110 protein-coding genes, 2 tRNA genes and 1 pseudogene (1 of these 113 running past the window's edge) are annotated in these 110,147 nt (G+C 69.6%); 57 read left to right on the top strand and 56 right to left on the bottom strand.

The annotated features are described in order from the left end of the window. A protein-coding gene (locus DDZ18_RS09805; RefSeq protein ID WP_109253214.1) for a S9 family peptidase crosses the window boundary here: on the top strand, positions 1-1,132 show its final stretch. It extends 1,166 nt beyond the left edge of the window; 1,132 of the gene's 2,298 nt are visible here — the last part of the coding sequence; its start codon lies beyond the left edge, outside the window; its stop codon occupies positions 1,130-1,132. Between the two features lie 63 nt (positions 1,133-1,195). On the opposite strand, the gene DDZ18_RS09800 is transcribed toward DDZ18_RS09805, so the two are convergent. From DDZ18_RS09800 to DDZ18_RS09760, 9 genes are all read right to left on the bottom strand, one after another. Further along, a complete protein-coding gene (locus DDZ18_RS09800; protein WP_109253213.1) occupies positions 1,196-1,804 on the bottom strand; it encodes an energy transducer TonB in 609 nt (202 codons plus the stop codon). Between the two features lie 159 nt (positions 1,805-1,963). Further along, entirely contained in the window at positions 1,964-3,502 is a 1,539-nt protein-coding gene (locus tag DDZ18_RS09795) for a tetratricopeptide repeat protein (RefSeq protein WP_158272124.1), read from the bottom strand. 51 nt (positions 3,503-3,553) lie between these two features. Beyond that, positions 3,554-4,174 (bottom strand): energy transducer TonB, encoded by a 621-nt coding sequence (locus tag DDZ18_RS09790; RefSeq protein WP_109253212.1) that lies wholly within the window; start codon positions 4,172-4,174, stop codon positions 3,554-3,556. Between the two features lie 13 nt (positions 4,175-4,187). Then, entirely contained in the window at positions 4,188-4,592 is a 405-nt protein-coding gene (locus DDZ18_RS09785) for an ExbD/TolR family protein (protein ID WP_109253211.1), read from the bottom strand. A gap of 21 nt (positions 4,593-4,613) precedes the next feature. Continuing rightward, the gene (locus DDZ18_RS09780; RefSeq protein WP_109253210.1) at positions 4,614-5,024 is read right to left on the bottom strand and encodes an ExbD/TolR family protein; all 411 of its coding nucleotides are present in this window, start codon (positions 5,022-5,024) and stop codon (positions 4,614-4,616) included. 3 nt (positions 5,025-5,027) lie between these two features. Then, a complete protein-coding gene (locus tag DDZ18_RS09775; RefSeq protein WP_109253209.1) occupies positions 5,028-5,549 on the bottom strand; it encodes a MotA/TolQ/ExbB proton channel family protein in 522 nt (173 codons plus the stop codon). 12 nt (positions 5,550-5,561) lie between these two features. Then, positions 5,562-6,959, bottom strand: coding sequence for a MotA/TolQ/ExbB proton channel family protein (locus tag DDZ18_RS09770; RefSeq protein ID WP_109253208.1), 1,398 nt, complete (start codon positions 6,957-6,959; stop codon positions 5,562-5,564). Between the two features lie 24 nt (positions 6,960-6,983). Continuing rightward, positions 6,984-7,757, bottom strand: coding sequence for a DUF3450 domain-containing protein (locus DDZ18_RS09765; RefSeq protein ID WP_109253207.1), 774 nt, complete (start codon positions 7,755-7,757; stop codon positions 6,984-6,986). A 550-nt stretch (positions 7,758-8,307) separates the two neighbouring features. Continuing rightward, positions 8,308-8,382 (bottom strand) — tRNA-Gln (locus DDZ18_RS09760). A gap of 153 nt (positions 8,383-8,535) precedes the next feature. Here DDZ18_RS09760 and DDZ18_RS09755 point away from each other — a divergent pair. Next, positions 8,536-8,612 (top strand) — tRNA-Pro (locus tag DDZ18_RS09755). 127 nt (positions 8,613-8,739) lie between these two features. After that, positions 8,740-10,533: a signal peptide peptidase SppA gene (sppA, locus tag DDZ18_RS09750; RefSeq protein ID WP_109253206.1), complete on the top strand. Its 1,794-nt coding sequence runs from the start codon at positions 8,740-8,742 to the stop codon at positions 10,531-10,533. A 61-nt stretch (positions 10,534-10,594) separates the two neighbouring features. Here sppA and DDZ18_RS09745 read toward each other — a convergent pair whose 3' ends face one another. Both DDZ18_RS09745 and DDZ18_RS09740 read right to left on the bottom strand, forming a co-directional pair. Beyond that, complete coding sequence (locus DDZ18_RS09745) at positions 10,595-11,776, bottom strand: DUF3667 domain-containing protein (protein ID WP_109253205.1); 1,182 nt, start codon at positions 11,774-11,776, stop codon at positions 10,595-10,597. Between the two features lie 9 nt (positions 11,777-11,785). After that, positions 11,786-13,447, bottom strand: a complete 1,662-nt coding sequence (locus DDZ18_RS09740) for a peptide ABC transporter substrate-binding protein (protein ID WP_109253204.1) — start codon at positions 13,445-13,447, stop codon at positions 11,786-11,788. Positions 13,448-13,640: 193 nt separating this feature from the next. Between DDZ18_RS09740 and DDZ18_RS09735 the strand changes: the two genes are divergently transcribed. Beyond that, the gene (locus DDZ18_RS09735) at positions 13,641-14,246 is read left to right on the top strand and encodes a hypothetical protein (RefSeq protein WP_109253203.1); all 606 of its coding nucleotides are present in this window, start codon (positions 13,641-13,643) and stop codon (positions 14,244-14,246) included. A gap of 6 nt (positions 14,247-14,252) precedes the next feature. On the opposite strand, the gene DDZ18_RS09730 is transcribed toward DDZ18_RS09735, so the two are convergent. The 3 genes from DDZ18_RS09730 to DDZ18_RS09720 all read right to left on the bottom strand — a co-directional run bounded on the left by DDZ18_RS09730 (position 14,253) and on the right by DDZ18_RS09720 (position 16,478). Beyond that, on the bottom strand, positions 14,253-15,158 hold the full coding sequence (locus tag DDZ18_RS09730) for an ABC transporter permease subunit (RefSeq protein WP_109253202.1): 906 nt from the start codon (positions 15,156-15,158) through the stop codon (positions 14,253-14,255). Beyond that, positions 15,158-16,090 (bottom strand): ABC transporter permease, encoded by a 933-nt coding sequence (locus DDZ18_RS09725; RefSeq protein WP_109253201.1) that lies wholly within the window; start codon positions 16,088-16,090, stop codon positions 15,158-15,160. The genes DDZ18_RS09730 and DDZ18_RS09725 overlap by 1 nt, the downstream gene beginning before the upstream one ends. A gap of 154 nt (positions 16,091-16,244) precedes the next feature. Continuing rightward, a complete protein-coding gene (locus tag DDZ18_RS09720) occupies positions 16,245-16,478 on the bottom strand; it encodes a hypothetical protein (protein WP_109253200.1) in 234 nt (77 codons plus the stop codon). An 84-nt stretch (positions 16,479-16,562) separates the two neighbouring features. Between DDZ18_RS09720 and DDZ18_RS09715 the strand changes: the two genes are divergently transcribed. Together DDZ18_RS09715 and DDZ18_RS09710 are read left to right on the top strand one after the other, a co-directional pair. Next, the gene (locus DDZ18_RS09715; protein WP_109253199.1) at positions 16,563-17,492 is read left to right on the top strand and encodes an ATP-grasp domain-containing protein; all 930 of its coding nucleotides are present in this window, start codon (positions 16,563-16,565) and stop codon (positions 17,490-17,492) included. Further along, positions 17,492-18,394: an MBL fold metallo-hydrolase gene (locus DDZ18_RS09710; RefSeq protein ID WP_109253198.1), complete on the top strand. Its 903-nt coding sequence runs from the start codon at positions 17,492-17,494 to the stop codon at positions 18,392-18,394. Before DDZ18_RS09715 ends, DDZ18_RS09710 begins: the two co-directional genes overlap by 1 nt. Before the next feature lie 7 nt (positions 18,395-18,401). Here DDZ18_RS09710 and DDZ18_RS09705 read toward each other — a convergent pair whose 3' ends face one another. Next, positions 18,402-19,211: a DUF1499 domain-containing protein gene (locus DDZ18_RS09705; protein WP_109253197.1), complete on the bottom strand. Its 810-nt coding sequence runs from the start codon at positions 19,209-19,211 to the stop codon at positions 18,402-18,404. 55 nt (positions 19,212-19,266) lie between these two features. Then, complete coding sequence (pdxH, locus tag DDZ18_RS09700) at positions 19,267-19,944, bottom strand: pyridoxamine 5'-phosphate oxidase (protein ID WP_109253196.1); 678 nt, start codon at positions 19,942-19,944, stop codon at positions 19,267-19,269. A gap of 99 nt (positions 19,945-20,043) precedes the next feature. Between pdxH and DDZ18_RS09695 the strand changes: the two genes are divergently transcribed. Beyond that, on the top strand, positions 20,044-20,619 hold the full coding sequence (locus tag DDZ18_RS09695) for a J domain-containing protein (protein WP_109253195.1): 576 nt from the start codon (positions 20,044-20,046) through the stop codon (positions 20,617-20,619). 3 nt (positions 20,620-20,622) lie between these two features. Here the strand turns inward: DDZ18_RS09695 and DDZ18_RS09690 are convergent, their stop codons facing one another. Next, positions 20,623-21,555, bottom strand: coding sequence for a LysR substrate-binding domain-containing protein (locus DDZ18_RS09690; RefSeq protein WP_109253194.1), 933 nt, complete (start codon positions 21,553-21,555; stop codon positions 20,623-20,625). 127 nt (positions 21,556-21,682) lie between these two features. Between DDZ18_RS09690 and DDZ18_RS09685 the strand changes: the two genes are divergently transcribed. Then, positions 21,683-22,207, top strand: a complete 525-nt coding sequence (locus tag DDZ18_RS09685) for a hypothetical protein (RefSeq protein WP_109253193.1) — start codon at positions 21,683-21,685, stop codon at positions 22,205-22,207. A gap of 146 nt (positions 22,208-22,353) precedes the next feature. Next, positions 22,354-23,445 carry a chorismate synthase gene (gene aroC, locus DDZ18_RS09680; protein WP_109253192.1) on the top strand — a complete coding sequence of 364 codons (1,092 nt, stop codon included), beginning with the start codon at positions 22,354-22,356 and terminating at the stop codon, positions 23,443-23,445. 242 nt (positions 23,446-23,687) lie between these two features. Here the strand turns inward: aroC and DDZ18_RS09675 are convergent, their stop codons facing one another. Further along, a complete protein-coding gene (locus DDZ18_RS09675; RefSeq protein ID WP_109253191.1) occupies positions 23,688-24,950 on the bottom strand; it encodes a class I SAM-dependent RNA methyltransferase in 1,263 nt (420 codons plus the stop codon). A 168-nt stretch (positions 24,951-25,118) separates the two neighbouring features. Then, a complete protein-coding gene (locus tag DDZ18_RS09670) occupies positions 25,119-25,565 on the bottom strand; it encodes a hypothetical protein (protein WP_146190654.1) in 447 nt (148 codons plus the stop codon). Between DDZ18_RS09670 and DDZ18_RS13765 the strand changes: the two genes are divergently transcribed. Both DDZ18_RS13765 and DDZ18_RS09660 read left to right on the top strand, forming a co-directional pair. Next, positions 25,557-26,267 carry a hypothetical protein gene (locus DDZ18_RS13765; protein ID WP_146190653.1) on the top strand — a complete coding sequence of 237 codons (711 nt, stop codon included), beginning with the start codon at positions 25,557-25,559 and terminating at the stop codon, positions 26,265-26,267. The genes DDZ18_RS09670 and DDZ18_RS13765 overlap by 9 nt on opposite strands. Before the next feature lie 179 nt (positions 26,268-26,446). Further along, positions 26,447-27,241: a hypothetical protein gene (locus DDZ18_RS09660; RefSeq protein ID WP_109253188.1), complete on the top strand. Its 795-nt coding sequence runs from the start codon at positions 26,447-26,449 to the stop codon at positions 27,239-27,241. Positions 27,242-27,349: 108 nt separating this feature from the next. On the opposite strand, the gene DDZ18_RS09655 is transcribed toward DDZ18_RS09660, so the two are convergent. Both DDZ18_RS09655 and DDZ18_RS09650 read right to left on the bottom strand, forming a co-directional pair. Beyond that, positions 27,350-28,306, bottom strand: coding sequence for an MBL fold metallo-hydrolase (locus DDZ18_RS09655; RefSeq protein ID WP_109253187.1), 957 nt, complete (start codon positions 28,304-28,306; stop codon positions 27,350-27,352). Positions 28,307-28,337: 31 nt separating this feature from the next. After that, positions 28,338-29,066 (bottom strand): TlyA family RNA methyltransferase, encoded by a 729-nt coding sequence (locus tag DDZ18_RS09650; RefSeq protein WP_109253378.1) that lies wholly within the window; start codon positions 29,064-29,066, stop codon positions 28,338-28,340. Between the two features lie 206 nt (positions 29,067-29,272). Here DDZ18_RS09650 and DDZ18_RS09645 point away from each other — a divergent pair, with 206 nt between their 5' ends. Continuing rightward, on the top strand, positions 29,273-29,482 hold the full coding sequence (locus tag DDZ18_RS09645; RefSeq protein ID WP_109253186.1) for a cold-shock protein: 210 nt from the start codon (positions 29,273-29,275) through the stop codon (positions 29,480-29,482). Positions 29,483-29,633: 151 nt separating this feature from the next. Next, on the top strand, positions 29,634-29,873 hold the full coding sequence (locus DDZ18_RS09640; RefSeq protein ID WP_109253185.1) for a hypothetical protein: 240 nt from the start codon (positions 29,634-29,636) through the stop codon (positions 29,871-29,873). Positions 29,874-29,886: 13 nt separating this feature from the next. Here the strand turns inward: DDZ18_RS09640 and DDZ18_RS09635 are convergent, their stop codons facing one another. From DDZ18_RS09635 to DDZ18_RS09595, 9 genes are all read right to left on the bottom strand, one after another. Beyond that, a complete protein-coding gene (locus DDZ18_RS09635; protein ID WP_109253184.1) occupies positions 29,887-31,584 on the bottom strand; it encodes a SulP family inorganic anion transporter in 1,698 nt (565 codons plus the stop codon). A gap of 114 nt (positions 31,585-31,698) precedes the next feature. Next, positions 31,699-33,606, bottom strand: a complete 1,908-nt coding sequence (gene dxs / locus DDZ18_RS09630) for a 1-deoxy-D-xylulose-5-phosphate synthase (RefSeq protein WP_109253183.1) — start codon at positions 33,604-33,606, stop codon at positions 31,699-31,701. A 40-nt stretch (positions 33,607-33,646) separates the two neighbouring features. Next, positions 33,647-34,534, bottom strand: a complete 888-nt coding sequence (locus tag DDZ18_RS09625) for a polyprenyl synthetase family protein (RefSeq protein WP_109253182.1) — start codon at positions 34,532-34,534, stop codon at positions 33,647-33,649. 27 nt (positions 34,535-34,561) lie between these two features. Then, positions 34,562-34,921 carry a tRNA-binding protein gene (locus tag DDZ18_RS09620; RefSeq protein ID WP_109253181.1) on the bottom strand — a complete coding sequence of 120 codons (360 nt, stop codon included), beginning with the start codon at positions 34,919-34,921 and terminating at the stop codon, positions 34,562-34,564. Between the two features lie 4 nt (positions 34,922-34,925). After that, positions 34,926-35,177, bottom strand: a complete 252-nt coding sequence (locus DDZ18_RS09615; RefSeq protein WP_109253180.1) for an exodeoxyribonuclease VII small subunit — start codon at positions 35,175-35,177, stop codon at positions 34,926-34,928. A gap of 57 nt (positions 35,178-35,234) precedes the next feature. Further along, positions 35,235-35,837 (bottom strand): histidine phosphatase family protein, encoded by a 603-nt coding sequence (locus DDZ18_RS09610; protein WP_109253179.1) that lies wholly within the window; start codon positions 35,835-35,837, stop codon positions 35,235-35,237. Between the two features lie 49 nt (positions 35,838-35,886). After that, positions 35,887-36,810 carry a histone deacetylase family protein gene (locus DDZ18_RS09605; protein WP_109253178.1) on the bottom strand — a complete coding sequence of 308 codons (924 nt, stop codon included), beginning with the start codon at positions 36,808-36,810 and terminating at the stop codon, positions 35,887-35,889. Positions 36,811-36,852: 42 nt separating this feature from the next. Next, positions 36,853-37,863 (bottom strand): zinc transporter ZntB, encoded by a 1,011-nt coding sequence (locus tag DDZ18_RS09600; protein WP_109253177.1) that lies wholly within the window; start codon positions 37,861-37,863, stop codon positions 36,853-36,855. A 26-nt stretch (positions 37,864-37,889) separates the two neighbouring features. After that, positions 37,890-38,228 carry a RusA family crossover junction endodeoxyribonuclease gene (locus DDZ18_RS09595; RefSeq protein WP_109253377.1) on the bottom strand — a complete coding sequence of 113 codons (339 nt, stop codon included), beginning with the start codon at positions 38,226-38,228 and terminating at the stop codon, positions 37,890-37,892. Between the two features lie 153 nt (positions 38,229-38,381). On the opposite strand from DDZ18_RS09595, the gene fumC reads away from it, so the two are divergent. The 5 genes and pseudogenes from fumC to DDZ18_RS09570 all read left to right on the top strand — a co-directional run bounded on the left by fumC (position 38,382) and on the right by DDZ18_RS09570 (position 42,548). Beyond that, entirely contained in the window at positions 38,382-39,776 is a 1,395-nt protein-coding gene (fumC, locus tag DDZ18_RS09590; RefSeq protein WP_109253176.1) for a class II fumarate hydratase, read from the top strand. Positions 39,777-39,961: 185 nt separating this feature from the next. Next, positions 39,962-40,186, top strand: coding sequence for a ribbon-helix-helix domain-containing protein (locus DDZ18_RS09585; RefSeq protein ID WP_109253175.1), 225 nt, complete (start codon positions 39,962-39,964; stop codon positions 40,184-40,186). Positions 40,187-40,217: 31 nt separating this feature from the next. Next, entirely contained in the window at positions 40,218-41,891 is a 1,674-nt protein-coding gene (locus tag DDZ18_RS09580; RefSeq protein ID WP_109253174.1) for a chloride channel protein, read from the top strand. 36 nt (positions 41,892-41,927) lie between these two features. Then, positions 41,928-42,219: pseudogene (locus DDZ18_RS14300) on the top strand (type II toxin-antitoxin system RelE/ParE family toxin). A gap of 11 nt (positions 42,220-42,230) precedes the next feature. Further along, the gene (locus DDZ18_RS09570) at positions 42,231-42,548 is read left to right on the top strand and encodes a HigA family addiction module antitoxin (protein ID WP_158272123.1); all 318 of its coding nucleotides are present in this window, start codon (positions 42,231-42,233) and stop codon (positions 42,546-42,548) included. An 8-nt stretch (positions 42,549-42,556) separates the two neighbouring features. Here DDZ18_RS09570 and DDZ18_RS09565 read toward each other — a convergent pair whose 3' ends face one another. Continuing rightward, a complete protein-coding gene (locus DDZ18_RS09565; protein WP_109253172.1) occupies positions 42,557-43,219 on the bottom strand; it encodes a hypothetical protein in 663 nt (220 codons plus the stop codon). 23 nt (positions 43,220-43,242) lie between these two features. Further along, positions 43,243-44,409 carry a hypothetical protein gene (locus tag DDZ18_RS09560; protein WP_109253171.1) on the bottom strand — a complete coding sequence of 389 codons (1,167 nt, stop codon included), beginning with the start codon at positions 44,407-44,409 and terminating at the stop codon, positions 43,243-43,245. Between the two features lie 163 nt (positions 44,410-44,572). Between DDZ18_RS09560 and DDZ18_RS09555 the strand changes: the two genes are divergently transcribed. The 4 genes from DDZ18_RS09555 (at position 44,573) to DDZ18_RS09540 (ending at position 49,335) form a co-directional block, all read left to right on the top strand. Beyond that, a complete protein-coding gene (locus tag DDZ18_RS09555) occupies positions 44,573-46,870 on the top strand; it encodes an ATP-dependent helicase (protein WP_109253170.1) in 2,298 nt (765 codons plus the stop codon). 197 nt (positions 46,871-47,067) lie between these two features. Next, a complete protein-coding gene (locus tag DDZ18_RS09550) occupies positions 47,068-47,946 on the top strand; it encodes a 50S ribosomal protein L11 methyltransferase (protein WP_233245793.1) in 879 nt (292 codons plus the stop codon). A gap of 607 nt (positions 47,947-48,553) precedes the next feature. Then, positions 48,554-48,919 carry an ArsR/SmtB family transcription factor gene (locus tag DDZ18_RS09545; RefSeq protein WP_109253169.1) on the top strand — a complete coding sequence of 122 codons (366 nt, stop codon included), beginning with the start codon at positions 48,554-48,556 and terminating at the stop codon, positions 48,917-48,919. After that, entirely contained in the window at positions 48,895-49,335 is a 441-nt protein-coding gene (locus DDZ18_RS09540) for an ArsI/CadI family heavy metal resistance metalloenzyme (protein WP_109253168.1), read from the top strand. Before DDZ18_RS09545 ends, DDZ18_RS09540 begins: the two co-directional genes overlap by 25 nt. Here the strand turns inward: DDZ18_RS09540 and DDZ18_RS13900 are convergent. Beyond that, positions 49,332-49,490, bottom strand: a complete 159-nt coding sequence (locus tag DDZ18_RS13900) for a hypothetical protein (protein WP_158272122.1) — start codon at positions 49,488-49,490, stop codon at positions 49,332-49,334. The genes DDZ18_RS09540 and DDZ18_RS13900 overlap by 4 nt on opposite strands. A 236-nt stretch (positions 49,491-49,726) precedes the next feature. On the opposite strand from DDZ18_RS13900, the gene DDZ18_RS09535 reads away from it, so the two are divergent. Genes DDZ18_RS09535 through DDZ18_RS09520 form a run of 4 tightly spaced genes read left to right on the top strand, consistent with a single transcriptional unit; the run spans position 49,727 to position 53,144 of the window. Beyond that, positions 49,727-50,167, top strand: a complete 441-nt coding sequence (locus tag DDZ18_RS09535; protein ID WP_109253167.1) for a DUF2267 domain-containing protein — start codon at positions 49,727-49,729, stop codon at positions 50,165-50,167. 54 nt (positions 50,168-50,221) lie between these two features. Next, positions 50,222-52,051, top strand: a complete 1,830-nt coding sequence (locus DDZ18_RS09530) for an aminopeptidase P family protein (protein ID WP_109253166.1) — start codon at positions 50,222-50,224, stop codon at positions 52,049-52,051. Between the two features lie 2 nt (positions 52,052-52,053). Continuing rightward, a complete protein-coding gene (locus DDZ18_RS09525) occupies positions 52,054-52,614 on the top strand; it encodes a hypothetical protein (protein WP_109253165.1) in 561 nt (186 codons plus the stop codon). Next, entirely contained in the window at positions 52,611-53,144 is a 534-nt protein-coding gene (locus DDZ18_RS09520) for a hypothetical protein (RefSeq protein WP_146190652.1), read from the top strand. The genes DDZ18_RS09525 and DDZ18_RS09520 overlap by 4 nt, the downstream gene beginning before the upstream one ends. Before the next feature lie 55 nt (positions 53,145-53,199). Here the strand turns inward: DDZ18_RS09520 and DDZ18_RS09515 are convergent, their stop codons facing one another. The 5 genes from DDZ18_RS09515 to DDZ18_RS09495 all read right to left on the bottom strand — a co-directional run bounded on the left by DDZ18_RS09515 (position 53,200) and on the right by DDZ18_RS09495 (position 58,860). Further along, positions 53,200-53,739 (bottom strand): DUF3035 domain-containing protein, encoded by a 540-nt coding sequence (locus DDZ18_RS09515; protein ID WP_109253375.1) that lies wholly within the window; start codon positions 53,737-53,739, stop codon positions 53,200-53,202. A gap of 76 nt (positions 53,740-53,815) precedes the next feature. Then, the gene (lspA, locus tag DDZ18_RS09510; protein ID WP_109253163.1) at positions 53,816-54,322 is read right to left on the bottom strand and encodes a signal peptidase II; all 507 of its coding nucleotides are present in this window, start codon (positions 54,320-54,322) and stop codon (positions 53,816-53,818) included. Positions 54,323-54,324: 2 nt separating this feature from the next. Then, positions 54,325-57,297, bottom strand: a complete 2,973-nt coding sequence (gene ileS, locus DDZ18_RS09505) for an isoleucine--tRNA ligase (protein WP_109253162.1) — start codon at positions 57,295-57,297, stop codon at positions 54,325-54,327. A gap of 166 nt (positions 57,298-57,463) precedes the next feature. After that, positions 57,464-58,399, bottom strand: coding sequence for a bifunctional riboflavin kinase/FAD synthetase (locus tag DDZ18_RS09500; protein ID WP_109253161.1), 936 nt, complete (start codon positions 58,397-58,399; stop codon positions 57,464-57,466). A 23-nt stretch (positions 58,400-58,422) separates the two neighbouring features. Next, positions 58,423-58,860: a MaoC family dehydratase gene (locus DDZ18_RS09495; RefSeq protein WP_109253160.1), complete on the bottom strand. Its 438-nt coding sequence runs from the start codon at positions 58,858-58,860 to the stop codon at positions 58,423-58,425. 136 nt (positions 58,861-58,996) lie between these two features. Between DDZ18_RS09495 and DDZ18_RS09490 the strand changes: the two genes are divergently transcribed. Beyond that, positions 58,997-59,383, top strand: coding sequence for a response regulator (locus tag DDZ18_RS09490; RefSeq protein WP_109253159.1), 387 nt, complete (start codon positions 58,997-58,999; stop codon positions 59,381-59,383). A 54-nt stretch (positions 59,384-59,437) separates the two neighbouring features. Beyond that, positions 59,438-60,112 (top strand): chemotaxis protein CheZ, encoded by a 675-nt coding sequence (locus DDZ18_RS09485; RefSeq protein WP_109253158.1) that lies wholly within the window; start codon positions 59,438-59,440, stop codon positions 60,110-60,112. 240 nt (positions 60,113-60,352) lie between these two features. On the opposite strand, the gene DDZ18_RS09480 is transcribed toward DDZ18_RS09485, so the two are convergent. Continuing rightward, positions 60,353-60,655: a GIY-YIG nuclease family protein gene (locus DDZ18_RS09480; protein ID WP_109253157.1), complete on the bottom strand. Its 303-nt coding sequence runs from the start codon at positions 60,653-60,655 to the stop codon at positions 60,353-60,355. A 162-nt stretch (positions 60,656-60,817) separates the two neighbouring features. After that, entirely contained in the window at positions 60,818-61,183 is a 366-nt protein-coding gene (gene panD / locus DDZ18_RS09475) for an aspartate 1-decarboxylase (protein WP_109253156.1), read from the bottom strand. A 157-nt stretch (positions 61,184-61,340) separates the two neighbouring features. On the opposite strand from panD, the gene DDZ18_RS09470 reads away from it, so the two are divergent. The 8 genes from DDZ18_RS09470 (at position 61,341) to DDZ18_RS09435 (ending at position 67,946) form a co-directional block, all read left to right on the top strand. After that, positions 61,341-62,129, top strand: coding sequence for a carbon-nitrogen hydrolase family protein (locus DDZ18_RS09470; protein ID WP_158272121.1), 789 nt, complete (start codon positions 61,341-61,343; stop codon positions 62,127-62,129). 51 nt (positions 62,130-62,180) lie between these two features. Next, positions 62,181-63,227 carry a methyltransferase domain-containing protein gene (locus DDZ18_RS09465; RefSeq protein ID WP_109253154.1) on the top strand — a complete coding sequence of 349 codons (1,047 nt, stop codon included), beginning with the start codon at positions 62,181-62,183 and terminating at the stop codon, positions 63,225-63,227. Between the two features lie 25 nt (positions 63,228-63,252). Then, positions 63,253-63,756: a hypothetical protein gene (locus DDZ18_RS09460; protein ID WP_109253153.1), complete on the top strand. Its 504-nt coding sequence runs from the start codon at positions 63,253-63,255 to the stop codon at positions 63,754-63,756. Between the two features lie 115 nt (positions 63,757-63,871). Then, a complete protein-coding gene (locus DDZ18_RS09455) occupies positions 63,872-64,747 on the top strand; it encodes a hypothetical protein (protein ID WP_146190651.1) in 876 nt (291 codons plus the stop codon). Continuing rightward, positions 64,747-65,622, top strand: coding sequence for a M23 family metallopeptidase (locus DDZ18_RS09450; protein WP_109253151.1), 876 nt, complete (start codon positions 64,747-64,749; stop codon positions 65,620-65,622). Before DDZ18_RS09455 ends, DDZ18_RS09450 begins: the two co-directional genes overlap by 1 nt. Positions 65,623-65,666: 44 nt before the next feature. Next, positions 65,667-66,518, top strand: a complete 852-nt coding sequence (locus DDZ18_RS09445) for a hypothetical protein (protein WP_109253150.1) — start codon at positions 65,667-65,669, stop codon at positions 66,516-66,518. Continuing rightward, positions 66,515-67,438 (top strand): M23 family metallopeptidase, encoded by a 924-nt coding sequence (locus DDZ18_RS09440; RefSeq protein WP_109253149.1) that lies wholly within the window; start codon positions 66,515-66,517, stop codon positions 67,436-67,438. Before DDZ18_RS09445 ends, DDZ18_RS09440 begins: the two co-directional genes overlap by 4 nt. An 82-nt stretch (positions 67,439-67,520) precedes the next feature. Beyond that, complete coding sequence (locus DDZ18_RS09435; RefSeq protein ID WP_233245792.1) at positions 67,521-67,946, top strand: CBS domain-containing protein; 426 nt, start codon at positions 67,521-67,523, stop codon at positions 67,944-67,946. A 116-nt stretch (positions 67,947-68,062) separates the two neighbouring features. Here the strand turns inward: DDZ18_RS09435 and DDZ18_RS09430 are convergent, their stop codons facing one another. Together DDZ18_RS09430 and DDZ18_RS09425 are read right to left on the bottom strand one after the other, a co-directional pair. Next, positions 68,063-68,353 carry an aspartate decarboxylase gene (locus DDZ18_RS09430; protein ID WP_109253148.1) on the bottom strand — a complete coding sequence of 97 codons (291 nt, stop codon included), beginning with the start codon at positions 68,351-68,353 and terminating at the stop codon, positions 68,063-68,065. A gap of 82 nt (positions 68,354-68,435) precedes the next feature. Then, entirely contained in the window at positions 68,436-69,326 is an 891-nt protein-coding gene (locus DDZ18_RS09425) for a hypothetical protein (protein ID WP_109253147.1), read from the bottom strand. A gap of 176 nt (positions 69,327-69,502) precedes the next feature. On the opposite strand from DDZ18_RS09425, the gene DDZ18_RS13760 reads away from it, so the two are divergent. Together DDZ18_RS13760 and DDZ18_RS09415 are read left to right on the top strand one after the other, a co-directional pair. Then, complete coding sequence (locus DDZ18_RS13760) at positions 69,503-70,480, top strand: hypothetical protein (RefSeq protein ID WP_146190650.1); 978 nt, start codon at positions 69,503-69,505, stop codon at positions 70,478-70,480. A gap of 68 nt (positions 70,481-70,548) precedes the next feature. After that, positions 70,549-71,394: a hypothetical protein gene (locus tag DDZ18_RS09415; protein WP_109253146.1), complete on the top strand. Its 846-nt coding sequence runs from the start codon at positions 70,549-70,551 to the stop codon at positions 71,392-71,394. A gap of 86 nt (positions 71,395-71,480) precedes the next feature. Here DDZ18_RS09415 and DDZ18_RS09410 read toward each other — a convergent pair whose 3' ends face one another. The 5 genes from DDZ18_RS09410 to DDZ18_RS09390 form a co-directional block, all read right to left on the bottom strand. Continuing rightward, entirely contained in the window at positions 71,481-71,906 is a 426-nt protein-coding gene (locus DDZ18_RS09410) for a secondary thiamine-phosphate synthase enzyme YjbQ (RefSeq protein ID WP_109253145.1), read from the bottom strand. Beyond that, positions 71,903-72,364, bottom strand: coding sequence for a GNAT family N-acetyltransferase (locus DDZ18_RS09405; RefSeq protein WP_109253144.1), 462 nt, complete (start codon positions 72,362-72,364; stop codon positions 71,903-71,905). The genes DDZ18_RS09410 and DDZ18_RS09405 overlap by 4 nt, the downstream gene beginning before the upstream one ends. 453 nt (positions 72,365-72,817) lie before the next feature. Further along, positions 72,818-74,890: an RNA polymerase sigma factor RpoD gene (gene rpoD, locus DDZ18_RS09400; protein WP_109253143.1), complete on the bottom strand. Its 2,073-nt coding sequence runs from the start codon at positions 74,888-74,890 to the stop codon at positions 72,818-72,820. A 50-nt stretch (positions 74,891-74,940) separates the two neighbouring features. Continuing rightward, entirely contained in the window at positions 74,941-76,761 is a 1,821-nt protein-coding gene (gene dnaG / locus DDZ18_RS09395) for a DNA primase (RefSeq protein ID WP_109253142.1), read from the bottom strand. A gap of 105 nt (positions 76,762-76,866) precedes the next feature. Continuing rightward, positions 76,867-77,334 (bottom strand): GatB/YqeY domain-containing protein, encoded by a 468-nt coding sequence (locus DDZ18_RS09390; RefSeq protein WP_109253141.1) that lies wholly within the window; start codon positions 77,332-77,334, stop codon positions 76,867-76,869. Positions 77,335-77,523: 189 nt separating this feature from the next. On the opposite strand from DDZ18_RS09390, the gene carA reads away from it, so the two are divergent. From carA to greA, 8 genes are all read left to right on the top strand, one after another. Further along, on the top strand, positions 77,524-78,756 hold the full coding sequence (gene carA / locus DDZ18_RS09385; RefSeq protein WP_109253140.1) for a glutamine-hydrolyzing carbamoyl-phosphate synthase small subunit: 1,233 nt from the start codon (positions 77,524-77,526) through the stop codon (positions 78,754-78,756). Positions 78,757-78,838: 82 nt separating this feature from the next. Continuing rightward, the gene (locus tag DDZ18_RS09380) at positions 78,839-81,112 is read left to right on the top strand and encodes a S8 family peptidase (protein WP_109253139.1); all 2,274 of its coding nucleotides are present in this window, start codon (positions 78,839-78,841) and stop codon (positions 81,110-81,112) included. Between the two features lie 63 nt (positions 81,113-81,175). Then, positions 81,176-81,586 carry an MAPEG family protein gene (locus tag DDZ18_RS09375; RefSeq protein WP_109253138.1) on the top strand — a complete coding sequence of 137 codons (411 nt, stop codon included), beginning with the start codon at positions 81,176-81,178 and terminating at the stop codon, positions 81,584-81,586. Beyond that, entirely contained in the window at positions 81,583-83,136 is a 1,554-nt protein-coding gene (locus tag DDZ18_RS09370; protein ID WP_109253137.1) for a peptide ABC transporter substrate-binding protein, read from the top strand. Before DDZ18_RS09375 ends, DDZ18_RS09370 begins: the two co-directional genes overlap by 4 nt. Before the next feature lie 28 nt (positions 83,137-83,164). Continuing rightward, complete coding sequence (locus tag DDZ18_RS09365; protein WP_109253136.1) at positions 83,165-83,545, top strand: hypothetical protein; 381 nt, start codon at positions 83,165-83,167, stop codon at positions 83,543-83,545. A 98-nt stretch (positions 83,546-83,643) separates the two neighbouring features. Then, positions 83,644-84,183: an HD domain-containing protein gene (locus tag DDZ18_RS09360; RefSeq protein ID WP_146190649.1), complete on the top strand. Its 540-nt coding sequence runs from the start codon at positions 83,644-83,646 to the stop codon at positions 84,181-84,183. A gap of 137 nt (positions 84,184-84,320) precedes the next feature. Then, the gene (gene carB, locus DDZ18_RS09355; protein ID WP_109253134.1) at positions 84,321-87,572 is read left to right on the top strand and encodes a carbamoyl-phosphate synthase large subunit; all 3,252 of its coding nucleotides are present in this window, start codon (positions 84,321-84,323) and stop codon (positions 87,570-87,572) included. Positions 87,573-87,628: 56 nt separating this feature from the next. After that, positions 87,629-88,102 (top strand): transcription elongation factor GreA, encoded by a 474-nt coding sequence (gene greA, locus DDZ18_RS09350; protein ID WP_109253133.1) that lies wholly within the window; start codon positions 87,629-87,631, stop codon positions 88,100-88,102. Between the two features lie 7 nt (positions 88,103-88,109). On the opposite strand, the gene DDZ18_RS09345 is transcribed toward greA, so the two are convergent. Further along, positions 88,110-88,307, bottom strand: a complete 198-nt coding sequence (locus DDZ18_RS09345; RefSeq protein ID WP_109253132.1) for a hypothetical protein — start codon at positions 88,305-88,307, stop codon at positions 88,110-88,112. A 107-nt stretch (positions 88,308-88,414) separates the two neighbouring features. Here DDZ18_RS09345 and DDZ18_RS09340 point away from each other — a divergent pair, with 107 nt between their 5' ends. From DDZ18_RS09340 to DDZ18_RS09320, 5 genes are all read left to right on the top strand, one after another. Then, positions 88,415-89,335 (top strand): mitochondrial fission ELM1 family protein, encoded by a 921-nt coding sequence (locus tag DDZ18_RS09340; protein WP_109253131.1) that lies wholly within the window; start codon positions 88,415-88,417, stop codon positions 89,333-89,335. Positions 89,336-89,427: 92 nt separating this feature from the next. After that, complete coding sequence (trxB, locus tag DDZ18_RS09335) at positions 89,428-90,405, top strand: thioredoxin-disulfide reductase (protein WP_109253130.1); 978 nt, start codon at positions 89,428-89,430, stop codon at positions 90,403-90,405. A gap of 19 nt (positions 90,406-90,424) precedes the next feature. Continuing rightward, positions 90,425-91,135, top strand: a complete 711-nt coding sequence (locus DDZ18_RS09330) for an ABC transporter ATP-binding protein (protein ID WP_109253129.1) — start codon at positions 90,425-90,427, stop codon at positions 91,133-91,135. Then, on the top strand, positions 91,132-92,391 hold the full coding sequence (locus DDZ18_RS09325; protein WP_109253128.1) for an ABC transporter permease: 1,260 nt from the start codon (positions 91,132-91,134) through the stop codon (positions 92,389-92,391). Before DDZ18_RS09330 ends, DDZ18_RS09325 begins: the two co-directional genes overlap by 4 nt. Positions 92,392-92,827: 436 nt before the next feature. Then, positions 92,828-93,721, top strand: a complete 894-nt coding sequence (locus DDZ18_RS09320; protein ID WP_109253127.1) for a LysR family transcriptional regulator — start codon at positions 92,828-92,830, stop codon at positions 93,719-93,721. 505 nt (positions 93,722-94,226) lie between these two features. On the opposite strand, the gene DDZ18_RS09315 is transcribed toward DDZ18_RS09320, so the two are convergent. The 3 genes from DDZ18_RS09315 to DDZ18_RS09305 all read right to left on the bottom strand — a co-directional run bounded on the left by DDZ18_RS09315 (position 94,227) and on the right by DDZ18_RS09305 (position 98,600). Continuing rightward, a complete protein-coding gene (locus DDZ18_RS09315; protein WP_109253126.1) occupies positions 94,227-96,629 on the bottom strand; it encodes a DUF305 domain-containing protein in 2,403 nt (800 codons plus the stop codon). A gap of 162 nt (positions 96,630-96,791) precedes the next feature. Then, positions 96,792-97,259, bottom strand: coding sequence for a Dps family protein (locus DDZ18_RS09310; RefSeq protein WP_109253125.1), 468 nt, complete (start codon positions 97,257-97,259; stop codon positions 96,792-96,794). A gap of 129 nt (positions 97,260-97,388) precedes the next feature. After that, the gene (locus DDZ18_RS09305) at positions 97,389-98,600 is read right to left on the bottom strand and encodes a pyridoxal phosphate-dependent aminotransferase (protein WP_109253124.1); all 1,212 of its coding nucleotides are present in this window, start codon (positions 98,598-98,600) and stop codon (positions 97,389-97,391) included. 231 nt (positions 98,601-98,831) lie between these two features. Between DDZ18_RS09305 and DDZ18_RS13895 the strand changes: the two genes are divergently transcribed. The 4 genes from DDZ18_RS13895 (at position 98,832) to DDZ18_RS09290 (ending at position 103,102) form a co-directional block, all read left to right on the top strand. Then, on the top strand, positions 98,832-98,984 hold the full coding sequence (locus DDZ18_RS13895; protein WP_158272120.1) for a hypothetical protein: 153 nt from the start codon (positions 98,832-98,834) through the stop codon (positions 98,982-98,984). Between the two features lie 77 nt (positions 98,985-99,061). Beyond that, on the top strand, positions 99,062-100,042 hold the full coding sequence (locus tag DDZ18_RS13890) for a hypothetical protein (RefSeq protein WP_158272119.1): 981 nt from the start codon (positions 99,062-99,064) through the stop codon (positions 100,040-100,042). Between the two features lie 1,018 nt (positions 100,043-101,060). Beyond that, positions 101,061-102,083: a threonine aldolase family protein gene (locus tag DDZ18_RS09295; protein WP_109253123.1), complete on the top strand. Its 1,023-nt coding sequence runs from the start codon at positions 101,061-101,063 to the stop codon at positions 102,081-102,083. A gap of 152 nt (positions 102,084-102,235) precedes the next feature. Further along, positions 102,236-103,102: a hypothetical protein gene (locus tag DDZ18_RS09290; protein ID WP_109253122.1), complete on the top strand. Its 867-nt coding sequence runs from the start codon at positions 102,236-102,238 to the stop codon at positions 103,100-103,102. Between the two features lie 18 nt (positions 103,103-103,120). Here DDZ18_RS09290 and DDZ18_RS09285 read toward each other — a convergent pair whose 3' ends face one another. Together DDZ18_RS09285 and DDZ18_RS09280 are read right to left on the bottom strand one after the other, a co-directional pair. Then, the gene (locus DDZ18_RS09285) at positions 103,121-103,669 is read right to left on the bottom strand and encodes a response regulator (RefSeq protein WP_109253121.1); all 549 of its coding nucleotides are present in this window, start codon (positions 103,667-103,669) and stop codon (positions 103,121-103,123) included. A 95-nt stretch (positions 103,670-103,764) separates the two neighbouring features. Further along, on the bottom strand, positions 103,765-104,064 hold the full coding sequence (locus tag DDZ18_RS09280; protein WP_109253120.1) for a hypothetical protein: 300 nt from the start codon (positions 104,062-104,064) through the stop codon (positions 103,765-103,767). A gap of 98 nt (positions 104,065-104,162) precedes the next feature. Here DDZ18_RS09280 and DDZ18_RS09275 point away from each other — a divergent pair, with 98 nt between their 5' ends. Together DDZ18_RS09275 and DDZ18_RS09270 are read left to right on the top strand one after the other, a co-directional pair. After that, a complete protein-coding gene (locus tag DDZ18_RS09275) occupies positions 104,163-106,448 on the top strand; it encodes an excinuclease ABC subunit UvrB (protein WP_109253119.1) in 2,286 nt (761 codons plus the stop codon). A gap of 206 nt (positions 106,449-106,654) precedes the next feature. Next, positions 106,655-107,362 (top strand): BglII/BstYI family type II restriction endonuclease, encoded by a 708-nt coding sequence (locus tag DDZ18_RS09270; protein ID WP_233245790.1) that lies wholly within the window; start codon positions 106,655-106,657, stop codon positions 107,360-107,362. Between the two features lie 42 nt (positions 107,363-107,404). Here DDZ18_RS09270 and DDZ18_RS09265 read toward each other — a convergent pair whose 3' ends face one another. The 3 genes from DDZ18_RS09265 to DDZ18_RS09255 form a co-directional block, all read right to left on the bottom strand. Continuing rightward, entirely contained in the window at positions 107,405-108,055 is a 651-nt protein-coding gene (locus tag DDZ18_RS09265) for an MT-A70 family methyltransferase (protein WP_109253117.1), read from the bottom strand. A 77-nt stretch (positions 108,056-108,132) separates the two neighbouring features. Then, complete coding sequence (locus DDZ18_RS09260) at positions 108,133-108,948, bottom strand: BglII/BstYI family type II restriction endonuclease (RefSeq protein ID WP_109253116.1); 816 nt, start codon at positions 108,946-108,948, stop codon at positions 108,133-108,135. Between the two features lie 200 nt (positions 108,949-109,148). Next, positions 109,149-109,820: a DUF2726 domain-containing protein gene (locus tag DDZ18_RS09255; RefSeq protein ID WP_109253115.1), complete on the bottom strand. Its 672-nt coding sequence runs from the start codon at positions 109,818-109,820 to the stop codon at positions 109,149-109,151. Positions 109,821-110,147: the final 327 nt, after the last annotated feature.

Genomic DNA, 110,147 nt, shown 5'->3' with positions numbered 1-110,147 from the left:
GGTCGGCTACGAGAACTGGCTGGTCCGTTCGGAGCGCGCCGACGCGCTGCCGCGCATCGTGATCCGCAATCTCGAAACCGACGAGGAGCACGAGATCGCGTTCGACGAGGACGCCTATTCGCTGGGGATCGACGCCGGCTACGAGTACGCCGTCGACACGCTGCGCTTCTCCTACGAGAGCCCGTCGACGCAGGAATCGATCTTCGACTACGACATGGCGAGCCGCGAGCGCACGCTCCTGAAGACGCAGGAGATCCCGTCCGGCCACGATCCGGAGGACTATGTCGTCCGCCGCATCGAGGCGACCGCCCGCGACGGGGCGAGCATCCCGGTCACCATCCTCTATCGCGAGGGCGCGCCGATCGACGGCTCGGCGCCGCTGCTGCTCTACGGCTACGGCTCCTACGGCATCACCATCCCGGCCGGCTTTTCGACGACGCGGCTGTCGCTGGTCGATCGCGGCATGATCTTCGCCATCGCCCATATCCGCGGCGGCATGGCGCGCGGATACCAGTGGTATCTCGACGGCAAGCTCGACCAGAAGCGCAACACCTTCAACGACTATGTCGACGCGGGCCGCGCCCTGGTCGAGGAGGGCTATACCAGCGAGGGCCGCATGGTCGCCTACGGCGGATCGGCGGGCGGCCTGCTCGTCGGCGCGGCGATCAACCAGGCGCCGGAGCTGTTCGCCGGCGCCATCGGCGCGGTGCCCTTCGTCGACGTGCTCAACACGATGAGCGACGCCGAGCTGCCGCTGACGCCGCCGGAATGGCCCGAATGGGGCAATCCGCTCAACGACGAGGCGGCCTACGACTACATCGAGTCCTACTCGCCCTACGACCAGGTGAGCGCCCAGGACTATCCCCACGTGCTGGCCACGGCGGGGCTGACCGACCCGCGCGTGACCTACTGGGAGCCGGCCAAGTGGATCGCGCGCCTGCGCGAGCGGCGCACCGACGACGGGCTGACCCTGCTGCGCACGAACATGGGCGCGGGCCACGGCGGCGCGTCGGGGCGCTTCGACGCCCTGCGCGAGCGGGCCGAGGACTACACCTTCGCGCTCATGACCGTGGGGCTGGCCGATGCGGCCGCCGAACGGCCCGAGGGCGAGTCCGAGGAAGCCGCCGAGTAGCGGCCGTCCCGGCGCGGTGAGAGCAAGCGGCGGCGTCGCGCGACGCCGCCGCATTTTCTTGCGCTAGTCGCGCAGCTCGAACACCAGCTCGGTCCTGACGCCGCGGAGCGCGACGGTGTCCGGGTTGCGCGTCGGATCGGCGCGATAGCGCCATTGCGCCACCGCGCTCTCCGTCGCCCGGGCGAAGCCGCGGCTGTCGCACGCCGTCACCTGGATGTTCGTCACCCGGCCCGAGGCGAGCACGTCGAAACGCACCGCGCAGCGGCCCTCGATCCCGCGCGAGGCCTCCGCGGCGGGATAGGCCGGCGGAACGCGCACCAGCGGCGTCGAGCCCCCGACCATCGCGACCGGCTCGACCTGGCCGGTTTCGGGACCCGGCCCCGCCGGGGCGATGTAGCCCGACCCGAAATCGCCCGGCGCGTCGCCGCGGTCGACCTCGCGGATATCGGGCCGCGGCGGCGGCGGATCGCTTCGCTCGATATCGTCGATCCCGATCGGTTCCGGCTGGTAGGGCTTCACCACGTCGCTGATCGCGACGCGCAGCCGCTCCGGCGCGGCCGGCGGCGGGATCACCTCGGTGGCGATCAGCACCTGCATGAGCATGAACAGAAGCAGGGTCACCGCCGCGGCGGCGGGGCCCCACACGGCGATGCGTCTCAGACTGGCGGTCATGGTCGGCCTCCCTTTCAGTCCGGGTCTGGCGCCCGGAGCGTGATCAGGATGGGGCCGAATTGCGGCGAGATCGCGCCGGAGGCGAATTCCCCGCCGCGCATGAAAAAGCCCCGGCGGGATCCGCCGGGGCCTTTCCGGTCCGTTTCGAAGATCGGCCGATCAGCCGGCTTCCTCGGAAGACTGCTGCGCGGCGCGCTCGAGCTGACGGCGGGCGGCTTCGGCCTGCTCGTCGGTCATGCCCGCCTCGCGGTACTGCTCGCCGAACTGGTTGAAATAGGCCCGGCAGCGCTCGGGGATCGAATCCTCCGGGAAGCTCACGCGGCCCTCGGCGTCGACCTCGCCGACCAGCACCAGCTGGCGACGCTCGGCCTCCAGCGTAAGCCGGCACTCGTCGATGAGCACCTGCTCGCGCTGCAGGGCGCGGCGCTGCTCGCCCTCGATCTGCGAGGTGACGAAGCTGATCCAGCCATTGGCCTGGCTTCGGGCGGCGCGGAAACGGGCGCCCTCACGGAACGCGGCCAGCGCGCCCTGGCTGTCGCCGAGCTCGTAGCGCACCGTGCCCAGCAGCACCCAGGCCTCGCCGGGCTGATCCAGCCCGCCGCGATTGAGCGCGGTCTCGAAGGCGCTTTCGGCGGCCTCAAAATTGTTCAGCTGGTAGTGCGCCTCGGCGAGCTTGAGCGCGGTGTCGCCCTCGCCCGTCTGCTGCGAGATCTGCTCGAGCACCGGGATGGCGCGATCGAACTCGGCGGCCTGGCGCCACATGTTTGCCAGCGTCTCGAGCTGCTCGGTCGTGCCCTCGCAGCGGCCGGCGTTGATCTCGCGCTCGAGGATCGTCGCCCCGCGGAACGGGTTCTCGTAGAAGCTGTAGTACTGGGCCAGCCGGTAGAGCTCGTTGCACTCCTCGAACAGGCCGTTGAGATACATCAGCTTGTTGGCCTCGAAGGCGAGCTGGTTCTGCTCGGTGCGCGCATAGAGCGCGACGAGGTTCTGCCAGGCCTGGCGGTTGCCGGGATAGGCGTTGACCTGCTCGCGCACGACGCGCAGCTCGTCGGCCGGCCGGTTGAGCTGCTGGTAGTAGAACTGCATCAGCGAGTATTCGCTGACCGACTTGTCGGGATCGTTCTCGTACCAGAACTCGGCGTACTGGAGACCCTCGCGATAGTCCTCCGCCTGGGCGTAGGCCTGGGCGAGCAGGCGCGCCAGCCGCGCGTTGAGCTCGGCGCCGTTCTCCAGCGCCAGCTCGAGCTGGCGGATGCCGCCCTGGATGTCCTCCTCGGCGATCAGCAGCTGGCCGAGATTGACCCGCAGGTTGGTCACCTCGTCGAGGCTCAGCGCGCCGGTCGCGATGGCGCCCTGGAAGTCCTGGATGGTGCGGGGCAGGTCATCGCGCTGGAAGTAGATCGCGCCGCGCTGCTGCAGGATGACCGCGCGCTCGTAGGGCGACGGCTCCATCGTCAGCATGCGGTTGAGCGTTTCGAGCGCCTGCTGCTGCTCCTCGTTCTCCAGGTATTCCTGGACCTCGAGCATGAGCTCGCCAAGGCGGCTGGAGAAGGTGCGATCCTGCTCCTGCTCCTCCTCGTCGTCGTCGCTCTGCGCGTGAACGGCGGCGGCGCCGGCCAGCACGAGCGCGCTTCCGAGAAGCAGGGCGCTCAGAACGCGGAAGACCCACGTCGGATCGACGGCTTTCGATCGTGTCATCATGAAGCTCCTCGGAGCGTCGCGGGCCGGCCCCTCGCCGGCCGCGCCGCCTTATCCATCTTCAAGTTGGAAGTCGAACGAACTCACCACGCCGCGGCGCCATACCGCGTTGCCGTCGACGATCTTGGGCTCGTAGCGCCAGCGTTCGACCGCGCGGATCGAGGCCCGCTCGAACAGCGAGCTGTCACACTGCATGATCTGGATGTTCGTCGGCGTGCCGTCGGGCGTCACGTCGAACGTGAACTGGCAGGTGCCCTCGATGTTCCGCTCGGCGGCCCGCGGCGGGTATTGCGGCGGGATCCGCACCAGCGGCTGGGCGTCGCGGTCGGAGACGTTGAAGCTCACGTCCGCGCCGGTCAGCTGCGGGTTCTCGAATTCCGGGATCTCGCCGACGATCGTCGAGAGGTCCTCGCTCGGCTGCTCGGCGGCCTGGCGCTCGATCTGCGGCGGCGGAGGCGGCGGCTCGACGTCCTCGACGTCGTCCGGCGTCAGCTCGCGCTGGCGCACATCGACCTCCTCGACGTCCTCGCGGATCGAGATGCGCAGCTCTTCGCCGGCCTCCTCAGGCCTCACCTCTTCGGTGAAGATCAGGCGCTGCATCAGCATGAACAGCAGGAAGGTGACGACCGCAGCGATCGGCACGCCGATGATCAGACGGATCAGACTGGCCATGACGTCGTCCTCCCTACGGTTCCTGCGTGGAGATGGTGACGGGCACCTCCATCTCGAGCAGCATTTCCTGAACGTCGAGCACCGTGCCCACGGGGGCTTCCTGGTCGCCCTGGATCATCGCCTCGGCGCGGGGATTCTCCGAAAGGAGCTGCTCGAGCACCGTCCGGATCTGGTTCATCTCGTAGACGTCACGATTGATCCAGATCTCGTCGGCGCCGGTCACCGCGACGAGAATCGTCGGGCGCTCCCGCTCCTGGGTGACCGCGGCGGGCCGTTCGACTTCGACTCCGGGCTCCTTCACGAAGACCGAGGTCACGATGAAGAAGATGAGGAGGATGAACACGACGTCCAGCATCGGCGTCATGTTCAGTTCGACGTCCTCGTCATCCTGCAATACGCGGCTCTGGCGTCGCGCCATGCTTTCGTCTCCCTTCGAGGCCTAGCTCTCGGCCTCGTTCGCGCGCTGAATCGACACCGGAATGTTGTTCGCGCGCATATCGTCCCAGATCTGGACCACGATGCCGTGATGGGCCTCGTCGGTGGGCTGGATCAGCACCGCCGAGTTCGGCTGTTCCGCACGGACGCGCGACACGGCCGCGAGCACGCGCAGCGAACTCGTCGGGTCCTGGTTCACGTAGACCTGATTGCGGTCGTTGATCTGAACCAGGATCACCGGGTTCGACTCCTCCGGCTGATCTTCGCTCGGAGGCGGCGGCTGCATGTCGATCCCCTGCTCCTGCAGGAAGGTCGCGGTCACGATGAAAAAGATGAGAAGGATGAAGACGATGTCCAACATGGGGGTCATGTTGACGTCGGCCTGATCATCCCCCTTCCGCCTGCTCCTGCGCATGGCTTACTCCACTTCGAGATCGTCAGCCAGCTCGTGGACGCGCTGTTTCGCCATCCGTTCGATCTGGTTGGAGAACAGGAGTCCCGAGAGCGCGGAGACCATGCCGGCCATGGTAGGAATGGTCGCCCGGGCCACGCCGGCGGACATCGCCCGCGCGTCCGAGGATCCGGAGATCGACATCACGTCGAACACCGCGACCATGCCCGTGACCGTACCCAGCAGACCGAACAGCGGAGCCGCCGCGACGAGCGTCTTGATCAGCTCCACGTTCTGGTCGGCCTTGAGCCGCACCTCCGAGATGAGCTGATCGCGGATGGCGTGGGCGTACCAGGAGTGATGATCGCTGCGCGACCCCCACTCCCGGAGCGCGTTGTCCGCCACCTGCTTGTGAGCGAAGCCGAAATAGGCCAGCCGCTCGAGAATGAACGCCCACATCACGAAGGTCAGCGCCATGATCCACAGAAGGACCGGTCCGCCGCGCTCGAGGAATTCCTGCAGGCTTGAGAAAGCGCCTTGGAAATCCATCGTATGGCTCCTCTAGCCGCCGGACCGCTCTTCGGCGTGACGCGCCACGATGCCCGCGGCCTGCTCTTCCAGCGTCTGCTGAGCGCCGCGCGCGAAGCTGGCGGCGAACGAGTGGATGAACAGGAGCGGGATCGCCGCGATCAGGCCGGACACGGTCGTAACCAGGGCCTCGGAGATGCCGCCCGCCATGATGCGGGGGTCGCCGGTGCCGAACAGCGTGATCTGGGTGAAGGTCCGGATCATGCCGGTCACGGTGCCGAGCAGGCCGAGCAGCGGCGCGACGGCCGCGGCGAGCTTCAGGAAGTTGAGCCCGAACTCGAACTTCGGCGTCTCGCGCAGGATGGCCTCGTCGAGCTTGAGCTCGATGGTCTCCACCGGACGGTCCTTGACCTCTTCATAGGCGAGCATGATGCGGCCGAGCGCATTGCCCTTGGAGGCGTTGGACTTGCGCTTCTGCGCGTTGATCGCGCTGTTGGCGCCGAGCAGCACCAGCAGGCGCCACGCACCGAACACGACCGAGAAGATGAACAGGCCGGCGATGATCTTCGCCACGATGCCGCCCTGATTAAAACGCTCCTGCAGGTTGGGCACGTCCTTGTAGATGCCCAGCAGCGCGCCGCGCGACGGGTCGACCGGACCGGCGACGAGTTCGCCGGGATCGGCGTTGGCGAGCGTGCGCGCCGCGTCGAGCAGGCGGCCCGGAGGCTGGCGCTTGAGCTCGGCGAGCCGGTAGCCGGCCGCGCGGTTCTCCTCGTCGGTGGTCCACTGCACGTAGGCCGGGCCGCCGTCCATGGCGAACGCGACGAACGGGCCGACGCGCGTCACCGGAACGTCCTGGCCTTCATTCATGCCGAGGACCTGCGCGGGGAAGGTCACGACCTCCGCCTGCGCGTTCATCTCGTCGATCATGCGCTCGTAGATCAGGTCGAGCTCGCGGCGCTCGGGGAGCGTGCGGCTCTCGGCCACGTCGCGCAGGACGCGGTGACGGCCCGGATACTGGGCGGACACGATCGAGGATTCGATGATCGAGGCGAATTCGCCCGCCGACTGGCGCGCCGCGCCGAACAGTTCGCCAAAGGCGCCCTGCTCTTCGCGGAGCTGCTGGTCGAGCTCGGCGATCCGCGCCGAGTTCTCCTCGAACTGGGCCTCGGCGTCGGCGGCCTGCTGCTCGAGCGAGCTGAGCGTCGCCCGGGCCTGGTTGAGCAGCGCCTGCTGGCGGCCCGCTTCGGCGCGGAACTCCTCGAGGCGCTCCTGGTTCTCCGCCGCGCGGTCACGCCGGTCGGCGCGGACGCGGTCCAGAAGCTCGGAAATCGAGGTGACCGGTTCGCGGTCGACCTGGCCGAAAGCCGCTCCGGCGGTCAGCGACACGCCGATCGAGACGGCCGCGACAAGGGTGCTGAGTTTTTTCATCGCTAGAATCTCCGTCTCGGCCGCTTATTGAGCCTGCTGGGGCCCGGGGAGCGGCGCCACGAACACTTCCGGCGTGGTGACCTCTTCAGCGATGCGATACGCCCGCTGAAGGCCGGCGGTCGCGCCGCCCGGCACGTCCCGCCACTCCGGATTGTCTTTGGTGAGGATCTGGTAGTCGCCGCCGATCCGGCGGATCAGGGCGACGCGGCCGATCTGAAGAATGTCGGCCTCGCGCGGCACGCCGTCGATCTCGACTTCCTCGCCGTAGGCCCGCAGCGAGCGGCCGTAGGAGGATTCGATCTCGAAGGCGTTGAGGATGAGGCGGTACTTCTCGGCCGGCGAGACGTTCGCCTCGCCGAGCACCTCTTCGATGTCGGCCAGGCGGTTGCGCCGCTGCTCCATCTGGAAAGGCAGGTCCTGATCGACGAACTCCTCGAGACGGACATACATCTCGAGCAGCATCGGCGTCAGGTCGCGCTCGATCGTCTGGACGCGCTCGAGCTGGCGCTCGAGCTCGGTGAGCTCGTTCTCCTGCGACTGCAGGAACACGCGCTGCTGCTCGAGATAGACCCGCTGGGACTCGATCTGCTCGCGCAGCGCCAGATACTCGCGCTCGAGGTTGTCGGCGCGGTCGGCGACCGCATCGATCTGCTCCTGCGCCTGAGCCCCCTCTTCAGTCGATTGCTGCGCGACCTGCAGCGCCTGGTCGAGCTGCTGCGCGCCGGACGCGCCCGCGATCGCGGCCGCAGCGGCTCCAGCCGCCAGCGAACTGCGAATCCAGTACAGAGTTTTTGACATGTCTCGCCTCACAGTAGCCGGCGCGAGCCGTCGCCCGCGCGCTTTCGGTTACCCTCGAATTATCTCACCTGCGCCGACGTCTCCGCGACGGCTTCGGCCCCCTACACACGAACCGGCGCGATCACGCGCCGGCGCGGCCCGAAAGCCGCCGTCAAACACACCGGGAATGAAATTTTCGTTTCATCCCCTGTCATTGCGGCGTTGATCCGCCGTCTTGTTGTCCAGATCAGATCGTCTGTCGACGTCAGATCGGACGCTAGCACCGGCTTCGCTCAGCAATCAACCGCGGATGCTGCGCCTCGCCGGCCGATGCACAGCTGCAATTTTCATTCTCCGCGTAAAGGGTGGCGATTTTGCGACAGCTTTCCGCTGAAACGCGCCGTCCGCGACGAGTCGGTTAACGATAAATGAAAATCGGGCGCGCCGCGCATCTCGACGCTGTGCCGACTTGATACGCTTCGGCTTTTCCCTGCCCTTCTCCGGCCCGCGTGCGCGCGCGGGACTCTGAAATGCAATCACTGACTCGTGAGGGGCCGGGGCCGGGAGGAAATGGCTGGGGCGCCAGGATTCGAACCTGGGAATGGCTGGACCAAAACCAGCTGCCTTACCACTTGGCTACGCCCCACCGGTGTTCGTCCGGGCGGGCTAGATAGCCCGGTCGGCGCCCCGATGCAACGCCGCGCCTGCACCGATCGCGCCGCGTCCGGATTCGCCTGCACAAATCGGCGCGACGCAGATTGCGTCGGCGGGAAGCCTCCGATATAAGCCGCGCCCTGATCGGAGCATAGCTCAGCCTGGTAGAGCACCGTCTTCGGGAGGCGGGGGTCGCAGGTTCAAATCCTGCTGCTCCGACCATCCAGCGCCGCGATCCCGACGCGGCTCCTACACGATCGATCGCGCTCGCGCACTCGACCCGGGTCGGGCGAAGCCCTAACTTGTCTGCTAGGACAAGAGACGCCGCACGGGACGGCGCGAGGGGATCATGAAACAGTTCTGGATTACATTCTTCGGATCGGTCGTCGGCGTCATCGTCGGATCGGTCCTCGCCGTCATTTTGCTGATCTTCATGATCGGCGCGCTCATCGGATCCGCGATGCAGAATGTCGAGGCCGAGGCGCCCGGCCTGCCCGACGAGCCGATGATTCTGGAGCTGGACCTGCGCGAACCCCGGATCGACCAGCCGTCGCGCTCGCCCTTCGCCTACGCCGAGCCGCTGGCGATCACCGAGATCGTCATGACGCTCCAACGCGCCGCCGACGACGACCGGGTGGCGGGCGTCTTCGTGCGCGCCAACGAGTTCGGCATGAGCCCCGGCCAGGCCGAGGAGCTGCGCGCGGCCTTCGCCCGCTTCTCCGAGTCCGGAAAGTTCGTGCTCGCCCACGCCCAGGGATTCGAGGCTACAACGGTGACCAACTATTTCGCCGTCGGCGGCGTCGACGAGCTGTGGCTGCAGGACACCGCCAATTTCGCCGCCACCGGGCTGGCCGTGGAGACGCCCTTCCTGGGCGGCCTGTTCGAGCAGTTCGACGCGGTGCCGCAATTCCTCCAGTTCCACGAATACAAGAACGCGGCGAACACCTACACCGAGAGCGACTACACCGAGGCGCACCGCGAAGCGACGCTGTCCTATCTCGGCTCGATCCTCGATTCGGCCGTCGCCGGACTCGCCGACGACCGCGGCATGGACGCCGAGACCCTGACGACGCTGATCGAGACCGGTCCGCGTTCGGCCGAACAGGCGCTCGAGGCCGGCCTCATCGACCGGCTCGGCCATGTCGTCGCGGCCCGCGAGGCGGCGCGCGAACGCGCCGGCGACGAGTCGGCGTCCTTCGTCGAGATCGAGCGCTACGCCCGCGCCGCGCCGCGCGGCGGCCGCGGCTCGGGCCCCGTGGTCGCGCTGGTCGGCGGCCAGGGCCCGATCGTGACCGGCGACGGCGACGGCGGATTCGGCGGCGGCGAGATGATCGGCGGCGACCGCATGGCGCAGGCGATCCAGAACGCCGTCGACGACGATTCGGTGCGCGCCATCATCCTGCGCGTCGACAGCCCCGGCGGCTCGGCCATCGCCTCCGACCAGGTCTGGGACGCCGTCATCCGCGCCCGCGAGGCCGGCAAGCCGGTGATCGTCTCGATGGCCTCGGTGGCCGCGTCGGGCGGCTACTACATCTCGGCGCCGGCCGATCTCATCGTCGCCAACGCGACGACGATCACCGGCTCGATCGGCATGCTGGCGGGCAAGATCGTCATCGACGGCACGCTCGACAATGTCGGCATGAACATCGAGCCGCTGCATGTCGGCGGCGACTACACGCTGGCCTGGTCGGCGCAGCAGGAATGGACGGAAGCCCAGCGCGAGGCCTTCTACACCCTCGCCGAGGACGTCTACGAGGACTTCACCGAGCGCGTCGCCGACGGCCGCGACCTGCCGCTGGAGCGGGTTCAGGAGATCGCCCGCGGCCGGGTCTGGACCGGCGCGCAGGCGCACGAGCTGGGCCTCGTCGACCGCATCGGCGGGCTCTACGAGGCCGTCGAGGCCGCGCGCGAAATCGCCGGCATCGATCCCGACGAGGCGATCCGCGTGCGCGCCTTCCCCAGCCGGCCCACGCCGCTCGAGGCCTTCCGCGAGCTGTTCGGCGTGACCGCCGAGAGCGCCGAGGCGGCGGCGCGGCTTAACGCGCTGATGCAGACCCCGGGCGTGCGCGAGGCCATCCGCATGCGCGAGCAGGCCGCCCGGCCCGGCGTCTCGCTCTACGCCGGCGAGGAACAGCCCCGCTAGATCCTCGCCGACCCGGCGCGGAAACGCCCGCCGGTCCGCCGGCGGGCGTTTTCGTCTGCGCTCACAGCGAGGCGAAGCCGAGCGCCATGAGAACCAGCAGTCCGATCAGCAGGACGAAGAAGTAGACGATGTCGAGCGCGATCGTCCGCAGGACCGAGGTGATGCGCCCGCGTCGATAGACGACCCGGTGGATCCGGTAGAGATAGACGTTGGAGTAGATCGCCAGCACGGCGAAGCCGAGCCCGCCGCCGATCAGCGGTCCCGCCAGGATCAGCGCGGTCATCACCAGGAACAGCGCGGCGTGGAAGTGCAGCGACACGATCAGGTGGTCGTAGAAGAAGAAGCCCCGCCGCCACGCGTAGCTCAGCGCCAGCAGCCCCGCATAGACGGGCACCAGCAGGAACATCAGCCGGGGCGCCCAGGCCATGATCTCCTCGCCCCAGCGGGCGGGATCGGCGGCGAGCCGGGCGGCGCGCTCGCCGATGAAGCGCCGCACGGGCAGCGACAGCGTCGTCGTCTCGGGCGGCGGCAGGCCGTAATCCTCCGGCGCGAAAGACCGGCGGATCGACTCGGGATCGTCGAAGGAGAAATCGGCTTCGCCGGCCGTCGCCGGTTCGCCATCGGGCGAGGGCGACGCCGGTTCGTCCCGTCCGGCGGTCTCGTCCGGGGCCGCGCCCGGCCGGGCGAGCACGGCCTCGGCGCGCTCGAGGGCTTCGAGCGCCTCCTGGTGCTCGGCCTCGCTTATCTCTCCCGCCTCGCGCGCGGCCTCCAGCTCGGCGACGGGATCGCCGCCCAGCCGGACGCCGTCGGCGTCGAACGACAGCCCGCCCATCGCGAACGGCAGGAGCAGGAAGAAGACCAGCGAGGCGATGATGTAGAGGCGGAAGGGCGGCACGAAGCGCGCCCGCGCGCCCTCGAGATAGAGCCGGCTGACGCGTCCGGGCCGCGCGATCAGCGCGGGCAGCGTGCGCGCGACCCGGCCGTCCAGCGAGAACAGCCCGTCGAACACGTCGCCGACCAGGGAGAAGAAGGGGCGGTGATAGGCGTCGGCCACCTGGCCGCAGACATGGCAGACCGACCCGCGCAGCCGCGCGCCGCAGTTCGAGCAATAGCCCGGCGGCCGCCCCGACTCGAACGCCGAGGGGCGGGACTGGCGCGCCCGCACGCCGCCGCCCGACGCGATGGCCGCCGCCGCGGCGTGCTCTGCGGCGGTCCCGGCGGCGTCATCGACGTCTTCTTCCATCCGTGATCGCTAGCCGGCGGCGTCCTGGCCGCCCGGCGCGCCCTCCCCGGCGGTTTCGACGCCCTCGAAGCAGAGATACCGCGTGCGGTGGATGTGGACGACATTGTCCTCCCACCCGGTGACCCGCGGGTTCACCAGCGCCTTGTTCACGTAGAACACGATCGGCAGGTAGGGCATCGAATCGAGCATGAGCTGCTCGGCCTGGGCGAGCAGGCGGCCGCGCTCCTCGGCGTCCAGGGTCCGGTTGGCCCGGTCGACGAGCGTATCGAATTCCTCGTTGCTCCACCGCGAATAGTTCATCGGGATGGACCCGCTCTCGGCGAGGAAGAGGAAGTTGTAGGCGTCGTTGTAGTCGCCGATCCAGCCGCCGTCGCCGAGTTCGTAGTCGCCCGAGCGCAGGTTCGAGTAGTGGATCTGGGTCTCGATCTGGGCGATCTCGACATCCACCCAGTCGGCGATCAACTCCCAGTCCTGCTGCACGACCGGCGCGATGCGCGGATTGTCGCCGGTGGCGCGGAAGGTGAACTCGAAGCGCAGCGGGTTGTCCGGGCCGAACCCCTCCGCCTCGAGGATCTCGCGCGCGGTCTCGCGGCGCTCCTCGACGGGCGTGTCGGCCCAGGCGACCTGAGCGGTGTCCGGATAGTCGTTCACGCCCGGCGGCACGAAGGAATAGGCCGGGATCTGGCCCGCGCGCAGAATCTCGTCGGCGATGAACTGGCGGTCGATCGCCATGGCCAGCGCGTTGCGCACGTCGGGATCGTCGAGCGGCTCGACCAGCGTGTTGGCCGAGAAATACACCGTGCCGAGATAGGGGTGGACGCGGACATAGTCCGGCGCCTGCTCGCGCAGGAAGTCGAGATTCTGCCCGGCGAAGTCCGTGTTGAGATCCAGCTCGCCGTTGCGCACGCGCCGTTCGGCGGCCTGCATGTCGACGGTGGGATAGTAGTACACCTCGTCGATGCAGACGTTCTGGTCGCCCCAGAAATACTCGTTGCGCTCGACATGGACGTAGTTGTTGGCGCGCCACTCGACGAGCTTGTAGGGGCCGTTGGTCTCGATGTTCGCCGGCTGCACCCACGCGTCGCCGTGCTCCTCGACGACGTGCCGCGGCACGGGATAGGTCGTGTAGTGGGTGAGCAGTCCGGGCAGGTAGGGCGCGGGGAATTCGAGCTCGATCTGGAGCGTGTCGGCGTCGATCGCGGCGACGCCCACCATGTCGGGCGTCATCGCGCCGGTGTTGACCGCGCGCGCGTTCTTGATGGGGTAGAGCAGCGAGGCGTACTGGGCCAGCGTCGCCGGGTCGAGAATGCGCTGGAAGGCGTACTCGAAATCGTAGGCCGTCACCGGTTCGCCGTCGCTCCACTGCGCGTCGCGCAGCTCGAACGTCCAGACCAGGCCGTCGTCGGAGACTTCCCAGCTGTCGGCCATGCCGGGAATCGGCTCGCCCGCCGGGTCCTCGGTGAACAAGCCGATGAACATGTCGCCGATGATGTTGTTCTCCCACGTGCCGTTCGCCTTGTGGGGGTCCAGCGACAGCGGCTCGGCGGCGTTGCCGCGGTGGAGAACCAGGGCGTCGGGATCCGGACGCTCGTCTCCGCCGCCGCATGCGGCGAGGGCCAGCGTCGACGCGCCGAGCGCCAGCCAGCGCGTCAGTCTCGGAACCTGATTCATGAATGCTCTCCCCATTTCGCACGCGCTCGATCGCGCCACAGCTCCCCAGCCGGCGCGCCGAACCTTGTCAGCTTTGCGAGCGAGAGTATTGCTTCAATAAGGTGACGCAAGAGTGAACACGATTCATCGACACGCCGACGCCGGCTGGTTGATAGTATCACAAAGCGTTCAACGACCCGGATCGGAGCAGCCGATGACCCGCCTCGCCACGCCCGCCGCCGCCGTCCTCGCCGGACTTGCCGCAAGCGCCGCCGCGGCGGCCCAGGACCTGGAGGAATCGCCCACCGTCGAGGCGCTCCTGGCGTGCCGCGACATCGCCGACGACGCCGAGCGGGCCGCCTGCCTCGATACGCAGGTGGCCGCCTTCGCCGACGCCGTGGACAGCGGCCGGCTCGTCATCGTCGAACGCGAGCGCGTCACCGCCGTCGAGCGCGATTCGTTCGGCATCTCGCTGCCGAGCCTGCCCGGGTTGAGCGGCATCTTCGCGCGCGGCGACGGCGAATCGGAAACGGTCGAGGTGCAGGACGACGGCGTCGAGCTGGTGCGCGACCGCAGCGGCGAGATCGACGAGCTGCGCCACCTGCCTGTGGACTCGGTGCGCCGGACCCGGCGCGGCGATCTCGTCGTGACCCTGGAGAACGGCCAGGTCTGGCGCCAGCTCGACTCGACGCGCATCCCGGTGCCGCGCGGCAGCCGGCTCGACGGCCTCACCGCCGAGATCCGCCGCGCCTCGCTGGGCAGCTTCATGATGACGCTGAGCCACAACCCGCGCGCCTTCCGGGCGCGCCGCGACGACTGAGGCGATCTAACGGTCCTTCGGATCGATCGCGTCGCGCAAGCCGTCGCCGATGAAGTTGAAGCAGAACAGCGTCAGCATCATCGTCAGCGCCGGCACGATCAGCGTCCAGGGCGCGACCTCCATGTCGCGCGCGCCGTTCGAAATCAGGTTGCCCAGCGAGGTGAGCGGCTCCTGCACGCCGAGGCCCAGGAAGCTCAGGAAGCTCTCCGCCAGGATCACCACGGGGATGGTCAGCGTCACGTAGACGACGACCGGCCCGAGCACGTTGGGCACGATGTGGCGGCGGATGATCGCGATCTGGCTCACCCCGGCGGCCTGGGCGGCCTCGACGAACTCCATGCTCTTCAGGGAGATGGTCTGGCCGCGCACGATCCGCGCCATGGTCAGCCACTCGACCGCGCCGATGGCGACGAAGATCAGGATGATGTTCCGGCCGAACACCACCATCAGGATGATCACGAAGAAGATGAAGGGCAGCGAGTAGAGCACGTCGACGATGCGCATCATGAGCTGGTCGACGCGCCCGCCGATGAAGCCGGCCGTCGCGCCCCAGAGCACGCCGATCGCCAGCGACACCATCGTCGCGACGACGCCCACCATCAGCGACATGCGCAGCCCCACCAGCGTGCGCGCGAACAGGTCGCGGCCCTGCGCGTCGGTTCCGAAGATGTGGCCGTGCTCGAAGGTCGGACCCAGCTGGACGCGGTCGCGATAGATGAAGGCCGAGTCGTGGATCCACAGCAGCGGGCCCAGAAAAGCCAGAACGATCAGCACGGCCAGCACGACGATGCCGGCGACGGCGGCCTTGTTGCGCAGCAGGCGCGCGCGCGCGTCGTCCCAGAGCGAGCGGCCCTTCACCGCGCTCTGCTCCATCAGCGCGGCCTTCTCCGTCGGGGTTGAGGTGAGCACCATCAGTCGTACTTCACTTTCGGGTTCAGGACCGCGTAGAGCAGGTCCGCGATCAGGTTGAGCACGATGATCAGCGTGGCGTAGAGGATCACCACGCCCATCACGACGGTGTAGTCGCGCTGCAGCGCGGCCTGGACGAACTGCCGGCCGATGCCGGGCAGCTGGAAGACCTGCTCGATCACGATCGACCCCGTCAGGAGCGCCGCCGACGCCGGGCCGAGATAGCTGATCAGCGGCAGGATGGCGCTCCTGAGCGCGTGCTTGAAGATCACCGCCGGCCCCGACAGCCCCTTGGCGCGCGCGGTGCGGATATAGTTCGAGCGGATCACCTCGATCATCGAGGCGCGCATCAGCCGCGTGATGATCGCGATCTGGGGCAGCGCCAGCGTGACGACGGGCAGGACCAGGCGTTCGGGCGTCATGCCGAAGCGCGGGTCGAGTCCGCCCGACGGCAGCCAGCCGAGATAGAGGCCGAACACCAGCGCCAGGATCGGGCCCGAAACGAAGGGCGGGATGACGATGCCCACGGTGGCGAAGCCGATCACGCCGTAATCGGTCGGGCGGTTCTGCCTCAGCGCGGCGAGCGAGCCCAGGATCGAGCCCACGGCCAGCGCCAGCGTGATCGAGAGAAGCCCGATGGTCGCCGAGACCGGGAAGCCTTCCGAGATGATGTCGGAGACCGTCTTGTCGCGGAATTTCAGCGACGGGCCGAGATCGAACTGCGCCAGCCCGCCGAGATAGTCGAGATACTGTTTCCAGACCGGCTGATCCATGCCGTAGGCGGCCAGGATGTTCTGGCGGATCTCCTCGGGCATCGGGCGTTCGAGGTCGAACGGGCCGCCCGGGGCGACGCGCATCATGAAGAACGCCACCGTGATGATGACGAGAACGGTCGGGATCGCGACCAGTATGCGACGTGCGACGTAGCCGTACATGTGCTTGTGGAGACGCCCCTCTGAGGAAGTCCGTTTTGTCGGCGCTCGGCCCGCCGCGATCAACAGAGCTTCGCAGTGGGGATGATTTTCATATAAAAGACAAGACTTTCCGGATAACCGCGCGGGCAGGTCGGCGTCATCGCAACGCCACGTTTCAGCAATCGAACCGGCAATGGGCGATCACCGCGCTGGCGCCGCCGGGCGAGGCCGCCGGCTCCGGGGCGACGCCCGGCGCGGCCGCGGCGAGCTTGATCAGCGCCGCGGCCAGGCTCGCCGCGAGGATCAGGCGCACGCGCGCCATCAGGAATCCCGCGATGCGGCGGATCGGCGTTTCCCGGTCCAGCTCGGCCTCCCTTCGCGACTCGGTCGGGCGCGATCGATCACGCAAGCTTCGCGCCGCTCGTGATGCGGCGTGAATTGCGCCTGCGCGCGGCCGCTCTAGATTCGGCGTGCGGAGGGAGACACGCGACTCATGACGGCGACCGCCTGGTGGCGCGATTTCGAGGTGCGCGACGGCGCGATGCGGGTCCGCAAGACCGGCGTGACGCTGCCGCTCGGCCCCGGCCTGGCGGCCGAATTCCTCAACTGGCTGATCTATCACCTGCGCATCGAGGCCGCCCGCCGGGACGTCCGCGCCGACGGCCCGCGCGTCTGGTTCGCCCCCGACCGGCCGCGGCCCTGGTATCTCGTCTGGCCGGTCGTCCAGCTCGCCGGCCTGCGCCTGGCGGACAGCCCCGCCGACGCCGATCTCGCCTTTTTCTTCGAGGACGCCACGACCGGCGCGCCGCCCGAGCCGGCCGGCCTGCGCGTCCTCAACGGCGGCTGCGGCGATGTTTCGAAATCGCACGTCGCCGCGGTGTTCGAATCGGTCTCGGGGCGGCGCCTCGCGCTCGATCCCGGCCGCGCCCGCGGGCCGGTGGTGGAGAAGTCGGAGATCAACGGCGCCCATGACGGCCGCATCGTGACGGCTCCCCTCGCGCCGCGGCCGGAGCGCGTCTATCAGCGCCTGGTCGACGCCGTCGCCGACGACGGCTGCGTCGAGGATTTGCGCTGCCCCACGATCGGCGGCGAGATTCCGCTGGTCTTCATGAAGCGCCGGCCGGCCGAGCGCCGTTTCGAGAACGCCAACACGGAGGTCCGCCTGCTCGAGACGCAAGCGGTGTTCAGCCCCGACGAGATCGCCTTCCTGAAGCGATTTCTCGCCGCGATGCGCCTCGACTGGGGCGGCGTCGACGTGCTGCGCGACCGCCGCGACGGCGCGCTCTGGATCGTCGACGTCAACAAGACCGACATGGGACCGCCCATCGCCTTGCCGCTGAGGGACAAGATGACCGCCACGCGACGCCTCGCCCGCGCCCTGCGCGGCTACGCCGACCGCCTCGCCGCCGGAGACTCCGCCTGATGGCCAGCATCCCGTTCAAGCGAGACTTCGATTTCGAATACGGCCGCTGCGATCAGCTCACGCCGCGCGTCCGCCGCGTCGTCGCGCCCAATCCCGGCCCGTTCACCTATACCGGCACGGGCGTGTACATCGTCGGCCGCGGCGAGGTCGCCGTCATCGACCCCGGGCCGGTCATCGAGGACCATATCGCCGCGCTGGACGCCGCGCTGGAAGGCGAGCGCGTCGCCTGCGTGCTGGTCACCCACCACCACCTGGACCACTCGCCGCTCGCCGCGCCGCTGGCGGACAAGCATGGCTGCCGCGTTCACGGCATGACGCCGGCGCCGACCGAACCCTCGGGCGGCGAGGTGCGCATCGAGGCCGGCGACGATCACGGCTTCAGCCCCGACGTGCTGATCGCCGACGGGGCCCGCTTCGAGGGCCCGGGCTGGACGCTCGAGGCGATGCACACGCCCGGCCACACCTCCAACCATGTCTGCTTCGCGCTGGCCGAAGAGAACGCGCTGTTCTGCGGCGACCACGTCATGGGCTGGTCGACCTCCGTGGTCAGCCCGCCCGACGGCCACATGGGCGACTACATCGCCCAGCTCGAGCGCATTCGCGCGGCCGGCTTCGACCGGCTCTGGCCGACGCACGGGCCGCCCGTCGACGATCCCGCGCCGTTCCTCGACGCGTATATCGATCACCGGCGGGGCCGCGAGGCGCAGATCCTCGCCGAGATCGCCGCAGGGCGGACGCGCATCCGCGACATGGTCGAGGCGATGTACGCCGACGTCGACAAGCGGCTGCACCCGGCGGCGGCGCATTCGGTGCTCGCCCACCTGATCCACCTGGTCGAACGGGGCCGCGTCGCCTGCGACGGGGCGCCCGGGCTCGACAGCGTCTACCGGAATTCGGCGTGAGCCAGCTCTAGTCCGCCGCGCCGACGCGGTCGCGCAGCCGTTCCGAGAAGCGACGCAGGCGGTCGGCGTTGGCGCCGAGATCGGACTGGCCGACGCGGGAGACCGAGCGGGCGTCGACGACCGATCCGCCCGATCCGTCCGGACGCACGCGCACCGAGATGTCGTCCTCGAAGCCGTACCAGAAGGTCTCCGCGGTCGCCTCGAACATGAGTTCGTCGTCGGAGGCCGTCGTCAGCCGCCAGCCCATGTTGCGGCCGACCTCGATCGCGGTCTCGTAGGCGGTCTCCGGCGAGACCGACAGCCGGATCGGGGCGATGTCGGGATAGGCTTCCGCCTGCACCGCCGGCAGGGGCTCGCCGGTGCGCGGATCGGTCTTGGCGTCGTAATCGACCGGGTTGGCGTCCGGTCCGCGGCGGCGGATCAGCGCCTCGGTGAAGCCCGGCGGGTCCTGGGTGTCGGTGGTGATGTCGTGGATCGGCGGGATGTCGGAGGCCGCCGCCCGGACATACATGCCGTAGCCGATGCCCGCCGCGCCGACGAGGATCGCCAGGACCGGCGCGAGGATGCCGCCCGAAGACCGGCCGCCGCGCACGCGCTCGTAGATCACCAGCCCGAGCGCGACGAGGCCGATCGCCAGCGCGGCGATGAGGATGTTGGACCCCCAGCGATAGGTCATCAGCCCGAAGCCGACGCGCCAGTCCAGAAGCGCCATCTTCGTGCCGAACGCCGCGACGAGAAACCAGATCGGCGTCCCGATCGCCGCGAGCCATGCGAGCGCCAGCGCCGCGCGGCGCGCGTATCCTAGAAGATTGTTCATCCCGAGCCCCGACAGCCGACGCGATTGCGACAGGGTTAATATAGCCGAACCGGCGTTACGGATACAGCCGCACCACCCGCCACGGACCGAATTCCTCGCCCGCGGCCTCGCGGCGGAACGCCATGCGGTCGTGCAGGCGGAAGGCGCGGTCGCGCCAGAACTCGATGCTCAGGGGCGCGACGCGATAGCCGGTCCAGAACTCCGGCCGCGGAATGCGTCCGAGCGCGAACTTCGCCGCGTATTTCGCCACCTGCTTCTCGAGCGCGAAGCGGCTCTCCAGCGGGCGCGACTGCTTCGACGCCCAGGCGCCGATGCGGCTGTCGCGGGCGCGGCTCTCGAAATAGGCGTCGGCCTCGGCGTCGGAGACCTGCGAGACGATCCCGCGCACGCGCACCTGCCGGCGCAGGCTCTTCCAGTGGAAGCACAGCGCCGCGCGCGCATTCTCGCCAAGCTGGCTTCCCTTCGCGCTCTCGGTGTTGGTGTAGAAGACGAAGCCGCGCGCATCGAAACCCTTCAGGAGCACCATGCGCACGTCCGGCAGCCCCTCGGCGTCGGCGGTCGCCAGCGCCATCGCGTTGGGATCGTTGGGCTCCTTCTCGCGGGCGGCCGCCAGCCAGTCGCCGAACAGGGCGAAGGGATCCTCGCGGGCGAAGATGTCCTCGCCGGCCTCGTTTGCGTCGCGCGCGTAATCGGCCTCGCTCGGGCTGGGCGGGATGGCGTCCTTGCCGGCCATGGCGGGAGCTCCGGGCTGGATGAAGGCTTGCAGAGAGCTAACCGTCCCGCCCGCCGCGTCAACCTTTCGCCAACGGACATCGCTTATGAGTGACGGGTCATGAAAGTGCACGAGAGCGTCATACGCGAAGCCTACAAGGCTCTCGGATTGCGGGGCGACGAGGACTTCGAAACCGTGAAGTCCGCGTTCCGCAAGCGCGTCAAGAGCGTGCACCCGGACACGTCCGAGGAGCCGGCGACCGCCGAGACGCTCAAGGCGCTCCAGCGCATGCTCAAGGCCTACGAGCTCCTGCGCCACCACGCGCCGCGCTATTTCGAGCTCGGCGTGACGCCCGAAGAGGCCCGCAAGGGCGGGCTGCGCACGGTCGATGTCGGCGAGCGCACGGTGATGATCCGCATGCTGCCGTTCTCCAAGACGGGCGCGATCATCGTGCCGATGGGCGATCCCAAGTGGCGCATCATCCTCAATGTCCGCGACGAGATGGTCGACGGCGGCGAGGAGGAGGGCCCGAAGGAGCGCGAAGCCCGCGAGCGCAAGCAGCGCGAGCTCGAGGAGGCCGCCGCCCGCGCCCAGGCCGATGTCGAGGGCGGGACGCTCGGCGCCTTCTACGAGAAGTTCGTCAAGGCCTCGCCGGCGGCGCGCTTCGCCAACTGGGTGCGCAAGTCGGTGGCGTGATCCTCAGCGCTGCACCTGGATTTCGTCGAACTCGGCGCGCACCACGTCGCGCATCAGCTCGGCCAGCCGCTCGTAGTGCTCCCCGGCCGCCGCGCCCTGGCGCCAGACCAGCCCGATCGCCCGGCTGACCTCGCGCCCGGTCAGCTTCAGGATCGCGACCTCCTCGCGGCGACGCCCCTCGGACGCGACATAGAGCGCCGGCAGCAGGCTCGCCCCCATGCCCATCCCGACCATCTGGCGCACGGCGTCCAGGCTCGTGCCCTGGTAGTCGGCCAGAAGCCGCGCGCCGACATCCTCGCACAGCCGGCGGATCTGGTGATGCAGCAGGTATTCGGGGCTGAGCGTGATCACCGGCTCGCCGGTCAGCTCCGACACGTCGACCGCCTCGCGGCCAGCGAAGCGGTGATCGGCCGCGACGGCCAGGCGCAACGGCTCGCGCAGCACCCGCCGCACCTCGACGCCGGCCGCCTGGACCGGCAGTTGCGTCAGGATGAGATCATGCTCGCCGCGCAGCAGCTCGTCGACGAGCCGCGCCGGGGTCGACTCCCGCACGTAGAGCCGCAGATCGGGATAGTCGCTGTGAAGCCGGGCGACGACGCGCGGCAGCAGGTAGGGCCCGGCGGTGAAGGTCGCGCCCAGCTTCAGCGTGCCCGAAAAACCGCCGGCGGCCTGCGCGGCGAACGCCGTGAGCTCGTCGACCTGCTGCAGGACCCGCCGGGCGCGGTCGGCGATCTCGCGGCCCGCCGGCGTGAGCGTCAGCTTCGGTCGGGATCGCTCCGCCAGTCGCAGCCCGAGCTCGGCTTCGAGGGCGCCGATCTGTTCACTGAGAGAGGGCTGGCTGACGCCGCAGGCCTCGGCGGCGCGCCGGAACGTCCCCTCCGCCTCGAGCGCGAGGAGATAGCGCAGTTGTCGAAGGGTCGGCCCGTTTGCCCGCATCGGCGATAGGATAAACCGATCATCAATATCGATTCAACCAGGTTGTAGCGATTGTCAGGCCGCTTACTTGTCTCCGCGACGAGGGCCGGACCCGCCGGCTCGAAAGCCTGACAAGGAAGATACCGAGATGAAGCTCCTCCCCGCTCTTCTCCCCGCCGTCGCGGCCCTGGCGGTCAGCGCCCCGGCGCTCGCCCAGCCGATCACCGTCGCTGAGGTCGAATCCGCCCAGGCCGCCTGGGGCGCGGGCATCGTGCGCATCGGCGAGGTTCACGCCGCCGACGGCGATTACGAAACCGCCGCCGCCGAGCATCTGGAGACCCTCTACGCCTACGATCTCGGCGACGTGCTGTTCAAACCGACCAAGGCCGCCGACGACCAATTCCGCGGATCCTTCGACGAGGCCCACTCCTACTTCGTCGGCGGGATCGTCGCCGAGGACGGCGGGTTCGCCATCAATCCCTGGACGGCGGTCCGCTTCGAGAACGAGGGCGTGATCACCGACGCCGACAGCGCCGTGGCGATGGGCAATTACTACTTCACCGACCCGTCGGGCGGAGAGGTGAAGGTCGAGTACACCTTCGGCTATGTCCGCGACGCCGAGGGCGATCTGCGGATCAATCTCCACCACTCCTCCCTGCCCTATCCCGGCTGACGTCCGCCCGTTTCGTTCCCCGCGCCGGCGGCGCCCTTCGACCGACCGGACGCCGCGCGGGCCCCTGACGCCGCCTCATTCCTGATGACGTCCCCGTCCTGTCCCCCTAGGATCAGCGGTCGTCTCGGAGGCGGCGTCTTTTTTTCATGTCCCATAACAGTTTCGGTCATCTCTTCCGCATAACGACCTGGGGCGAGAGCCACGGGCCCGCCATCGGCGTCGTACTCGACGGCTGCCCGCCGCGCATCCCGCTGAGCGAGGCCGACATCCAGCCCTGGCTCGATCGGCGCCGCCCGGGACAGTCGCGCCACGTCACCCAGCGCCGCGAGCCCGATCGCGTGCGCATCCTGTCGGGCGTGTTCGAGGACGATCGGACCGGCGGGCCGGTCACGACCGGCGCGCCGATCAGCCTGGTGATCGACAACGAAGACGCGCGCTCGAAGGACTATTCGGATATCCGGGACACATGGCGGCCGGGCCACGCCGACTTCGCCTACGACATGAAGTACGGCGTGCGCGACTATCGCGGCGGCGGACGCTCCAGCGCGCGCGAGACCGCCGCCCGGGTCGCCGCCGGGGCGATCGCGAGGAAGGTGCTCGGCGACGGCGTCGCGATCCGCGGCGCGCTCGTCCAGGTCGGGCCGCGGGCGATCGATTACGGTCGCTGGGACGACGCCGAGATCGACCGCAACGATTTCTTCTGCCCGGACCCCGAAACGGCGAAGCTCTGGGAGGCCGACATCGATGCGGCCCGCAAGGCCGGCTCCTCGCTCGGCGCGCTCGTGGAGGTCGTCGTCTCCGGGGTTCCCGCCGGCTGGGGCGCGCCGGTCTACGCCAAGCTCGACGCCGATCTCGCCGCGGCGATGATGTCGATCAACGCCGCCAAGGGCGTCGAGATCGGCGCGGGCCTCGGCGCGGCGGCGATGACCGGCGAGGAGGCCGCCGACGAGATGCGGCTGGGCGCGGACGGCGCGCCGGCCTTCCTGTCCAACAACAATGGCGGCGTGCTCGGCGGGATCTCGACCGGCCAGGACCTGGTGGCGCGCTTCTCGGTCAAGCCGACCTCCTCGATCCGCACCGAGCGGCGTACGCTGACCAGAGATCTCGAGGAGACGACGGTCAGCACGCAGGGCCGCCACGATCCCTGCGTGGGCATCCGCGCGGTCCCCGTCGGCGAGGCCATGGCCGCGCTGGTGCTCGCCGACCACATGCTTCTGCACAGGGGGCAGGTCGGGTAGCGGAGGCGGCCCTCGTCCTTCGAGACGCCCCGATCCCCTCATCCTGAGGAGGCCGCGAAGCGGCCGTCTCGAAGGACGGGGATCGGGGCCCTCAGGATGAGGGCCTCTGGATAGCGCGCGCCAAGCTCGACCCCTTGGATCAAGTCCAAGGGCCGAGACGGCTGCAAAGCCCCCCACCCGGCCGGACCTTCGGTCCGTCCACCCTCCCCGCGGAGGGGGAGGGAGGGCTACGCAGCCCGCGCCTACCCCGCCCTCTCGAACACCGCCGCGCACTCGACATGGCCGGTCCAGGCGAACTGGTCGACGGGGGTGACCTCGCCCATGGAATAGCCGCCCTCGACGAGGATCGCCGCATCGCGGGCGAAGGTCGCGGGATTGCACGACACCGAAACGATCCGCGGAACCGCCGAATCCGCCAGCCGCTCGGCCTGCTCCCTGGCGCCCGAGCGCGGCGGATCGAGGACGACGAGATCGGCGCCCTCGAGTTCGGTCGAGGCCAGCGGCTCGAGGGCGAGATCGCGCTTCATTGTCTCGACGGGCTTGATGCCCTGGGTGTGGTCGGCGGCGGCGCGCAGCGCGGCGAGCGCTTCGGCGTCGCCCTCGACGGCCAGCACCGGGGCGTGTTCGGCGAGCCTGAGCGCGAACGCGCCGGAGCCCGCATAGAGATCGATCACGCGTTTCGCGCCGTCGACTGCGGCGAGCGCGACATCGGCCAGCGCCGCCTCGCCCGCCGCCGTGGCCTGCAGGAAGCCGCCGGGCGGGGGAACGATCTCGGCCGGCCCGCATCGCACGAAGGGTTTCGCGCGCTCGGCCACGGGCTCGCCGGAAATGGTGATGCGCGCCCAGCCGCCGGACTGGGCGAGCTCGGCGGCGACGAGGCGATGATCTAGCGTGATCTCGCGCACCCCCTTCACCGCCACGTCGAGCCCGCCCTCGGTCGCGGCGACCGCGATGTCGATGCGGCCCTTCTTCGCCGGCGCCAGCGCGTCGGCGAGGCGGCGCAGATCGGGGAACGCATTGCGGATCGGCTCGGCCGCCACGGGACAGTCGGCGGCGTCGACGAGCCGGTCGGAGGCGCGCTCGGCGTAGCCGAAGACGAACGCCCCGCCGCGGCGCTCGGCGTGCAGCGTGAGCCGCCGGCGCCCCGCGCCGCGGGCGTCGAGCAGCGGACCGACCTCGGCGGCGAGTCCGGCGCGCGCCAGCGCGGCGACGACGCGGTCGCGCTTCCAGTCGCGATAGACCTCCGCGCGCCAGTATTGCAGCGCGCAGCCGCCGCACCGGCCGTGGATGGGGCAGAAGGGCTCGACCCGGTCGGGGCTGTCCGACAACCGCTCGACGACGCGGCCGCGATCGCCACGCACCTCGACGCGCGCCGTCTCGCCGGGCAGCAGGCCGGGGACATAGACCGGCCCCGGGGCGATGGCGTCGCCGCGCGCGCCGACCGCCTCGGCGGTCAGTTCGCGGGTCTCGGCGGGCGGCGTCTTCTTGCGGCGGCGTCGGGTCATACGGCGCTGATGGGGCGCGCAGGACCGAGTAGTCAAGCGCCTGAACGGACATGACCGGTCTGTTCATCTTCGGCTCAGGTCGGACCCGTTAGGCTTTGTTAACCCGTCGGAGCCTGTCCGGCGCGAACCGGGAGACATTGCGTCATGATCCTGAAGCATACCCTGTTCCTAGCATTCGCCGTCGCGCTGCTCGGCGCGCCGACGATGATCTCTGCGCCGAGCGCCGAGGCCGCCGTCGCCGCGCAGGATCGCGACAGGGACGGGCGCCGCGGCGCACGCGCGCGCGTCCAGGCCGAGGACCGCGACATGACCCGGCGCGGAACGGGGGGCCGCCTCGACGGACGACGGGCGCGCTCGGCGCGTTCCGACCAGGATTCCGGTCGCGCCGCGCGGGCCCAGCAGCGCCGCCAGCGAGCGGCGCGGGCCCAGCAAACCCGCCAGCGCGCAACGAACCAGCACAATCGGGGTCAGCGCGCCGGCCACCGCGGCCGCAATCGCGACCAGCGCGCGGTTCATCGCGGCCGCGACCGCGACCAGCGCGCGCGCCATCGCAACCGGGATCGGGATCAGCGCGCCGTGCGTCATCGCGACCGGGACCAGCGCGGCGTGCGTCATCGCGACCGGGATCGTGACCAGCGCGCGCGCCACGCGCGCCGCGACAGGGACGCCGATCGCCGTCATCGCGGCGGACAGCGTTTCGACCGGCATCGCGACCGCCGCGATGCGCGCGACCATCGCCGCGACCGGCGCTACGCCCGCCATCGCGACCAGCGCCGCTATGCGCGTCACGCCCGCTATGACCGCCATCGCTACTATGATCGCCGGAACCGTTACTCCACGCGCACCTACCGGCCGCGCCATCACACGCGCTATCGCTATCACCGGCGTTATTACGACCGGTATTCGCGGGCCGACTTCCACTATAACGACCGCTTCTGCCGGAGCAGCGGCGATGCGGTGATCGCCGGCGCGCTGATCGGCGCGATCTTCGGCGGCGCGGCCGGCGAAGACGCCGGCGCGGCGCTCGCCGGCGGCCTGATCGGGGCGGGCATCGGCGCGGCACTCAACGAATGCGACCGCGGCCAGTACCGCTACGCCCTGCACTACTCGATCAGCAACGGCCGGCCGTATTACTGGCGCAACCCGCACTCCGGCGTGCGCGGCGTGGTCTACGCCCGCGATTTCCATCGCTGGCGCAACCGCCACTGCCGCTGGGGCGATGCGGAGATCTTCCTGCCCAATGGCGAGGTCACCTACGACCGCGTGCGGATGTGCCGCAACCGCTACGGCTACTGGGAGGTGGCGCGGCGTCAATAACCCTCATCCCGACGCCGCATGAAGGGGTCCGCGACGGGGACAGGCGCGGGCCCCTTCTTCTTGCGCGACCGTCGGCGCGGCCGCCCGTTCATCCTGCGCTCATCGCGCGCGGCTTAAGCTTTGCTTAAATCGGAAAGACCGCCGGCCCCGCGCCGGCGGACGCCACGGGAGATCGAGTCATGAAGACGCTTGCGCTATCCGCCCTGTTCGCCGGCGCCGCCGCCATCAGCCCCGCGCTGACCAGCGGCGCGGAGGCCCAGGGCTACGCCGCGCGCTCCTATGACGGCCGTTCGGGTTACGAGGAATGCCGACAGGACCGGCAGGGCCGCCAGGTCGCCGGCGCGCTGATCGGCGGCGTGCTCGGCGCGGTCATCGGCGCGGAGCTGCACGACGAGGCCCAGGACGATCGCCGCGACCGGCGCTATCGCGACGGGCGCCGTCATCATCGCTACGACCGCCATTATCGCGGCCGGCGCGATCATCATCGCGGCCGCCGCGAGTCCGGAAACGAGGGCGCGGTGGTCGCCGGCGCCGGGCTCGGCGCGGTCGCCGGGGCGGCTCTCGCCGGCGGAGGCGACGACTGCGGCGGCGGATCGCGCTACCGCGACGATTACCGCTATCGCGACAGCGGCTATGGCTACAACGATCCCTACGCCGACCCCTACTATCGCGAATCCGGCCGCTACGACGATCGCTACGCCCGGGGCGGCTACGATGATTACGGCTATGACGACGGATATGACTCCCGGCGCTATTCCAGCGGCGAGGAGCTGGTCGGCGGGCCGGGCTACGACGACCGCAACCGGGCCGGCCGGGCCTATGACGACGGCCGCGCCTATCGCGCCTCCTCGTCCGGATCGGCCCAGGTCTCGACCTCGGGCTATTGCCGCTACATGAGCGCCGGCGCCGGACGCCAGACCTATATGTGCGAGGGCGCGGACGGCGTCTGGCGCCCCGCCGACACCTACCGCTGACGACCGACGCCGGGCCGGAGCCTGTTTCCGCCCTCCCCGCCGGACGCGATCCGGCCCGGCGTCGCCTCCCCCGAACGGCCCGCGCTTCCCGGCGCGGGCCGTTTCGCGTCAGTCGACTGCTTCCAAAAGGCAGATCGTTTCGCCGCGGCGGGCCAGGCCGAAGCCGCGCGCGCGAATCTCCTGCGCCGCGTCGCCGTCGGGATCGCGCGCGGGATTGGTGTGGTTGAGATGGATGAAGCGCACCTTCGCGCGCTCGGCCGCGGCCAGGTCGGCGAAGCGGTCCATCGAATGGCGGATGAAGGGATGGGGAAACCCGCTCATGTCGCGGCCCGGGATCTCGCCGTCGGCGAAGAAGGTCGCGTCGAGGAAGGCGATGTCGACCTCGGCGATCGCGTCCTCGATGCGCACGCCCATGGCGTCCCAGTCCTCCCAGCTGTCGATATCGGGCAGGAAGAGCGCCGAGGCCTCCGGACCCTCGATGCGATAGCCGACCACTTCGGAGAATTCCTGGCGGTGGGGAACGAGGAAGGGCGTGACCGATACCTCATCGCCGAGATCGACCGCCGCCCCCGGGGCGAGCTCCGACAGCGCGATATTGCCGTAGGCGACGAGCTGGCTCCACGGCCCGTTGTCCCGGAGAAATCCGGCCATGCGCGGCATGGCGTGGACGACGATCCCGGATGCGCCGAGCGACTCGTGGCCGAGGAAGACCAGCCCGGCGTAATGGCCGATATGGGCGTGGGTGAGGAAGATCCCGTCGAGGAGCGGCGCGTCGTCCCGCGCTCCGGCCGCCACGGTGAGCGCATGGACCTGCGGACGCATGTCCGGGGTCGCCTCGAACAGCCAGCGCTCGCCCGTGCGATGGTCGACCAGGCCGAGCGAGGTCGCGTAGAGCCGCGCCTCGGGATCGTCCCAGGCGGGATCGTCGAAGGCGCCCAGCTGCGGCGCGCCGCCGTCCTGGCCGATCCCGAGGACATGGACCTCCACCTCGCATGCAGACTCTTGCGACGCGGCGGGGGCGGCGAGCGCGGCGACGGCGGTCAGGCCGGCGATGAGCTGTTTCATGGTCGTCTCCTGAATTCCGCGGCCGATGCGATCACGGTTCCACCCGGCGCGCCAGCACCAGGTGCTCGAGATTGCCGTCACCGCCGCGGATCGGGCTCTCCGTCCAGCCTTCGATCGTCCACCCCTCGGCAGCGAGCCAGTCGCGCAGCCCCGCCTTCGCGGCTTCCACCGCGGCCGGATCGGACACGATCCCGCCCTTGCCGACATGGGCCCGGCCGACCTGGAATTGCGGCTTGAACAGCGCGACGAGCTCGGCCCCCGGCGCGGCAAGCGAGAGCGGGCGCGCGAGCACCTTCTCCAGCGCGATGAAGCTCGCGTCGCAGGTGACCAGCGACGGCGGCTCGCCGATCATGTCCGCAGTGAGCTCCCGCGCGTCGGTCTGCTCGAGCGACACCACGCGCGGATCGCCGCGCAGCGAGGCGTGGAGCTGATCGCGCCCGACATCGACGGCGACGACGCGCGCCGCGCCGCGTTCGAGCAGGACCTCGACGAAGCCGCCCGTGCTCGCGCCGATGTCCAGACAGGTCCGGCCGGCGGGATCGACGCCGAACGCGTCGAGCGCGGCGACGAGCTTGAGCGCGGCGCGGGAGACCCAAGGGTGCGCGGGCGCGGCGTCGATCGCCGCACCGTCGGGAATCGTCTGCGAAGGCTTGGTCACCGGCGCGCCGTTCGCCGTCACCCGGCCCGCCTTGATCGCGGCCTGGGCGCGGGCGCGCGTGTCGAAGAAGCCGTGGGCGACGAGATAGCGGTCGGCGCGCATCAGAACGTCGGCTCCGGCCCGCCGAACCGGCCGCGTGCGCATTCTCCTTGCGCTTTCACCCAGAACCCCCTATCTACCGTTTGTCGAATTTTGGACGATTTGCTCGTCTTGCGCGCAACGCGCACCGCCGAAACGATCCCCTCATTTCGATGTTCATCCGCCCCCGTCGGGGGCGTACATCACTCTGTCTACAAGGACTATCTCCCATGGCTACGGGAACTGTTAAGTGGTTCAACGCCACCAAAGGCTACGGCTTCATCCAGCCTGACGACGGCTCGAAGGACGTGTTCGTCCACGCGACCGCCGTCGAGGCCGCCGGCATGCCGCCTCTGACCGAGGGTCAGCGCATCTCGTTCGAAGAAGAGCGCGACTCCAAGAGCGGCAAGTTCGCCGCCTCGAACCTCCAGTCCGCGTAAGCGTTCTGAGTTCGCCGCCGCTCCAAGCGGCGCGGAAGCCCCCGGACCTCACGGTCCGGGGGTTTTTCTTGTTGTTAACCAGACTCGGCGTCAACTGTTCGATGGGTTTATGCGGGGCGATCAGAGCGGACCAACCGTCCGGGGGACGCCGATGAACTTCTATCAGCACTTCGTCATCGCCGCCCTGGTCTCGTTCGGGATGTCGGCCTCGTTCTGGTATCTCTTCGGCGTTTTCGACCTGACCGGCTTTTTCGTCATCTCGACGGCGTGCGCGCTCGTGGGGTCGCTGGCCGGCTGGGTCCCCGAGAAGGGGATCGCCGTGACGATCGGCGTGACCGTCGTGGTACGCGGCCTCGCCTTCCTCGCCATCGCCGGCCTGCCGCCGTACTAGGCGCCCGCCGCCCTCACGCGGCGGGCGGTTCCGACGTTCGAAGCGCGTCCAGCGCGGCGTCGACGTCGTCGGCGTAGGCGACGCAGGCCTCGGCGACGCCGTGAGCGCGCAGCACCCGGCGAGCCTCGGGCCCGGCGCCCGCGATCGTGACCGCCGCGCCGCGCCGCCGCGCCTTCTCGACCAGCGCCAGCACGGCGCGCGCGCCCGTCGCGTCGACGAACATCGCCCCGGAAAGGTCCAGCACGAGGTGGGTCCGGTCCGCCCCGACGCGTTCGAGGATCGAGGCGATGGTGGCCGCAGAGCCGAAGAAGAAGGCCCCGCTCAGCCGGAACACCGCGATGTCGGATGACGCGTCCATCTCCGGATGAGACGCGTCTTCGCCGCGGCCGCCCGGCGTCACCGCGCGCACGCCCGACGCCCGCGACATGCGGCGGACGAACAGCACCGCGCCGAGCGCCGTGCCGACGACGATCGCCTCGCCGAGATCCCGGAACAGCGTCAGCAGCAGCGTCGTCAGGAAGACGGCGGTGTCCTCGGCGGAGCCCTGCGCGATCGCGGCGATGGCGTGACGCTCGATCATGTTCCAGGCCACGACGAGCAGCACGCCGGCGAGCGCGGCGAGCGGGATATAGGCCGCCAGCGGCGCGGCCAGCAGCACGAAGGCCAGGAGAAAGACAGCGTGCAACATTCCGGCGACGGGACCATGCGCGCCGGCGCGGACATTCGTCGCGGTGCGCGCGATCGTGCCCGTCACCGGAATCCCGCCGATCAGGCCGGAGGCGATGTTGGCCGCGCCCTGCGCGGTCAGCTCTGCGTTCGAGCGATGGCGCCGCCCGGTCATGCCGTCGGCGACGACGGCCGAGAGCAGCGACTCGATCGCGCCGAGCATGGCGAAGGCGGCGGCCGTCGGCAGGACGGCGAGGACCGCCTGCGGCGAGAGGTCCAGGCGCGGCGGGTGGGGCAGGCCGGCGGGCACGCCGCCGAAGCGCGTGCCGAGAGTCTCGACCGGCAGGCCCGCCAGCGCCGCGGCGAGCGAGGCCCCGGCGACGCCGATCAGCATGCCCGGCCAGAGCGGCCGCCAGCGCTTGAAGGCGAGGATGGTCGCCGCGGTCGCAAGGCCCAACGCCGCCGCGGCCGGCGACACGCCGTCCAGCGCGCCGGCGAGCGCGGCCAGCTTCTGCGGCAGCGCCGCGGGTTCGGACTCGAGCTGCAGGCCGAGAAAGGCGCTCGCCTGGCTCGCCGCGATGATGAGCGCGATGCCGGTGGTGAAGCCCACCGTCACCGGGTACGGGATGTATTTGACGTAGTCGCCCAGCCTCAGCAGCCCGGCCGCGGCGAGGATGACGCCCGACAGGCCCACTGCCAGGGCCGTGCCGGCCGGGCCGTGCTCGAGCATCGAGGCGGCGACCAGCACGATGAAGGCGCCCGCCGGCCCGCCGATCTGAAACCGGCTGCCGCCGAGCGCGGAGACGACCAGACCGCCGACGATCGCCGTCCACAGCCCCTGGGCGGGCGTCGCCCCGGAGGCCACGGCGATCGCCATGGACAGCGGCAGGGCGACGATGGCGACGGTCAGCCCGGCGAAGGCGTCGGCGCGCAACGCATCGAGACCGTAGCCCTCCCCCAGAACGGTGAAGAGCTTCGGCGTAAAGCGTGGGGTGCGCCCGGAATCGCCCCGGGCGCCGTCCGCGGATCGGGTCGGTTGGGTCACGGCGGAAAGGTCACAACTGGCGAGGGGGCTTTACTAGCACCCTGTCGCCCGGCGCGCGCCTGTTGATTCAGCGCGCCGGCGGATTCGGGCGGCGGACCCGCCCCGGAACGCCGCTCACGCCAGCGCCTTGGCCGCCTCCGCGTCGCGGCCGAGCGCCTCGAGCGCCGTGGCGACGACATGCTTGGCGTTGAGGCCGGCGGCCTCGTACATGGCGTAGGGGCTGTCCTGGTCCTGGAAGACGTCGGGCAGCGTCATGGTGCGGATCTTCAGCCCCGCATCGAGCGCGCCCTTCTCGGCGAGCATGTGCAGGACGAAGGCGCCGAAGCCGCCGCGCGCGCCCTCCTCGATCGTGATCAGCACCTCGTGCTCGCGGGCCAGACGCAGGATCATGTCCTCGTCGAGCGGCTTGGCGAAGCGGGCGTCGGCGACCGTCGTCGACAGCCCCCGCGCGCCGAGATCGTCAGCGGCCTTGAGGCTCTCCTGCAGCCGTCCGCCCAGCGACAGGATCGCCACGGCGGTTCCCTCGCGCACGATGCGGCCCTTGCCGATCTCGAGCGGTTCGGGGTTGTCGGGGATCTCCACGCCCGTCCCCTCGCCGCGCGGATAGCGGAAGGCCGAGGGACCGTCGTCGATCAGCGTCAAGGTCTTCACCATGCGGGCGAGCTCGGCCTCGTCGGACGCCGCCATCACCACCATGCCCGGCAGCATGCCGAGATAGCCGACGTCGAAACTGCCGGCGTGGGTCTGGCCGTCGGCGCCGACCAGCCCGGCGCGGTCGATGGCGAAGCGCACGGGCAGCTTCTGGATCGCCACGTCGTGGACGACCTGGTCATAGCCGCGCTGCAGGAAGGTCGAGTAGATCGCCGCGTACGGCTTCATGCCCTCGGCGGCCAGCCCGGCGGCGAAGGTCACCGCGTGCTGCTCGGCGATGCCGACGTCGAAGGCGCGGTCGGGAAAGCGCTCGGCGAACTTGTCGACGCCGGTGCCGCCGGGCATCGCCGCGGTGATGGCGACGATGGACTCGTCGGTCTCCGCCTCGGCGATGAGCGATTTGGCGAAGACCGACGTGTAGCTCGGCGCGCCGGGCTTCTTCTTCTGCTGCTCGCCGGTGACGACGTCGAACTTGGCGACGCCGTGATACTTGTCGGCGGCGGCCTCGGCGGGCTCGTAGCCCTTGCCCTTCTGCGTGACGCAATGGATGAGGACCGGGCCCTCGTCGTAATCGCGCACATTCCTGAGAACCGGCACCAGCTGGTCGAGCTTGTGGCCGTCGATCGGGCCGATATAGCGGAAGCCCATCTCCTCGAAGAGCGTGCCGCCCATCGCCATGCCGCGCAGATACTCCTCGGCCTTGCGCGCGGCGTCCTCGACGCCCAGCGCGCGGGCGACGCCTTTGCCCAGCTTGCGGATGTCCTGGTAGCTCTTCGACGAGACCTGGCGGGCGAAATAGTGGCTCATCGCGCCGACCGGCGGGGCGATCGACATGTCGTTGTCGTTGAGGATGACGATGAGATTCTTCTTCATCGCCCCGGCGTTGTTCATCGCCTCGTAGGCCATGCCAGCGCTCATCGCGCCGTCGCCGATGACGGCGATGACCTTGCGCTCGTCCTCGCCCTTGAGGTCGCGCGCCACGGCGAAGCCGAGCGCAGCCGAGATCGAGGTCGAGGCGTGGGCCGCGCCGAACGGGTCGTATTCGCTTTCCGAGCGCTTGGTGAAGCCCGACAGCCCGCCGCCCTGGCGCAGCGTGCGGATGCGGTCGCGCCGGCCGGTGAGGATCTTGTGGGGATAGCACTGGTGGCCGACATCCCAGACCAGCACGTCGTCGGGCGTGTCGAAGACGTGGTGCAGCGCCACGGTGAGCTCGACGACGCCGAGCCCGGCGCCGAGATGGCCGCCGGTGACCGAGACGGCGTCGATCGTCTCGGCGCGCAGCTCGTCGGCGACCGACTTGAGGAAGTCGAGATCGCGATTCTTCAGATCCGCGGGGATGTGGATCTGGTCGAGGTGGGGCGTCTCGGGCATTCGGGCTCCGGAAATGGGTCGTCCTAACTGAATTTAGCCATCACGACCGGCGATCCAATACATAGTCGACGACGCCGCGCAGCAGATCGGCCTCCTCGCCGAACCCGGCGAGGTGCGCCTTGGCCTGTTCGGCCAGGCGCTGCGCGCGATCCCGCGCGCCGTCCGCGCCGAGAATGGACACGAAGGTGGCCTTTCCTTGACCGGCGTCCTTGCCGACGGCCTTGCCGGTCTCGTCCTCGGCGCCCTCGGCGTCCAGCAGATCGTCGACGATCTGGTAGATCAGGCCGAGATCGTGGGCGTAGCCGTCCAGCGCGATCCGCGCCTCCTCGCCGGCCTCGGCGAGAATGACCGGCGCCTCGGCGGAGAACGAGATCAGCGCGCCGGTCTTCATGCGCTGCAGCCGGGTGATCAGCCCGATGTCCTCGTCGTGACCCGCCGCGGCCATGTCGATCATCTGCCCGCCGACCATGCCGCGCGCGCCGGCGGCCTCGGCCAGCCGCTGGATGAGCAGCGACCGCACCACGCCGGAGGGGTGCGTGTCCACGCCGGCCAGGATCTCGTAGGCGCTCGCCTGCAGCGCGTCGCCGGCGAGCACGGCGGTGGCCTCGTCATAGGCCCGGTGCACGGTGGGTCGGCCGCGGCGCATGTTGTCGTCGTCCATGCACGGCAGGTCGTCGTGGATGAGCGAGTAGGCGTGGATGCACTCGACCGCGCAGGCGGTCCGCAACAGTCCGCGCTGGGACGCGCCGAGCAGCGAGCCGCACTGGGTGACGAGAAACGGCCGGATGCGCTTGCCCGGACCGAGCGCGGCGTAGCGCATCGCCGAGATCAGCCGCTCTTCCGGCCCCTCGCGCGACGGCAGCAGCGCGTCCAGCGCGACCGTCACGCGGTCGGCGGTCTCCTCGATCGTGGTCATCAGGTCGGGCATCGGCCGGTTTCCGGCTCCTTCCGCGGTTCAGGACACGCGCGCGCCGTCGGGCGCATCGCCGTCCGCGCCCAGCAGCAGGACCGCGCCGTCGGCGTCGTGGACGCCGAGCACCAGCACCTCGGAACGGGCCGGCCCGATCTGGCGCGGCGGGAAATTGACCACTGCGAGCACGCGCCGGCCCGGCAGGTCCTCGAGGCCGTAGCGGTCGGTGATCTGCGCGGAGCTCTTCTTCACGCCGACGCCGGGCCCGAAATCCACCTGGAGCTTGTAGGCCGGCTTGCGCGCCTCCGGGAAGGGCTGCGCGTCGATAATGGTTCCCAAACGGATATCAGCGCGAAAGAAGATCTCTGGATCGATCTCCTCGGCGGGCGGGTCGTCCGGCGTCATCGCCTCACCGCTCCAGGTCGGCGGGCTCGGTCTTCGCCTCGCCGTCGGGACCGAGCACGATCTTGTCGACCTTGAGCTGGGCGTCCTTGAGCCGCTTCTCGCAATGGGCCTTCAGCGCCGCGCCGCGCTCGTAGATGGCGATCGACTTCTCGAGCTCGACCTCGCCGCGCTCCAGCTGCTCGACGATGCGCTCGAGCTCCTCGAGCGCGGCCTCGAAGCTCATCTTGGCGATATCGGCGTTGGCGTCCTCGGCCATGGGGCGCTCCGGTCGGTGGTTGCAGGGCGAACAGACAAGCGCCGAAACCCGGCGCGATCAACCGCCGCGCGCGGCGGCCTTCGGCTCGTAGCGCCGCCACGACCAGTAGACGTCGCCGCCGTCGCGCACGCAGGCGTAGCCGCGGCGCTTCAACGCGGGGCGCAGCATCCGGTTGAACCAGCCGTGGGCGAACAGCATGACCGGGCCGGTGCGGGCGGCCTCGACGAGCCGGTCGGCGGCCTGCGCGGCGCGGCGCTCGGCCTGGCCGCGACTCTCCTTGCCGCGGGCGAAGCCGAGCCACCAGGCGCAGCGCGCCGGCACGCCCCAGGTGCGCGCCGACATCCTGCCGGGGAAGGGCGGCGGGGGCAGCGCGGCCTCGACGAAGACGGAATCGACCTCGATCGGCTTGCCGCCGGCGCAGGCCTGGGCGGTCTCGAGCGCGCGCGGCGCGGGCGAGGAGAAGAGATGGACCGCCTGCTCGGCCTGGGCCAGTAGCGCGGGCGGCGGCGCCTGGCCGTCGCGCAGGCCGCGCTCCTCGTAATCGGCCCACCAGCGCTCGTAGCCGCGCCAGTCGACGCGCTGGCGCCGGTCGGCATCGGGCTCGCCATGGCGGACGATGGTGATGAAGCCCGGCGTGTCTTGGCGGCGCATATCCGTCATGGCGGCTCGCGGGCGGAGATGAGGGGAGCGCCGTCGGCGGCCGGCCCGGTCAGGCCGCCTGCAGCGCGCGCACGAATCCCCGGACCGAGGCTTCCAGCGCCGGGCAGTCGTATCCGCCCTCAAGCACGCAGACAAGGCGCGAGCCGGCGCGCGCGCGCGCGGTTTCGGCCAGGCGCCGGCCGACCCACGCGAAGTCTTCCTCGGTCAGCGCGAGCCCGGCGAGCGGATCGGCGGCGTGGGCGTCGAAGCCCGCCGAGACAAGCAGGATGTCCGGCGCGAAGGCGGCGACCCGCGGCAGGATCGCCGTCTCGATCGCTTCGCGCCAGGCCGGCCCCGCCGTCCCGCCGGGCACGGGGACGTTGACGATATTGTCGTGCGCGCCGGTCTCGTGCGCCGCGCCGGTGCCGGGATAGATCCAGCCCTGGTGGATCGAGGCGAAGAAGAGGCGCGGATCGGACGCGGCGACGGTCTGCGTGCCGTTGCCGTGATGGACGTCGAAATCGACGATCGCGACGCGCTTCAGCCCGCGCGCGTCGACGGCGTGCTTGGCCGCCACGGCGACGCTGTTGAACAGGCAGAAGCCCATCGCCTGGTCCGGCTCGGCGTGGTGGCCGGGCGGACGGCAGGCGCAGAACGCGGCCTCGGCGGTCCCGTCGATCACGGCGTCCACGGCCTGGACCGCCGCGCCGGCGGCCGCCCGCGCGGCCTCCAGCGAGCCCGGACTCATATGCGTGTCCCAGGCGAGCTGCGCATGGCCCGCGGCGGGACTTGAGCGCTCCATGTGCTCGATGTGGGCGGGGGTGTGGACGCGCAGCAGCGCCTCGCGCTCGACCGGGCGCGCCTCGGCGCGGTCGATTCCATCGATCGGCTCGATCGCCGCCATCACCGCGCGCAGCCGGTCGACCCGTTCGGGATTGTCGGGCGGCGGATCGTGGGCGAACCCGGTTTCGGAGGTAAGCACGAGCGTCTTCATGAGACGTCTCATAGCGCTCAAGGCGCGGTCGGGACAGCCCCGTCAGATCAGCTTCAGACGCCGGAACAGCCAGACCTCCACCGCGCCGAGGAACACGATCAGCGCGGTCACCGCGGCGAACGCCCAGGGCGTCTCCGCGCCGGGAATGCCCGCGACATTGATGCCGAGCAGCCCGGTGAGAAGGCTGAGCGGCAGGAAGATCGCCGCGACGACCGACAGCACCAGCGTGTAGCGGTTCATCTGCTCGGCGCGCTTCTCCAGAAGCTGGTCATGGACGACGGCGGCGCGCTCGCGGGCGGCCTCCAGCTCCTCGAGCAGGCGCGTCGTCCGGTCGCCCGCCTCGCGGAGGCGGCTGCGATCGCGCTCCGACAGCCAGGACAGGTCCTCGATGGCCAGCGTGGTGAGCGCGTCGCGCTGCGGGCCGATGAAGCGGCGGAGCAGGATCGCGCGTCGCCGGATGTCGGCGAGTTCGCCGTGAAAGGCCGCCCCGTCGCGTTCGTCGAGCAATTGCTCCTCGAGGTGATCGATCTCCTCGTGGAGTTCGGCGACGGTGGGCTCCATCCTGTCGATGAGGCGCAGGGCCAGCTTGGCGATGAGGTCGCCGGGGGTGACGGGCGCGACGCCGCGCTCGATGGCGTCGATGATGTCCGCGATCGCGTAAAGCGGCCGCAGCCAGACGCCGATCACCCGGTCGGCCTCGATCCAGAAGCGCACCGAGATCATGTCCTCGGGCTCGGCGCCCTCGTGGAGATTGACGCCGCGCAGGATCACCACGGCCCCGTCGCCGTGCACGGTGCAGCGCGGCCGCGTGTCATCAGCGAGCAACGCCTGCTGGACATAGCCGTCGAGCCCGCTGTGCTCCTTGAGCCAGTTCAGCGCCGTGCGTTCGTCGCGGTTCAGATGCGCCCACATGAAGGCATCGCCCGGCCCCTCGGCGGCCGGCTTGGGCTCGCGGTGCTCGGGCAGGAAGAGATGGTCGGCCTCGAGCGTCTCGGCCGCGCCGCGCCCGTCGAGCCGGAAGACCGAGACGGGATCGAGGAGCGGTGCGGCCATGGCGTCCTTCTCTTTTGAGCGGAAGCCTACGCCTCCTCATCCACCAGCGGCCGGGCGCGCACGCGCACGCGGGGGCGTTCGCCGCGGATCTTCTCGACATGAAGCCGTTCGACCTGGCTGTCGTCGTGGAAGACGACGCCGGTGAGCGCGTCGAGCACGGCCTTGGCGACATTGTCGACATCGTGGACGGGCGAGTGCTCGGTCCGCTCGATGTGGATCGTCACCTCGTAGGGGCCCCATTTCGGCCGGACGCGCTTGAACTCGGTGCGGAAGAACTCGCCGATGAGCACCTTGAAGCGGCGCGTCTGCGAGGTCAGCGCATCGACGCGCAGATGGAGCGATCCATTGACGTTGGCTGCCTGCACGCGCCCTCTCCCGACCCAGTCCAGGCCCTCGTTGCGATCATCGGCTTGATCCATCGCGGCCCGGTGCTACACAGCCGATTCGATCCATTCATTCTCCGCCCGCGTCCCCGTTCCGGCAAGCGCGCGGGCCCAAACGGCCGTGGAGAACTCGCGATGACCGAGATGCGCACCGAGACCGATTCCTTCGGCCCGCTGGAGGTCCCGATGGACAAGCTCTGGGGCGCGCAGACCGCGCGTTCGCTCAAGAATTTCCGGATCAGCGGCGAGAGCATGCCCCCGCCGATGATCCGCGCGCTCGGGATCGTCAAGCACTGCGCGGCCAAGGCGAACATGGCGCTGGACAATATCGAGCCGAGGCTGGGCGAGGCGATCGCCGCGGCCGCCCTCGAGGTCGCCGAGAACAAGCTCGACGATCACTTCCCGCTGGTGGTCTGGCAGACCGGCTCGGGCACGCAGTCGAACATGAACGCCAACGAGGTGATCGCGAACCGGGCCATCCAGACGCTCGGCGGCGAGGTCGGTTCGAAGGACCCCGTCCACCCGAACGACCACGTCAATCGCGCGCAGTCGTCGAACGACACCTTCCCGACCGCGATGCACATCGCCGCGGCCGAGGAGATCGCCAACCGGCTGATCCCCGGCCTGCAGACGCTGCGCCACGCCCTCGACGAGAAGGCCAGGGCGTTCCGCGACATCATCAAGATCGGCCGCACCCATCTCATGGATGCCACGCCGCTCACGCTGGGCCAGGAGTTCTCCGGCTATGTGGCGATGCTCGACAACGCCATCCGGCGCGTCGAGGCGAGCCGGCCCGCGCTGCATCAGCTCGCCCAGGGCGGCACGGCGGTGGGCACCGGGCTCAACACGAAGGTCGGCTTCGACAAGCGTTTCGCCGAGGAGGTCGCCGAGTTCACGCACCTGCCTTTCGAGACCGCGCACAACAAGTTCGAGGCGCTGGCGACCAAGGACGCCCTCGTGGAGGCCCACGCCGCGCTCAATTCGGCGGCGGTGTCGCTGTACAAGATCGCCAACGACATCCGGCTGATGGGTTCGGGCCCGCGCTGCGGCATCGGCGAACTTGCCCTGCCCGCCAACGAGCCCGGCAGCTCGATCATGCCGGGCAAGGTCAATCCGACCCAGAACGAGGCGCTGACGATGGCCTGCACGCAGGTGATGGGCAACAACACGGCGGTGAGCTTCGCCGGGTCCCAGGGCCAGTTCGAGCTCAACGTCTTCAAGCCGGTGATCATCCACAACGTGCTGATGTCGATCAGGCTGATCGCCGACGCCTCGGTGAGCTTCGCGCAGAACTGCGTCGAGGGGATCGAGGCCGACGAGGCCCGGATCTCGGAGCTCCTCGAGCGCTCGCTCATGCTGGTGACCGCGCTGGCGCCGAAGATCGGCTACGACAACGCCACCACCGTGGCCAAGACCGCCCACGCCAACGGCACGACGCTGCGCGAGGAGGCGGTGAAGCTCGGCTTCGTCACCGAGGCCGAGTTCGACGAGGTGGTGCGTCCGGAGAAGATGATCGGGCCGTCGGCGTGACGCCCGCCGCGCTTCCTCCCTCCCCCTCGTGGCGAGGGTGGACCGGCCGTCAGGCCGGGCCGGGTGGGGGGCGAACGTAAGGCGTCTCTCGACTCTCACCCCACCCCGACCGCTTCGCGGTCGTCCCTCCCCATCAAGGGGAGGGAGGGGAGCCAGCCGCCGCCGATGCAGATTCGGACCCGCCCATGCTCGAAAAGCGCTCGCTGACGATCTCCGGCCACGCCACCTCGCTGGCGCTGGAGCCGGAGTTCTGGGCGGTGCTCGACGCGGCCGCCCGCGAGGACGGCCGGTCGCTGGCGAGCCTCGTGCGCATGATCGACGAGGCGCGCGTCGAGACCGACCCCGATCAGCCGCTGTCGAGCGCGGCGCGGGTCTGGGCGCTGAGGCGCGTTCAGGCCGCGCGGCCTTGACCCTCGGCGGCGGAGGCCGTTGAACGGGTCCATGAGCGAAACGACGGGCGAGTCGGGGGAGCAGGCGCCGAAGGGCCTCGGCGCGCAATTGATCCGTCTGCAGGCGTGGGTTCGCCGCGGCTTCAGCGAAGGCCGCTCGCCGGCGCTGTGGCTGATGGCGCTGGTCGTCGGCGTGATCGCCGGCTACGGCGCGCTCGGACTGAGGCTCGCCATCCAGACCGTCCAGCTCGGCGCCTTCGGCGCGTTCTCGGAGAACCTCGCCAGCCGCGCCGCCGAGCTGGACGCGCTTCACATCATCGCGGCGACCTTTCTGGCCGGAGTCGCCGTGTCGGCCCTGCTCTTTCTCGGCGAGCGGATGAAATGGCTGCCCGAGACCCACCCCCTCGTCGTCGCCGACGTCATCGAGGCCCGGGCGGTCCGGGCCGGCAAGATGAACACCGCCCCCGGCCTGCTCTCGGCTGCGATCGCAGCGGTCTCGCTCGGCGGCGGGCTGTCGGCGGGACGCGAGGGTCCGGCGGTGCATCTGGGCGCGACCCTGGCGGCGGTGTTCACGAAGCTGCTGGGCCTGCCGGCGCGGGCGGCGCGCATCATGCTCGCCTGCGGCGCGGCGGCGGCGGTCTCGGCGAGCTTCAACGCCCCCGTCGCCGGCGCCCTGTTCGCCTTCGAGGTCATACTGGGCCATTACGCGCTCAGGTCCATCGCCCCGGTCGCCGCGGCGAGCGTCACCGGCGCAGTGCTTGCGCGCATCCATTTCGGCGCCACGCCCGCCTTCCCCGTGCCGACGATCGAGCCGGCCTCGATCGCCGACTTCCTCGCCGTGGTGCCGCTGGGCCTGGCCGCGGCCGGCGTGGCCATTCCCTTCATCCTGGCGGCCAACGCCGCGCCGCGCCTGGTCGCCGAGCAGGCGAAGAAGATCCACTGGCCTCTCTGGGCGCTGCCCCCGGTGGGCGGGGTCATCGTCGGGCTGATCGGCGCCTTCGTGCCGGAGGTCCTCGGCGTCGGCTACGAGGCCACCGCCAATGCGCTCGCCGGCGCCTACGGGATCGGCCTGCTGGTCGCGCTGATCGCGGTGAAGCTGGTCGCCACGGTGATCACGCTCGGCTTCCGCTTCGGCGGCGGGGTGTTCTCGCCCTCGCTCTATCTCGGCGCCATGGTCGGCGGGCTGTTCGGCGCGATCGTCGCCCAGACGCTAGGCGAGCAGGCCTCCTCGAGCGCCTTCTTCGCCGTCGTCGGCATGGGCGCGGTCTCCGGCGCGGTGCTCGGCGCGCCGCTGTCGACGACGCTGATCGTGTTCGAGCTGACGGCGAGCTACGAGGCCTCGATCGCGCTGCTGGTCGCCGTCTCGCTCGCGACGGTCATCACCACCAGCGTCACCAAGGGCTCCTTCTTCCACAAGCAGGTCGAGCGCCACGGCTACGATCTCACCGAAGGCAATGCGCGCGTCATCCTGCAGACGATCCGCGCCCGCGACATCATGAGCCCGCTCGACGCCTCCGACATCACCGGCGAGATGGACGAGCCCGCGCTCTACGAGGACGACTATCTCGGCCGGGTGATGGGCTTCCTCTCCGCGGAGAAGCTCGACGGCGCGCCGGTCCGCGCGCGCTCCGGCGACCAGCCGATCACGGGCTATATCTCCAAGGCCGACGCGCATGCGGCCTACGCCGACGCGCTGGCGCGCGCCCACGCCGAGGAGCATCGATGACTTGACGCGTTGCGCAACGCGCAATAATCTTGGTGCATGATCCGGAGCTGGGCGTGCAAGCTCACGAAGGCGTTCTACGAGACCGGCCGGACGCCCAAGGGATGCGGATGGGCCGGGACGCAAGACGTCGCGGCGCGCAAGCCGGCCTCGTCGCGCGCCTTCAGCGACCCGGCTCGACGATCTTCGCTCGCCGCCGGGAAACCGGCTCGAGGCGCTGAAGGGCGATCGCGCGGGCCAGCACGCGATCCGGATCAACGCGCAGTGGCGGGTCTGCTTCGAATGGACGGACGCCGGCCCGGAGCGCGTCGAGATAACGGACTATCACTAGGGAGGCCCGCCATGACCCGCATCCCCGCCGAGGACGGCGTCGTCGGCATCGTCGTCCATCCCGGCGCCTATCTTCGCGACGAGTTCATCGCACCGCTCGGCCTGTCCAACCGGGCGGTCGCCGACGCGCTCGGAATCAGCCCGTCCAACCTGTCGCGCTTCATCGCGGGCAAGCAGTCCGTCTCCACCGAACTCGCAGTCCGGCTCGGCAAGGCGTTCGGAACCTCGGCGCAGTTCTGGCTGAACCTGCAGCAGACCCATGACATCGCGGCGCTGCGCCGGGGGCGCTGGGCCGAAATCGAGGCGGAGGTGAAGGTCGTCGCAGCCTGACGCCTGGCTCAGTGCTGGCTCAGCGCGGTGCGGATCAGCCGTCGCCCGCGCGTGAAATAGAGCATGAGCACGACGCCGGCGAAGGCGAGGATCCAGAGGTCCTCGACCTGCGCGGCCGGCAGGGCGAGCCGGTCATGCGCCGACAGGTGCGCCCAGGCCGCCAGGCCCGCGAACAGCGCGCCGAACCCGAAATGCGATCCCCAGGCGCTCCAGCGCGATCCCGCCAGCACGTGCCAGACGACGTTGAGCCCGTGCCAGGTCGCGGCGAAGCCGGCCAGCCATGACAGCGCCGGCCACTCCACCGCGAAGCGTTCGATTCCCGCCGCCCCGCCGACGGCGAGCACGGCGAACATCGCACCCAGCGCGCCGAGGCCGGCGAGATCGACGAGAAACAGGACGATGATCTTGCTCGGGCTGCGATCGCCGGCCGCCCAGGCCGTGTCGGCGGGCTCGCAGGCGAGATCGGCGGTGTAGGCGATCAGGTGATAGGACGCGAACAGGATGGTCACGACCAGCAGCGCCCAGCGCTGCCAAAAGTCCGGCTCCGCCCACAGCCCGGCGTCCATCAGCCCGCTGCGGACATAGTTCGACAGCACCGTGATCAGCCCGATCGCGACCACGACCTGGGTCATGTCGGAAATGATCTTCGCGCAGTATTTCTGGTAGAACATCGCCCGCCCTCCCCTCGGCGCGATCAGGACCTTAGCCGCCCCCCGGCGTACAGGAAACACGCCGCGCTCGCCGCGGCGGCCAGCGCCACGATGCCGGCGACCGCGCGATACTCGCCCGGCGCGCTCACGAGCCCGGCGATCGCGGGACCCGCCGCCAGCCCCACGCCCTGGAAGCCCGGCACGAGCGGGAGCAGGCCGCGCGCGTCGAGATCCTGGCCGAGCTGGGCGATCTGGTGGGGCACGGAGATGTTCCAAGCGATCATCAGCACGACGCCCGCGGCGAGATAGAGCGCCGGTCCCCCCGCCAGCACGGCCGCCGGTCCGGCCAGCCCCAGCGCCAGGCAGGTCAGGCCGAGCGAGCGCCGCGCCGCGCCGGGCCCCATCACCCAGGCCGTGCCGGCGAGCCCGCTTCCCATCATGATCGACAGCAAGAGCCCGCCCGTCGCCGGCGACAAGCCGAGCGCGCCGGCCTTTTGCTGGAGAAAGGCCCACAGCGCCGACACGCCGATATGGAAAAGCCCCATGCCCGTGAGCGCGGCCCAGCCGCGCAGCCCCGCCCCGCCGTTTCGCGGCGCGGCGGGCGGTGCGGCGAGCGGGCCCCTGAAGGGCTGGCCGAATGCGGCCAGCACGCCGAACGCGCTCAGGGCCGCCAGCCCGCCCATCACGCCGACGAAGCCCGCGCGCGCCTCGACGAAGCCGAACCCGGCGAGCGCCGCGGCGCCGAACGCCATCTGGGCGGCCATGAAGATCGCATAGACCCGGCTCGCCCGCGCCGTCGCGCCGAGCACCGAGATCGCCGCGATCAGCAGCGGCCCCTCCCCCAGCGCGCCGGCGGCGAAGCGCAACGCGATGAGCTGGCCGGTCGTGGCGACGAACGGCGTCAGCGCGTTGGCGAGCGCGAGGAGAAGCGCGCCGGCGATCGCCGTCGGCGCCGGGGCCAGCCGCGGCGCCAGGCGGTATCCGGCGACTGACGCCAGCGTGATGCCGGCCAGCTCGGCGGCGGCGAAGCCGCCGAGCGCGGCGTTGGAGAGGTCGAGCGCGCGGCCCGCCGAGTCGAGAATGACCGGCAGCAGCAGCTCGACCGAGCGGCCGAGCACGCCGATCACGATCGCGCTGGCGATCAGGATCAGCCCGCCGCGCGCGACCGCGCGCCGGGCCGTCTCCGGCTGTTCGGGTCCTGCTGAACTCACGTCGGGCTGGCGTCCCCTCGCTCGGTCTGGCGATCACGCAGACCTAGCACCGGGGGCGGCGCGGGTCACATGGCGCCGAGGCGCCCTTCGCCCCTGCCCTTCGCGGGAGCGCGTGCTAGTTTCGTTCCTCTTCGAATCGAGCCGCCGCGAGCCCCCTCGACCCATGACCACGCCTTCCATCTCTGAACAGGCGCGCGCGCGGCCGCCGCAGGCGGCGCCGTCCTATCTCGACGGCCTCAATCCCGAGCAGCGCAAGGCCGTCGAGGCCACGGAGGGCCCGGTGCTGGTGCTCGCCGGGGCGGGCACGGGCAAGACGCGCGTGCTGACGACGCGGCTGGCCCACATCCTGGCGACCGGCAAGGCGCGGCCGTGGGAGATCCTGGCGGTCACCTTCACCAACAAGGCCGCCCGCGAGATGAAGGAACGCGTGGGCTCGATCATCGGCGAGGCCGTCGAGGGCCTGCCCTGGCTGGGCACCTTCCACTCGATCGCCGCCCAGATCCTGCGCCGCCACGCCGAACTCGCGGATCTCAAGTCGAGCTTCACCATCCTCGACACCGACGACCAGCAGCGCCTGATCAAGCAGATCCTCCAGGCGGAAAACATCGACGACAAGCGCTGGACGCCGCGCTATTTCGCCTCCCTGCTCGACGGCTGGAAGAACCGGGGGCTGACGCCCGACCGCATTCCCGAGGAGGACAAGTGGAAGTTCGCCGACGGCAAGGCCGGCGATCTCTACAAGCTCTACCAGCAGCGCCTGCAGGTGCTGAACGCCTGCGATTTCGGCGACCTGCTGCTGCACAACCTGACGATCTTCCAGAACAACCCGGACATCCTCGCGGAGTATCACCGCAAGTTCCGCTATCTCCTCGTCGACGAGTACCAGGACACCAATGTCGCCCAGTATCTCTGGCTGCGGCTCCTGGCCCAGGGCTCGGGCAATCTGTGCTGCGTGGGCGACGACGACCAGTCGATCTATGGCTGGCGCGGCGCGGAAGTCGACAACATCCTGCGCTTCGAGACCGATTTTCCCGGCGCGACGGTGATCCGGCTCGAGCGCAATTACCGCTCGACGAGCAACATTCTCGGCGCGGCCTCGGGGCTGATCGCGGCCAATCGCGCCCGGCTCGGCAAGACGCTGTGGACCGAGGACGAGGACGGCGGCGACAAGGTCCGCGTCTCCGGGCTGTGGGACGGCGAGGCCGAGGCCCGCTTCGTCGCCGACGAGATCGAGGCCCATGTCCGCAAGGGCGGCGCGCATTCCGACATCGCGGTGCTGGTGCGCGCCTCCTGGCAGATGCGCGCCTTCGAGGACCGCTTCATCATGCTGGGCCTGCCCTACAAGGTGATCGGGGGCCCGCGCTTCTTCGAGCGCGCCGAGATCCGCGACGCCCACGCCTATCTCAGACTCGTGCGCAGCCCCGACGACGACCTCGCCTTCGAGCGCATCGTCAACACGCCCAAGCGCGGGATCGGGGATACGAGCGTGCAGAAAATCGCCGCGGCGGCGCGCGCTGCGGGCGTCACCATGAGCGAAGCCGCGCAGCTGATGGTTCAGACCGACGAGATCCGCGGCAAGGCGCGCACCGGGCTCCAGGCCTTCCTGCGCGATCTCGACCGCTGGCGCGAGCAGGCCGCGACCATGCGCCATGACGAGCTCGCCGAGATCATCCTCGACGAGAGCGGCTACACCGCGATGTGGCGCGAGGACAAGAGCCCGCAGGCCGCCGGCAAGCTCGACAACCTGAAGGAGCTCGTCCGCTCGATGGGCGAGTTCGACACGCTGGAGAGCTATCTCGAGCATGTCGCGCTGGTCACCGATCTCGACCGCGCCGGCGACGGCGACGAGGTCTCGCTGATGACGCTCCACGCCGCCAAGGGGCTGGAGTTCCCCCTCGTCTTCCTGCCCGGCTGGGAGGAGACGGTGTTTCCCTCGCAGCGTTCGCTCGACGAGGGCGGGACGGCGAGCCTCGAGGAGGAGCGCCGGCTGGCCTATGTCGGCATCACCCGGGCGCGCGAGCGCGCGGTGATCTCCTTCACCGCCAACCGCATGATCTTCGGGCGCTGGCAGTCGGTCATCCCCTCGCGCTTCATCGACGAGCTGCCCGCGGAACATGTCGAGGCGCAGTCCGAGACCGGCTATTACGACGCCGGGCCGGGCTTCGAGGGCGTGAGCGAAGCCGCCGACCCCTTCCGCTCGACATATGACAGCCCGGGCTGGAAGCGCTTCCAGGCGTCGAAGGCCGCCGGGCGCCGGCGCGATCCCGGCGTCATCGAGGGCCAGGCCACCATCGTCGCCGCCGAGTCCGAGACCGGCAAATGGAAGCCCGGCGACCGCGTCTTCCACCAGAAATTCGGCTACGGCACGGTCAGGGCCGCCGACGGCGCCAAGCTCACCGTCGCCTTCGACAAGGCCGGGACCAAGAAGGTGGTCGAGAGTTTCGTGGGGGAATGTCCGTAGGGAGCCCCCGCCTCTCGGTCCTTGGGCCCTGACCCAAGGACCCAGCTTGCAGCCGTGATCTGGGCCCTTGGATCAAGTCCAAGGGCCGAAACGATGGAAACCCGCCCACAATCCGCACCTCCGCCCACCGACGCGAAGCGGGATGCGTTCGGCGCGCGGGCGGGCTATGACGGCGCGCCCGCACACAGGAGTTCCCCATGGCGATGACCGCGCTCTGGCGCCTCGAGGCGCTCGGCCCGATGGACGCGCTCAAGGCCGCGAACGACCGGCTCGACGCGATGGACGAACCGCCGGCGCTGGCCTGGTCGCTGTTCGAGCAGGGCGAGCCCGCGCGCGGCCGGCTCGACGTGCTGTTCGCCGCCCAGCCGAAGATCGACGCCTTCCTCGCCGACATCGGGCTCGACCGCGACGCGGTCGATGTCAGCTTCGGCCCGCTGCCCGAGGAGGACTGGGTGCGGCTCTCGCTTCAGGGCCTGGCGCCGGTCGAGGCCGGCCGCTTCGTCGTCCACGGCGCGCATGACGCAGACAAGGTTCCCGCCGAGAAGACCGGCATCCTGATCGAGGCCGGCCCGGCCTTCGGCACCGGCCATCACGGCACCACCAAGGGCTGCCTGATCGCCGTGGACCGGCTCGCGGCCAAGGACTTCGCCCCGCACAGCGTGCTCGATCTCGGCTGCGGCACCGGCGCGCTCGCCATCGCCGCGGCGAAGCTGTGGCCCGAAGCGGTGATCGCGGCCTCCGACATCGACAGCGAAGCGGTGCTGGAGACGCGCTCCAACGCCGAGAAGAACGGCGTGGCGGGTCATCTCGACGTGTTCGAGGCCGACGGCTTCGAGAGCCCGAAGCTGGAACACGCCCGCTTCGACCTCATCCTGGCCAACATCCTCGCCGGACCGCTGGAGCGGCTGGCCAGGCAGCTCGCCGAGCGCCTCAAGCCCGGCGGGCGCGCGATCCTGTCGGGCCTGCTCGACGAACAGGCCGAGCGCGTCGCGACCGCCTACGCGAAGGCGGGCCTGAAGGTCGCCGGCCGCGAGAGCTTCGACGGCTGGACGACGCTGGTGCTGGCAGAGGGGTGAGCGGCGGGCCCTTTCCCCTCACCCCGACCCTCTCTCCTCCCCTGGAGGCGGTGAACGCGAGCGTAGCGTACGGCGCGGAGTGAACTGAATTCCCGGACGCGCCTCCGGCGCGATCCGGGACCTCTCTGCAAAGAGGCGCGCGGAGGCCCCGGCTCTCCCTCCGGTCGGCCGGGGTTTCAACGGCGTACGCCCTCCTTGCACGCGCGCGAGGGAGAAAACGCGGCGCGCCGCAAAATCACAACTTCTCATGCCATCAAGGCCCTCATCCCCGGATCTAGTCCGGGGCAGGCTCTGAGGGCCCCGATCCCCGTCCTTCGAGACGGCCGCTTCGCGGCCTCCTCAGGATGAGGGGATCGGGGCGTCTCGAAGGACGAGGGCCGTCCGTTCGAGAGGGAGGGAGGGCGCTTCAAGCCTCTCGGTCCTTGGGCCCCGACCCAAGGACCTGATTCCTCAGCTCTCCCTCTGGTCTCGGCCCTTGGACTTGATCCAAGGGCCCAGCATCGAGCGCGCGGCGAACGTTTTCTGGGTCCTTGGGTCGGGGCCCAAGGACCGAGAGGGCTGTGATCTACGCCTTGACTCTCTCCCGTATATCGGGATATCTGGATATATGGAAAACGAAGACGCCCTCTCCGCCCTGTCCGCGCTGGCCCACGAAGCCCGGCTCGACATCTTCCGCCTGCTGGTGCGCGCCGGCCATGACGGCCTGCCCGCCGGCGAAGTCGCCGAGCGGCTCGACGCGCGGCAGAACACGACCTCGACCAATCTGGCCATTCTCGCCCGCGCCGGCCTGGTGGCCTCGCGGCGCGAGGGCCGAAGCGTGATCTACGCAGCCGACTTCGACGCCATGCGCGGCCTGGTCGGCTTTCTCATGAAGGATTGCTGCGCCGGCGCGCCCGAACGCGTCGACCCGCTGCTGTCCGCCATCCAGCCCTGTGAAGGAGAAGACTCATGTCCCGTTTCCACCTCGCCCTGACGGTCGACGATCTCGATCGCTCGATCGCCTTCTACAACCGCCTGCTCGGCGCCGAGCCGACGCGCGTGGAGTCCGACTACGCCAAGTGGATGATCGACGATCCGCGGATCAATCTCTCGATCTCGACGCGCGGCTCCAGGCGCGGCGTCGACCATGTCGGCCTGCAGGCCGAGGACGAGGCCGAGTTCGCCGGCCTGCGCGAACGGCTGGCCGAGGCCGACGCGCCGAAACTCGACCAGGAGAACACGACCTGCTGCTACGCGCGCTCGACCAAGACGTGGGTGCATGATCCCGACGGCGTGGCGTGGGAGACCTTCCACACTCACGGCGACGCGACCGAGTACGGCGACGGAACGCTCGATGCGGCCCGGCTGGCCGAAAACGAGGCCTGCTGCGTCCCGCAGCAGGCGGGTTAGCGCCGGCGCACCCGGCCGGCCAGGCCGATCCGTTCCAGGAAGCTGTCGATGTCGGTGTTGCGGGCCTGGTCCCGCACGCCGGCGTCGCGGCGACGCCGCATCGGCCGCGCCGCGTCGAGGCCCATCAGGCGGATATGATCGTCGGCGTGAAACATCTTCGCCTCCCGGCTCGTTGAACAGTCTGGAGATGGCCGCAGCGGCGACGTCGCGGAACGCCCGTCGACGCAAGCCGGTCATGCGCTGAGCGCATGGCCCGCCCCTGGGACGCGACGCCGCGTTCCGCGGACTCCGGCGCGGCGGTACTCTTCCCCATCCGGCCCGGGACGGCCGGGACGACCCAACGGTCGGGAGGCCCCGGCCTCCCGCGCCGGTTCGCACGGGAGGCGAGTACATGCCCGACACCAATGTCAGCGTCCTCGACGAGTCCATCCACAAGACCAACGCTTGGCTCGACGAGATCGAGAAGACGCTCGGCGCGCAGACGCGCCAGGCCGCCTTCGTCGCGCTGAGAAGCGTGCTTCATGCGTTGCGCGATCGCCTGACGGTCGACGAGGCCGCGCACCTGTCCGCCCAGCTGCCCATGTTCGTGCGCGGCGTGTTCTACGACGGCTATCGGCCCGCGAAGATGCCCTTCCCGATCTACGAGAAGAAGGCGTTCCTCGCCCATGTCGGCGAGGGGTTCGGCGGCGCGGGCAATCTCGGCTTCTCGCCCGAGCAGGCGACGAAGGCGGTGTTCGCCGCGCTGAACGCGCATGTCAGCCCCGGCGAGATCGAGGACGTGCGCATGATGCTCAACACCGAGATCCGCGAGCTCTGGCCGGAGCCGGCGTGAGACGAGCGCACGTGCGCGATTGAAAGCCCGCGCGGGCGGGACTAGCGTCGCGCCATGACGCAGCCCATTCAGAATTTCGACGTGAAGGGCGGCCCGGCCGAAGGTCGGGCCCACCTTCCCGCGCTCCGCGAGGCGCTGGCCGACGCCGGCCTCGACGGTTTCCTCATCCCCCACGAGGACGAGTACAACAACGAATACCTGCCCCCGAACGCCGAGCGGCTGGCCTGGGCGACGGGCTTCACCGGCTCGGCCGGCGCGGCGATCGTGATGAAAGACCGCGCCGCGGTCTTCGTCGACGGCCGCTACACCGAGCAGGTCAAGGCCCAGGTCGACCCCGAGCTGTTCGAGATCGCCGATCTCGTCGGCGAGGGCGTGGCGGGCTGGATCCGCGCCAACGCCCGCGAGGGCGAGCGCATCGGTTACGATCCGCGGGTGCATTCGCCCGACGCCGTCGAACGGCTCGAGAACGCCGCCGACGCCGCCGGCGCCGTGCTCGTCCCTGTCGGACGCAATCTCGTCGACGTCGCCTGGACCGACCGGCCGCCCGCGCCGGCCGCGCCCGTCGCCCCGCATCCGATCGAGCTGGCCGGCGAGGATCACGCCGCCAAGCGGGCGCGCATCGGCGAATCGGTGAAGGAGGACGGCGCCGACGCCGCGGTGATCACCGATCCCGCCTCCATCGCCTGGCTGTTCAACCTGCGCGGCGGCGACGTGTCCTGCACGCCGCTGCCCCTGTCCTCGGCGATCCTCGAGCCCGACGGCCGGGCCACGCTGTTCATCAACGAAGCCAAGCTCACCGACGAGGCGCGCGCCCATCTCGGCAACGAGATCGCGATCCGCCCCGAGACCGAGTTCGCCGACGGGCTCAAGTCCTGGTCGGGCAAGACCGTGCGCGTCGACGGATCGACCGCTTCGCAATGGGTGTTCGACCGGCTTTCGGAGGGCGGCGCGACGATCCGGCGCAAGCCCGATCCCGTCGCCGTTCCGAAGGCGTGCAAGAACGAAACCGAGATCGAGGGCGCGCGTCAGGCCCATGTCCGCGACGGCGCCGCCCTCGTGCGTTTCCTGCACTGGCTCGACACGGAGGCCCAGTCGGGAAATGTCGACGAGATCGAGGCCGCGCTGAAGCTCGAGCAGCTCCGCCGCGCCGCGCCCGAGCTGAGGGACATCTCCTTCGAGACGATCTCGGCGGCCGGACCCGACGGCGCGTTTCCGCACTACCGGGTCAACACCGACACCGTGCGCAAGCTCGCGCGCGGCTCGCTCTATCTCGTGGATTCCGGCGGCCAGTACCCCGACGGCACGACCGACGTCACGCGGACCGTGCCGATCGGCGAGCCGACGGCGGAGATGCGCCGGCATTTCACGCTCGTGCTCAAGGGCCATATCGCACTCGCCGTGATCCGCTTTCCCGAAGGCGTCACCGGCGCCCAGCTCGACGCCATCGCGCGCCAGCCGCTGTGGAACGCCGGGCTCGACTACGACCACGGCACCGGCCACGGCGTGGGCAGCTATCTCGGCGTCCACGAGGGCCCGCAGCGCATCGCCAAGACGCCCAACGCCACCGCGCTGCAGCCCGGCATGATCGTGTCCAACGAGCCCGGCTATTACCGCGTCGGCGCCTACGGCATCCGCATCGAGAACCTGCAGGTCGTCACCCCGCCCGCCGCGATCGAGGACGGCGATCGCGACATGCTGGGCTTCGAGACGCTCACCATGGCGCCGCTCCACCGCGCGCTCGTCGATCCGTCGCTCCTGACCGACCATGAAGTCGCCTGGGTCGACGCCTATCACGAGATGGTGCGCGAACGCGTCGGACCGCGCGTCGACGGCGAGGCCGCCGACTGGCTCGACGCCGCCTGCGCCCCGCTCAAGAAAGGCTGACCATGACGACCCTCGTTCGATACGCCGCTGCGGCGGTCGCCGGACTGGCGATGCTCGCGCTCGCCGGCTGCCTGGTTTCGGAGAAGCCGCTGATCGGGCCGGATCGGGCCGTGTTCCCGCTCGAGGAGGGCGTCTGGGCGCGCTACGAGACCGAGGACGGGGTCGCCGAGCTGGAATGGCGCGGACCGGTGCGCGTCGTCGACGGGGTCTACACGTCCGGGGAGGACGACTTCTCCTACGAGGGCGCGCGCTTCGCCGAGATGCGCGAGGGCGTGTTCATCGCCCAGCATCCCCCGGAGCCCGGCGACCAGGACGCCGGCTGGATGTATTCGCTGCTCTACGCCCTGCCCGACGGGCATTTCGGCTACGACATCCCGATCTGCGAGGAGATCCCCGCCGCCGAGCGCGAGCGGATCGGCGTCGCGCTGAACGACGACGATCTCTGCGTCATCGAGGATTACGAGACGCTGGTCGCCGCAGCCGAGGCCTTCGAGGCCGCCATGCGCGAGGAGCGCGGCGGCTTCGTCACGCCGGGCTATCTGGCGCTCGAGGAGGCGCTTTGAGCGCACGCGCCTTGCGCACGGGGCTCGCCTGCCTGGCGGCGGGCGCGCTCTCGGCGTGCTTCTACTCGGAAGACGAGCTGATCGGATTCTGGGGCGCCGATCGCGGGATCGAGCCCGGCGTCTACACCCACACGCCCTACGACACCGAGGGCGAGGAGTGGAGCCGGCCCACCTGGGAGGGCCCCATCACCTATGACGGCCGGCGCTATGTCTCCGAAACGGCGAACTTCCCCCATCAGGACACGAGGCTGAAAGAACTCGGCGACGGGCTCTACATCGCCCAGAGCCCGCGCGAGGACGGCGTCGTCTACGGCGTTGTCTTCACCTATCCCGGCATGGCGACCTATCACCAGCCCGATTGCGCGGCGCTGTCCGAGGCCGCGCGGGCGGACGCCGGGGTGACGCTCGACCGGGAAGGCTATTGCCGGGTCGACGATCTCGACGCGCTCGAGGCCGCGATGCGCGCCTATCTCGCCCATCTCGACGGCGACGTGCGCATCGACGGCATCTATCGACGGGTCCCGGAATGAAAAGGCCCCGCCGGTCCGGCGGGGCCTGATCGCGTCGCGATCGCGAGCGCGAGGCTCAAAGTCCCGGCAGCTTGCTGCGCACGCTGCGCCGGCGGATGATCTCCACCTCGCCGCCCCCGGTCACTTGCCGCACGCGCTCGAGCGCCTCCTCGGCGGACAGCCCGTCCGGCTCGGCGGCGTCGGGCGTGTAGGTGTCGTCGCGCCAGAACAGGATCCGGTCGGCGAAGCCCTGGTTCTTGCGCACGACGGCGGCGGTCTCGCCGTCGATCAGCGCGCGGACATTCGGATTGGCGTCCGCGGCGCCGGCGCGCGCGGCGAACAGCACCTCGGCGTCGGTGGCGCTCGACGCCTCGAGATCGCCGAACAGGGCGCGGCGCGCCTGCTGGTCGGGATAGACGTCCTCGGGCCGCAGCTCGCCGGGCTGCGGCGGGCGCAGATTGTATTCCGGCGGAACGGTCAGCGGCGCGATCGTCACGACGCGGAACTCGTCCGGGGTGGTCTTGTCCGCGCCCAGCGCCTCGCGGACGCCCGAGCTGCACGCGCTCGCGCCGAACAGCGCGATCGCGGCGGTGAGAATGAGAGTGCGGCTGCGCATCGGCGAGGCTCGCTCCTGCAGGATCATGGTTGCTCGGTGTTTAGCAGAGATCGCGCCGGATTGACCAGCGCCGCGGTCACGTCCGCGCGTCCTCGCCGCCGATCAGCAGATCGAGCAGCAGCGCCGCCACGCCCGTCGTGATCGCGGCGTCGGCGACATTGAACACATACGGGAAATAGAGCCCGGAGAAATCCAGGAAGTCCGCCACGGCGCCGTGAATCACCCGGTCCACGACATTGCCCAGCGCGCCGCCGATGATGAGACCGAAGGCGAGCGTCTGCAGCCAGCGCTCGGCGCGCAGGAGCCAGGCCGCGAGCAGGCCGGCGATCGTCAGCGAGAGGGCCACGAGGATCACCCGCTGCCAATCGCTGTCGGCGGCGAACAGGCCGAAGCTCACCCCGCGATTCCAGACCATGGTCAGGTTGAACCACGGGTCGAGGACGTAGACGCGGCCGCCCCGCATGCCGTCGAGATCGAGCACGCGCAGGATCCAGAACTTGGAGACCTGGTCGAGGACGAACACCGTCGCCGCCAGCACGAACCCCGTGACCGCGAAGACCGCGCTCGACCGCTCCCCGGACATGCTCACCCCGCTTGCCGCCCCTGGCGGGCATCGAACCACGCCACGGCCGCGGCGTCACGCGGGCTGAGATCGGGATGGCGCGGATCGGCGCCGACCTCCGGGCTGATCTTCCAGGACCGCGCGCACTTGCGCCCTTCGGCGCGGGCGAACACGACGCCCACGTCCTCGACGTCCTCCAGCCGGAAGGCGTCCGCCGGCGCGGCCTCGTCGATCAGCGCGGCCTGGCTGGTGATCGAGATCTCGGCGAGGAAGTCGTCGACCGCGCCCGGCGCTTCGGCCTCGAGCGCCTCGCGATAGGCCGGGTCGGCGGCGTAGACCTTCGGCGCGGCCTCGAGGCTCGAACCGATCTCCTTGGCGCGGCGCTTCTCCTCCAGCGCCCCGGTGACCGCCCGGCGCAGGCGGCGGATCGTCGCCCAGCGCGCGGCGCGGTCGTGATCGAGCCAGCCCTCCGGCGTCTCCGGGAACGTCCTGAGATGCACGGAGCCGTCCTCGCTCGGGAAGCGCTCCAGCCACGCCTCCTCCATGGTGAACACCAGGATCGGCGACAGCCACACGGTCAGCCGGTCGAACACCTCGGACATGACCGTGCGGGCGGCGCGCCGGCGCGGCTCGACGGGCGTGTCGCAGTAGAGGCTGTCCTTGCGCACATCGAGATAGAAGGCCGAGAGATCGTTGACGCAGAAATTGAACAGCGCCGACCAGGCCCGCTTGAAGTCGTAGGCCGCGTAGGCCTCGCGCACCGTCGCGTCGAGTTCGGCCAGCCGGTGCAGGACCCAGCGCTCGAGCGCGGGCATCTCGGCGACGGGCAGGCGCTCCTCGTCGGTGAAGCCTTCGAGCGCGCCGAGCAGGTAACGCATCGTGTTGCGCAGCTTGCGATAGGCGTCGACGGCGGTCTGCAGGATCGCCTCGCCGATCCTCAGATCGCCGGTGTAGTCGGCGCTCGCCGCCCACAGGCGCAGGATGTCGGCGCCGTACTTGTTGGCGACCTCCTCGGGCGCGAGCACGTTGCCGAGCGACTTGGACATCTTCATGCCCTTCTCGTCGACGATGAAGCCGTGCGTGAGCACGCCCTCGTAGGGCGCGCGCCCGCGCGTGCCGCAGGACTCCAGCAGCGAGGACTGGAACCAGCCGCGATGCTGGTCAGAGCCCTCGAGATAGAGGCTCGCCGGCCACTCGCCCTCCCTCAGCGCGAAGGCGTGGGTGGAGCCGGAATCGAACCAGACGTCGAGGATGTCGGTGACCGGCTCCCAGACGGCGGGATCGTGATCGGGACCGAGGAACTCGGCCGGGTCGCTGTCGAACCAGGCGTCGGCGCCGCGGGCCTCGACGGCCTCGACGATGCGCGCATTGACCGCCGGATCCTTGAGGATCTCGCCGGTGTCGGCGTGGACGAACATGGTCAGCGGGACGCCCCAGGCGCGCTGGCGCGAGATCAGCCAGTCCGGCCGTCCCTCGACCATAGAGCGGATGCGGTTCTCGGCGGATTTCGGCGTCCACGTGGTGTCTTCGATCGCCTTGAGCGCGCGCCCGCGCAGCGTCGTTCCGTCATCCATCTCGCGATCGAGCGCGATGAACCACTGGTCGGTGTTGCGGAAGATGACCGGCGCCTTCGACCGCCAGGAATGCGGATAGGAGTGCTCGAGCCGGCCGCGCGCGAGCAGCTTGCCCTCCTCGATCAGCTTGTCGACGACGGCCTTGTTGGCCGGGCCGTCCTTGCCGGCCTTCTTGCCCTCGGTGCGGATGATCTCGAGCCCGGCGAAGAAGGGAATGTGTTCGAGGAAGGCGCCGTCCGGCCCGACGGTGTGCGGGATCGCCTCGCCCTCGCCGTGCCTGTCCTTGTTGGCCATCCAGACCTGGTAGTCCTCCGCGCCGTGGCTCGGCGCGGTGTGGACGAAGCCCGTGCCCTGCTCGTCGGTGACGTGGTCGCCCTCGAGCAGCGGGACGCGATAGTCCCAGTAGGCGTCGGCCTTGGCCAGCGGATGCGAGCACACCAGCCCGTCGGGATCGACGTCGCCCAGCCGCTCGGCGTTGGCGATGAACGCCGCCTGCGCGACGTCGTCCCACAGCGAGTCCGCCACGACGAGCTTGTCGCCCGGTCGCGCCCAGGGCGTGAATTCCTCCGGCGAATCGACGGCCTTCACCTCGTAGACGCCATAGGTGATGGCCTCGGAATAGGCGATCGCCTTGTTGCCCGGGATCGTCCAGGGCGTGGTCGTCCAGATCACCACGTCGGCGCCGGCGAGATCGGCGCTGACGCCCGAGCCGTCCTGCTTCACCCCGCGCACGGGGAAGCGCGCCCAGATCGTGGTCGAGACCTTGTCGTGATACTCGACCTCGGCCTCGGCGAGCGCAGTCTTCTCCACCGGCGACCACATCACCGGCGAGGAGCCGCGATAGACCAGGCCGAGATCGACGAATTTCAGGAACTCCCGGACGATCGCGGCCTCGGCGTCGAACGCCATGGTCGTGTAGGGATCGTCCCACTCGCCGGCCACGCCGAGCCGCTTGAACTCGGTCCGCTGGACGTCGATCCACTCGGCGGCGTAGTCGCGGCAGGCCTTGCGGAACTCGGCCTTGGGCACGTCGTCCTTGCGCCGTCCCTTGGCGCGGTAGGCCTGCTCGACCTTCCACTCGATCGGCAGGCCGTGGCAGTCCCAGCCCGGCCGGTAGGGCGCGTCATGGCCCATCACGCGCCGGCTGCGCACGACGAGATCCTTGAGGATCTTGTTCATGCCGGTGCCGAGATGGATGTGTCCGTTGGCGTAGGGCGGCCCGTCATGGAGCACGAAGCGCTCGCGGCCGGCCGCGGCCTCGCGCATCTTCGCGTAGAGATCCAGCCGCTCCCAGCGCTCGAGCCATTCCGGCTCGCGCTTGGGCAGGCCCGCCCGCATGGGAAAATCGGTCTTCGGAAGGAAGAGCGTGTCCTTGTAGTCGCGCCCGGCGGTTTCGGCGCGGGTGTCGCTCGCATCAGTCATGGCGGCGTGTCCGTCTGATCAGGGATTGGTCAAGGCGTCGCGAATGCACTCTCCCGGCGCCACGGAGCTGTGCTCAGCCGCGGGCCGGGCCGGTAATTCGGCGCGCAATGATGATCCGACGCGAGGTCATGTTCGTCATCTATCAGGGCTCGCGCGGACGGTCCAGTCACCGGCCGAGCCGCGCGCGCGCCTGCTCGCTGTCGGCGGCGATCTGGCGCTTCAGCGCGTCGAGCCCATCGAATTTCGTCTCGGGGCGGATGAAATGCTCGATCGCGACCTCGAGCGTGGACCCGTAGAGATCGCCCTCGAAATCGAACAGGTGAACCTCCAGGCGCTCGTCCTCGCCGTCGACCGTCGGGCGCCGCCCGATATTGGCCACGCCGGGGACCGGCGCGTCCCGGCCGGGAACGGTCGCGCGCACGGCGTAGACGCCGAAGCGCGGCCGGACATAGTCGCCCAGGCCGATATTGGCCGTGGGAAAGCCCAGCGTGCGGCCGCGCTCGTCGCCGCGCGCCACCACGCCCTCGATGCGCCAGGCCCCGCCGAGCAGGCGCGCGGCGGTCTCCGGCTCGCCGCGGCCGAGCGCCTCGCGGATCGCCGTCGAGGAGATCTTGGTCCCGTCGGCGTCGTCGACCTCGGGGGCGGCGCGCGCGGTGAAGCCGTGGCGTTCGCCGAGCGTGGCCAGCATGGCCGCGTCGCCGGCGCGGTCCTTGCCGAAGCGGAAATCCCCGCCGGTCACGACGCCGTCGAGGCCGAGCCCGCCGGCCAGCACGTCGCGGGCGAACGCCTCCGGGCTCATCGCCGCGAGCTCCGGACCGAACGGGATGACGTGGATGCGCGCCGCGCCGGCGGCGGCCAGCGCGCGGGCGCGCTGGGCGTCGCTCATCAGCCGGAACGGCGCGATGTCGGGCCTGAAATAGCGGCGCGGATGCGGCTTGAACACGGCGGCGACGGCGACCGTCCCGCGCTCGGCGGCGAGCGCGGCGGCGGCGTCGAGCACGGCGCGGTGACCGCGATGGACGCCGTCGAAATTGCCCAGCGCGGCGACGCCGCCGCGGGCGGCGGCGGGCAGGTCGGCGTAACCCTCGATGATCTCGCTCAAGGCGTCGCCTCCCGGCAGCGGTCTCAGGCGGAGACCCGGCGCTTGCGCACCATCACCTCGGCGTCGGCCTCCATGCAGACCTCGCCGTCGACCTCGCAGGCGCACTTGAGCTTCACCTGGCGGGCGCGCACGTCGACGTCGGTGACGGTGGCGCGCGCGGTCACGGTGTCGCCCATATGCACCGGCCGGAGAAAGCGCATCGTCATGCCCTGGAACACGGCGCCGGGGCCCGGCAGGTGGTTGCCGAGCACGCACGAGATGAACGACGCGACCAGCGCGCCGTGCGCGATGCGCTCGCGGAACGGCGTCTTCGCCGCGTAGTCCGCGTCCATGTGGATCGGATTGAAGTCGCCGGAGACCTCGGCGAACTTGCGCACGATCTCCTCGTCGACCCGGCGCTCGATCGAGGCGGTCTGACCCACCGACAATTCGCTGATTCCAAAGCCCTGGGGATTGCTCATCGATCTCCGCCTTCGCGCTAAGTCGGCGTGTTTAACCGAATTTTGACCGCGCTTGTCTAGGTTTCGTCTCCATCAGCGGGTGATGGGACGACGGACCGACCCGCCTGGGTGGAAAAGAACGGATGGAGGTTGGGGTATGGCCGTCGAGATGTCGATGCCGATCCTGGTAGTGGATGATTACAAGACCATGGTCCGGATCATCCGGAACCTGCTCAAGCAGATCGGATTCGAGAACGTGGACGAGGCCGCCGACGGCACCGAAGCGTTCGAGAAGATGAAGAAGCAGAAATACGGTCTGGTCATCTCCGACTGGAACATGGAGCCGATGACCGGCTACGAGCTCCTGCAGAAGGTGCGCTCGGATGAGACGACGAAGACCACGCCCTTCATCATGGTGACCGCGGAATCCAAGACCGAGAACGTGGTCGCCGCGAAGAAGGCGGGCGTCAACAACTACATCGTCAAGCCGTTCAACGCCGGAACGCTGAAGGCGAAGATGGCGGCGGTGCTGGGCGACTTCTGATCGCCGCGCGCCTGATCATTCGTCCCGCGTCTCAAACTGTGCAGGAGGGTCGCCATGCCCGCCCCTGAAGTCGCCGCGCGCGTGCGCGAGTCCCTGTCCGCCCTGAAGTCGAGCGACTTCAAGGACGCCCAGGTGATGGAAGTCCTGAAGCTGGCCCACCAGCTGACGGACACGATGCAGGTCTTCTTCGGATCGCTCGACCGGTCGATCAACGAGGAATTCCAGTACATCGCCGACTATATCTCGCGGACCCGCGACGAGATCTCCAAGCTGCGCCCGAACGACATCAAGGAGCAGCAGATCCCGAGCGCCGGGACCGAGCTCGAGGCCGTCGTCACCGACACCGAGAAGGCCACCGAGGCGATCATGCAGGAGGCCGAGGGTCTGCTCGGCGCCGAGCCGGACGATCTCGACAGCTACAAGGCCGAGGTCGACGCCGCGATGATGCGCATCATCGAGAGCTGCTCGTTTCAGGACCTCGCCGGCCAGCGCGTCTCGAAGGTCGTGGCCTCGCTGCGCCACGTCGAAAAGCGCGTCAGCCGCTTCGCCCAGACCATGGGCGTGAGCGACGCCGAGGCCGACGAGGACGAGGTCGCCGAGGCCGAGCGCCGCAGGCAGCTCCATCTCAACGGTCCCGCCGTCGGCGGCCCGGAGACCGGCCAGGAAAAGGTCGACGAGATCATCGACAAGGATCTCGGCCAGGACGACATCGACGCGTTGTTCGATTGAGGGGCGGCGCCGTTCCCATCGCCGGACCAACGATCCCCTTATCCTGAGGCGCCCGGCGAAGCCGGGCTTCGAAGGAGCGGGGAAAACGCCCGGGACCCTTCGAGGCTCGGCGGGCCGAGCCCGCCTCGCACCTCAGGGTGAGGCGAGGGCCAGAACCCGGTTCCGTCGCCCCGATCCCCTCATCCTGAGGCGCCCGGCGAGGCCGGGCCTCGAAGGATCAAGGGGATCGGCCCGTCAGACCTACGCCCGCGGCCGGCCGCCGCGCCGCTTCGCTTTGGTGCGCACGAGATCGAAGTCGCCGCAGATCAGCGCCTCCTTCTTGGCGCGCGACCATCCCTTGAGCCTGCGCTCGGCGGCCACCGCGTCCTCGATGCATTCGAACCATTCCGAATAGACCAGCTCGACGGGCAGGCGCCGGCGCGTGTAATCGCCGCCCATGCCGGCCTGGTGTTCGCCGATGCGCCGGCCGAGATCGTCGCCGCGATGCGAGCCGACGTAATACGACCCGTCGGCGCAGCGCAGGATATAGACCCAGGCGATCATCGGCGTCTCGCCTCCCATCCTTCGAGGCCCGATCCCCTCACCCTGAGGTGCGAGCGCAGCGAGCCTCGAAGGGTCAAGGGGATCGGGCGCCTCAGGATGAGGCCGAGTATGGCGTGAAATCTGAGCGTGTGAATGCAGGGTGGAGCTGCGGACCCCGCCCACCTACGCCGCCTTGGGCGCGCTGACGACTGCGTTGGCCTCGTCGAGCACTATGACGGTGGGCTCGTGGCCGCGCGCCTCGGCCTCGTCCATCGCGGCGTAGGACACCACGATGATGCGGTCGCCGGGTTGGGCCAGGCGCGCCGCCGCGCCGTTGATCCCGAACGTCTTCGAACCGCGCGGCGCGGTGATGGCGTAGGTGGTGAACCGCCCGCCGGTGTTGATGTTGAGCACGTCGACCTGCTCGTGCGGCAGGATGCCGGCGGCCTCGAGAAGTTCGGCGTCGATCGAGATCGAGCCCTCGTAATGCATGTCGGCCTCGGTCACCGCCGCGCGGTGAAGCTTGGCCTTCATCATCGTCAGCTGCATGGCGCGTCGACCTCCTGATTGTCCGGCGCGTCGGGCATGTTGCGGCGCATATAGCGTATTCGCGGCTGCGAATACAGACCCCGTTCCGGTGGGCCCGGCCCTTACAGGGGGATATAGTGTCGCGCCATCCGCAGGTCAGCCCCGACAGGACGGTCCGATGCCCCGACTCGCCATCGCCCAGCACGCCTGCGCGCCCGATATCGACGCCAACGTGAAGACGGCCGAACGGATGATCGCCGAGGCCGGCGACCAGGGCGCCGCGCTGGTCGTGTTTCCCGAGATCCACCTCTCGCCCTTCTTCCCGAAGACGAAGGGCGGCGATGCAAGCGCCTGGGCGATGACGGCCGACCACCCCGCGCTCGCGGCCCTGTCGGACGCGGCGAAGGCCGCCGGCGTCGTGGTGGTGAGCAATGTCTATCTCGAAGACGTCGACGGACGGCGCCACGACGCCTCGCCGGTGTTCGACGCCGACGGGACGCTTCTGGGCGTGTCGCGGATGAACCGGATCGCGCAGTTCGACGGCTTCTGGGAGCAGGACTATTACGCCCCCGCCGATGGCTTCGACGTCTACGACACCGCCGCCGGCCGGCTCGGCGTGGTGATCTGCTACGACCGCCACTTCCCCGAGAGCTACCGGGCCTGCGCGAAACTGGGCGCGGAGATCATCGCCACGCCGACCTGCGTCGAGGCCGCCGAGCCGCTCGACCTGTTCGAGGCCGAGATGCGCACGCTGGCCTATCACAACCACGTCTACGCCCTGCTCGCCAATCGCTGCGGGAGCGAGGACGAGCGCGCCTACGCCGGCCGCTCGCTGATCTGCGGGCCCGACGGGTCCGTGCTCGCCCGCGCCGGCGACGATCCCGAGATCCTGCTCGCCGAGTACGGTCGCGCCGCCCGGCGCAAAACCGCCGAAGCGCGCGGATTCGTGAGCGAAGCCGTGAGTTGACCTCGGCCCGGCCGCGCCCATCCTGCGGGCGCATCTAGCCGGGAGCCCGCCATGACCGCCGACGCCGTGAAGGCCTATTACGGCCGGACGCTGCAATCCTCCGCCGATCTCATCACCGACGCTTGCTGCGACGCGTCCGACGTCCCGCCGCGCATCCGCGCGGCCATCGCCGAGACCCACGAGGAGGTGCGCCGGCGCTATTACGGCTGCGGGCTGGCCGTGCCGCTGAAGCTCGACGGCGCGCGCGTGCTCGATCTGGGCTGCGGCGCGGGACGCGACGTCTACGCGCTGTCGCGGCTCGTCGGCCCTGACGGCGCCGTCGTCGGCGTCGACATGACGCCCGAACAGCTGGACGTCGCCCGCGCGCACCAGGGCTGGCACGCCGAGCGCTTCGGATACGACAATGTCGCCTTCGTCGAGGGCGAACTCGAGGATCTCGACCGGCTGGGGCTCGCCCCGGCGAGCTTCGACGTCATCGTGTCGAACTGCGTGATCAATCTGTGCCGCGACAAGGCGGGCGTCATCGCCGCGGCGAGGCGGCTGCTGAAGCCCGGCGGCGAGTTCTACTTCGCCGACGTCTACGCCGACCGCCGCCAGGATCCCGCGCTCGCCGACGATCCGGTGCTTTACGGCGAGTGCCTCGCCGGCGCGCTCTACTGGAACGATTTCCTCGCGATGGCGAAGGCCGCGGGCTTCGCCGATCCGCGCCTCGTCGAGGACCGGCCGATCACGGTGAGCGACCCCGCCGCGCGGGAGAAGCTGGGCGAAACGGCCTTCTTCTCCGCGACCTACCGGCTGTTCAACATCGACGACCTCGAGCCGGCCTGCGAGGATTACGGTCAGGCCGTGGTCTATCGCGGCGGGATCGAGGACGCCGAGGACCGGTTCGTGCTGGACAAGCATCACGATATCGAGGTCGGCCGCGTCTTCCCGGTCTGCGGCAATACGTGGCGGATGCTCGCGGAGTCCCGCTTCTCGCCGCATTTCGACTTTATCGGGACGTTTGACCGTCATTACGGCATATTCGAAGGATGCGGGACGCCCGTCCCGTTCGACACGCAAACCGGGCGCGCCGGAGCCGGGACAGGCTGCTGCTGACGCGCCGACAAGTCGGGGGCTCGACATGAAGCTGGGGGTCATCGCCTTTCTCGCCGCGCTGCTGTTCGCCGCGCCGGCGTCCGCGCAGGCCGAGATCGACTGGACGGCCGCGCGCCGCGACCAGACCACGGCCGTGGCCTGGCCGGTCAATCGCGACCGGGCGGCCCTGGATTCCGTGCGCCTGCCCGTCCTGCTGCCCGCCGCCAGCGCCGGCGCCACCGTTCCGGGCCGCGGCGATCCCGGCGTGCTCTTCTTCGCTCGCGGCGACAGCTATGTGGCGAGCTGCGAGATGTCGGGGATCTCGATCGAGATCGCGGGCATGAGCCGCGGCCGTTTCGCCGTTCCGGGTTCGGCGCCCGACGTGACGCGCAACGCGACCGGCATGGAGGCGAACTTCTCCCGCTACGGCGCCGGCTACACCGTCACCGTGGCCTGCTCGGACCCGCGCGCCCGGCGCGAATGCACCGACGCCGGCTTTATCCGCGGCGTGATCAATTCGCTACGCGTCGCGGGCGGATCGCCGGGCTGAGTCGCGTCGAAGCCCTACGCCGCCGGCGACACGTGTGTTAATCTCCCCTTAACGAACGGCTCTGAGGGGGAGCGCGATGGGATCGTCTGCACGTGCCGCCGCCGCGGGATTGAGCGTGCTGGCCGCTGCGGGGATGATGGCGGGCGGCTTCGCCGTCGCCCAGGAGATCGCCGCCGAGCCGGAGCCCGAGCAAGTCGTCGAGCGTCCCATTCAGCGCGTCGATGTCGCCCCGATGACCGAGTACGAGGCCCGGACCCGGGAGCGCCTGGCCTACGACGAACGCATCGTCGAGCGCATCGAGGCCTGGCGCGCCGAGCGCGAGCAGGAAGCGGCGCAGGCGCGCCGCGCCGCGGCCGAGCGCGACGCGCACGGCCGCCGGCTGGCCCCGGTCGACTGGGACGCCGCTCATTCAGCCTGGCGGGACCAGCTCGAGCGCGACCAGGAGAGCTGGAACGAGGATGCGCAGCCCTCCAACCCCGGCAATCCGGGCGTCGCGGCGATGGCGCCGCAGGGCATGCGCACGCCGCCCCCCGTCCGCACGGTCAATATCGAGCCCGAGGAGCTGCAGCGCCCGCGCCTGCCGGTGCTGACGCCGCGCGTGGCGCACGCGCGAACCGCCGGCGTGCGTCACGCCCAGGCGGGCGACGGGATGCTGATGTTTCCCCGTGACCACGTCTACTCGGCGAGCATGCATGTCGATGAACTCGCCATCGAGGTCACCGGCTCCCGCGTCGCGATGCGCGAAATGACCGCCGACGAGCCGATGCGCCGCCGCCTGGCGGCGGCGCGCCAGGACGACGGCGTGCGCATCACGCAGAACCGGGCCGGCGTCGAACTCGTGTTCAATCGTTTCGGCGCGACCTACTCGATCCAGATCATGTGCGAGGATCCGGAGAACACCCCGGCCTGCCGCGATCCCGAGACCGCGCGCGCGGTCTATCGCCGCCTGGCGCTGTCCGGCGGCTCGCCCCAAGGAATGGAGAACCGGTGATGGAACGCGGACGCGATTACATCCTGGCCCTGATCGTCGCCGTGATCGGCCTCGCAGCGCTGATCTTCTGGCCGGCGCCGGACGACGGCGGCGCGCCGCCGGACGAGCCGGGCGAGGAGACGCCCGAGCCCGAAGAGCCCGAGCCGGAGGATCCGGAACCCGACGAGCGGGAACCCGAAGAGCCCGAGCCGACCGAGCCCGAGACGCTGACCGACTACTGGGGCGACGAATTCAGCTATCTGCCCGCCGGCGACCTGATCGAGGGGTCGGGAACCGGTCGGGAAGACGACACCATCTACGCCGAGGGGATCCGCTTCCCGATCGAGCTGCCCGCGGCCTACGCCAACTCGCAGGTCTACATGCCCGGCGGCAGCCAGGGCGGCGGCGGCTGGCAGTGCGACGCGGAGAATTACGAGTATCCCTGGCGCGACAACTATTGCGAGACCCGCGGCTACGAGACGCCGATGTGTCCGGCGGGAACCGGCCACCAGGGCCAGGACATCCGCCCGCCGGCCTGTCCGCCGACGACGCCCGACGACGAGGACGACTTCTTCGCCGTGGCCGTCGCCGACGGCGACATCACCTCGGTGTCGGGTCACATCGTCAAGCTGCTCGCCGACGACGGCGCGCAGTACTACTACCTGCATCTCGAGCCGACGAGCCTGTGGGTCGCGCCGGGCGACCGGGTCGAACAGGGCGATCGCATCGGGATCGTGTCGAACTATTTCGGCTCCACCCCGACGACCTATCACCTGCATTTCGAGATCCGGCAGTCGGTGATGGTCGACGGCGAGCTGACCTTCACGCCGGTCCCGCCCTACGCTTCTCTGGTCGACAGCTACGAACGCCTGCTGCGCGAGGAATCGGACAGCTAGACGAAGGCGGCCGCACCGCCGGACGCAACAAGGGAGACGAGCTCATGGCGCATCGCTTGAAGAGCTGGGCCCGGGCCGCGGCCGCCGCTCCGGCCCTGCTGGCGCTGGCGGCGGCCGGCGCGGCGGCGCAGGACGCGACGACCGCCGATCAGCCGGTCGAGGACGCGGCGTTCCAGATGCAGCTCGATCGCGTGGATTTCCAGGCGGTCGATGCGATCGAGGGACAGATCCGCGACCGGATGGTTCTGGACCAGGCGATCCTGGAGCGTCTGCAGGAAATGGAGACCGAGGACGAGCAGCCCGCCGCGCCCGAGCGCGACGCCGACGGCCGGCTGCTGGCGCCCATCAACTGGGACCAGGCCCGGTACGATCTGTCCGCCCAGATGGAGCGCGACAGCGCCGAACTCACGACAGCGGCCGCCATACAGCGCCCGCCGACGCCGGAAATGGTCAATATCGATCCCGAGGAGCTGCAGCGCCCGCGGCTGCCGATGCTGGTTCCGCGGGTGGCGGATGCGCGCACCGCGAGCGTGGATCAAGGCGGCGTCTCGGGCATGCTCGTCTTCCCGCGCGACCATGTCTACGCCGCCAGCATGCATGTCGGCGATCTCGCCATCGAGACGACCGGTTCGCGCATCATCAACGTGCCCGAGGGCGACGCCCGCCTGGTGCGGCGAATCCTCTCGGCGCGCGACGCAGACGGCGTGACGGTCACGCGCACCCGCTTCGGCGTCGAGCTGAGCTTCACCCGTTACGGGGCGGCCTACTCGATCCAGGTCATGTGCGAGGATCCGGAGAACAACGCGGCCTGCCGCGATCCCGAGACGGCGCGGTCGATCTACCGCCGCCTGGCGATCGGCGGCGGCGCGCCCGGACCGCAGGGGACGCCGCAATGAGTTCGGCGCGCAACCTGCTGCTCGCGGCCCTGCTCGGGGCCGGGGCGCTCGCCGTGCTCGGCCTCGGCCCGTCCGGCTGCGCCTCCGCGCCGCCGGAGGAAAGCGAACCCGCGCCGGAACCGGAGCCCGAGCCTGAGCCCGAGCCGGAGCCTGAACCTGAACCTGAACCGGAGCCTGAGCCGGAGCCCGAACCCGAACCGGAGCCCGAGCCGGAACCCGACCCCGAGCCGGAACCCGAGCCGGAACCTGAACCCGAAACCCCGACCGATCACTGGGGCGACGAATTCAGCTATCTGCCCGCTGGCGACCTGATCCCCGGATCGGGGACCGGCCGCGCCGACGACACCATCTACGCCGAGAACATCCGCTTCCCGATCGAGCTGCCCGCGGCCTACGCCAACTCGCAGGTCTACATGCCCGGCGGCAGCCAGGGCGGCGGCGGCTGGCAGTGCGACGCCGAGAACTACGAATATCCCTGGCGCGACAACTATTGCGAGACGCGCGGCTACGAGACGCCGATGTGCCCCAGCGGAACCGGCCACCAGGGCCAGGACGTCCGCCCGCCGGCCTGCCCGCCGACGACGCCCGACGACGAGGACGACTTCTTCGCCGTGGCGGTCGAAGACGGCGACATCACCTCGGTGTCGGGCCATATCGTCAAGCTGCTCGCCGACGACGGGACGCAGTACTACTACCTGCACCTCGATCCGTGGACGCTCTGGGTCGCGCCGGGCGACCGGGTCGAACAGGGCGATCGCATCGGGATCGTGTCGAACTATTTCGGCGGCACCCCGACGACCTACCACCTGCACTTCGAGATCCGCCAGTCGGTGATGGTCGACGGAGAGGCCGTGTTCACGCCCGTGCCGCCCTACGCCTCGCTGGTCGACAGCTACCAGCGCCTGCTCGAAGACGGCTGAGGCTCGGCGCTCCGCCTTGAAACGGCGACCGGGGCCCTCTGCGTTGGTCGGGTGAAGCCGCAACGCAGCAAGGGAGGTCCCCATGGCCGTGAAAGACCACATGACGCCCGCCGACGAGGTGAGCATGGTGAGGCGGGACACGACCCTGCAGGACGCCGCGCGCCTGATGCGCCGCGTCGACGCGGGCGCGCTGCCCGTCAATGACGGCGATAAGCTGATCGGGATGATCACCGACCGCGACATCGCCGTGCGCGGCGTCGCCGAGGGCAAGACCGGCGAGGCGACCGTCGGCGATGTGATGACCGACACGGTGCTCTACGCCTACGAGGACGCCGAGAGCGCGGAGGTCATCGCCAACATGGAGGAGACCGGCGTGCGGCGCATGCCGGTCGTCGACAAGGCCAAGCGGCTGAAGGGCGTCGTCACCCTGGCCGACCTGTCGGCGGGCCACGCCGCGACGGCCGGCGAAGCGCTCGCCCATATCCGCGAGCAGCCGGCGCAGCACTAGGGCCGGCGCTCAGCGGCCGGAGCGCGCGGGCGCGATCGCGCCATCCCCCCGACCTCGCGCCGCGCTCCGCGCCTCCGGCGATCCGTCGCGCGCGGCGTTCCGACCACGCCGCGCGCCTATTCGTCCTCGCGCCAGCGCTCCATCGCCGCGGAGATCGCGAACGTCTCGCGATATTTCGGGCTGCCCGAGGGCCGCGGCGGCTTTTCGCGCGTGAGCTCCATGATCTCGGCGAGCTTGTTGTGCGCCGCGCCGGACTGGCCCGCGCCGATATAGGCGTGCAGTTCGACCAGCGCGTTGGAGAGCGGGTCGTGAGCCCGGATCACGAAATAGGGCTCGTCCTCGGCGAGGTCGGGCAGGCAGTCGAATTGCGAGGGGTTGAGCTTCGAGCCCAGGGGGGCGTCGGCCATGGCGGTCTCCTCGGAGAGAATCAGCAAGCGTCGACGCCGACGTTAGACTCGCGGACGGCGGCTTGTCGCCGGGATCGCGCCGTCAGTAGGCCCGGCCGACGAGCGCCTCCACGCTCGCCCCGCGCGCCATCGAGCGGCCGTAGAGCAGGCGCATGACGCCGGGCGCGCCGTCAAAGGGCGCTTCGGTGAGGTGGGCCGCAAGCTCGTCGGGCACCGCGCCTTCGGGCGCGAGCGGGGCGAGCGCGGCGACCTCGGCCTCGAAGCGGGCGCGGTCGGCCTCGGCGTCGTCGGTGAGATCGCCGATGCGCTCCATCACCACCACCGAGCAGGCCGGCGAGGCGCCGGCGTCGCGCAGCGTCGTCATCGACATGCCGTCGAGCACCTCGGCGCGCTGGCGCGCCACGCCGTTGAACAGGGCGAAGAACATCGAGCCGTGATCGGCGTCGGCGGCGCTGGCGAAGATCTGGTGGCCGAGCAAAAGGCAGCGCCCCTCGTAGCGCACGCCCTCGACCCCGGCGCGGAAATGCAGCCGCGATCGACCGCGGCACTCGATCATCGAGATGTCGTGGACGAAGCGGCCGGGCAGGTCGTGCGAGGCGCGCGTCGACTTCCAGAAGCCTTCATAGGCCGAACCGCGCTGGCGCGTGTTGAGGACCGATTCCTCGTAGATGCTCTCGGGCAGCCAGTCGCCGGGCACGCCGGAGGCCTTCGCCTCCGCCGGCGGCTCCACGCCCAGCAGCTCGGCGAAGCTCGCCGGGTCGCGCTCCCAGTCGACCAGGGTGAAACCCTCGATCCGCTCGGCGATGAAGCGGGTGAGAAGCGCCAGGTTGTGCTCGGAGGGATGGACCGCCCCCGACACCCAGCGCCCGACCAGCGACTTGTCGACATTGAGCGCGGCGGCCAGCCCCGTGCGGCTCATCACGAGCGCCTTGAGCACCAGCGCCAGCTTGTCGGACAGGCGGTCGATCTTCATGCATGCAGTATGCGCCTGCGTGCATCGATCTGCAACTTTTGTTCAACCGTCGTGCAACCCGGTGCGCGCGCCGGCGGTCGCCGATGCATCTCGCCGCACGCGCCGGTTTCGATCAAAAGCCGCTCCGTTGAGAGCGCCGGCATGAAGTCGGCCGGAACAGCAACGGAGAAACAGAGATGAAGACCCTCCCCACCACCATCGGGCTCGCCAGCGCGCTCGCCCTGACCGCGCTGGCGCCCGTCGAGGCCCAGCAGAACCGCGACGACCGCCGGGTCGAGCGGGAAGAACCCCGCGGCAGCGCGCTCGCCCGCTTCGCCGCCCGCGCCCTCGGCGCGGACGAGGAAGAGGCCGAGGCCGCCGCGCTGCTGCTGCCCGCCGTCCAGGCCGTCGCCCCGCGCAGGCAGTCCAACGCCGACGCCGGCGTCGAGCCCGACGAGATCGACGCGCCGGCGGCCGCCGCGAACGCCTGCCCGTCCAACGCGCATTGTGACTGGATCAACCTCAACGCGCCGGAGGCGGCCGCCCCGCGGAAAAACACTTCCAGCGCCGGACCGAAGATGCAGCGCGCGACGGCCTCGACCATCGAGACCGCGCAGTCGGGCGACGACGAGGCGCTCGCCGGCCAGTGCGGCAAGTCCTTCTGCCGCATCGACGACATTCCCGGCGACGGCGTCGGCGCCGCGGCCAGCGGCGGCGCTCATGTGCGCGTGTTCGACGCCCACGGCGCCGGGACCGCCGGCCTCGAGCCCGACGAGATCGACGCTCGCTTCGACGGCCGTTCCGAACCGCTTGCCGGCATCGAGCCCGACGAGATCGACGCGCGCATGAGCGACGACCGCTCGGACGGCGGCAAGTCGAAGGACGCGGCCAAGCAGGTCCGCGTCGCGGTCGGCGACACCAACAATGACGGCGTGCCGAACGCGGGCGTCGAGCCCGACGAGATCGACAGCCGTTTCGACGACCGTCCCCGGCCGCGCGCGGGCCTGGAGCCCGACGAGATCGACAGCCGCTTCGACGGCCGTCCCGAGCCGCTCGCGGGCATCGAGCCCGACGAGATCGACGCTCGCGCGACCGACGGGGAAGCCGGCCTCATCCTGCCGGCCGTGCAGAAGGTCCGCGGGGCTGCGAGCCGTCCGGACTCCTCACGCCGCTAACGCCTGACCAGGACGGGGCCCGCCCGGCGACGGGCGGGCCTCGCCCCCGTGCTCAAGGGAGCCACGCCATGAAACGCCTGCTTTTCTCCTGCGCCGCCGCTGCGGCGCTCGCGCCCGCCGCGCTCGCGGAGGGAACGACCGACCTGTCGAGCCGCGTCCACGACATCATCGTCACCTCGCCGGTCCCCCAGGTCCAGGTGACGGTGCGCAATGTCGCGGCCAGCACCGATCCCGCCGACCGCGATCTCCGGATGGTGTCCGATGATCCAATGATCGCGATGACGGGCCAGGTCTGGTGCAACAGCTACGACTACGCTTCGAACTGGGCCCAGCGCGCCCAGCTGCTGGTCGGCGAAACCACGGTCGCTGTCAGCGAGGGCGGCGCCGATCCGTTCCCGCTGGGGATCTGGGACAACTCGGAGATGCAGTACTTCGAGGGCGAGGACGCGCTCGAGAACTTCGATCTCGAGTTCGTGCTCGACCTCCCGCACGACTGGGATCCGGACCAGGCCGTCACGCTGTTCTTCAACCCGGTCGCGCTGGTCGAGAACCATCTGGAGACGTTCGTCGAGAACAATTCCGGGACGGAGGCCGATTTCCTGCGCGAGGACGCCGTCTTCGAGACGACCGTCACGCTCAGCGCCGCGGGCTGGTGCCGCTATGACAGCAACAGCATCCACGGCGAGTACGCCGGCCTGCGCCAGTTCGACATGCCGATCCGGGTCTTCTACCAGGGCGACGCCGACATCGCCGACGTGCCCACCATCGTGGGCACGCCCGGCGCGGTGACCACCCCCGTCCCCGACCGCGCCCGCGAGGTCGTCTCGACCCGCGGGTCCGACGCCGAGCCCCCGGCGCGGACCGATCCCCCGGCGCGGGCCCGGCCCGTCCGCCGCGCGACGCGGCCGGACTAGGCGTTCCGGGCAGGCTCGGGCGCGTTCCGGCGCGCCCGCCGGGGACGCCGAAGACGCGCGGACGGGAGACCGTCCGCGCGTCTTTCCTATTGCGCCAGGTGCAGCACGATCTCGCGGGACTGCGCGCCCGTACGGTGCTCGAACAGGTAGAGCCCCTGCCAGGTCCCCAGCAGCATGCGGCCGTCTGCGACCGGGACCGACAGCGAGCTCGCCGTCAGCGCGGCCTTGATGTGGGCGGGCATGTCGTCGGGGCCCTCGGTGACGTGCCTCAGCCAGCCCATTGACGTATCGTCGGCGTCGGGGACGAGCCGGGCGAAGAACTCGTCGAGATCGCGCTTCACGTCCGGATCGGCGTTCTCCTGGATCACGAGCGAGCACGAGGTGTGGCGCGCGAAGCAGACCAGGAGCGCCTCGCCGGCGGCCGCCGCGCGCACGAAATCGGCCGCCTCGGCGGTGAACTCGTAGAGGCCGGGGCCGGATGTCTGCACCCGGATGCGGGCCTGCGCCGTCAAAGCCCGTTGATCTCCCAGCGGCGCACCGACTTGGAGTGTCCTCCCGTGCTCTCGTAGAGGCCGATCGCGGCTTCGTGCTCGGAGCTCGTCCACATCAGGAAGGTCGCCGGGCTCTCGCGGACGTCCTCGACGACGGCCTCGAACAGGGCCCGACCGGCGCCCTCGCCGCGGCCGGCCTTGCCCACGCAGACCTCGGCGAGCCAGGCCCCGGCGCCGCCATGGCCGCTGTCGTAATAGGCGTGCCAGACCGCGTAGCCGATCGGCTCGCCGTCCTCGACGCGCTCGGCGACGAGGACGTGGAAACTCGCGTCCTGGCCGAACAGCGTCGATTTGATGTTCTCCGGCGTGCAGTGCTCGGTGGAGTCGCCCACGACCTCGTTGAGTTCCTTCGAAAGCCGCGCGATCGCCGCGGCGTCCTTCGGCCGGGCGGCGCGGACATTGATGTCGGTGTCTGACATGGGGGCTCTCCAGTGTTTGCGCGGAGTATGCGTCGGCGGAACGGGCGAAGGAAGGCGGGAGGCGTCTCGCTCCGCCTCTCCCTCGTCATCCCCGACGCGCGAAGCGCGGTCGGAAATGACGAAGGCGGAGGCGCTCAAGAAAGATATGTGGCTCTTCCCCGACGAAAGTCGGGGCCCGGGAGTCGCTACACCGCGCCCGCCCCTCTCCTGGGTCCCGGCTTGCGCCGGGAAAGAGCCGTGGAGAGACGCGGCGCGCAATGACGTCGGTTCGCGAGTCCGGCAGGTCCCGGCTCGGCCTGAGGGCCGGCCGGGATGACAAGATTGGCGAGACGCCCGCGCGATCGGGCCTGCCCCCCCCAACGAAAAACCCCGGCGCGGGGGCCGGGGTTCTCCGTAACTCGTAACAAATCCGGCTGACCGGGCGCCCTCGGGGCGCCGGGCGTCTGCGACAGCCTAGCTGTCCAGGAAGCTCCTGAGCTTCCGGCTCCGGCTCGGGTGCTTGAGCTTGCGGAGCGCCTTGGCCTCGATCTGGCGGATGCGTTCGCGGGTCACCGAGAACTGCTGGCCGACCTCCTCCAGCGTGTGGTCGGTGTTCATGCCGATGCCGAAGCGCATGCGCAGCACGCGCTCCTCGCGCGGGGTCAGGCTGGCGAGCACCAGCGTCGTCGTCTCGCGCAGGTTGGAGTGGATCGCCGCGTCGATCGGCAGCACGGCGTTCTTGTCCTCGATGAAGTCGCCGAGATGGGAGTCCTCCTCGTCGCCGATCGGCGTCTCCAGGCTGATCGGCTCCTTGGCGATCTTCATCACCTTGCGGACCTTCTCCAGCGGCATGGAGAGCTTCTCGGCGAGCTCCTCCGGGGTCGGCTCGCGGCCGATCTCGTGGAGCATCTGGCGGCTGGTCCGCACGATCTTGTTGATCGTCTCGATCATGTGGACCGGGATGCGGATGGTGCGGGCCTGGTCGGCGATCGAGCGCGTAATGGCCTGGCGAATCCACCAGGTCGCGTAGGTCGAGAACTTGTAGCCGCGGCGGTACTCGAACTTGTCGACCGCCTTCATCAGGCCGATATTGCCTTCCTGGATAAGGTCCAGGAACTGCAGCCCGCGATTGGTGTATTTCTTCGCGATCGAGATCACCAGGCGCAGATTGGCCTCGACCATCTCCTTCTTGGCCACGCGGGCCTCGCGCGCGCCCTTCTGGACGGTGGAGACGATGCGGCGGAAATCGTCGATCGGCACGCCGGATTCGGTGGCCAGCGAGGCGATCTGCTCGCGGATCGCTTCGGCCTCCTCGGCCTCGCGGTCGGCGAACTTCTTCCAGGCCTTGGACTTGTCCTTGACCGAGTCGAGCCAGTTCGGGTCGAGCTCGCGGCCGTGATAGGCCTCAAGGAACTGGATGCGCGGCACGCCGTGGGCGTCGGCCATCCTGAGCAGCTTGCCCTCGAGACCGACCAGGCGCTTGTTGATCGCGTCGAGCTGCTCGACCAGCGCCTCGATGCGGGCGTTGTTGAGATGCAGCGAGTTGAGGTGGGCGACGATGCGCTCGACGGCGGCGTCGTAGGTCTCGCGCTCCTTCTTCGTCAGGTCCTTGCCGGCGAGGCGCTGGTTGACGAGCTTGTCCTGGAGCTTGCGGAAGGAGTCGAAATCCTCGGCGATCGCGTCGAGCGTCTCCATGACGCCGTCGCGCAGCTCGGCCTCCATGGCCGCCAGCGACATGTTCCCACCGTCGTCGTCGTCATCCTCGTCGTCGGAGGATTCCTCGCCCTCGGCCTCGGTCTCCTCGGAGCCCTGGGCGGTCTCGGCCTTGTCCTCGCCGTCGGCCTTGTCCTCGCCGTCGGGCTTGGGCGCGCCGTCGGTCTTTTCGGGCTCGGCGGCTTTCGCCTGGCGGTGCTGGGAGTCCGGCGCACCGGTCGCGGAATGGTCCTCGCGGACGCCGCCGAAGGTCGCGTCGAGATCGATGATGTCGCGCAGCAGCACCTGGCCCGACTGCAGCTCGTCGCGCCAGACCATGATCGCCTCGAAGGTCAGCGGGCTCTCGCACAGCCCGCGGATCATGGCGTTGCGGCCGGCCTCGATGCGCTTGGCGATGGCGATCTCGCCCTCGCGCGACAGCAGCTCCACCGAACCCATCTCGCGCAGATACATGCGCACGGGATCGTCGGTGCGGTCCTGCGCCGAGCCGGTGTTCTGACCCGCGGCGACCTCGCTGGACTTCTTGGTCGCGACGGCCTTGGAGTCGGATTCCTCCTCGTCGACGGCCGCGGAGTCCTGGTTGGCCTCCTCGACGTCCTCCTCGTTGTCGACGACGGTGATGCCCATCTCGGAGAGCTGGGCGAGGATGTCCTCGATCTGCTCGGAGCTGAACTCCTCGGAAGGCAGGACCTTGTTGAGTTCGTCATGAGTGACGAAACCGCGCTTCTTGGCGGTCTTGATCATCGCCTTGACCGACTGGTCGGTCAGGTCGAGCAGCGGTCCGTCCTGGGATTCCGGCGTCGCTTCGGCCGTCTCCGTCGCGGTTTTCGTCATGCCTGGTTCCGGTTCCTCGAGCTCTCGTGCATCCGCGGCGCGGGACGCGTCTATCTTTTGCGACCCCGGCGCACCGCCGCCAGGAATTCCTTCAACGCGTCGGAATCGCCGCCTTCGAGAACGTGTTCCTGACGCGCGCGTTCCTCGGCCTGGCGGGATCCCTCTTCGGTCTGCTCCATATAAGAACTGGCGAGCGCGCGCCAAGCCTCCAGGCGCTGCTCGAGCGCAGCCTCCTCCCCGCCCAGCGCAGCGCGCGCCATCGGCCGTTCGACCTCCAGAGCGCGCAACACGGACGTGAATCCTTCCCTCGAGAGCGCCGACGCCAGTCCGCCGCCGGTCACAGACTCCCCAGAAGACACGGCGTCTAGAACAGCGTCACGAAAACTGTCAAGCGGCCCGCAGGCCAGCTCGGCCAGAGTCTCGGCCTCGGATTCGGCGATCTCGGGCCATTCCACGGCGGCGAAAAGCAGCTGGCGCGCGCTCGCCGGCGCCCGCGGCGCGGTGCGCGAGCGCTTGAGTTCGCTCGACGGTCCCGGCGGCGGGCCGAAGCGGCCGCGGCCGCGAGGCCCCGCGCCGCGTCCTCGCAAGCCGGACCCGAACTCGGCGGCCAGGCGCCGGTCGATCTCGGCGCGGTATTCCTCGCGCACGTCCGGATCGCCGACCTTGGCGACCAGCGCGCGCAGCCGGCGGCGGAAGCCCGCGCGCCGGTCGGGATCGTCGAGCGGCTCGACGGCGTGCTCGCGCTCCCACAGCACGTCGATCAGCGGCCGCGCCCCGGCGACCGCCTCGTGCAGCGCCTGGGCTCCGGCGTCGCGCAGGAGGTCGTCGGGGTCCTGGCCGTCGGGCAGGAAGACGAAGCGCAGCGTGCGGCCGGCCTCGAGCAGCGGCAGGGCGCGTTCGGCGGCCAGCGCCGCGGCGCGGCGGCCAGCCTCGTCGCCGTCGAGGCAGACGACCGGCTCGCCGCCGGCCCGCCACAGCAGGCGCAGCTGGTCCTCGGTGAGCGCGGTGCCCAGCGGCGCGACGGCGTGGTCGAGGCCGGCGCGCGCGAAGGCGATGACGTCCATGTAGCCCTCGGCCACGATCAGCCCGCGCGCCTTCAGCTTGGGATCGGCGGCGGCGCGGCGCGCCTCGGGATAGCGGTAGAGGGTCGCGCCCTTGTGAAAGAGCGGCGTCTCCGGCGAGTTGAGATATTTCGCCCGGGCCTCCTTCGACAGCGCCCGGCCGCCGAAGGCGACCAGCCGGCCGCGCGCGTCGTGGATGGGGAACATCACCCGGTCGCGGAAGCGGTCATAGCTCTCGCCGCCGTCGTCGGGCTTGATGACGAGCCCGGCCTCGACCAGCTCGTCGGGCTTCGCGCCCTCGGCCTGCAGGAAGTCCCTGAGCGCGCGGCGGCTTTCGGGCGCATAGCCCAGTCCGAAGCGCTCCTGCTCGGCGCGTCCGAGCCCGCGGCGCTCGAGATAGGCGCGCGCCTCGGCGCCGGCCGAGCCGGCGAGCTGGCGGCGGAAGAAGCCGTGGGCGGCCTCCATCCACTCGACCAGCCCCTTGCGGACCTCCTCGCGGCGGGCCGCCTCGGGGTCGGGCTTGGGCATGTCGAGACCGGCCTCGCGGGCGAGCGTCTCGACGGCCTCCATGAAGCTCAGCCCCTGGGTCTCCTGCAGCCAGGTGAAGACGTCGCCGTGCTTCTGCGAGGCGAAGCAGTGATAGAAGCCCTTCTCGTCATTGACGAAAAACGAGGGCGTGCGCTCCTTCTTGAACGGCGACAGCCCGACGAACTCGCGGCCCTGGCGCTTGAGCGCCACCGTCCGCCCGATCAGGTCGGACGGGCGGACGCGCGCCTTGATCTCGTCGATGAAGCCGTCGGGAAGAGCCATCTCGGGCGGTGGGGACCCTGCGAACGCGGTTGAGCAGCGCGCACGATACGCCGCACGCGGCGGCTCCGCTACGCCCTCAAGCCGCCGGAGGCGGATCAATGCGGATCAGGTCTGGCCCTGGAGCAGGGTTTTGACTTCCTGGCCGGCCTTGGAGAAGTCCATCCGGCCGGCGTAGCGCTCCTTGAGCGCGCCCATGCACTTGCCCATGTCCTTCAGGCCGGAGGCGTCGAGCTCGTCGACGACCTCGCGGGCGGCGTCGGCGATCTCGCGATCGGCCATCGGGCGGGGCAGGTATTCGCGCACGATCTCGGCCTCGGCGCGCTCGCGCTCGGCGAGATCGAGCCGGCCGGCCTTTTCATAGGTCTCGGCGCTCTCCTCGCGCTGCTTCACGAGCTTCTGCAGCAGCGCCATGATCTCCTGGTCGGCGCAGCCCTCGCAGCGGTCCTCGGAACGCGCGGAGATGTCGCGATCCTTGATGGCGGCCTGGATCAGGCGGAGCGTCGAGACGCGCACCTGGTCGCGGGCCTTCATCGCCTCATTGAGGTCGTCCTGAATGCTGTCGCGGAGAGACATCCCGATCCAATCCCGGACCGCCGCAGCGAGCTGCGCGCAAGTCCTTGTTTCGCCTGACGTTATTATCACCGAGCCTTGCTTGACCGCGCATCGCGGCTTGCCTAGGTTCCGCGCGGTCGCCCGCAAGAGTCGGGCCATGCGCTGAAGCGCCGTCGCGTGCGTGCGCGCAGCGTCAGGGAGCGAGCAGGTATGCCGGAAGCTGCAGAGAATCAACCCCGCGTGCGGTCGCAGTCGCATGAGGGGGACGGCGCCGCGCGCGCGGCGCACGCCACCGGGGCGATCGTGTTCGCCGACGGCACGGTCGTCTACGGCGACGGCGCCGGGGCCACGGGCGTCGCCACCGGCGAGCTGTGCTTCAACACGGCGATGACCGGCCACCAGGAAATCCTCACCGATCCCTCCTACGCCGGCCAGGTCGTGTGCTTCACCTTCCCCCATATCGGCAATGTCGGGGCCAACGCCGAGGACGAGGAAGCCTCCAGCGAGCCCGCCCGGCGCGCCGCGGTCGGCATGGTCTCGCGCGCGACGATCACCCCGCCGGCGAACTGGCGCGCCGAGCAGAGCTTCGCCGAATGGCTCGCCGCGCGCGGGATCATCGCGGTGACCGGCGTCGACACCCGCGCGCTCACCCGGCGCATCCGCGAGAAAGGCATGCCGATCGTGGCGATCGCGCATTCCCGCGACGGCGGGCTCGACGCCGACCGGCTCGCCGAGCTGGCGGGCGCGGCGCCGGCGATGGAAGGCGCGGAGCTCGCCCGCGCCGTCAGCCGCGCCGAGGCCGGCGACTGGGCGGTCGACGGCTGGAACTGGCCCGAGGGTTACGCCGAGGGTCGGGCCGACGGCCCCCTCGTCGTGGTGCTCGACTACGGCGTGAAGGCGAACATCCTGCGCCGGCTGGTCGCCGCCGGGGCGCGCGTGCGGGTCGCGCCGGGCTCGACGAGCGCGGCCGACGTGCTGGCGATGAAGCCCGACGGCGTCGTCGTCTCCAACGGTCCCGGCGATCCCGCCGCCACCGGCGAATACGCGCTGGAGACGATCCGCGGCGTGATCGAGGCCGGCGTCCCGACGCTGGGCATCTGCCTCGGCCATCAGATGATCGCGCTGGCGCTGGGCGCGAAGACCGTGAAGATGGCCCAGGGCCATCACGGGGCGAACCACCCGGTGAAGAATCGCGAGACCGGCCAGGTCGAGATCGTGTCGATGAATCACGGCTTCGCGGTCGATCGCGACACCCTGCCCGCCGACGCCGTCGAGACGCATGTCTCGCTGTTCGACGGCAGCAATTGCGGCTTCCGCCTGACCGACCGGCCGGTGTTCTCCGTCCAGCATCACCCCGAGGCCAGCCCGGGACCCCAGGACAGCTTCGGCGTGTTCGACAGATTCGTCGCCGATCTGGCGAAGCGGCGGGCCGCGGCCAACTGACCGCGCGGGCCTGTTTACCCCGTCGAAGTTTGCTCTACCCTTCAATGCCGGGGTTTTCGGGCGCGACGAGGGGTAAGCGACGATGAAGCTGCGAAGGGCGCTGCTCACCGCGGTGTTCACGGGCGCCGCGCTGGCCGCTGCGGGCTGCAGCGGCGGCAGCGGCGGCGGCGGCGGGGCCGTCGTGACGCCCCCGCCGCCGCCTCCACCACCTCCGCCGCCTCCGCCTCCCCCGCCGCCGTCGGGCGATCCCTCCGACTTCGAGACGGCGGAGTATTTCGGCGTCGGCGGCGACACGGGGCTGGCCCAGATCAACGCCTCGTCGGCCTACGCCGAAGGCGGCACCGGCGCGAGCGTCACCGTCGCCGTCGTCGACACCGGCATCGATCTCGACCATCCGGAATTCGACTCGCGCATCGCCGCGGCGAGCCGGGACATCGTGTCCAACCGCGGCGCGGACGACTCGGACGGCCACGGCACGGCCGTGGCCGGCGTCATCGGCGCGGCGAAGGACGACGTGCAGATGCACGGCGTCGCGTTTGAAAGCACCCTTCTGGCGCTCCGCACCGATGGGGTCGACAGCTGCGAATCCGACGGCGGCGACGGCTGCAGCTTCTCCGATGCGGCGACCGCCAACGCGATCGACTACGCCGTGGCGAACGGCGCGCAGGTGATCAATCTCTCGCTCGGCCGCGACGGCGAGATCAATGACGACACCTCGCTGACCTTCGCGGCGATGCGCCGGGCCGCCGACGCCGGCGTCTTCCTGGTCATCGCGGCGGGCAACGCCGACGAGGGCGAATCCCAGGGCGACCCCTCCCCCGGCTTCCCGGCGAACTTCGTCAACGATCTCGGCGCCGACGGTTACGCCGTGGCGGTCGGATCGGTGGATTCGTCGAACACGATCTCGACCTTCTCCAACCGCGCCCAGGGCGCGGAGGACTTCTATCTCGTCGCGCCGGGCGAGCGGATCCTGACGACCTATCGCGACGATCCCGACACGACGGATCTCGAGGAATACGTGCTGATCTCGGGCACCTCGATCGCCGCGCCCCACGTCGCCGGCGCGCTGGCGCTGCTGATCCAGGCTTTCCCCGATCTCACCGGCGCCGAGGCGCTGCAGATCCTCATCGACACCGCGGTCGATCTCGGCCCGACCGGCCCCGACGCGACCTACGGCTCGGGCCTGATCGATCTCGCCGCGGCGTTCCAGCCGACGGGAACCTCCACCGTGTCCGTCGCCGGCGAGGAAGTGCTCGTCGAAAGCGTGCTCGCCGCGCCGTCGGGCGCGGCCGGCGACTGGATCTGGGCGTCCGGCCTGCTCGACGGCGCGGTGCTGCGCGACGGGTACGACCGGCCGTTCCAGATCGACCCCGACACGCCCGACATTGCCGGCGCGAGCGCGCTGTCCGCGATGGAGACCGCCGCGGAGTCCGCGCTCAGGCGCACCGCGATCACCCGCGCCGGACCCGCCGAGGTCACGCTGCGCGCCGCCCCGACGCCCCATTACGCGCTCGCGAACCTGCCCGAGGAGACCTATCGCGAGGAGGCCGATCTCGCTTTCCGCTTCTCCGCGGGCGACTTCACCGCCCAGGCCGGACGCGGCTTCTCCGCGCCGCCTCCGGCGCCGGGGGCGGGCGCATCTGTGCTCTCGGAGACCATGTTCGCCGGCGCCGCGGCCGGGCTCGCCGCCGGCCGCGAGTGGGCCGCGGCCCGCTATGACGGCGAGCGGTTCGCCTTCGCCGTGCGCGCCTCCGACGGCGAGGCCGGCGCGTTCTCCGCCGCGGCCGCGACGTGGACGGCCGGCGGGCAGACGCTGGGGGTCGAGTTCGGCCGCAGCGAGGAGGCCGGCCGGGCGCTCGGCGGTCCGTTCGCCGCGCGCTTCGGCGGGCGCGACGACGCCGAGAGCGATTTCGTGGCCGCGCTGTGGTCCGGCGCGCTGCCGCTGGGCTGGACCGGCGCGGCGCGTCTGGAGCAGGTCCGCGCCGAGCTGGCCGTCCCCGCCGGCGTCAGCCTCGACGAGGACGTGATCGCGAGCGCCTGGAGCCTGGGCGCCGACCGCGCGCTGGGACCGGGCCGGCTCGGCTTCACGCTGGCCCAGCCGCTGCGCGTGGAGACCGGCGCGGTGGCGCTGGACGTTCCCGTCGTCGTCAACGAGCGCGGACGGACCGTGTTCCAGCGCCGGGAGGCGTCGCTGTCGCCGTCGGGCCGCGAGATCTCGCTCGAGACCGCCTATCGCTTCGACATCGGCGACCGGGTGAGCGCCTCGCTCGCTGCGCGCTTCACCCGCGACCCGGGCCACATCGCCGGCGCCGACGACGAGGCGCTCGTCTGGGCGGGCTTCAAGACGCGCTGGTGATCGCATCCTCCTTCCCGCCGGGCGCGAATCCGGCGATCCTGACCGTCGGGAAGGAGTACGATCATGCCTGTTCAGGACTCGCCCGAACTCTTCTGGCTCGTTCTCGTCACCCTGCTCACCGCGCTTCTGTGGGTCCCCTACATCCTGCAGCTCATGGCCCAGATGGGGCCCGTCGGCGCGCTGATGGACGCCGAGGGCCTGCATCCCCATGAGGCGAAATGGGCCCAGCGCGCCAAGCGCGCCCACTACAACGCCGTGGAGAACCTGGTGGTGTTCGCCCCGCTGGCGATCACCGTCCATGCGCTGGGCGTCGGGGACGGACTGACGGCGGGCGCGGCCGCCGTCTACTTCTTCGCGCGGCTGGCCCACTACCTGTTCCACGTCCTCGGCCTGCCGGTGGTGCGCACGCTGGCCTTCCTGGCCGGCTGGGTCTGCCAGCTCGCGCTGGCCTTCCGCCTGCTCGGCTGGATGTGAGACGACGACCGGGCCTCACCCGCCGCGGCGCGCTCGGCCTGACCGCGGCCGGCGCGCTCGCGGCGTGTTCGCGCTCCGCGCCCGCCCCCGACGGGCTGTTGCGCGTCGCGCTCGATTCCCAGCCCGACAGCCTCGATCCCCTCAAGGGCCAGTTCGCCTCCGCGGCGCTGATGTACAAGCAGCTCCACGCCCCGCTCACGGAGTACGCGCCGAGCGGCGGGCTGGCGCCGGGACTGGCCACCTCGTGGCGCTCCGAGGACGGCCGAACCTGGACCTTCCGGCTGGCGCGCGATCTTCACTGGTCCGACGGAACGCCGCTCACCGCCGAGGACGTGGTGTGGACCGCCCGGCGCGCCGTCGATCCGACGACGGGCTTCGCCGATCTCGGCGACTTCTTCGCCGTCGAGAACGCCCGCGCCGCGCTGGCCGGCGACGCCGCCCCCGAGTCCATCGGCGTCGAGGCGCCGGACGCGCGCACCGTGGTGTTCCGCCTCGACCAGCCGGTCGGCCTGTTCCCGGTGCTGATGCGCGAATTCTATCCCCTGCCGCGTCATGTCGTTGAGGCCAACCCGGAACGCTGGACCCGCGCGGAGAACTGGGTCTCGGCCGGGCCCTACGCGCTCGCCGCGACCGGGCCGCTGTCCTACGATCTCGTCCGCAACCCGCGCTTTCACGCCGGCGCCAGCGTCTCCATCGAGCGCATTCGCGTCGAGGTGGTCGAGGACGCCGCGACGCGGGCGCGCATGTTCCGCGCCGGCGATCTCGACCTCGCCGACCGGCCGCCGCCCGACCAGATCGGCTTCCTGCGCGAGCGCATCGGCGAGCAGCTGATGGCCTTCCGCGCGCCGATCCTGACCTATCTCAAGATCAATCACCGCCGGCCGGGGCTCGACGATCCGCGCGTGCGCCGCGCGCTGTCGCTGGCGATCGACCGGGCCTTCCTCAACGCCGAGTTCTTCAACGGCGCCTGCGATCCGGCCGCGACGGTGATCCCCGCCGAGGCGCCCGCCCCGCCCGCCGATCCCGATGCGGCCCGCGCCCTGCTGGAACAGGCCGGTTTCGGGGCCGACAACCCGCTGGAGGTCACGTTGCGCGCGACCTCGGGCGAACGCTCCCGGCTGGCGGTCGCGATCGTCGACGACCTGCAGCGGGCCGGCGTCGCCGCCGACATTCTCGCGACCTACCCGGTCGATCTCTACCAGGCCGTCGACGGCGGGGATTTCGACCTCGCGCTGTCGCGCTTCGACCGCGGGCTGAAATCCGACCCCAACTTCATGATGCAGCCCTTCGCCCCCGACGGCTTCGCCCATGACGGCGGCTGGGCGGGACCGGAATTCGAACGCTTCGGCGGCCTGATGGACGCCGCCCGCGCCGAGATCGACGGCGCGGCGCGCGCCGAACTCTACCGCGAGGCCGAGGCCATCCTGCTCGCCGAGCAGGCCTATATCCCGCTCATCCACGAGCGCGCCTTCTGGATGGTCTCCGACCGGGTCGCCGGCCTCGAGCCGGGCGTCCAGCCGATGCTGTGGCGCGACCTGGCGCTGGCGTGAGGCCGCTCCGCCGCGGCACACTGAGCCCATGAATCGCACGCCCTCGATCCGCGACCTGCTCTACGCCGCCGCCTGGCAGTATCTGCGCGAGGCGCTGCGCGGCCGGGCGGAGGCTTCGGTCGATCTCGACGGGTTCGCCGACTGGCTGGCGGACACCTTCGGCCAAAAGCCCCGGGCGCCGCGCGAGATCGTCATGGAGGTCGCGCTGGCCTTCGCCGAGATCGGCGGCGAACGCGTGGTGGTGGCGACGACGCCGGTGGCGGGCACCTGGATCTCGTTTCCGAGCGAAACGGCCTTCCTCGATCTGAGCGAGCGGCTCGTCGCGCGCTACCCGGAGATCCGCCACGCCAAGGATTTCGGCCAGGCCTGGCTGAAGAAGGCGTTCGAGCGAAGCGGAGGCGGCGCGTGAGCGGGTCGCGCTCAAGCCCGGCTGCGCTGCAGGCGCAGTGGCGCGATCATGTCGCCGACGCCGGATTGACCGATCCCCGCGAACGCATCGGCCGCGCCGTGATCGGCGCCTATGGCGGTTTGGGACGGCGCTATCACGATCGCGGCCACATCGCTTATCTGCTCGGCGAGATCGACCGGAATGCGAACCTGATCTCGGACATCGCCCGCTTGCGCTTCGCCGCCTGGTTTCATGACGCGGTCTACGTGACCTGGCGCAAGGACAACGAGGCGCGCAGCGCGCGATGGGCCGCAAGCGCGTTGCGGAGCATGGGAGCCTCCGACGGCTTCGCAGATCGCGTCAACGCCCTGATCCGGGCGACCGCCGATCATGCGGGCGGCGGCGCGGATGCAGACGACGATCTCTTTCTGGACATGGATTTCTCCATCCTCGGGGCGCCGCCGGAGCGCTACGACAGATACGTGCGCCAGGTGCGGCTCGAGTACTGGTGGGCGCCGCCCTGGCTTTTCCGACCGGCCCGGAAGGGCTTCATCGAGCGCGCCCTCGCCCGCGAACGGATTTTCCTGACGGATACCTACGAGAACAGGCTCGGCGATCAGGCGCGCGAAAACCTCCGGCGGGAACTGGAGAGACTCTGATCACCTCCCCCCTCGCCAAGCCCGCGAATCCGCGCTAACACCCCGGCTCAGCATTCAATCGAGCCGCGCCCCGCCGTCCGCGTCCTGCGGAGGGACGGCCGGGCCTGCGCGCGCGACAACGTCACGGTGGTGAGCCCATGCCCAAGCGGACCGACATCCAGTCCATCCTGATCATCGGCGCCGGGCCCATCATCATCGGCCAGGCCTGCGAGTTCGACTATTCGGGCGTCCAGGCGGTCAAGGCGCTGAAGGAGGAGGGCTACCGGATCATCCTGGTGAACTCCAACCCGGCGACGATCATGACCGATCCGGGGCTGGCCGACGCCACCTATGTCGAGCCGATCACGCCCGAGATGGTCGCCAAGGTGATCGAGAAGGAGCGCCCCGACGCGCTCCTGCCCACGATGGGCGGACAGACCGCGCTCAACTGCGCGCTCGAACTCGACCGCCGCGGCGTGCTCGAGCTGTTCGGCGTGGAGATGATCGGCGCGCGCGCCGACGTCATCGACAAGGCCGAAAACCGCGAGCGCTTCCGCTCGGCGATGGACAAGATCGGGCTGGAGAGCCCGCGCTCGCGCACGGTCAACTCGCTCGTCGAGGCCGAGACGGTGATGGAGGAGCTGGGGCTGCCCGCGGTGATCCGGCCCTCCTTCACGCTGGGCGGCACCGGCGGGGGCATCGCCTACAATGTCGAGGAGTTCCGCGAGATCGTCGAGCACGGCCTGGCCGCCTCGCCGGTCGAGGAGGTGCTCATCGAGGAGAGCGTGCTCGGCTGGAAGGAGTACGAGATGGAGGTCGTCCGCGACAAGGCGGACAACTGCATCATCATCTGCTCGATCGAGAACATCGACCCGATGGGCGTGCACACCGGCGACTCGGTGACCGTCGCTCCCGCCCTCACCCTCACCGACAAGGAATATCAGCGCATGCGCACCGCCTCGCTGCAGGTGCTGCGCGAGATCGGGGTGGAGACCGGCGGCTCCAACGTCCAGTTCGCGGTCAATCCCGACGACGGGCGCATGGTCGTCATCGAGATGAACCCGCGCGTGTCGCGGTCGTCGGCGCTGGCCTCCAAGGCGACCGGCTTTCCCATCGCCAAGGTCGCCGCCAAGCTCGCCGTCGGCTACACGCTCGACGAGATCGACAACGAGATCACCGGCGGCAAGACCCCGGCGAGCTTCGAGCCGACGATCGACTACGTCGTCACCAAGATGCCGCGCTTCGCCTTCGAGAAGTATCCGGGCGCGCAGAACCTGCTGACCACCTCGATGAAGTCGGTCGGCGAGGCGATGGCGATCGGGCGCACCTTCGCCGAGAGCGTCCAGAAGGCGCTCAGAAGCCTCGAGACCGGGCTGTCGGGGTTCGACGAGATCGAGATCACCGGCCTCGACGCCGCCGACACGCCGGAGGCGCGCCGCGAGGCCGTGCTCGCCGCGCTGGCGCGGCCCACGCCGGACCGGCTGCGCGTCATCGCCCAGGCCTTCCGCGAGGGCGTCGCGCTCGAGGATCTCCACGCGGTGAGCGATTACGAGCCCTGGTTCCTGCGCCAGATCGAGGAGATCGTGATCGCCGAGGAGGAGGTCGCCACGCTCGGCCTGCCCGGCGACGCCGATGGCTTCCGCGACCTCAAGGCGATGGGGTTCTCGGATGCGCGCCTGGCGCACCTGACGAAGAAGACCGAGGACGATGTCCGCGCCGCCCGCCGCGCGCTCGGCGTGCGGCCCGTCTTCAAGCGCGTCGACACCTGCGCGGCCGAGTTCGAATCCGTCACGCCCTACATGTATTCGAGCTACGAGACCGGCGCATGCGAGAGCGAGCCGACCGACCGCAAGAAGGCGATCATCCTGGGCGGCGGGCCGAACCGCATCGGCCAGGGCATCGAGTTCGACTATTGCTGCTGCCACGCCGCGTTCGCCTTCGAGGAGATGGGCGTGGAGTCCATCATGGTGAACTGCAATCCCGAGACGGTCTCGACGGATTACGACACCGCCGACCGGCTCTATTTCGAGCCGCTGACCGCCGAGGACGTGCTCGAGCTGATCGAGACGGAGAAGGCCAACGGCGAGCTTCTGGGCGTGGTCGTCCAGTACGGCGGCCAGACGCCGCTCAAGCTGGCCGCCGATCTCGAGGCCGCCGGCGTGCCGATCCTGGGCACCGCGCCCGACGCGATCGACATGGCCGAGGACCGCGAGCGCTTCAAGGCGCTGCTCGACAAGACCGGCCTGCGCCAGCCGCCCAACGCCATCGCCCGGTCCGAGGCCGAGGCCGCCGAGGCGGCCAAGCGTCTCGGCTTCCCGCTGGTGCTGCGCCCGTCCTTCGTGCTCGGCGGCCGGGCCATGGAGATCATCCGCGACGAGGAGAGCTTCGAGCGCTATATCCGCGAGGCCGTCCACGTCTCCGGCAAGGCGCCGCTGCTAATCGACCGCTATCTCACCGACGCCTCCGAGGTCGATGTCGACGCGGTGTGCGACGGCGAACGGGTCTGGGTCGCCGGCGTCATGGAGCATATCGAGGAGGCCGGCGTGCACTCGGGCGACTCGGCGTGCGCGATCCCGCCCTATTCGCTGTCGGACGACATCATCGCCGAGCTCAAGCGCGAGACCGAGGCGCTGGCTCTGGCGATCGGCGTGAAGGGGCTGATGAACGTCCAGTACGCGGTCAAGGACGGCGAGATCTACGTCATCGAGGTCAACCCGCGCGCCAGCCGCACCGTGCCCTTCGTGGCCAAGGCGATCGGCGCGCCGGTGGCCAAGATCGCCGCCAAGGTGATGGCCGGCGCGCCGCTGACCGACTTCGACACCAAGCCCGCCGATCCCGGCCATGTCGCGGTCAAGGAGGCGGTGATGCCGTTCGCCCGCTTCCCCGGCGTCGACCCGGTGCTCGGCCCGGAGATGCGCTCGACCGGCGAGGTGATGGGCATCGACGCGCGCTTCGAGGGCGCTTTCGCCAAGGCCGAGCTCGGCGCCGGCGTCCAGCTCCCCCGGACGGGGACGATCTTCGTCTCGCTCAAGGAGAACGACAAGGCGGGCATGATCGAGCCCTGCCGCCAGCTGGTCGAGCTCGGCTTCGAGCTGATCGCCACCGGCGGCACGGCCAAGACGCTCGCCGAGGCCGGCGTCGCGGTGCGCCGCATCAACAAGGTGTATGAGGGCCGCCCGCACATCGTCGACGCGATCAAGAACGGCGAGGTCCAGCTCGTGTTCAACACCACCGAGGGCCGCCAGTCGCTGATCGACAGCTACTCGATCCGGCGCACCGCGCTCGAGCTCAAGGTGCCCTGCTACACCACCGCCTCGGCGAGCCGGGCCGCCGTCCAGTCGATCGCGGCGATCGACGCAGGCGAGCTTGAACCCCGCTCGCTGCAATCCTATCGTGACGGTTCCGCTTGAAGGCGCGATCTCCGCAGGCCTAATCTCACGCTCGTCCGACGCGAGAACTGACATCCATGCAGAAAATCCCGATGACCGCCGAGGGCCACAAGGCGCTCGACGAGGAGCTGAAGCATTTGAAGACCGTGGAGCGGCCCGCCGTGATCCAGGCGATCTCGGAGGCGCGCGAGCACGGCGACCTGTCCGAGAACGCGGAGTATCACGCCGCCAAGGACCGCCAGGGCTGGATCGAGGGCCGGGTCGCCGATCTCGAGGACAAGCTCGCCCGCGCCCAGGTCATCGACGTCACGAAACTCTCGGGCGACACGGTGAAGTTCGGCGCCACGGTGACGGTCATCGACGAGGACACCGAGGAGGAGCACGCCTACAAGATCGTCGGCGAGGACGAGGCCGACGTGAAGGGCGGCAAGATCTCGCTCAGCTCCCCGATCTCGCGCGCGCTCATCAACAAGGAGGTCGGCGACGTCGTCGAGGTCAACGCGCCCGGCGGCGTGAAGTCCTACGAGATCCTGAAGGTCGAGTGGAAGTAGGCGGCGCCTATTCCTGGCTCGTCAGCGTCAGGTACATCAGCACCAAGTAGACGGCCGGCACGACGATCACGACCAGCGCCTTGGCGAGCGGCAGGCCCGGACAGCCGCAGAAGAAGAGCTGCCAGGCCACGAAGGCGTCGGCGATGAGCACGATGATCCCGCCGATCCACCAGGGCAGAAGCCGGTTGCGGTGCGCCTGAGCCATGAATCGTCTCCTCCGAGGCTGGTTGTCGAGGCCACGCTATCAACCGCGTCCGACGCGCCCTATTGCGGACGATTGCGGGGCGGGGCCGCGGCCTGTATCCCGGACGCATGACCTCGCCCGCCGCCTCCGATGAACGCGTCTGCTTCGTCGTCTCCGACGGACGGCGCGGCATCGAGAACCAGGCGCTGGGTCTCGCCGAGGCGCTGGGCCGGCTGACCCCGCTCAGGATCATGCCCGTCCACGTCCCGCGCACCGGGCCGCTGCCCGAGGCCGCCGGGATCGCGCCGGACGTGTGGATCGGCTGCGGCCGGGCGGCGGTGCGCGCCAGCGCCGCCCATCGCAAGGCCTATCCGCGCGCGGCCTTCATCTATGTCCAGGACCCGCGAAGCGCGCACGAGCGCTTCGACCTGATCGTGGCGCCGCGCCATGATCGGCTGAAGGGCGACAATGTCGTCTCCATCATCGGCTCGCCCAACCGCATCACGCCCGAACGCCTGCGCGAGGGCGCGGGCGCGTTTCGCGACAGGACCGCCGCCCTGCCCGAGCCGCGCGCCGCGGTGCTGATCGGCGGCGACTCCAAGCGCCATCGCTTCACCCGCGAGGTCGGCGACTACCTGATGGAGCGGCTGGAGGACCTGCGCGAAGCCGATGTCAGCCTGATGGTCACGACCTCGCGGCGCACGCCGCCGGACTTCACCGCCCGCGTGCGCGAACGCTTCGCCGGGGACGAGCGCGTCTGGCTGCACGACGGCGAGGGGCCGAACCCGTATTTCGCCTTCCTCGAGGCCGCCGACTGGATTCTGGTCACCGAGGACTCCACCAACATGCTCACCGAGGCCGCCGCGACGGGAACGCCGGTCTACCGCCTGCCGCTGGCGGGCCGGGCGGGCAAGTTCAAGACGCTCTACGAGGAGCTCGAGGCCGCCGGCGCGGCAAGGCCCTTCCTCGGCCGGCTCGACGCCTGGGACTACGACCCGCTTCACGAGACCGGGAACGCGGCGCGCCGGGTGCTTGAAATTCTCGACTGAGACGCCGAGGTGTTACGCTGAAATCGAGGCCCGGCCGCGAGGGGATTCGCCGCGCGCCGCAGGCGAGACGGACACGGGAAAGGACGCCGGCCATGACCGACGCACGCCATTCGAAACTCATCATCATCGGCTCCGGCGCGGCCGGCTACACCGCCGCGATCTATGCGGCGCGCGCGATGGTCAAGCCGCTGCTGATCTCGGGCCTGCAGCCCGGCGGGCAGATGACGATCACCACCGACGTGGAGAACTATCCCGGCTTCGCCGACGTCATCCAGGGCCCCTGGCTGATGGAGCAGATGAAGGCCCAGGCCGAAAACGTCGGGACCGAGATGGTCAACGACGTCATCGTCGAGGCCGATCTCTCCAGGCGCCCGTTCGAACTCAAGGGCGACAGCGGGACGACCTACACCGCCGACAGCCTGGTCATCGCCACCGGCGCCAGCGCCAAGTGGCTGGGGCTGGAGAGCGAGCAGAAATTCCAGGGCTTCGGCGTGTCGGCGTGCGCGACCTGCGACGGCTTCTTCTACAAGGGCAAGAAGGTCTTCGTCGTCGGCGGCGGCAACACCGCCGTCGAGGAGGCGCTGTTCCTGACGAATTTCGCCGAGAAGGTCGTGCTGGTGCATCGCCGCGACGAGCTGCGCGCCGAGAAAATCATGCAGGACCGGCTGTTCAACCATCCCAAGGTCGAGGTGATGTGGGACACCGTCCTCGAAGAGGTCACCGGCGAGGAGAAGCCGATGCCGTCGGTGACCGGTGTGAAGCTCAAGAACGTCAAGACCGGCGAGGTCTCCGAGCACGACGCCGACGGCGTCTTCATCGCCATCGGCCACAAGCCCGCCACCGACCTCTTCGTCGACCAGATGGAGACGAAGGACGGCGGCTATCTCGTGACCAAGCCGGACTCCACCGAGACCTCGATCCCGGGCGTGTTCGCCGCCGGCGACGTCACCGACGACAAGTACCGCCAGGCGGTGACCGCGGCGGGCATGGGCTGCATGGCCGCGCTCGAGGCCGAGCGCTGGCTGGCGGCCAAGGAAGCCGGGGATTCGAAAGAATCCGACGCGGCCTGACCCGGCGATCGCCTCACCCATGACCGATCCCGCGCCGCCCGCGATCGCGCTCGACGACGTGCGGTTCTCCTATGACCGGCGCGATCCGGACGTGCTGGCGATCGACTCGTTCGAGGTCGCCGCGGGCGAGACCGTCTTCCTGAGAGGCCGCAGCGGTTCGGGCAAGTCGACCCTGCTCGGCCTGATCGCGGGCATTCTCACCCCCGACAGCGGGACGGTCACCGTGCTCGGCGAAGCCATGTCCGCCCTGCCCGGCGCGCAGCGCGACGCCCTGCGCGCGGCGCGCATCGGCGTCATCTTCCAGATGTTCAACCTGCTGCCCTATCTCAGCGCCGGCGAGAACATCGTCTCTCCGTGCCGCTTCTCCAGCGAACGCCGCGCCGCCGCCGAGGCCGCCGGCGGGCTGACGAACGAGGCGCGCCGGCTGATGGAGCGGCTCGGCCTCGATCCGGCCGCCTACTGGCGGACATCGCCGTCGAAGCTGAGCGTCGGCCAGCAGCAGCGCGTCGCCGCCGCCCGCGCGCTGATCGGCCGGCCGGGGCTGGTGCTCGCCGACGAGCCGACCTCGGCGCTCGACGCGGATACGCGCGACGCCTTCATCACGCTCCTGATCGAGGAGTGCGAGGCCGCCGGGGCCGCGCTGCTCTTCGTCAGCCACGACGCCGCGCTGGCGCGCCATTTCGACCGCGCCGAGGATCTCGGCGCGATCAACGCCGCGGAGCCGGCATGACCGGATTTCCGCTCTTTCGCCTCGCCTGGCGCTCGATCGCCAACCGGCGCGCCACCGCGCTTCTGACCGCGCTTACCGTGGCCATCTCGGTGACGCTCTTCCTCGGCGTGGAGAAGGTCCGCCACGGCGCGCGCACGAGCTTCGAGAACACCATCTCCGGAACCGACCTCATCGTCGGGGCGCGCTCGAGCCCGGTGAACCTGCTGCTCTACGCGGTCTTCCACATCGGCGACGCGACCAACGCCATTTCCTGGGAGAGCTACCAGGCCGTGGCGAACGCGCCGGGCGTGGAGTGGACCGTCCCGATCTCGCTGGGCGACTCCCATCGCGGCTTCCGCGTCGTGGGAACCGACAACCGCTTCTTCGAACGCTATCGCTACGCTGGCGGGCGCGAGATCGGCTTCGCCCAGGGCGGCGAGATGGACGGGCTGTTCGAGGCCGTCGTCGGCGCCAGCGTGGCGCGTGAGCTCGAATATTCCGCCGGCGAGGAGATCGTCGTCGCCCATGGCGGCGGGGAGGTGAGCTTCGTCCAGCACGAGGCCAATCCCTTCACGATCGCCGGCGTGCTCGAACCCACCGGCACGCCCATAGACCGCTCGGTCTTCGTCTCGCTGGAAGCCATCGAGGCGATCCATCTCGAGGGTCCGACCGGGGCGGGCACGCATCTTCACGAGGACGAGCTTCACGAAGACGATCTCGCCGTCGACCAGATCACCGCCTTCTTCGTCGGGCTGGAGACGCCGACCGTCGCGCTCAGGCTGCAGCGCCAGATCAACACCTATCCGGGCGAGCCCCTGCAGGCGATCATCCCCGGCGTCGCGCTCACCCAGCTGTGGAGCGTCGTGGGCGCGGCCGAACGCACGCTCGCCGTCGTCGCGGCCTTCGTCGTGCTGGCCGGGCTCGTCTCCATCCTCAGCGCCATCCTCACCAGCCTCAACGAACGCCGCCGCGAGATGGCGATCCTGCGCGCGCTCGGCGCCCGGCCGCGCCACATCTTCGCGCTGCTGGTGAGCGAGGCGGCGATGCTGGCCTTCCTCGGCGCGGCGGCCGGGACGGGGATCACCTACGGCGCGCTCAGCCTCGCCGCGCCGATCCTGGAGACGCGCTACGGCATCATCCTGCCCGCGCTGGCGCCCGGGGCGTACGACGTCGCCGTCGTCGCCGGGGTGACCGCCGCCGCCGCGCTATTGGGCGTCTTCCCGGCCTGGCGGGCCTATCGCAACTCGCTCGCCGACGGCATGACGATAAGGGTGTGAGGGGGGCCATATCGAGCGTGGTGCGCGCCGAGGGAAATGGCGTGTCTCCCCGTTTCATCCCCCCGCCTTGCTCGAGATCCCCTCATCCTGAGGCGCCAGGCGAAGCCGGGCCTCGAAGGACGAGGGGATCGGGATCTCACGAGCGCGGCCGGCCGCCGCGATGCGAACCCGTGTAATAGGAACCATCCGCGCAGCGCAGAATGCAGACCCAGGCGATCATCGGCGCGCGGCTCCCGATCCTTCGAGGCTCGATCCCGAAAACGGGATCGAGCACCTCAGGATGAGGACGAGTGTTGCATTAAATTCTGGGTGGCGAGTTGGAGCATGTCCCGGCGAACCGCCAACGCTGCGTTCGCCCTCATCCCTTTCTTGCTCCCCCGCTCGCGCCGCCTCCCGACTCCGCCTATATCCACCCGATCGGGGGTGGGAGACGATCATGGACTGGGACAAGCTCAAGACCTTCCACGCCGCCGCCGAGGCGGGCTCGCTCACCGGCGCGGCCGAGCTTCTCAACCTGTCGCAATCGGCGGTCAGCCGGCAGATCTCCGCGCTCGAGGACGATCTCGGCGTGAAGCTGTTCCATCGCCATCCGCGCGGATTGCTGCTCACCGAGCCGGGCCGCCTGCTGTTCGCCGCCGCCCACGAGATGGCCGCCAAGGTCGCCGCCGCGGAATCGCTGGTCCACGACACGCGCGACGAGCCGACGGGCCTGCTGCGCGTCACCGCGCCCACGGCGATGGGCGCGATCTGGCTGGCGCCGCGGCTGGCGCGCTTCCGCGAGGCCTATCCCCAGATCCGGGTCCGGCTCATCCTCGCCGACAACGAGCTCGACATCGCCAATCTCGAGGCCGACGCGGCCATCCGGCCCTGGCCGGCGACCCAGAACGAGCTCATCCAGCGCAAGCTGATGGACGTGAGCCAGCATCTCTACGCCAGCCACGGCTATCTCGAGGCGCGCGGCGCGCCGGCCGACGCCGCCGGGCTCGACGCCCACGACATGGTCGCCTACGGCCCGCGCCATCTCGCGCCGATCCCCAATCTCAACTGGCACCTGACGATCGGCCGGCCCGACGGCGCGCCGCCGCGCGAGCCCGCCGTCGAGGTCAACACGATCAACGGCATCATGAAGGCCGCCGAAGCGGGCATGGGCGTGGCCAGCCTGCCCGACTACGTCGCCCGCGAGAACGAGCGCCTGGCGCGCGTCCTGCCCGAGATCGAGGGCCCGCCCTTCGAGACCTATTTCATCTATCCCGAGGAGCTGAAGGGCTCGCGCCGGGTGACCGCCTTCCGCGAATTCCTGGTCGAGGAGGCCCGCCGCTGGAAGCGGTGAAGGGATCGGGGCGTCTCGAAGGACGAGGGCCGGCCCACCCTCCCCACGGAGGGGGAGGGTGGGAGGAAGGGCGCTCATCTCTCGCGCCACGCCCCGGCGCGGTGTTCCGCGAAACACGCGCCGACGCCGACGTCCCGTCTCCCCTCCCGGAGGGGAGAAGTGAGATGAGGGGAGCAGGCGCGGCGCGAGCCGTTGCGTTCGCGCAGCCGCCGCCGAAACCGTCAGATCACCCCGCCCCCCGATCGTGACGACAATGCGGCGGCGGGACGGCCGGATTGTTGCGGCGCAGCAGAATTGCATAGCCGCTGCCCGCGCGCGTGGCTTCTATCGCAACAATTCCTGAAGCATATAGCCGGTCATCGACGGCGGGGCCGCGTTCCCCTCCTCCCCCTCCGGCCCCGTCGTCCCCCGCATCGCATACCGTCTCCTCCCCGACGACGTATGCAAGACTGGGCCGGGCGCCGCGACGAGCGGGCCCGGCTCTTTTTTTGCGGATGGACCCCGACTAGCGCAGCGCCGCGGCGACGCCCTGCATCGTCGCGCGCAGGGCGCCCGCCCGGCCGTCGCCCGAAAGCTCGCCGGCCAGCGCCTCGAGCCGATCGGCGAGCGCGGCGTCGCCCGCCTCGTCCTCGAAGCGGTCGGCGGCCCGCCTCAGCGTCGCGGAGATGTCCGCGGCCGTCTCGCCGGTGAGCGCCTCGTCGCGCTGCAGCTGGTCGAGATAGGCCAGCCCGACGACGGGATGGTCGGGCCAGCTGACCGGGAATTGCTGCTGCGGATTGAACGTCCCGCCCTGGTCGGCGAGCGCGGCGGCGGCGATCTCGTTCTCGCTCAGATGCTCGCTCGGCGCGAGTTCGAACACGTCGAGCCCGCGCACGATCGCCGTGGCGTAGATGCGCCCGTCATACCAGTAGGTCGACCAGTAGCCGCCGGTGACCAGGTGCTCCTCGCTGACCGGGCCGCGGTCGAAATAGGCGATCTCGACCGGCTCGGCGGGATCGGTGAAGTCGATCACCGACACCCCGCCCTGGTACCAGGCCTGGACGAAGATGTCCCGGCCGGGCACCGGAACGATCGAGCCGTTGTGGGCGACGCAGTTCTCCATCTCGGACTGCGCGGCGGGCAGCTTGTAATAGCTGCGGAACTCGAGCCGGCCGTCGACGATGTCGTAGATCGCGTCGGCGCCCCAGTCGCGCGGGTCCTGGGCGCGGCAGCGCGGCCGGCCGCCCCCGCCCCACTCGTCGGTGAAGACCACGCGGGTCCCGTCATTGGTGAAGGTCGCCGAGTGCCAGTAGGCGAAGCCGGGATCGGTCACCGCGTCGATCCGGCGCGGCGCGCGCGGGTCGGAGATGTCGAAGATGACGCCGTTGCCCGAGCACGCCCCGGCGGCGAGATCGGCCGAGGGGAAGACGGTGATGTCGTGGCACTCGTCGGTGCGGCTCGTCGTCTGCGTGCCCTCGCCGTGATCGCCGCCCTGCCAGAGCCCGGCGATGCGGCCCGTCTCGTCGTCGGCGAACACGGTCGGGCTGTCGATGATGGCCGCCTGCGACGGGTCGTCGACGGGCACGGCGATGACGTCGATGCGGAACAGCGCGGTGCGGTCGTCGCCGGGAACCTCGCCGACGCAGCCGGCGAGCTCTTCCTCCGGCCGGACCGAGCTGGTGCCCGAGTTGTAGACGATGATGACGCCGTCGGGATCCGGCCCGGAGACCACCGAATGGGTGTGCGAGCCCCGGCAGGTCTGCACCTGGCCGACCTGGCGCGGCGCGGTCGGCTCGGAGATGTCGAAGATGCGCAGGCCGCGGAAGCGCTCGGGGCTCGCATCCCCGCTCACGCCCTCGAGGCCGCAATCGACGCGCGCGCGGGTCTCCTGGACGGACATGAACAGCAGGTCGCCGACGATGGAGAGGTCGCCCTGCCCGCCCGGGCACACGACTGAGCTGATCAGGCGCGGTTCGTCGCGGTCGAGGCGGTACAGGTTGAAGCCGTGATAATTCCCCGCCGCCATCAGATCGCCGGAGAAGGCCATGTCGGTGTTGGAGAATTCGAGGAAGGGCGAGCGTTCGCCGTAGCGCGCCTCGTCTTCGTCGCTCTCCTCCTCCGCGGCCTCCTCGGGAACCGCCGGTGGCAGGCCGGCGGGATTGTCGGGATCGAAGAAGCCCGTCGGCTTGGGCAGGCTCGCCACGAGACTCAGATTGCTGATCGCCTGCTCGGCGTCGCGGAACCCGCCGGCCAGGCTCGAGCGCGGATCGCCGGACAACTCGCGCAGCAGCGCGGCCATCCGCCGGATCTCGGCCTGCTGCTCGTTCTTCACGTCGCCGACGAACTCGTAGAGGACCGGATCGTAGGCCGAGCCCGGCTGGTCGAGCAGGTGGTCGACCATCTCCACCGCGCCCTCGTGATGGGCGATCATCAGCTCCAGGAACAGCGTCTCGAACGCCGTCCCGCTGGCGTCCGCCAGCCGGGCCATCTGATCGGGCGTCGCCATGCCCGCCATCGTGCCGTGGCCGCCATGTCCGGCGTGCGGATCGTCGGCCGGGTCCGGCGCGTCCTCGCCGCGCCGGCGCAGCCAGGTCTGCATGAAGGCGATCTCGTCGGCCTGGGAGGCCTGGATCCGGCCGGCGACGGCGCGCAGGGCCGGCGAATTGGTGCGCTCATCGACCAGGACCGACATCTCGACGGCCTGGTGGTGGTGCAGGATCATGTCCTGCATGAAGCGGACATCGTCGGCCGAATAGGAGTTGCCGGCGATGCGGACGGCCTCGTCGGAGCTGAGTTGCCGCGCCGTCTCGCCGGGCGCGCCGGGCTGGACGATCGGCGCGTCCTGGGCGGCGGCGGCCGCGGTGAAGACGAGACAGGCGGCCGCGCCGCCGAGCCACGACGCTTTCAGGCTTCTGGACAGGCTGGACATGATTTCTCCCCGATTCCCTCGGGAGAAAGGTTAGCCGGCGCGGTCCACGCATCAAGCATCGACAGCGCCCGTCCTCCCGGCGCGCCGCGTCGAGATGGAAAACCCCGCCGGTCTCCAGGCGGGGTCCAGTCGGTCGGTTGGTGACGGAAAGGCGGAGCGCGCCTAGCCCAGCGTCGCGCGCAGCATCCAGGCGGTCTTCTCGTGGGCGGACACCCGCGGGGCGACGAGGTCGGCCGTCGCCTCGTCATCGTGCTCGTCGGCGAGCGCGAGCACTTCGCGGGCGGTGCGCACGACCTGCTCGTGGCCGGCGACGAGATTGGCCACCATCCCGTCGGCGTCGGGCGTCTTCTTGTCGGCCTTGATCGACGCGCTCTCCATCATCTCGTCATAGGAGATCGGCGCGTTGACGCCCAGCGCGCGGACGCGTTCGGCGATCTCGTCGACCGCCTCCCACATCTCGCGATACTGCTCCTCGAACATGTTGTGCAGCGCGTGGAAGCGCGGCCCGGTGACGTTCCAGTGATAGGCGTGCGTCTTGAAATAGAGCGCGTAGGTGTCCGCCAGCAGGCGGGTGACCGCGCCGGCCATGACCTCGCGCTGGTTTGCGCTCAGACCCATATTGATATCCATCGGGCTGTCTCCTGGTGATCGCTGCGGGCGGCTCGCGCCGCCGGAAAACTACGCCTGCAGCATGGCGCCGGTTTCCATATAAATCCAACAAGTAATTGCGTTCTCAGCCATAGACTGCGCCGATAGACCTCAGCGCGCGGCCTCGCAGAAGCGGCGGATGCGCTCGCCCGCCTCGACGAGCAGATCGTCGGACGTGGCGTAGGAAATCCGGAAGCCCGGCGCCGCGCCGAACGCCGTGCCCGGCACGACGGCGACAGCCTCCTCGGACAGGAGCGCGTCGCAGACCTCGACGTCGGTCGCGAGCCGGCGCCCGCCCGGCGAGGTCTTGCCGATCAGCCCCGAACAGTCGGCGAAGACGTAGAAGGCGCCGTCCGGCGTCGGCGCGGCCAGCCCCGGCGCGGCGTTGACGTCGGCCAGCACCCGGTCGCGGCGGCGCTTGAAGGCGGCGTTGCGTTCGACCAGGAAGCCGTGATCGCCCTCGAGCGCGGCGACGGCGGCCCACTGGCTGATCGAGCACGGGTTCGACGTCGTCTGGCCCATGATCTTGGCCATCGCCGAGATCAGCTCTTCGGGCCCGCCGGCGTAGCCGATGCGCCAGCCGGTCATGGCGTAGGCCTTCGACACGCCGTTCATGGTGAGCGTGCGCTCGTAGAGATCGGGCGCGACCTGGGCGATCGTGGCGAATTCGAAGCCGTCATAGACGAGGTGCTCGTACATGTCGTCGGTGAGCACCATCAGCTTCGGATGGGCGCGGATCACCTCGGCGAGCGCGGCGAGATCGTCGGCGGAGTAGGCCGCGCCCGTGGGGTTGGAGGGCGAGTTGAGCACGACCCAGCGCGTCTTCTCGGTGATCGCCGCCTCCAGCGCGGCCGGCGTCAGCTTGAACCCGTCGGCGAGCGTCGCCTCGGCGAACACCGGCGTTCCGCCGACCAGGCGCACCATCTCGGGATAGCTCACCCAGTAGGGCGCGGGGATCACCACCTCGTCGCCGGCGTTCAGCGTCGCGGCGAAGGCGTTGAACAGGACCGGCTTGCCGCCCGGCGAGACATTGATCTGCGCCGGCGCGTAGTCGAGCCCGTTGTCGCGCTTGAACTTCGCCGCGATCGCGGCCTTGAGCTCGGGGATCCCGTCGACGGCGGTGTATTTCGTCTCGCCGCGCCGGATCGCGTCGATCGCGGCGTTCTTGATGTGATCGGGCGTGTCGAAATCGGGCTCGCCGGCGCCCAGCGAGATGACGTCGACGCCCCGGGCCTTCAGCTCGCGCGCCTTCTGCGTGACGACGAGCGTGGCCGAGGGCTGGACGCGCGACAGGGCGTCGGACAGGGGAAAAGGCAGCGACATGAGACGGCTCGATTCGGGAATCGGCGCGGGAATCCGCGCCGGGGACGCCCGACCCTATCGCCGCTCCCGCGGCCTCCACAAGCGCCCGGCGCCCCCGTTTCGCCGCAATAATTCACGCTTCCGCCGCAATCCCGGCCAAGCCCGGTCAGGAATCCGGCCCAGCGTTTGCAGCGACAGGGACGCGGCGCCCCCTATCGGGACAGTCCCGATACGCCGCGCATGGAGGGACGCATGACCAAGACGCGCAACAACGCCTCCGGCGGAAGCCTCGGCCTCATTCTCGCGGCCGCTGCGCTCGTCTTCACCCTGCTGCTGTTCACCGAAGCCAGCGCCGGCTCCGGCGTGCACGCCGACTTCGCCGTCGCCTCGGCGGACGCCCGCTAGGCCGAACGCACGCCGCGCCGCCCGGCGGCGGCGGTTTTCATTTGAAGCCGCGCGCGCGCTCGGCCATCTCTTGGCCCGTGACGCGATTTCTTCAACGCCCCAAGGCGGTTCTCCGGCTCGCCCGACTGGCCTGGAGAGACCCGGATGTCCGCTACCCGCTGATCGCGGCCGCCGGGGCGTTCGCCGTCCATGTCGCCGCGCTCTACGCGCTCCTGGCGATTCCCGTCCATGACGCCCCCGACGTCGCGTCCGGCCCCGCCGCGGTCGATGTCCGCCTCTACACGGTCGCCGGCGAGGACGCCGTCACCGACGCCCCGCTCAATGAGCCCGGGCGCGGCGAGACCGACGACGCGGCGGAGACGGACGGCGATGCGGCGCCCGAGCCGGAACCCGCCCCCGAACCCGCGCCAGAACCCGAACCGGACACCCAGCCTGAGCCCGCCCGCGCCGACGCGCGCATCCTCACCGCGCCGGGCGGGACCGGCGAACCCGCCCCCGCCGAAGCGCGCCTGCCCGACGTCCCCGCCGCGCCGCGGGATCCCGACGAAGCCATCGAGACGACCCCGGCCCGCGCCGCAGCAGCCCCCGCGACGGAGGCCCCGCCCAGCCTGGCCGACATCGCCGCGCGCGCGGCGGCGCGCCGGCTCGAGGAGTTCGCCGTCGCCCGGGGAACCGAAGGCGCCGAGGAGAGCGTCAACGAGGGCTTCTGCCTGTCCTCGTCTGAAGCCAATCTCGAGGCCGGCGAGTGCGGCGACGAACCCAACCCGATGTCGGCGCGGCTGGCCCAGTTCGGCCTCAGCCAGCCCGGCGAGGAGGCACCGGAATTCCTCGTCGACATGAGCCGGCTGGCTTTCGAGCTCGAGGAGCTCGGCGCCGACCCCTCCGCCATCCAGCGCATCCTGGCCGGGCTCAGGAACGACCGCCGCGAGGCGATCGACGCCCCCGAACTCCTGCGCCGCATGGAGCGCGCCGAGCGCAGCGGCGGCCTCGACAATCTCGGTCTCGGCGAATCCGTCACCCCCGACAGCGCCCGCGGCCCGAGCGAGGGCGGCGGGTGAGGGGCGCCCATCCTTCGAGGCCCGATCCCCTTATCCTGAGGCGCCCGGCGAAGCCGGGCCTCGAAGGGTCAAGGGGATCGGGCGCCTCAGGATGAGGCCGAGCATGGCATGGCCCCCGAGCGTGCGAAGGCGCTATGGCGCTACGCGCCCCTCCCTCCCCCTCGTGGGGGTGAGAGCCGGCGCGCGCCGCGCGCGAAACACTCCAGGGGAGGGTTTCGAGGCTCGAACGCCCGGCCGCAGGCCGGGTCGGGTGGGGGGCGAACACGCAGCGCCGTTGGGCATTCACCCCACCCTGGCCGCTGCGCGGCCTTCCCTCCCCATCAAGGGGAGGGAGGAAACGCCGCCCTTCCATCAAACGGGTGAATTCCCGGACGCGCCGCAGGCGCGATCCGGGACCTCTCGGCGAATAGTCGCCCGGAGGCCCCGGCTCTCCCTCCGGTCGGCCGGAGGTTCAGGAGGCGACGCCCCCTCTCCTCGTTCTCCTGACCCCGGATCGGGGTCAGGGGTGAACTCCAGTCAGGACCCAGAGAGCGTGGAACGCGAACGCCGGCGCGTGCCCTCCGCTGGATCCCAGCTTGCGCTGGGAGGACGACGAGATCGTTCAACGCGCCCGGCGAGATGTCGCTATCCGTATCGCAACCCAATCCGGCTCGGCCCTTGGACTTGATCCAAGGGCCCAGGCTGGAGAACGCGGCGCCGCTGCCGTACTGGGTCCTTGGGTTCCCCGCTTCCGCGATGACAGGCAAGCCCAAGGACCGAGAAAAAGCGCGGTTGAGGATGCAGCAGGCGCGGCGGCGGGTGTCCTCCCCCGTTCACGGGGGAGGGGGGCGGCGTCGGCGTCATCCCCCCTCCGTCAGCTGTGCTGTCGTTCGGCCGGTCGATCGATCCACCGGATCGATCTGGGCGGCCTCACCCCCCGCAAGCGGGGGAGGAGAACGCTACTCGCCGACGCCGGCGCTTGGCCGCAATACCCCCGCCCCATTGACGCCTCGCCCGGCTTCGGCTTGCTTCGCGGCCCATGAACTTCCTGTCCGACACAACCGCGCCGGCCCATCCCCGCCTGATCGAGGCGATCTCGCGGGCCAATGAGGGCTTTGCGCCGAGCTACGGCGCCGATCCGCTGTCGGCCCAGGTGCGCGAGCGCCTGGTCGACCTCTTCGAGACCGATCTCGAGGTGCTGTTCACCACCGCGGGCACGGCCTCGAACGCGCTGGCGCTGTCGGTGCTGGCGCCGCGCGACGGCATGATCCTGTGCCACGACGAGGCGCACATCCATCGCGACGAGCGCGGCGCGCCGGAGTTTTTCACCGGCGGCGCCAAGCTGCTGCCGCTGCACGGCGAGCACGCGAAGATCGACATGGCCGAGCTCGACGGCGCGCTCGCCGAGTGGCCGGCCGATTTCGTCCACGCCACGCCGCCGAAAGTGCTGAGCCTGTCCCAGCTGGCCGAGGCGGGCTCGGCCTACTCGCTCGACGCGGTGCGCGAACGCGCCAAGGCGGCGAAGGATCACGGCCTGTTCGTCCACATGGACGGGGCGCGCTTCGCCAACGCGCTGGCGCATCTGGACTGCTCGCCCGCCGAGCTCACCTGGAAGGCCGGGATCGACGCGCTGTCGCTGGGCGCGACCAAGAACGGCGCGCTCGCCGCCGAGGCCGTGATCCTGTTTCCGAGCGCGGCCGATCGCTTTCCCGCGCTGCAGGCCGCCCAGAAACGCGCCGGGCACATGCTCGCCAAGATGCGCTATGTCGCCGCCCAGTTCGACGCCTGGCTCGATGATGGGCTGTGGCTGGAGCTCGCCCGCGACGCCAATGCGGCGGGAACGGCGCTGTCCGACGGGCTGGCCGCGATCGAGGGCGTGGAGATCGCCCACCCGACCGACGGCAACGAGGTGTTCGCCCGCCTGCCCGAGACCGTCGCCGACCGGATGCGCGACGCCGGCGCGGGCTTCTACGCCTGGCCGGACGGCTCGGCGCGCTTCGTGGCGAGCTGGTGCACGCGCGAGGCCGAGATCAAGGACCTGCTGAAGGCCGCGCGGGGCTAGACAGTCAGCCCGTCTGCGCGTTCGGACATTCGATCGGGCGCTCGAACGGGCGGCGCGTGACTTTATGCTTGCGCGTTAACCATTGTTAATATTTAAGAGCATTGTGGCCAGTCTAGGTTGTGACATCGGCTGCGCGCGAGAGGGGCGCGATCATGGTTGGCAATATTGTTCCGCGCGCCGAGGGATCGCGCGGGCGATTTCAGAATGAATCCGAGACGGACGAGACTCGCGACAAGGCGGAGCTCGTCTTCAGCGACGCCTCAGAGATCAAAGACCCCGAGGAAGAACGCCACCGTCGCCAGGCTGTTGCGCAACATTACCGGCGCGCCAGCGGCCAAATCTTCAGCACCATCATCCTCGTCGCGCTAGCCGCGAGCGCTTGGCCGGCATGGCGCCTGCTCTACAGCGTGACCGCGGACGAGCCGCAGGTGCTCGGACCCCTGTTCGGATTCGAACTGCCGATGTCGCCGCTTATCGCCACGCTGAGCGCAGGCGCGGCGATCGTCGGACTTTTCGCTTATCTAATATGGTTATGGTGGTACCGCCGGGAGCGGCTGCACGACTGGGCCAAGAACGCCGCCCACGCCGACGCCCGACAGCCGGAGAAGAGCGCGGCGGGGTATATGGAGCTGTTCCGACTGTACGCCCGCACGAAGCGGCGCGCCTTCTTCACGATGGCCTACGGCGTCGCCTTCGGCTGGCTGGGAATTGCGGGTGTGCTGCAGTTCCTTTACCAGGACCGCAACACGCACAGCTGGACACTCCTCGGCGCGTCGCTCGCGATCGCGTGCATAGCGTTGCTCATCCTGTTCATCGGCTTTGACCTCAGCCGCCGCTATCTGCCCGGCAAGATTCTGGTCACGCGGACGCTGATTCTCAGCACGCTCGCGACGACCAGCCAGACCGACTATCACAAGGCGCTCGAGGTCGCGATGGAGTACGAACGCCGCAAGATCGAGGAGAAGCCGTGGTGGTTCTACTCTTTTGCGCGTCCGCCAAAGAAGAACTGGTTCAACTGACCGGCGCGGCGGCGTTCCTCAGCCCGCCTTGGCGTCGCCGCCGGTCGCCGCCGAATCGAGATCGGCGTCCATCTCGTCCTTGTCGGTCGAGCGCCGGAACGGGCCGGGATAGCGCGGGTCCTGGCGCCGGCGCCGGTCCGGGCCGAAATAGCCCGGCGCGTTGACGAAGCGGCGCGGCCGCTCGATCAGGGCGACCAGCCGGTTATAGACGTCGACGGGACGGACCGGCTTGGCGAGATACTCGTTCACCCCGGCGTTGATCGCCTCCATGATCCGCGAGCGGTCGGTGTGGCCCGAGACCATGATGATGGGCAGGTAGCGGTTGGGGCTGTCAGAGGCCGTCCGCACCAGGCGCGTGAACTCGAGCCCGTCGACATCGCCGAGCATGTAGTCGACGAGCGCCAGATCGGGATTGTTGGTGCGCATCGCCTCGAAGGCGTCGGCCGCATCGCGGGTCTCGAACACCTGGCGCACGCCGAAGCCCTGCAGCACCTTGCGCAGGATCGTCGACATGTGCGCGTTGTCCTCGACGATGAGGACGCGGATGCGTTCGAAACTGCTCGACATGACGCCCCGGATCGCGGCCCGCCGCGGGTTCTGCGGCGGTCGGGGCGATCATGCCGGGCGGGCGTTAACCAAAACTTTCGCCCCGCGCGGCGCCGCTATGCCGGCGGTTCGGGAACGTCGGAGGCTTCCTCTTCGTCCGCGCCTTCGCCTTCCTCGCCGGCCGGCGCCTCGGCGCCTTCCTCCGCGCTCTCCTCGGCGGCGCCGAGAGCTTCCTGGAAGGACCGGTCGCCGATCGCGCCCGACTCCTCGGGAGCCGCGATCCGGTCGCCGCGCCCAGTGTCCTCCGGCCAGAACGACCAGACGAGCCCGACGGCGCACAGCGCCACGATGACGGCGAGCATGAAGCGGGCGCCCTTGGAATTGCGGGTCTGCAGCTGGTAGGCGTCTTCGTCCACGGTCTGCCCTCCCAGTATGCCTCGGCACTGTAACGCCGACGCGGCGGCCGCGGTTCCGCCCCTGTGATTCCGCGCCCGCCTCGCCCATATTCGCGGCCATGGCGAAACAGACCAAAGACGATTCCGCGCTCGTCCCGGCGACCCCTCAGACCGAGGCCGAAGGCGTTCCGGGGCTGGCCGACATGGGCCAGGCCGAGTTCATCCTCGACGCCGACGCGAAGGCCGCGCCCGGGGCGATCCGCGACGCCCTGACCCTGCCCGCCAACTGGACCCCGCACCGCCCCGACCGGCCGGAAAAGTCCGAGGGCGGCAGGAAATTCGAGCTCGCCAGCGAGTACGAACCCACCGGGGACCAGCCCGCCGCCATCGCCGAGCTGGTGGAAGGCCTGTCCCGACAGGACAGGGACCAGGTTCTCCTCGGGGTCACCGGATCGGGCAAGACCTTCACCATGGCGAAGGTCATTGAAAAGGTTCAGCGCCCGGCCCTGGTGCTCGCCCCCAACAAGACGCTGGCGGCCCAGTTATACGGCGAATTCAAGAGCTTTTTTCCCCGCAACGCCGTGGAGTATTTCGTCTCCTACTACGACTACTACCAGCCCGAGGCCTATGTCCCGCGCACCGACACCTACATAGAAAAGGAATCCGACATCAACGAGGCCATCGACCGCATGCGCCACGCCGCCACGCGGGCGATCCTGGAACGCGACGACGTCATCATCGTCGCCTCGGTCTCGTGCATCTACGGCATCGGCTCGGTGGAGACCTACACCGCGATGACGTTCGACCTGTCGGTCGGCGACGAGCACGACCCGCGCACGGTCATGCAAAAGCTCGTCGCGCTGCAGTACAAGCGCAACGACGCCGCCTTCGAGCGCGGCACGTTCCGGGTCCGCGGCGACGTCGTCGAGATCTTCCCCGCCCACTACGACCAGCGCGCCTGGCGGGTCTCCTTCTTCGGCGACGAGATCGAGTCCATCGCCGAGTTCGACGCCCTCACCGGCCGGACCGAGACCGAGCTCGAGACCGTGCGCGTCTACGCCAACTCGCACTACGTCACCCCGCGCCCGACGCTCAACCAGGCGATCGCGGGCATCAAGGCCGAACTGAAGGCGCGCCTGGCCTGGATGGAGGCCGAGGGCAAGCTGCTCGAGGCCCAGCGGCTGTCCCAGCGCACCGAGTTCGATCTCGAGATGATGGAGGCCACGGGCTCCTGCGCGGGCATCGAGAACTATTCGCGCTATCTCACCGGCCGCAAGCCGGGCGAGCCGCCGCCCACCCTGTTCGAATACCTGCCCGAGGACGCGCTGGTCTTCGTCGACGAGAGCCATGTCACCATCCCCCAGCTCGGCGGCATGTTCCGCGGCGACTTCAACCGCAAGCGCACCCTGGCCGAGCACGGCTTCCGCCTCCCCTCCTGCATGGACAACCGCCCGCTCAAGTTCGAGGAGTGGGAGGCCATGCGCCCGCAGACCGTCCACGTCTCGGCCACGCCGGGCCCGTGGGAATTGAACCAGACCGGCGGCGTCTTCACCGAGCAGGTCATCCGCCCGACCGGCCTGGTCGATCCGCCCGTCGAGGTCCGCCCCGTGCAGGGAGCTTTAGTCCCGGACGACGCCGAAGGCGGCGATCCGGGAGCTCGCGGCCGAAGGGCGCCGGCGATGACCCAGGTCGACGACATTATCGCCGAGGCCCGCGCCACCGCGGAGAAGGGCCTCAGGACGCTGGTCACCACGCTCACCAAGCGCATGGCCGAGGACCTCACCGAGTACATGCACGAGCAGGGCCTGAAGGTCCGCTACATGCATTCCGACGTCGACACGGTCGAGCGCATCGAGCTGATCCGCGATCTGCGCCTGGGCGAGTTCGACGTGCTGGTGGGCATCAACCTCTTGCGCGAGGGGCTCGACATCCCCGAGTGCGGGCTGGTGGGCATCCTCGACGCCGACAAGGAGGGGTTCCTGAGAAGCGAGACCAGCCTCGTCCAGACCATCGGCCGGGCGGCGCGCAACGCCGAGAGCAAGGTCATCCTCTACGCCGACCGGGTGACCGGCTCCATGCAGCGCGCCATGGACGAGACCGAACGCCGGCGCGCCAAGCAGATCGCCCACAACGAGGCCCACGGCGTCACGCCGACGACGATCACGCGCGGCGTCTCCGACATCCTCGAAGGCGTGATGAGCGAGACCGCCAAGGGCCGGTCGGGGCGCGCGCGCGGGCGCAAACGCGATCGCGGCGCGGCCGAGGATCAGGCGACATTCGAGCCGAACAATCTCAAAGCCGTCATCGCCGACCTGGAGAAACGGATGCGCGAAGCCGCGGCGAACCTGGAGTTCGAGGAAGCGGCGAGACTCAGGGACGAGATCAAGGAGTTGGAGGGGGAGTAGGGGCGCGCGGGCAGTTCGAGCCTAGCGTGAATGAACCCCACGGCGATTGAATGGATAACCACCATTTTCAGACTGGAAGCAAAACAAGGGTGAAAGAAAGGACAAGGAAGCACTTAAGCGAATTTAACAATCTTGTTAGGAATCCCGTAACACCCGATTGAAAGGGTATTCATTTTAGGAAGGCAACCCACGCCAAGGCTTAACCTGTGTACCAGACATACTCGTTTGAAGACGAAAAAACGCTACCAAAAAAGGCGCGCGAAGCATGGAGTTTCATGGAAACGAGCACTGCCTGCTCGGTGATGAAGGCAACATGCCCGGATGAATGGACAGATATTGTAGATTTTTTATCCAACTACAGACTGGATCCTAAATACTGGCTTAAAGCCGGAGGCAACAGAGGAGACATTGCCTCCCAGATCGATAAATTTTTTCATGACAGAGGATGGGTCGAGGCACGTCTTGATTTAGAAACCGTTGCTAAACTATTTGACAAAGATGGACGCTTAATAACTACAAAAGACCCAATTACGCAAGAAGGGTATCTTGTGGATAATTTTAAAAATCGAGTTGCTCTTGATGTTGAGTGGAATGCAAAAGATGGAAATTTAGATCGCGACCTAGCCGCGTATCGCAGTTGGCATGAATCTGGTTTAATTTCCGCAGCTGTAATTATTACCAAAGAAAGAAGATCACTTTTAGAGCTTGCTCGTGAACTTTGGGAAGACTTCCAAAGCACGCTCCCAAAAAGCGAACAAAGCGCCAAATTGCCCATTGATCTGAGTACGACCACAGTTACCGCTTTCGATAAAGCAGAACTGAGAATAAGACGGGGCGTGATGGGAACCTGCCCAACACTCGTAATAGGTGCAAACAGGGCGACATGGAATGGTGAACCCTACGAAGATCTATAGATTCCGTCACTGAATATATGCACGGACACAGCTCTAAAGTATTTACTCCGCAGCCATCGCGCCTGAATTATACGGATAGGTCTTCCAATCCGGCTTATAGCCGTCGTCCGCCTGATTGCCCCACACTTCCCAGCCAGACCGCGCCCCTCGCGAGAACATTTCCAGCCTTGGGCCGGGCGAGCACGCTTCGATGATCTCGTACTGCTCGTCAGGCTTCCGTGAGTGCTCGCGCTTCCGGCTTTCCATGTAATTCACCTGCCGTCGTCCAGGCGGCAAAGTGCGCGCGTTCTTACCGCGCGTTCCGAACAGGACGATCTCGGTGACATTGCGAAAATAGAAGCCGACGCCGCGGCCGTCGGAGCCGCCGTCCTTGCGGATTTTTCGCCAGATCAAGTTGGCCTTGTACCGGAACCCCCACGCTTCCATGACGCGCAGACCTTCCGGAAGCAGCGCATTGGGAACCCAGAGGTAGAGGTGGGCTGGCTCGTCGGCGAGACCTTCGACGGGCAGTGCGCAAATGTCGTCGAGGGTCATCGTCGCATAACGATTGAGCCTGCGGTGTTCGGGCGCAACCTTCCCGGTCCGATTCTGGAACTGCCACGGAGGGTCGGCGAGGATGGTCCGGAACCGGCGGCCCTTCGCGAACCGCGCGAGATCCTGAACCGCCTCCAAACCTGTTTCGGATATCGCCATTTTGCGCTCCCTACGTTCCACCTTCGTTCCATACTCCGATTTGTGGAGGTTTGCCAGTAGTCAAAATGCGCGCACCCTCAGGAGAATGCGGAGGGAGGTATGCCAATCAATATCGTAGGCGCCCGACCCAAATCCTTCCGTTGTACGCGGCTTTGCAATTGACGCCAGTTGGTGGTCGTCCCCGCATATTTGCTAGCGACAAAAACGCGGCTCGCCGCATCGACATAAGGAGTCCCCGCCTTCACCTTTCGATCGATTTCGGCTGCCTGCACATCAGTTGGAAATGAAAACTTATTCCTACCGTACTTTTGCTCGAAATACGAAGCAACATTCGCAAAATCATTCGCACATTTTATTGGCCAATTTATGAAATACTCTAAAACAAATTCTGGTATTTTTTCTTCTAACTTTGGAGATCGCGTCACAATACCCCCAAGGTCAACAACGTTCATTTCATAAAGCCGACGAATTGCTTGGACATCTCTATCAAAGAATTCATCTTTATTGTTCCACTCAATTTCAATTGCAGCAAGTTTATTGTTTTCATTACTAATTAAATGGTCTATTTCGTGTGTTGTTGATTGGGTATCTATAGGCGAAAATGCTGACGAAAACTCTACTCGATTTTTGATTGTAATGTTGTTGGCCTTCCAGCCGTTGGCTACAAACTGTCGCCCAAGTGCGGTTGTTTGATCCGATCTGCCGCCGCCCCGCTTGATGATTGCATCTTCGATTGTGAAGCGCGCCGAAAGCAATGAATCGAGCAATAGGTCAAATTCGCGTTCAAATTCGTCGCTGATCACGGCGCTGGCGTAGTTCAATGATTGGAACACCCAGCCCAAATCGCAAAGCCTCTCGAACTTTGCGTTGATGGTTTTGTTACCTGAGATCATTACTAAACTCTCTTGCTAAACGATATTTCGACCTCGATTCCTTTCTGTTCGCAATATGAAGGGCTGACGGCAGGGTGGCGGAGTTACCCCTCATCGTCCTGCTGGCAGCGCTTAGTAATCACACGATCGTCCTCGCTTGCCGGTACTCGGATGCGGTCAAGGGTGCGGTACTAATCGCCGACACCGGCGATTGGCCGCACTCACCCCGCCTCCCCGGCCTCGGGGGCGCTCGAGCTTCGCGGCGCATCGGCGGGCGGGTCGACGAGCCGGGCGACGAGCCGGCGCAGCTCGGACGGGCTGGTGTGGCCGGCGACGACCTCGTGATAGCCGACGCCGGCGCGGCGCAGCGCCTCCTTCTTCACCGCGTCGCGGGCCGCGGCCGTTCCCTTGTGATGCCCCCCGCCCTGGTACTCGATGGCGTGCCGCGGCCGGCAGCGCGCGTCCATCAGCAGGAAATCCACGCGCTTGGAATTGACGCAGGCATAGGCCTCGCGGTCGTCGGCGCGCACGATCTCGCCCAGCGAGACCTGCGCCATCACCTGCCAGGACGGGTTGGCCGCGATGACGGCTTCGTCGAGCGCCTTGAAGACGCGCTCCTCGGCGCGGTTGAGGACGCGGCGCGCGGTGAAGCGCGAGGCCATCACCGTGCGCAGCTGGTCGGCGGCGTCGGGCGGGCCGGCCTTGGCGCCGACGACGCGGAGATCCCGGCGCGGGCGGCGGCGGGCCTTCCAGCCGCCCTTGCGCGCGCGCCAGCGCCAGCGGCGCACGCGCTGCTGGGCCTGCTCGGCGAGCATGCCGATCAGCACCCCGCCGAGGAAGATGAGGACCGGAAGCTCGGGATTGTCCCGGAACGGGGCGAGGTCGTCGAGCATGGATGCAGTCTAGGATAGATGCGCCGCCTCGCCCAGCAGGGGAAGGGCCGGGCGTTAACGGGGCGTATTGCGCCCGCGACGGGCGCGGCGCGATTCCTCTCCCCCTCCCAGGGGGAGAGGCGAAGGTGAGGGGGTGGTCGGCGCCGGGCGGCGTGTGAGGATTCCTGGAGGCCCTCCCCTCGTCTTCTCTTCCCCGACGAAAGTCGGGGCCCAGAGAGCGTAGAGCGCCGCCGGCGCCCGGCCTCTCCTGGGTCCCGGATCAAGTCCGGGAAAGAGCGGTTGGTGTGTGCGACGGGCGGGGCGGGTGTCCTCCCCCGTTCACGGGGG

The sequence above is a fragment of the Marinicauda salina genome, from assembly GCF_003122085.1.
Lineage (GTDB): Bacteria > Pseudomonadota > Alphaproteobacteria > Caulobacterales > Maricaulaceae > Maricicauda_A > Maricicauda_A salina.
Note: the sequence above shows the minus strand (reverse complement) of the source record. Positions and strands in the feature narration are given on the sequence as shown.

Bases quoted from the DNA above. Each gene is read 5' to 3' on its own strand.
- DDZ18_RS09415 (WP_109253146.1), top strand. From the start codon at position 70,549: ATGAAACGCCTGCTTTTCTCCTGCGCCGCCGCTGCGGCGCTCGCGCCC.
- DDZ18_RS09600 (WP_109253177.1), bottom strand. From the start codon at position 37,863: ATGGCCGCACCGCTCCTCGATCCCGTCTCGGTCTTCCGGCTCGACGGG.
- carB (WP_109253134.1), top strand. From the start codon at position 84,321: ATGCCCAAGCGGACCGACATCCAGTCCATCCTGATCATCGGCGCCGGG.
- DDZ18_RS09330 (WP_109253129.1), top strand. From the start codon at position 90,425: ATGACCGATCCCGCGCCGCCCGCGATCGCGCTCGACGACGTGCGGTTC.
- DDZ18_RS09690 (WP_109253194.1), bottom strand. From the start codon at position 21,555: ATGCGGGCAAACGGGCCGACCCTTCGACAACTGCGCTATCTCCTCGCG.
- DDZ18_RS09315 (WP_109253126.1), bottom strand. From the start codon at position 96,629: ATGTCCAGCCTGTCCAGAAGCCTGAAAGCGTCGTGGCTCGGCGGCGCG.
- DDZ18_RS09615 (WP_109253180.1), bottom strand. From the start codon at position 35,177: ATGGCCGAGGACGCCAACGCCGATATCGCCAAGATGAGCTTCGAGGCC.
- DDZ18_RS09730 (WP_109253202.1), bottom strand. From the start codon at position 15,158: ATGGTGCTCACCTCAACCCCGACGGAGAAGGCCGCGCTGATGGAGCAG.
- DDZ18_RS09525 (WP_109253165.1), top strand. From the start codon at position 52,054: ATGACGACCCTCGTTCGATACGCCGCTGCGGCGGTCGCCGGACTGGCG.
- DDZ18_RS09800 (WP_109253213.1), bottom strand. From the start codon at position 1,804: ATGACCGCCAGTCTGAGACGCATCGCCGTGTGGGGCCCCGCCGCCGCG.
- DDZ18_RS09565 (WP_109253172.1), bottom strand. From the start codon at position 43,219: ATGTTCTACCAGAAATACTGCGCGAAGATCATTTCCGACATGACCCAG.
- DDZ18_RS09425 (WP_109253147.1), bottom strand. From the start codon at position 69,326: ATGAAGATCGACCGCCTGTCCGACAAGCTGGCGCTGGTGCTCAAGGCG.
- aroC (WP_109253192.1), top strand. From the start codon at position 22,354: ATGTCCCATAACAGTTTCGGTCATCTCTTCCGCATAACGACCTGGGGC.
- DDZ18_RS09290 (WP_109253122.1), top strand. From the start codon at position 102,236: ATGGTTGGCAATATTGTTCCGCGCGCCGAGGGATCGCGCGGGCGATTT.
- greA (WP_109253133.1), top strand. From the start codon at position 87,629: ATGCAGAAAATCCCGATGACCGCCGAGGGCCACAAGGCGCTCGACGAG.
- DDZ18_RS09655 (WP_109253187.1), bottom strand. From the start codon at position 28,306: ATGAAACAGCTCATCGCCGGCCTGACCGCCGTCGCCGCGCTCGCCGCC.
- DDZ18_RS09275 (WP_109253119.1), top strand. From the start codon at position 104,163: ATGGCGAAACAGACCAAAGACGATTCCGCGCTCGTCCCGGCGACCCCT.
- DDZ18_RS09710 (WP_109253198.1), top strand. From the start codon at position 17,492: ATGGCCAGCATCCCGTTCAAGCGAGACTTCGATTTCGAATACGGCCGC.
- DDZ18_RS09260 (WP_109253116.1), bottom strand. From the start codon at position 108,948: ATGATCTCAGGTAACAAAACCATCAACGCAAAGTTCGAGAGGCTTTGC.
- DDZ18_RS09705 (WP_109253197.1), bottom strand. From the start codon at position 19,211: ATGAACAATCTTCTAGGATACGCGCGCCGCGCGGCGCTGGCGCTCGCA.
- DDZ18_RS09660 (WP_109253188.1), top strand. From the start codon at position 26,447: ATGAAGACGCTTGCGCTATCCGCCCTGTTCGCCGGCGCCGCCGCCATC.
- DDZ18_RS09390 (WP_109253141.1), bottom strand. From the start codon at position 77,334: ATGTCTCTCCGCGACAGCATTCAGGACGACCTCAATGAGGCGATGAAG.
- DDZ18_RS09625 (WP_109253182.1), bottom strand. From the start codon at position 34,534: ATGCCCGACCTGATGACCACGATCGAGGAGACCGCCGACCGCGTGACG.
- DDZ18_RS13900 (WP_158272122.1), bottom strand. From the start codon at position 49,490: ATGTTTCACGCCGACGATCATATCCGCCTGATGGGCCTCGACGCGGCG.
- DDZ18_RS09795 (WP_158272124.1), bottom strand. From the start codon at position 3,502: ATGACACGATCGAAAGCCGTCGATCCGACGTGGGTCTTCCGCGTTCTG.
- DDZ18_RS09545 (WP_109253169.1), top strand. From the start codon at position 48,554: ATGGAAAACGAAGACGCCCTCTCCGCCCTGTCCGCGCTGGCCCACGAA.
- DDZ18_RS09770 (WP_109253208.1), bottom strand. From the start codon at position 6,959: ATGAAAAAACTCAGCACCCTTGTCGCGGCCGTCTCGATCGGCGTGTCG.
- sppA (WP_109253206.1), top strand. From the start codon at position 8,740: ATGAAACAGTTCTGGATTACATTCTTCGGATCGGTCGTCGGCGTCATC.
- DDZ18_RS09675 (WP_109253191.1), bottom strand. From the start codon at position 24,950: ATGACCCGACGCCGCCGCAAGAAGACGCCGCCCGCCGAGACCCGCGAA.
- DDZ18_RS09550 (WP_233245793.1), top strand. From the start codon at position 47,068: ATGGCGATGACCGCGCTCTGGCGCCTCGAGGCGCTCGGCCCGATGGAC.
- panD (WP_109253156.1), bottom strand. From the start codon at position 61,183: ATGCAGCTGACGATGATGAAGGCCAAGCTTCACCGCGCGGCGGTGACC.
- DDZ18_RS09345 (WP_109253132.1), bottom strand. From the start codon at position 88,307: ATGGCTCAGGCGCACCGCAACCGGCTTCTGCCCTGGTGGATCGGCGGG.
- DDZ18_RS09780 (WP_109253210.1), bottom strand. From the start codon at position 5,024: ATGCGCAGGAGCAGGCGGAAGGGGGATGATCAGGCCGACGTCAACATG.
- DDZ18_RS09775 (WP_109253209.1), bottom strand. From the start codon at position 5,549: ATGGATTTCCAAGGCGCTTTCTCAAGCCTGCAGGAATTCCTCGAGCGC.
- DDZ18_RS09445 (WP_109253150.1), top strand. From the start codon at position 65,667: ATGGCGCATCGCTTGAAGAGCTGGGCCCGGGCCGCGGCCGCCGCTCCG.
- DDZ18_RS09365 (WP_109253136.1), top strand. From the start codon at position 83,165: ATGAATCGCACGCCCTCGATCCGCGACCTGCTCTACGCCGCCGCCTGG.
- DDZ18_RS09530 (WP_109253166.1), top strand. From the start codon at position 50,222: ATGACGCAGCCCATTCAGAATTTCGACGTGAAGGGCGGCCCGGCCGAA.
- carA (WP_109253140.1), top strand. From the start codon at position 77,524: ATGCCGGAAGCTGCAGAGAATCAACCCCGCGTGCGGTCGCAGTCGCAT.
- DDZ18_RS09740 (WP_109253204.1), bottom strand. From the start codon at position 13,447: ATGAATCAGGTTCCGAGACTGACGCGCTGGCTGGCGCTCGGCGCGTCG.
- DDZ18_RS09295 (WP_109253123.1), top strand. From the start codon at position 101,061: ATGAACTTCCTGTCCGACACAACCGCGCCGGCCCATCCCCGCCTGATC.
- DDZ18_RS09490 (WP_109253159.1), top strand. From the start codon at position 58,997: ATGGCCGTCGAGATGTCGATGCCGATCCTGGTAGTGGATGATTACAAG.
- DDZ18_RS09540 (WP_109253168.1), top strand. From the start codon at position 48,895: ATGTCCCGTTTCCACCTCGCCCTGACGGTCGACGATCTCGATCGCTCG.
- DDZ18_RS09265 (WP_109253117.1), bottom strand. From the start codon at position 108,055: ATGGCGATATCCGAAACAGGTTTGGAGGCGGTTCAGGATCTCGCGCGG.
- dxs (WP_109253183.1), bottom strand. From the start codon at position 33,606: ATGCCCGAGACGCCCCACCTCGACCAGATCCACATCCCCGCGGATCTG.
- DDZ18_RS09605 (WP_109253178.1), bottom strand. From the start codon at position 36,810: ATGAAGACGCTCGTGCTTACCTCCGAAACCGGGTTCGCCCACGATCCG.
- dnaG (WP_109253142.1), bottom strand. From the start codon at position 76,761: ATGGCTCTTCCCGACGGCTTCATCGACGAGATCAAGGCGCGCGTCCGC.
- DDZ18_RS09255 (WP_109253115.1), bottom strand. From the start codon at position 109,820: ATGCTCGACGACCTCGCCCCGTTCCGGGACAATCCCGAGCTTCCGGTC.
- DDZ18_RS09745 (WP_109253205.1), bottom strand. From the start codon at position 11,776: ATGGAAGAAGACGTCGATGACGCCGCCGGGACCGCCGCAGAGCACGCC.
- DDZ18_RS09685 (WP_109253193.1), top strand. From the start codon at position 21,683: ATGAAGCTCCTCCCCGCTCTTCTCCCCGCCGTCGCGGCCCTGGCGGTC.
- DDZ18_RS09765 (WP_109253207.1), bottom strand. From the start codon at position 7,757: ATGTCAAAAACTCTGTACTGGATTCGCAGTTCGCTGGCGGCTGGAGCC.
- rpoD (WP_109253143.1), bottom strand. From the start codon at position 74,890: ATGACGAAAACCGCGACGGAGACGGCCGAAGCGACGCCGGAATCCCAG.
- ileS (WP_109253162.1), bottom strand. From the start codon at position 57,297: ATGACTGATGCGAGCGACACCCGCGCCGAAACCGCCGGGCGCGACTAC.
- DDZ18_RS09485 (WP_109253158.1), top strand. From the start codon at position 59,438: ATGCCCGCCCCTGAAGTCGCCGCGCGCGTGCGCGAGTCCCTGTCCGCC.
- DDZ18_RS09480 (WP_109253157.1), bottom strand. From the start codon at position 60,655: ATGATCGCCTGGGTCTATATCCTGCGCTGCGCCGACGGGTCGTATTAC.
- DDZ18_RS09695 (WP_109253195.1), top strand. From the start codon at position 20,044: ATGAAAGTGCACGAGAGCGTCATACGCGAAGCCTACAAGGCTCTCGGA.
- DDZ18_RS09515 (WP_109253375.1), bottom strand. From the start codon at position 53,739: ATGCGCAGCCGCACTCTCATTCTCACCGCCGCGATCGCGCTGTTCGGC.
- lspA (WP_109253163.1), bottom strand. From the start codon at position 54,322: ATGTCCGGGGAGCGGTCGAGCGCGGTCTTCGCGGTCACGGGGTTCGTG.
- DDZ18_RS09380 (WP_109253139.1), top strand. From the start codon at position 78,839: ATGAAGCTGCGAAGGGCGCTGCTCACCGCGGTGTTCACGGGCGCCGCG.
- pdxH (WP_109253196.1), bottom strand. From the start codon at position 19,944: ATGGCCGGCAAGGACGCCATCCCGCCCAGCCCGAGCGAGGCCGATTAC.
- DDZ18_RS09735 (WP_109253203.1), top strand. From the start codon at position 13,641: ATGACCCGCCTCGCCACGCCCGCCGCCGCCGTCCTCGCCGGACTTGCC.
- DDZ18_RS09650 (WP_109253378.1), bottom strand. From the start codon at position 29,066: ATGCGCGCCGACCGCTATCTCGTCGCCCACGGCTTCTTCGACACGCGC.
- DDZ18_RS09450 (WP_109253151.1), top strand. From the start codon at position 64,747: ATGGAACGCGGACGCGATTACATCCTGGCCCTGATCGTCGCCGTGATC.
- DDZ18_RS09470 (WP_158272121.1), top strand. From the start codon at position 61,341: ATGCCCCGACTCGCCATCGCCCAGCACGCCTGCGCGCCCGATATCGAC.
- fumC (WP_109253176.1), top strand. From the start codon at position 38,382: ATGACCGAGATGCGCACCGAGACCGATTCCTTCGGCCCGCTGGAGGTC.
- DDZ18_RS09790 (WP_109253212.1), bottom strand. From the start codon at position 4,174: ATGGCCAGTCTGATCCGTCTGATCATCGGCGTGCCGATCGCTGCGGTC.
- DDZ18_RS09285 (WP_109253121.1), bottom strand. From the start codon at position 103,669: ATGTCGAGCAGTTTCGAACGCATCCGCGTCCTCATCGTCGAGGACAAC.
- DDZ18_RS09670 (WP_146190654.1), bottom strand. From the start codon at position 25,565: ATGACGCACGCCGCGCTGGTCCCGGTCGCGATGACGCACGGCGCGCTG.
- trxB (WP_109253130.1), top strand. From the start codon at position 89,428: ATGACCGACGCACGCCATTCGAAACTCATCATCATCGGCTCCGGCGCG.
- DDZ18_RS09580 (WP_109253174.1), top strand. From the start codon at position 40,218: ATGAGCGAAACGACGGGCGAGTCGGGGGAGCAGGCGCCGAAGGGCCTC.
- DDZ18_RS09640 (WP_109253185.1), top strand. From the start codon at position 29,634: ATGAACTTCTATCAGCACTTCGTCATCGCCGCCCTGGTCTCGTTCGGG.
- DDZ18_RS09610 (WP_109253179.1), bottom strand. From the start codon at position 35,837: ATGACGGATATGCGCCGCCAAGACACGCCGGGCTTCATCACCATCGTC.
- DDZ18_RS09375 (WP_109253138.1), top strand. From the start codon at position 81,176: ATGCCTGTTCAGGACTCGCCCGAACTCTTCTGGCTCGTTCTCGTCACC.
- DDZ18_RS09440 (WP_109253149.1), top strand. From the start codon at position 66,515: ATGAGTTCGGCGCGCAACCTGCTGCTCGCGGCCCTGCTCGGGGCCGGG.
- DDZ18_RS09645 (WP_109253186.1), top strand. From the start codon at position 29,273: ATGGCTACGGGAACTGTTAAGTGGTTCAACGCCACCAAAGGCTACGGC.
- DDZ18_RS09585 (WP_109253175.1), top strand. From the start codon at position 39,962: ATGCTCGAAAAGCGCTCGCTGACGATCTCCGGCCACGCCACCTCGCTG.
- DDZ18_RS09430 (WP_109253148.1), bottom strand. From the start codon at position 68,353: ATGGCCGACGCCCCCCTGGGCTCGAAGCTCAACCCCTCGCAATTCGAC.
- DDZ18_RS09435 (WP_233245792.1), top strand. From the start codon at position 67,521: ATGGCCGTGAAAGACCACATGACGCCCGCCGACGAGGTGAGCATGGTG.
- DDZ18_RS09460 (WP_109253153.1), top strand. From the start codon at position 63,253: ATGAAGCTGGGGGTCATCGCCTTTCTCGCCGCGCTGCTGTTCGCCGCG.
- DDZ18_RS09340 (WP_109253131.1), top strand. From the start codon at position 88,415: ATGACCTCGCCCGCCGCCTCCGATGAACGCGTCTGCTTCGTCGTCTCC.
- DDZ18_RS09725 (WP_109253201.1), bottom strand. From the start codon at position 16,090: ATGTACGGCTACGTCGCACGTCGCATACTGGTCGCGATCCCGACCGTT.
- DDZ18_RS13760 (WP_146190650.1), top strand. From the start codon at position 69,503: ATGAAGACCCTCCCCACCACCATCGGGCTCGCCAGCGCGCTCGCCCTG.
- DDZ18_RS09785 (WP_109253211.1), bottom strand. From the start codon at position 4,592: ATGGCGCGACGCCAGAGCCGCGTATTGCAGGATGACGAGGACGTCGAA.
- DDZ18_RS09310 (WP_109253125.1), bottom strand. From the start codon at position 97,259: ATGGATATCAATATGGGTCTGAGCGCAAACCAGCGCGAGGTCATGGCC.
- DDZ18_RS09495 (WP_109253160.1), bottom strand. From the start codon at position 58,860: ATGAGCAATCCCCAGGGCTTTGGAATCAGCGAATTGTCGGTGGGTCAG.
- DDZ18_RS09465 (WP_109253154.1), top strand. From the start codon at position 62,181: ATGACCGCCGACGCCGTGAAGGCCTATTACGGCCGGACGCTGCAATCC.
- DDZ18_RS09570 (WP_158272123.1), top strand. From the start codon at position 42,231: ATGACCCGCATCCCCGCCGAGGACGGCGTCGTCGGCATCGTCGTCCAT.
- DDZ18_RS13895 (WP_158272120.1), top strand. From the start codon at position 98,832: ATGACCAAGACGCGCAACAACGCCTCCGGCGGAAGCCTCGGCCTCATT.
- DDZ18_RS09405 (WP_109253144.1), bottom strand. From the start codon at position 72,364: ATGTCAGACACCGACATCAATGTCCGCGCCGCCCGGCCGAAGGACGCC.
- DDZ18_RS09620 (WP_109253181.1), bottom strand. From the start codon at position 34,921: ATGACGCCGGACGACCCGCCCGCCGAGGAGATCGATCCAGAGATCTTC.
- DDZ18_RS09715 (WP_109253199.1), top strand. From the start codon at position 16,563: ATGACGGCGACCGCCTGGTGGCGCGATTTCGAGGTGCGCGACGGCGCG.
- DDZ18_RS09320 (WP_109253127.1), top strand. From the start codon at position 92,828: ATGGACTGGGACAAGCTCAAGACCTTCCACGCCGCCGCCGAGGCGGGC.
- DDZ18_RS09325 (WP_109253128.1), top strand. From the start codon at position 91,132: ATGACCGGATTTCCGCTCTTTCGCCTCGCCTGGCGCTCGATCGCCAAC.
- DDZ18_RS09535 (WP_109253167.1), top strand. From the start codon at position 49,727: ATGCCCGACACCAATGTCAGCGTCCTCGACGAGTCCATCCACAAGACC.
- DDZ18_RS09555 (WP_109253170.1), top strand. From the start codon at position 44,573: ATGACCACGCCTTCCATCTCTGAACAGGCGCGCGCGCGGCCGCCGCAG.
- DDZ18_RS09305 (WP_109253124.1), bottom strand. From the start codon at position 98,600: ATGTCGCTGCCTTTTCCCCTGTCCGACGCCCTGTCGCGCGTCCAGCCC.